Below are 114,703 nucleotides of genomic sequence, written 5' to 3'. Positions count from 1 at the left end.
CGGGTGGCCGCCACCGGGGCGGCGGTCGTGCCGGTGGCGCTGGTCGAGCGCGCCCGCTCGGAGCTGCCGTTCGAGCACTTCATCACCGCGTACGGGATGACCGAGTGCTTCGGCACGGCCACCATGTGCCGCGCGGGCGACTCGGCGGACGTGATCGCCCGCAGCAACGGCCGGGCCCTGCCGGGCATCGAGCTCCGGATCGTCGACCCTCGCGGCCGGGACCTGCCTGCCGGCGAACCGGGGGAGGTGCTGATCCGCGGCGCCAACGTCACGCCCGGTTACTGGGAGGACCCGGCGGCCACCGAGGAGGCGATCGACGCCGAGGGCTGGCTACGCTCCGGCGACATCGGGACGCTCGACGCGGACGGCAACCTCAAGATCACCGACCGGCTCAAGGACCTGTTCTTCGTGGGCGGGTTCAACGTGTCGCCGGCCGAGGTGGAGCAGGTCCTCGCCCGCCATCCGGCGGTCGTCGAGGTCGCCGTCGTCGGCGTGCCGGACGAGCGGCTGGGGGAGGTGCCCAAGGCCTACGTCGTGCCGCGCAGGGACGCCGAGGCCGACGCCGGGCAGATCATCGCCTGGGCGCGCGAGCGGATGGCGAACTTCAAGGTGCCGCGGATCGTCGAGTTCGTCGCCACGCTGCCGCGCAACGCCAGTGGCAAGGTGCTGAAGGGCGAGCTGCGCGCGCCCGTCGCGGACGGAGACGGCGGCGGGGCCCACGGCAGCGGTCAGGCGACGCCGTGAGCACCCCCGGCTGGCCCCGGGGCGGCCTCGACGCCGGGGCCGGCGTGACGGTGGGCGCCGAGATCTGCGCCCACGGCATCCTCTTCGGCGGCTGGGGGCTCGGGCTGCTCGCCGAGGTCGCCCAGCGGTCGGCGGGCCGCCGGCTGAGCGACCTGTCGGTGAGCTATCTGCGCCCGGTCGCCGAGGGCGCCCGGCTGGAGGTGGGCTGCGAGCTGCTCGCGGCGGGCCGGTCGCTCGGGCACTACCGGCTCGACGCCGTGGACGGCGGGCGGACGGCCCTCACCGGTACGGCGGTGGCCGGACCGGCGGCGGCCGGGCCCGTGGCGCACGCCGGTGGGCCGCCCCGCGTCCCGCCGCCGGAGGACTGCCCCGAGCGCTCGTACCTGTCGGGGCCCGGCACCTCGACGGCGGGCCTGCTCGACGTGCGCCTCGCCCATGAGGAGGCCGGAACGGGCGTCGCCGGGTCGGCGCTGCTGTGGGCCCGCGTGCGCTGCGACCTGGCCGGCGAGGTGCGGCTGGCGGTGGTCAGCGACCATGTGCCCTACCTGCTGCGCCGGGCCTTTCCCTGGCTGGCCCGGGTCGCCACGGTCAGCGCCTCGCTGCGCGTGCTGGGCGGGCCGGTGGCGGAGTGGATCCTGCTGGAGGTGAGCCTGGTGGCGTGCGCCGGGCGCACCGCCGTCGGCAGGGTCGTCATGTGGTCGGCAGGGACCTCGCTGGTCGCCGTCGCCGAGCAGACCACGCGCCTGACTCCGGGTTGACCTGGTGATCGTCCGCGAATTTATCGCCTGACGCATTGCCACCGGGGCCTCACACATGCCAGCCTATGATTTATAGGATTCAATCATAGTAAAGATGGGCAGGATCCGATGAAGGCTCGACAGGCTCGGTGGGCGGCGCTGCTCGCCGCCGCGACGCTGGTGCTCTCCGCGTGCGGCACGTCGGACGACGCGGGAGCGACGGAGGCGAACGAACCCTTCGTCATCATGATGAGCGCGGGCGCCGACGCCGGACCGGTCACCGACCAGCTGCTGACCGCCCTGGTCTCGGCGAAGGCGGGAGTCGCGACGGTCAACGCGGCCGGCGGCGTCAACGGACGCCAGGTGCAGCTCCTGGAATCGCCCGACAACGCCAACCCGACGAAGGCGCTGAGCGCGCTGCGGGCGCAGCTCGCGAAGAAGAAGCCCGACGCCTACATCGTCGGCGCCGGCTCCAACGTCAGCGCCGCCGTCGCGCCGATCCTCAACCAGAACAAGATCCTCTTCATGAACGCCGCCAACATCCCGGCGACCGCGGACCCCAAGCAGCACCCGCTGGCGTTCAACCTGGCCGCCTCGCCCCAGGTGGTGGTCGACGGCTACCTGCCGGAGTTCGAGGCCAAGGGCTACAAGAAGATCGGCATCCTGCACGGCAACTCCGCCTACGCGAAGACGTTCGGCGAGCTGTCCGAGACCACCTTCAAGAAGGCCGGCTACGAGGTCGTCGCGGTCGAGTACGACTCGGCCGCGCTCGACATGACCGCCCAGATCTCCACCCTGCGCGACGCCGCCCCCGACGTGGTCGTCTTCAACGCCTACGGAGCCCCGGCCGGCTACGTCCTCAAGGGCATCACCAAGCTCGGCTGGGACGTCCCGCTGCTGGGCGACACGTCGGTGTCCTCCACGCCGCTGATCACGCAGGAGCCGCCCGTGGGCCTGCTCGGCTCGCCGGACCTGAAGAACCTCACGCTCGAGGTCACCAAGAGCACGGTGTACGACCCGGCGGCCGAGGCCACGAACAAGGCCGTCAAGGCGATGACGGCGATCGGCAAGATCAACGGGTCGATGAACAACTGCCTCAGCTACGACGCGATCCTGCTCATCGCGGCCGCGGCCAAGAGCGCCGGCAGCGCCGACCCGGCGGCCATGGCCAAGGCGCTGGAGGACCCGAAGGTAACCGAGGGCGCCGGTACCGCGATCTACGCGACCTACCCGTACTCGGCGGACTCGCACGAGCCGAAGCTCCCGGTCGACACCCACTCCTTCGCCGCGCCGGGTCCCATCGTGAACGGCCAGCTGGGCTCGCCGGGAAATTAGCGAAATGACGCTCATCTACGCAGGACTGTCGCTTGGCGCGGTGTACGCGCTGGTGGCGATCGGCTACAACATCGTCTTCGTGGCGTCGCGCTCGTTCAACTTCGCGCAGGCGCAGCTGATGATGATCGGCGCCTTCGTCGCGTACACCGGCCATGTGACCCTCGGACTGCCCGCGATCGTCGTCGTCGGGCTGGCGATGATCGTGGTCATGCTCGTGGCCGCGATCCTGGAGAGGGTCGCGGTCCGCCCGGTCGCCGACCACCAGACCCAGCTGATCACGACGCTCGGCTTCGGCACCGTGCTCACCGGCCTCGCCCAGCTCATCTGGGGGTCACAGCCGCTGGACGTCCCGTTCTTCGGCGCCAAGGAGGCGATCACCCTCTTCGGCGGACGCCTCTACTCCTTCGAGCTCGGCCTGATCGTGCTGTCCGTCGTGCTCGTCGCCGTCATCCACTTCTACAACCGCCGGATGATGAGCGGCCTGGCGATCGTCGCCATGTCACAGGACGACGAGGCGGCCGTGCTGCGCGGGATCAACGTGCGCAAGCTCGCGTTCGCCGCGTTCGCCATCACCGGCCTGCTCGCCGGGCTGATGGGCTTCTTCATCGGGCCCAAGACCTTCGCCGTGGCCACGCTCGGATCGGCGCTCGCCCTCAAGGGCTTCGTCGCCCTCGCCATCGGCGGGTTCGGCAGCTTCTACGGCGGACTGGTCGGCGGCTTCGTGGTCGGCCTGGTCGAGGAGCACGCCGCCCGGTATCTCGGCTCGGAGTTCAGCAACCTGAGTGTCTTCCTGATCCTCATCCTCGTGCTGATGCTCCGCCCGACGGGCTTGTTCGGTCAGACACAGGAACGGACGGTTTGACGACGGTGAACTGGTGGAAGACGCTCAGGGCGGTGCCGTCGTGGGTCTATCCCGCGACACTGGGAGTGTTCCTCCTGGTGCTCCCCGCCCTGCAGCCCGAATATTCGGTGACCAGGCAGGTGGAGCTGACGCTCATCCTCGCGCTCATCGTCAGCGGTCTCAACCTCTCGCTCGGATACGCCGGCCAGCTCGCGATCGGCCAGGTGGCCATGTACGCGGCCGGCGCCTACACCGCGGGCATCATCGCGATGGCGGGCGTGACCGACATCCTGGTCCAGCTGCTCGCCGCCGGCCTGGCGGCCCTCGTCGTCGGGATCATCACCGGCATCCCGGGCCTGCGCCTGGGCTCCTGGTCACTGGCCATGACGTCGTTCTTCCTCGTCCTGCTGGTGCCCGACATCGTGTCGATCTTCGAAGAGCACACGGGCGGCCAGCTGGGCCTGTCGGGGATCCCCGGCGCCACCCTGCTGGGGTTCGAGCTCACGCCGACCCACTTCTACCTGACCGTCGTGACCGTGACGATCCTGTGGTTCGCGGCGTTCCGCAACATCATCGCGTCCCGTCACGGCATCGCGTTCCAGGTGCTCAAGCAGAGCCCGGTGCTGGCCTCCTCGGTCGGCATGTCCGTCTTCCGGGTCAAACTCAGCGGCTACGCGACCGGCGCCATCCCCGCCGGTCTCGCCGGCGCGCTCTTCGCGAACCTCGACCTGTTCGTGTCCCTGGAGGCGTTCGGCTTCCACGTCGCGACGGGCGCGCTGGCCGCCTCCATCCTGGGCGGGTCGGTCAGCGTCTACGGCGCCATCCTCGGCGCCGCGGTCGTCGAGTACGCCAGCTCCCAGTCCGACAGCTTCCAGGAGTACTCGCTGGTCTTCTTCGGGCTGTTCCTGCTCATCGGCGGCGTCCTGATGAGCGGCGGAGTCGCCGGGGTGGCCCGCACGTTCGTCGCCCGCCTCGACCGGGCCGCCGGCCTCGCCGGGCGCGGGCCGTCGAAGGCGGGCGACGGCGAGGCCATCCACCGCATCGACGGCGGCCTGCTGGAGGCCACCGCCGTGTCCAAGGCCTTCGGCGGCAACCAGGTGCTCACCGACGTGTCGCTGCGCGCCGAACCCGGCCGCGTCACGGCGCTGATCGGCCCCAACGGATCCGGCAAGACGACCCTGCTCAACCTCGTCTGCGGCTACTACCGGCGCGACGCGGGCGAGATCACCCTGGACGGCACCCCGATCCGGACGGCGGCGACCCACCGCATCGCCCGGCTGGGCGTGGCCAGGACGTTCCAGACCCCGCTGATCCCGCCGGGCATCACGGTCCGCGACGTCGTGGCCTCCGGCCGCTACACGGTCGAGGGCATGTCGTTCGCCGCCGCGATCCTGCGCACGCCCCGCTTCCGGGCCATCCAGCGGCGCGACCGGCAGCGGGCCGACGAGATGCTCAGGCTGGTCGGCCTGGAGGACGTGGCCGACACCGAGGCGGTCACGCTGCCGCTCGGCATGCGACGGATGCTGGAGGTCGCCCGCGCCCTGGTGGCCGAGCCCAAGGTGCTGCTCCTCGACGAGGCCGCGTCCGGCCTGGACGAGGGCGAGGTCGAGACCCTGGCCGGGGTGATCCGCCGGATCCGCGACGCCGGCTGCACCATCATCCTGGTCGAGCACAACTTCGGCCTGGTGCTGTCACTGGCCGACGAGATCGTGGTCCTGGCACGCGGCTCGGTGCTGGCCTCCGGCACGCCGTCCGACATCGCGAACGATCCCCGCGTACGCGACGAGTACCTGGGCGCCAGTGACACCGACGTGCAGCTGGACGACTCGGTCATCTCGGCCGCGGCCCGACAGGAGACCACGTGACCTCCTCCCCACGCCTGAAGCCCGGGGTCTCCAGCGAAGGAAATCCGATGACCGACCCCCTGCTCACGGTCGAGCACCTGGCGACCGGCTACGGCGACCTGCGCGCCGTCTGGGACGTCTCGTTCCAGGTCTGGCCCGGCCGCATCACCGTCCTGCTGGGCCGCAACGGCTCCGGCAAGACCACCTCGCTGCGGGCCGTCGCCGGGCTCAACCCGGTGCACGGCGGCACGATGACCTACGACGGCCGGTCGCTGGAGAGCGTCGCCGCCCACGGCCGGGTCGCCCTCGGCGTGAGCTACGTCCAGGAGGGCAAGCGCGTCTTCCGCACGCAGACCGTCCGCGAGAACCTGCTGCTGGGCGGCTACAGCCTGAAACTCCGCCGCAGGGCGCTGGAGAACGAGCTCGGCAGGATCTACGAGCTCTTCCCGATCCTGCACGACAAGCGCGACGACCCGGCCGGATCGCTGTCCGGCGGCCAGCAGCAGATGGTGGCCATCGGCCAGGCCCTGATGGCCAAGCCGCGCCTGCTCATGCTGGACGAGCCGTCGGGCGGCCTGGCGCCGTCGGTCGTGGCCGAGGTCATGGCGCGCGTCTCGGCGCTCAAGGAATCCGGCCTGGCCATCCTGCTCGTCGAGCAGGCCGTCGAGGCGGCCGTGGACGTCGCCGACCACGTGACGGTGATCGACATCGGCAAGGTCGTGGTCAGCTCGCCGGTCGGCGAGATCGACGACCTGGAACGGATCAAGGACGCCTGCATGGGCCGGTGACCCCGCCGATCCGCGTCGCCCCGGCCGATCCGCGTCGCCCCGGCCGATTCGCGCCGCTCCCGCCGATTCGCGTCGCCTCCGCCGGTGACCTCGCCGATTCGTCTCGGCTCCGTCCGATGACCTGCCCGCCCGCCGGGCAGGTCATCGCCATGTGCGCGCAGGGCGGGGGCTCCCGTCGCGGGCCGCGGTCAGGCCGGCAGCGGGGGCGCGAACGTGTAGGTCATGACCTCGGTGTGCCGCGGGGTCAGTCCGGGGGTGCCGAGGTAGATCCGGCCGGCGTCGACGTAGGTGTGCTCGGCGGTGAACAGATGCTGGCTGGCGGCGTGGGCGTCGCGGAAGCAGCGCTGGATGGCGTGGCCGTCGCGCAATCCCTCGCTGCCGGAGGCCAGATAGACCTCGCGGGTGATCTCGGCGGCCGTGTAGACGGCGTGCGTGGCGGCCACCCGGCAGTCCGCCTGCAGCGCCGGCGTCCGCTCGCCGCCGTCGCGCGCGACCTCGTAGAGCCGGGTGAACGCGTCGTGCGTGAACGCGCGGGCCGCCCGGTAGCGCGCGGTCCACTGCGCGACGTCCCGCTGCACGGCGACGTTCCCGTTCAGCAGGCCCGACGGAGGCCGCTTCTTCACGGCCGCCAGCACGGCGAACTCCTCCAGGGCCCGCTCCGCCACGCCGAGCGCGAAGGCGGCATGCCCCACGCCCGGCAACGACTTCAGGCCCATGGTGTAGAGCGGGCCGCCGCGCAGCGCGTCCATGCCGTCGACCCGCAGAAAGCCCTCATCGACGAACTGCGGCACGACCTCGTAGTCGTAGCTGCCGGTGGCGACGAGCCCCATGACGTCCCAGCCGCCGAGCAGCTCCACCCCGGCGCGCGGGACGACGCCGATCGCGGTCGACGGCCGGCCGGCGGCGTCGAGCACCGGCTCGCCCGACTCGTCGAGGACGCGGTAGCCGCCGAGGAACCAGCCCGCGTGCGACGACCCGCTCGCGAACGCGAACCGGCCCCGCACCTCGAACCCGCCCGGCACGCGCCGCGCGGTGCCCGCCGGAGGAGCCTGGCCGGCGCACATCGGGTTCGGGCTCCCGGCGATCGCGCGGGCGCCCTGCTCGGGCAGCAGGGCGAGCATCGTGCCGGTGCCGCTCATGCTCGCCATCACCGCCCAGCCCGTCGAGCCGTCGGCCCGGGACAGCTCCTGGATGACGTCGATGAGGACCGACGGCTCGGCCTCGGCGCCGCCGTACTCGCGCGGCGCCATCAGCGTCATCGTGCCCGCGGCGACGAGCCGCTCCATCACCTCGTCGTCGACGCGGACGTCACGCTCGGCCTGCCCGGCTCGTTCGATCACGAGCGGCACGATCCCCCGCACCGCGTCCAGGGGATCGCCGTTGGGTCCGTCGAGGCCGCGGGCTCTGACAGGTCCGTCCGGTTCAGCGGCGGCACCGCTGGTGGGCGGCCGGGACGTGGTCATCGCATCTCCTTCTGTTCGAACGGGCTGCTGCCTGGGCGGGCGGTCACGTCACGGACAGCAGGCGGCGGGCCGCCGCGAGAAGGTCCGCGCGGGCGCGCCGGGTGACGGAGGTGTCCGGGAAGGTGCTGACCGCGCCGTGGAAGGTGCCCGGGTAGAGCCGCAACTCGGTGGGAACCCCCGCGTCGGTGAGCCGCTGCGCGTAGGCGATGCCCTCGTCGCGCAGCGGGTCCAGCGAGCACACCGAGACGTACGCTGGTGGCAGCCCGGACAGATCGGCGGCCCTGGCGGGCGCGGCGTACGGCGGAACCGCCTGGCCCGGTGGGAGGTCGCGAAGGTAGTGACGCCAGCTGTCGAGCAGGTTCGCGCGGTTCCACATCGGGCTGTCCGTCAGCCGCGACGACGGCGTGATCGCCCGGTCGTCCAGCACGGGGATGTCGAGCAGCTGGGCGGCGAGCCGCGGGCCATCCTCGTCGCGCGCCTTCACGGCGAGCGCGGCGGCGAGGCAGGCGCCTGCGCTCGCTCCCGCCACGACGACGCGCGCCGGGTCGACGCCGAGGTCAGCGGCGCGCTCGGCCACGTGGCGCAGCACGGCCCACCCATCGTTCACGGCCGCCGGGTAGGGGTGCTCGGGGGCGAGCCGGTAGTCGACCGACAGCACGAGAGCGCCGGTGGCCTCGGCCAGCCGCGCCGGCAGGACGGGATCGCCGTCGGCGTCCCCCATGACGAACCCCCCGCCGTGCAGGTAAACGATCGCCCCCCGCCCGTCCGCCCGTGCGTCGGCCCGTGCGTCCGCCGGGGCACCCGCCGGGGCGTTCGGCCGCGCGCCCGCCTGGGCGACGGGCTGGAAGGTCAGGCAGCGGACCGCCGGGCGCGAGCCGTTCGCGGGCACGGTCAGGGAACCCCGGACCAGCCCGGGAGGCGTCACGAACTCGGGGCGGGCGGCGCGGGCCCGGGCCAGCCGCTCGCGCGCCGCCACTGGATCGCCGATGTCGGTCGGGACCAGCGACCGGGCGAGCTCGGTGAGCTCGGGATCGAGGTAGCCGTTCATGCCCGCACCTACTCGCTGGATCGATGTCCGAAACCTCATCTATGCTATGATTACTATTATTAACTATCAGGGTGGCCTCAGGGAAGGGGCGTGGATGGACAGCGGAGAGTTCGCCTCCGTGCTCGACACAGTCCGGAGTTTCGTGCGTGAGGTGGTCGTCCCCGCCGAGGACCTCATCGAGGAGACCGACGAGATCCCCGAGGCGATCCGCCGCGACGCGGCCGCGATGGGCCTGTTCGGCTACGCACTGCCCGAGGAGTACGGCGGACTGGGCTTCACCGCCCTCCAGGACGCCCGGCTGGCGATGGAGCTCGGCTACACCACCCCGGCCTTCCGTTCGATGTTCGGCACCAACAACGGCATCGCCGGGCAGGTGCTGGTCAACTTCGGCACCGAGCGGCAGCAGCAGGAGTTCCTGCCCAGGATGGCCGCCGGCGAGTGCGTGGCGGCCTTCGCGCTGACCGAGGCCGAGGCCGGCTCCGACCCCAGCGGCCTGCGCACGACCGCCGTCGCCGACGGCGGTGACTACGTCATCAACGGACAGAAGCGCTTCATCACCAACGCCGGCTGGTCCGACATCCTCATGGTCTTCGCCCGCACCGGCGGCCCCGGAGCCGAGGGCATCTCGGTCTTCGTGGTCGACACCGACGCGCCCGGCGTGACCGTGGGACCGCGCGACAAGAAGATGGGCCAGCGCGGCTCGACCACGGCCGAGATCTTCTTCGACGACGTCCGGGTGCCCGCCTCCCGTCTCGTCGGCGAGGTCGAGAGCGAAGGCTTCGCCGCCGCGATGCGTTCCCTGGCCAAGGGCCGCCTGCACATCGCGGCCTGCTGCGTCGGCATGGCCGGCCGGCTCGTCGACGAGAGCGTCTCGTACGCCGCCACCGCGAAACAGGGCGGCACCGTCATCGGCGAGTTCCAGCAGGTCCAGGCCATGCTCGCGGAGTCACAGACGGACCTGCTGGCAGGCCGGGCGCTGGTCCTGGCCGCCGCCGAGGCCTACGACGACGGCAGCGACCGCCGCATCGCGCCGTCGAGCGCCAAGCTCTTCTGCAGCGAGATGGTCGGCCGCGTCGCCGACCGCGCGGTGCAGATCCACGGCGGCAGCGGCTACATCCACGGGGTGCCGGTCGAGCGCTTCTACCGCGACGCCCGCCTCTACCGCATCTACGAGGGCACCAGCGAGGTCCAAAAGGTGATCATCGCCAGGCAGCTCCTCCGCGCCGCGGCGGCCCGCCGATGACCGGTCCGACCGCAGGCAGCCCGACCGCAGGCAGCCCGACCGCAGGCAGCGCGATACCGGGCGGCCCGACACCAGGCAATCCGACCGCAGGCGGTCCGACACCGGGCAGTCCGACACCGGTGGGCCTGAGCGCGGGCCCCGACGTGAGCAGGCTGCTCGACGGCCGCACCGCCGTCGTCACGGGCGGCGCCCAGGGGATCGGGCTGGCCATCGCGCGGACGTTCGTGGCGCAGGGGGCCCGGGTCGTCCTCGGTGACCTCGACGAGGCCCGGCTCGCCGCCGCCGTCGAGGAGCTGGGCGGGGCCGAGGTCGCCGCCGCGGCGGTCTGCGACGTCCGCGACGGTGAGCACGTCGACCGGCTCATGGCGACCGCCGTCGACTCCTTCGGCTCCCTCGACGTGCTGGTCAACAACGCCGGCATCACCCGCGACGCCACCCTGCGGAAGATGACCGAGCAGCAGTTCGACGACGTCATCGGCGTGCACCTCAAGGGCTGCTGGCACGGGCTGCGCGCGGCGGCCCCGATCATGCGTGAGCAGGGGCGCGGGGCGATCGTCAACATGTCGTCCCTGTCCGCCAAGGTCGGCAACATCGGCCAGACCAACTACTCGGCCGCCAAGGCGGGCATCGTCGGCATGACCAAGGCCGCCGCCAAGGAGCTCGCGCCACGCGGCGTGCGCGTCAACGCCGTCCAGCCGGGACTCATCCGCACCCCGATGACCGAGGCCATGCCGCAGCGGATCTGGGACGCCAAGATGAGCGAGATCCCGCTCGGCCGCGCCGGCGAGCCCGAGGAGGTCGCGGCGGTCGTGCTCTTCCTCGCCTCCGACCTGGCGAGCTACCTCACCGGCACGGTCATCGAGGTGACCGGCGGGCGGTCGATGTGATCGCCGTACCCCCATCGAGCAGGAGTGCACTGTGCGTGACGCTGTGATCTGTGAGCCCGTGCGTACCCCGATCGGCCGTTACGGCGGATCGCTCAAGGCGGTGCCGGTGGCCGAGCTCGGCGCGCAGGCGCTGCGCGGCCTGCTCGCCCGCACGGGCATCGAGCCGGACGTGATCGACGACGTCGTCCTCGGGCACTGCTACCCGACGAGCGAGGCCCCGGCCCTCGGGCGCGTGGTGGCGCTGGACGCCGGCCTGCCGATCACCGTGCCCGGCCTCACCATCGACCGCCGCTGCGGCTCCGGCCTGCAGTCCATCCTGTACGCCGCCCGGCAGGTCACGTCCGGCGACGCCGAGCTGGTGATCGCCGGTGGCGCCGAGAGCATGAGCAACGCCGCCCACTTCTCCCGCGACGTGCGCTGGGGCGCCGGTCAGGGTGGGGTCGTCTTCCACGACAGCCTCGAACGCGGCCGGGTCACCGCGGGCGGGCGCCGCCATCCCGTCCCCGGCGGCATGCTGGAGACCGCCGAGAACCTCCGCCGCGAGTACGCGATCCCGCGCGCCGAGCAGGACGCCCTCGCCGTGCTGTCCCACGCGCGGGCCGTCGAGGCGCAGCGCGACGGCAGGTCGGCGGAGGAGATCGTCCCGGTGACCGTGCCCGCCAAGGGCGGCGACGTGGTCGTCGACCGCGACGAGCACCCGCGCGCCGACACCACGCTTGAGGCGCTGGCCCGCCTGCGCCCCATCCGGGCGGCGGCCGACCCCGAGGCGACGGTGACCGCCGGCAACGCGAGCGGCCAGAACGACGCCGCCGCGCTGTGCGTCGTCACGACGTCCGAGCGGGCAGAGGCCCTGGGGCTGCGTCCGCTGGTGCGGCTGGTGTCCTCGGCGGTCGCGGCCGTCGAGCCGCACCGCATGGGCATCGGCCCGGTTCCGGCCACCGCGATCGCCCTCGCCCGCGCGGGCGTCGAACTCGCGGACATCGACCTCATCGAGCTGAACGAGGCGTTCGCGGCGCAGGCCCTCGCCGTGACGCGCGAGTGGGGGTTCGGCGAGAAGGACCTCGACCGCGTCAACCCACGCGGATCCGGCATCTCCCTCGGCCATCCGGTCGGCGCCACCGGCACGCGCATGGTCGGCGCCCTGGCCAGGGAGCTGCACCGCCGCGAGCAGCGCTACGGCCTGGCCACGCTCTGCGTCGGCGGCGGCCAGGGCATCGCGGCCGTCTTCGAGCGGATCGGCTGAGCGGCGTCATGAGCGATCTCGCGCTGGGTCTCGCGCTGGGCTACTGGGGGGCCGGGCCGCCGCCCGGCCTGGCCGGCCTGGTCACGGCCGCCGAACGCCTCGGCTACGACTCGATGTGGGCCGCCGAGGCGTACGGCTCCGACGCGCTCACGCCGCTCGCCTGGCTGGGCGCCGGGACGGAGCGGATGCGGCTCGGCACGTCCATCGTGCAGATGGCGGCGCGCACCCCGGTGGCCACGGCGATGGCCGCGATGACCCTCGACCACCTGTCGGGCGGCCGGTTCACGCTCGGGCTCGGCGCCTCCGGCCCGCAGGTCGTCGAGGGCTGGTACGGCCAGCCGTACCCGAGACCGCTCGCCCGGACCCGGGAGTACGTCGCGATCCTGCGCCAGGTGCTCGCCCGCCAGAAGGTGAGCTTCGACGGCGAGCACTACCGCCTGCCGCACCCCGGCGGCAGCGGCCTCGGCAAGCCGCTGCGGTCGACGATCCACCCGCTGCGCCCGCACCTGCCGATCCTGCTCGCCGCCGAGGGCCCCAAGAACGTGGCGCTCGCGGCGGAGATCGCCGACGGCTGGCTCGCGATGTTCTACTCCCCGTACGACGACGCCTACTACCGTGACGCGCTCCAGGAGGGGTTCGCCCGGCGCGGGGCCACTCCGGAGGCGTTCGAGGTGACCTGCCGGGTGAACATCGAGATCGACGACGACGTGCAGGCCGCGGCCGACCGGGTCCGGCCGATGCTCGCGCTCTACGTCGGCGGGATGGGCGCCAAGGGGGTCAACTTCCACTACCAGGCGTTCGCCCGCATGGGCTTCGAGGCCGAGTGCGCTCGCGTCCAGGAGCTCTACCTCGGCGGGCGCAAGGCGGAGGCCGCCGCGGCGATCCCGCTGGCCATGGTGGAGAAGGTCGCCCTGGTGGGCCCCCGCGAGAAGATCGCCGAGGAACTCGGCGCCTGGCGATCGTCGCTCGTCACCACGATGCTGGTCTCCGGCGACGAGCCCCGCCTGGCCGCGATAGCCGACCTCGTCCACGGCTGACCGCCTGGTTCGCCACGGAGCGGTCACATGCCGTCGGCGTCCCATCGGCCGCGCGAGCGGCTGCGGACGGGGAGGCTCGACAGGATGGGGGCCGGGATGGGGTCGCCGCTCTTCCACACCCGGCCGCGACCCCAGTTGTGGGCGTGCTCGTCGGTCCGCTCGTCGGCGTGTTCGAGCGCGGCGGGATCCACCCCCCAGTCGACGGCGGGCACGTCGTGACCGTGCTCGTGGTCATGGTCGTGGCTGTGGTCGTGGCTGTGGTCGTGCCCGGGGCCGTGGCCACCCTGCAGCCGAGCGGCGTCCACGGCCTTGGCCAGCGCCAGGAGGCTCGGGTCGGTGCCCTGGCCGTGCTGCGTGTAGTCGTCGTCCACCGCGCCCTGCTCTCGCTGGTACTCCAGCGCCGTCACCAGGTCGGCGATGTCCTTCTCACTGCGACGTCCGGGGCCGGAGCCGAGGTCGTGCGACGACGCGGACCACCGCAGCGGCGCCTCGCCCGGCCCGTAGTTGAGCGCCTCGCCGCCCCAGCGGACCCACTCGTTCTGCGTGTACCAGTTGAACAGCTCGCCATCGGAGCGCAGCAGCCAGGTGGTGCCGCCCTCCATGGTGGTGAAGTGGCCGTGCTTGATCCGGGCCGGGCGGAAGAAGTAGGTGCCGAGGTCCAGGGTGCCGAAGTTGTACTCCATGTGCCCCTGGGTGGTGTACGCCTCCTCGTAGCACGGGTGGTGGGCCAGGCGATGGTCGGCCCAGCCCTCCTGGGCGTGCACCAGGCGAGTGTAGAAGCCGGTGCCCGGATCGACGTGCAGATACTTGATGAACAGGCCGGGCATCGGCCCGGGGTTGGGCACCGCGTCCCAGGTCATGGCCTCGCTGTCGATGACGAGCACGTCCTCGCGGGCGCCCGGCCGGCGGGGGTGCGCCAGGGACTCGACCGGGTCGAACCCGGCGTCGCCGTACTCGCGGTAGTGCAGGATCCTGGTGCCCTCGGCGAACGTGATGGCGTCGGTGGGCACCCCCTTCGGGGCGTAGACGTACCCGCCCTTGCCGATCTCGCGCCCGCCGTACGTCATCGACCCGTCGAGCACGTAGTACTCGGTGTTGGCGTGATGGATCCCCGGCCCGCGACCCCAGTCAGTGTGGAAGTCGACCCGTAACGACGAGGAGCCGTCCTCCTCGTCCACGGACAGCCGGCGCTCACTCGCCCGCCCCTCACCGTTGACGAGCTCGGCGCCATGCCATACGTAGTCGTCTTCCTGAATCAGCTCGACATGGGGCCGCACCGTGGTTCCTTCCGCCGCCGTACGGATGTTCCGGAAAGCGAAACACCGTTTCCATCCATCGTCGAGCGTATGCGGCCCGGCGATCGACGGTCAAGACGGCTCCTCCTCCATCCCGCAGAGGGAGGCAGAAGATTCCAAGAACGACCGGGAGCACCTCACTTCGGACCCTCTGGGGGTGAACGCTCTTCTCGGGACATCCCGTCAGCGGCCTCGCCGGGGATCGAACAGCGAACGGTCGTTCGTCGAAATGCTCGGCACGGACACGTTTGTCGCGAAGCACCCGCTGTGTGATCATGATCGGCGATCAGATCACTGACGGACGTCAGGAGAGAACCATGTCCGTGCACATACGCCGCCTGATGGCATTCCTCGCGGTGCTGGTCATGGCGGCGGCGAGTCCGTTAGCCGGCCAGGCCTTCGGCTGGGCGGGGCCGGCGGAGGCCCGTGCGAGCGCTGTGCCCCCGAACTTCGTCCACCGGGAAGGCAAGGACCTGAAGCTGGACGGGCGACCATACCGGTTCGTGGGCTTCAACGCCTTCGGCATGACCGGCTGCGCGACCGGGACCGCGTGGACCCAGGCCGAGCTCGATGCCTACTTCAGCGGGCTCCCGCCCGCGGCCATGACCCGCACCTGGGCGTTCGAGTGGTTCGGCGTCGAGGCTCTGGACCGGATCGTCGCATCGGCCGAGGCTCACGGCCAGAAGCTGATCTTCTCGCTGGCCAACCAGGGGCAGGATTGCGGCGAGTCCGACAAGGATCTGGCCTGGTATCGGACCGGCTATCAGGGCGGCTACCTGTCCTGGGTGACCACGGTGGTCTCACGCTTCAAGGACTCACCCGCTATCGGCATGTGGGAGCTCATCAATGAGCCGGGCAACGGACTGGCGCTCGACGTCACCACGTTGAAGAACTTCTTCGACGCCACCGCCGCCGCCATCAAGCGCATCGACCCCCACCACCTGGTGGAGACCGGCACCATGGCCGAATACGCCCATCCGGACAAATACACCAACTATGCGATCCTTCACAGTGGCCCCGACATCGATGTGGGCAGCCTGCACGAGTACGACCAGGACCACAGCGATCAGATCGTCTCCCGGCACCTCGCGCCCACGATGACGCCGGTGTACAAGCTCAACAAGCCGTTCATCATCGGGGAAGCCGGGATCGTCGCCGGACCGGGCTGCGCCATCTCCCTGGCCACCCGGGCCACGATGTTCAAGCGGGAGTTCGATGGCGACTTCCTGTCGGGCGCGGCCGGGGTGTTGATCTGGACCTACTCGCCCAACGCCCGATCGGTCGATCCCGCGCAACAGTGCATGCACCAGGTCCGTCTCCCGGACTCCGACCCGACCATCGCGATGGTTCGGAACTACATCGCCCCGGCGACGGTCACCGCGCCCACCGGCCCCCGGGCCATCAAGCTTCGCGGGGTCGCCAACGGGTGCCTGGACGTGCCGTCATCCTCCACCAGCGACGGCACTGTGATCCAGCTGTACACCTGCAACAACACCGGAGCGCAACGCTTCACGTTCCAGCCGGCGACCGACGGCTTCTACCGCATCCTCAACCAGACCAGCGGCAAGTGCCTCGACGTGGGAGGCAAGCTGGACGAACTCAACGCGCCTGTCCGGCAGATGACATGCGCGTCCACGCTCGTGGCCGCGCCCAACCAGCAGTTCCGGCTCGAGCCCACGGACAGCGGGTACTACCGTGTGATCCCCCGGCACAGCATCATGTGCTTCAGGATGAAGGACGGCAGCACTGCCATCCGCACGCAGTTGACCCAGTACGACTGCAAAACCCCTCTGTTGATGACCCAGCAGTACGCGATCGGCTGACATCCGCCTGTTCCGGCGCATGCCGGGACCGTATGGCTTCAACTCTGCTCTGTCGCGCACCAGCCAGTTGCCGCATCCCGGCTTTCTCGGGACGCCATCCTCCGCCCGCCGGGGCTCCACACTACGGATCCTGCTCTCAGGTGACGTATAAGGCTGGATGGGCGGTCGCCCCGCGAGGGATGTCTCGCGGGGCGATGAGGACTTTGACCAACACCAAGCTCGGCAAGCCGGCGTCGGCGTTGCGACTCCTCGTAGGGGCGATGAGGACCGCATCACCCCGCAGGACCGGCCTCTCGCATGGCGGTTGCGACCCCTCGTAGGGGCGATTAGGACCGGAAGGAGCGACCCCGTGAGAGAGCCAACTCGCGAGTTGCGACCCCTCGTAGGGGTGATGAGGACCCCAGAGTAAAGGCGCAGGTCACCGACCCAGCAGTGTGGCCAGTCGAGCTGCGTTTTGCAGTGAACCTCCGGTTGTGCACGGGAGCCCGGAGGTTTGCTGCAAAATTCATGATCAACAAGTTGAACAGATCGCTTGCAGCGTACCGCTGAACGCGCCAACGACGCACGGTTGACTGAAGCGACCCGGGCAGAGGGCGCGGGCGGTCGCCCCGCGAGGGGTGCCTCGCGGGGCGACGTCATCGCATGGCCTCGTCAGGGCCCGGTGAGATCACCGATTGCGGTTGATGTTCTCGTTGCGGTTGATGTTCTCGTTCCTGTTCAGGTTTTCGTTCCTGTTCAGGTTCTCGTTGCGGTTCCGGTTCTCGTTCCGGTTCATGTTCTCGTTGCGGTTGCCGCTGCCGCCGCCACCGTTGCGGTCCTGGCACCACTGGCGCCGCCACTCACCGTGGGAGCGGCAGTAGTAGCACCTTCTACCGTTGCGCCAGCGCCACTCGCACCTACGGGCCGAGCTCTGCGGCGTGATCGAGGCGTGCTGGCTGGTGGTCGCGTACGTGTCCGATGAACTTGAGGCGCTGGCCGGCATGGCGGCGAAGGTTCCTGCGACGATCGTGGATCCCGCCATCGTGGCGGTGATGAGCAGACGCTTGAGCATCAGAGAACACTCCCTGAATGTTGTCGAGCCCAGATGCATGGGATCGGGTGAGCGTCGGAATCGGTTTTCCCGGGATGCGCCGATGTGGCGCGCTGAACATTTCTCAGAGTAAGCACGACGCCCGGCGGCGGTCTTCCGGAGAGCGGCAAAGCCTCATTTCGGCCTCTCATTACCTGAAAGTGATTTGTCGGATATCCCTGCAGGCTGCGGCCTTGCGAGCCGAGAACGGCCGGCTGATACCGAGTCCGGAATGCGTTCTCCTGATCGGAGGAGTTCTCGCGGATTCCCGAGTGCCATCAATGGTGGGCCAGTGACACGGTAAATGGAGGGAAAGGGCACCTGGAGCCCCAAGGTACGGACGACGTCGCCCGCGCGGAACGGTTTCCTGTGGAAAGGCCGTTCCGCGCCTCCGGAGGCCCCGGTGAGCTTCCGGAATTCGTACATTCTGGCGTTCCGCGGGTTTGGCCGGTCGGCCGCGGAAGCCCGATCGGGCGCAACCCCACCATCGTCAACGCCCGTCCCACGGGAGCCGCCGGCACTCCTGGTCCCGGAGGACTCCACGGCCCCAAGGTCTCAGGACGTCACCGGCACGAGACGGGCGTCGTCGTGCGGGTCGTCGAGGCGGGCCAGCCGGGTCTCGCCCCGCCACCGCATCAGCAGCACGGCCGCCACCAGCATCAGCGCCCCCGCCCAGCAGACCGCCGTGCGCGGGCCGAGCCGGTCCGAGACGAACCCCTGGACCAGCCCTCCGATCGGGAAGGACGCGGTGTAGCACATGATCCGGCAGGCCATCACCCGGCCGCGCATGTGGTCGGCCACGATGACCTGCATCGAGGTGTTCAACGCCGAGACGACCGCCAGGAAGCACCCGCCGACCACCACCAGCGCGACCACGCCGAACACGTAACCGGGAGCGATGCCGAAGGCCACGATGCCCAGGCCGTAGATCAGCAGGCCCCAGCGCACCACCTGCCCGAGGCTCACCTTGTGGTTCCAGCCCGAGACCAGGGGCGCCGCGATGACCGCGCCGAGCCCGAACGCGGCGTTGAGGATGCCCAGCCCGACCGGCCCCACCCCGAAGACGCTCTCCGCGAACACCACGGTGAACTGGAAGATCGGGTTGCCCAGCACGCCCACCAGGACGGAGACCACCAGCGCCATGACCAGCCCCGGCCGGCGGCGTATGTAGCCGAGTGCGGCGAGGAACCGGCGGGTGACGCCTCCCGATGTGGGATGCGCGGGCCGGGCCGGGGTGGTGCGGATCAGCGTCAGCGCGCCGAGCACGAACAGGAAGGACACGGCGTTCAACAGGAACGTCCACGAGGGCCCCAGTACGGCGAGCAGCAGCCCGGCGAGCGCCGGGCCGATCGAGCGGGCGGCGTTGAACTGCAGGGAGTTGAGCGTCACCGCCGAGTGCAGGTCACCGCGGGGCACCAGGTCGCTGACGAACGACTGCCAGCTCGGCAGGTTGATGCCCGCGAAGACGCCCCCGACGCCGACCAGCAGGAGCAGGACGACCGGCTGGTGCCATCCCGAAATCCAGCACGCCCAAAGCAGCAGCGCCGAGAGAGCCATCCCGGACTGCGTGAACAGCAGGACCCGCTTGCGGTTGCGGCGGTCGGCCATCGACCCGCCCGCCGGGGCCAGGAAGATGCCGGGCAGGAACTGCGCGACGCTCACCAGGGCGACCCACAGGGCGCTCTCGGTGATCTGGTAGAGCACGTACGGCACCGCCAGGTTGCTCAGCCAGCTCCCCGTGTTGGAGACCAGGGCGCCACACCAGAAGATGGTGAAGTCCCGCTGCCGGAAGGCGCGGAACGAGTGGCGCACCCCCCGGGGCGCCTCCCCGTCGGCCTGCGTCTCACCCGTGTCGCTCGCGGACCTTGAGCGTCGTTCCCGTTTCACGCCTGACATTCCTCCTTGCTGGGGGACGTACGCGTTCTGTTGTAGTTTCCTGCGGAAAGCCCCAGCGACGGGGGAGTTCCGGCGAAGGGCCTGGCAGCAGCCCCCGTAGGGTGGTCCCCATGGGGATGGTCGGGACGGTCGGGCTGGTGCTCCACCCGCAGCGCGACTCCGCGGAGGCGATCGACACGATCATGCGCTGGGCCGGCGAGAGAGGCGTCACCGTGCTCGGGCTGCCCAAGGAGGTGGGCCGCATCGACTGCAGCGCCGTGGGCGTCGACGCGGCCACGCTGGCCGAGCGGGCCGACCTGGTGGTGAGCCTCGGCGGCGACGGCACCATGCTGCGCACGATGCGGCTGATCGCCGGACGGCCCACGCCGGTGCTCGGCGTCAACCTCGGGCGGCTCGGCTTCCTGGCCGAGATCGACGTCTGCGACCTGCACGCCACCCTGACGGCCATCGACGCCGACGACTACACCGTCGAGCCCCGCATGGCGGTGCGCACCACGCTCGGTGCGGGCCGCCAGGTGATCGCGTTCAACGACATCGCGCTGGCCCGCATCCCCGGCGAGGGGCTGACCGTCGTCTCCGTCGCGCCGGGCGGCGACCCGTTCGTCAGATACGCCGCCGACGCGGTGATCGTGGCCACCTCCACCGGCTCCACCGCCTACAGCTTCTCCGCCGGCGGGCCGATCGTCTCCCCCCGCGTGGAGGCCGTGCTGGTCGTCCCGGCCGCCGCCCATTCGGCCTTCAACCGGGCCCTGGTGCTGCCCGCCGACGAGCAGGTGGAGCTGGAACTGCTGCCCACCTGCGGGCGGCTGGCCGTCGAGGTCGACGGCGCCGTCCTGGGGCACCTGGGCCCGGGCGACCGGATCACGGTGACCGCCCTGCCGGGCGCGGCCCGGGTGGTGCGGCGCGGCACCACGTTCTACGAGCGCGCCCGCCGCAAGCTGCGGGTCGGCGGCAGCGCCGAGGCCGGCTGACCGCCGTGGGCGCCGGGCCTGCGGGGCGCGTCCTCCGGGTCGCGCCGCGTCGCCACCAGCGCCGCGAGGGCCGTGGTGATCGGCACCGCCGAGATCAGGCCCAGCGTGCCCACCACGCTGCGGACGATCTCCTGGGCGATGACCGGGGTGGTCAGCACCTCGCCCAGCGGCTGGTCGCCGACGCTGAAGAGCAGCAGCAGGGGCAGCGACGCTCCCGCGTACGCCAGGATGATCGTGTTGATCACCGAGGCGATGTGCGCCCGGCCGACCCGGCTGCCCGCCCGGTAGAGGCGGCGGAACCGGTAGGACGGGTTGGCCGCCGCCAGCTCGGTGACCGTGACCGCCTGCGTGACCGTGACGTCGTCCAGCACGCCCAGCGCGCCGATGATGATGCTGGCCAGCAGCAGCCCCTGGGTGTCGATCGACAGGCTGAGGTCGAGCGTGAACGAGCTGTCGTCGCTGATGCCGCTGAGCCGGGCGAACCCGATGGCGGCGTAGGAGAGCAGCCCGGTGAGCGTGAGGCTGGCGAGCGTGCCGAGCACGGCCATCGAGGTGGTCAGCGTGAAGCCGTGCGTCAGGTAGAGCACGGTCAGCATGATCGCCGCCGCGCCCACGATGGCCACCAGCATGGGCGGCTCGCCGCCGAGGATGCCGGGGATCACGAACGTGAGCAGCAGCACGAACGTGATCGCCAGCCCGGCGAGCGCCGTGAGCCCGCGCCAGCGGCCGAAGGCGATCACCGCCAGCGCGAAGGCCAGCCCGAACAGCCACAGCGGCGTCGACCGGTCGTGGTCGGAGATCTGGTAGCCGGGCTCGCCTGACTCGCCGTCCTGGACCCGGATGAGCACCACGTCGTCGCCGGCGGCGAACCGCTGGGCGCCCGGCCCGGTCGGCAGCCGCAGCGTCAGCTCGCGCCCGAGGTCGGGCCCGCCGCCCACCTTGACGGTGGCGTCGCCGCAGGTGGCCGGGTCGGAGCGGGGCGCGCCCTCCGACTGCTCGGGGCACGGTTCGAGGAGCACGGCCGTGATCGTCCCGGTGAGGCGCTCGACCCCGGCGGTGGGCTCCCGCGCGGGCTGACCGGAGGGCCAGAGCCATACGAGCATCGCCAGCGTCACGACCGCCACCGGCACCAGGACGGCGAGCGTCGCCACGACCGCCCGCCGTGAGCCGGGCAGGGCGGCGCCGTGCCCGTGATCACCACCCATCGAGACCCCTTCTCCCGTGCCACGAAGTCCGTGCCACGAAGGGTGACAGTAGTGCACCCGGAGGGTGGGTAGTCGCCGGTCTCACGGGTAGTCGCAGGGGTATGACGACGCTGGTGGGCACCTGCGGGTGGCAGTACGGCGACTGGCGCGGCGTCCTGTACCCCAAGGGTGTCCCGCAGCGGCTGTGGCTGGCGACCTACGCCGGGACGTTCCCCACCGTGGAGGTCGACAACGCCTTCTACCGGCTGCCGGCGCCGCACACGTTCGCCAAGTGGCGCGAGGAGACCCCCGACGGGTTCGTGATCGCGGTCAAGGCCAGCAGGTACATCACCCACATCAAGCGGCTGACCGACCCCGAGGAGCCGGTGGAGCACCTGATGGCGGCCGCCTCCCAGCTGAAGGACAAGCTCGGGCCGATCCTGCTGCAGCTGCCGCCCACGCTCAAGGCCGACCCCGGGCGGCTCGACCGGTGCCTGGCCTGCTTTCCGGGCGACGTGCGGGTGGCCGTCGAGTGCCGGCACGACTCGTGGTGGACCGACGAGGTGCGTGACGTCCTTCACGCCCGAGGGGCCGCGCTGTGCTGGGCGGACCGCCTCGGCCGTCCGGTCGCGCCGCTGTGGCGCACCGCCTCCTGGGGCTACCTGCGCTTCCACGAGGGGCGGGCCCATCCCCCTCCCTCGTACGGCGACGAGGCGCTGAAGACGTGGGCCGGCCGGGTCAGGGACGCCGGTTGGCAGGACGCCCACGTCTACTTCAACAACGACCTCGGTGGCGCGGCCGTGCGCAACGCCTCCAGGTTTGCGAGACTCGTTTAGGTGTACACCCGCCTGTATCGCCACGGCGTCCTCGAAAAGGAAGGCTTCCCGATCGCGGAGGTCTCCGACTACGTGAGCGATCCGGATAATACGGTCTGGTTCGACCTGTGCCGCCCGACGCCCGAGGAGCTCGGCGCGGTGGGGGAGGAGCTCGGCCTGCACGAGCTGGCCGTCGAGGACGTGGTGTCCGAGCGCCAGCGCCCCAAGGTGGACATCTACGACAACCACTTGTTCCTCACGGTCTACGGCATCCATCTGGACGGAGACCGGCTCGCCCCGGTCGAGGTCGACGTCTTCGTCACCGCCAACGCGCTGGTCACGATCCGCGAGAACGCCGGGTTCGACATCGCCGAGGTGGTCAAGCGCTGGGACGCCTTCCACCGGCTCGCCGGCCACGGCGTCGTCTACCTGCTGCACGGCCTGCTCGACTACGTGGTCGACAGCCACCTCGACTACGTCGAGAACCTCGACGGCCAGGTCGACGACCTGGAGGAGTCGCTTTTCGAGGAGGCGAACCGGGTAGGCGCCCGCGAGCTCCAGCGCACCGTCTACACGCTGCGCCGGAACGCCGCCATGTTCCGCAAGATCGCCCTGCCCATGCGTGAGGTGATCGGCACCCTGCTGCGCCGCAAGCAGGACCTGCTGGTGGACCCGGAGATGACGCCCTACTTCTACGACGTCTACGATCACACGCTGCGGGTCGACCAATGGATCGACTCCCTGCGCGACCTGATGGCCAACCTGCGCGAGACCCGGCTGGCCCAGCAGGGCTTCCGGCTCAACGAGATCATGAAGCGCCTCACCGGCTGGGCGGCGGTGATCGCCGTGCCGACCGCCATCACCGGCTTCTACGGGATGAACGTGCCCTACCCGGGCGAGGGCCAGCCGTGGGGCTTCTGGTTCTCCTCCGTCCTGGTGGCCGTCAGCTCTGTCGCCCTCTACGTGGCGTTCAAGAAGAGGGACTGGTTGTAGGGCGGCGGGCACGGTCCGCCCCGGCCCGTCGCCGTGAGCGCGACCGCCAGTCGCACCTGCCTGGCGCCCGAGGCGGGGTAGAGCTGCAGGCAGCGGCCGCCCGCGACCAGGGTCCTGCGCCCGATCGGCGTGGCGATCAGCGGCAGCTCGTCGTACGTGGCGGGCGTGGCCAGGCGGAGCATCCACCCGCCGCCGGGCAGGCGGCTGCGCACGCCGTCCAGCGCGTAGTAGTCGAGCACGCCGCCGCTGGTGGAGACGACGGCCCGCATGGTGAAGCGGCGCCCCCGGACCGTGAACAGCTCGGCCGAGGGCGCGCGGTAGACCGAATGCACGTAGGCCAGTGCGAAGACCCCCGACTCGGACAGGACCAGCCCGTGCACCGCCGGCAGCCCGGCTCCCGAGGCGGAGCCGGACGCCAGCGCGACGGCGAGCGCCAGGAGCAGTCTGGTCAGCCCTTCTCCTTGAAGTAGCGGGCCGCGCCCGGGTGCAGCGCGACCGGCTCGACCTGCTGCCCGAGCGCCGGGTCGAGCTTGGCGGCCTCCGGGTGCACCGCCGTCAGCTCGGCCTTCTTCTCGAACAGCGTCCTGGTGATGTCGTAGGCGAGCTGGTCGCTCATCGAGTCGGGCACCAGCAGCACGTTGGCCACGCCGACGGTCTTGATGGTGCCCGACAGTTTGTACACCGACAGGTCGACGTCGAGCCCGACGTACTGCTTGCCGTACTTGGTCTGCATCCCGGCGAGGGCGTCGGCGGTGTCGAGCATCTTCATGTCGGGCTTGCTCGTGGCCAGGTCGACCACGCCGGCCGTGGGCAGGCCGCCGACCCAGAAGAACGCGTCGATCGTGCCGTCCTTGACCGCCTGCACCGACTCGTTGATGGACAGCTGCTGCTTGGAGATGTCGGTGTCGGGGTTGAGCCCGGCGGCCTCCAGCATGCGCCGGGCCACGACCTGGGTGCCGGAGTTGGGCGGGCCGAGGGAGACCTTCTTGCCCTTGAGGTCGGCCACCTTGGCCGCCTCGACGCCGGGCGCGACGACCACGTGCGCGTAGTTGTCGTAGATCCGGGCGATGGCCTTGACCGGCTGCTTGGCGGTGAAGGAGCCGGTGCCGTTGACGGCGTCGGCGGCCGTGTCGGTCTGTGAGAACCCGATGTCGGCCTTGCCGGTGGCCAGCAGCTTGATGTTCTCGATCGAGGCCGACGTGACGGAGGCCGTGGCCTGGGTGTTGGCGATGTTGGCGGTCAGCTGCTTGGCCAGGCCGCCGCCGTAGACGTAGTAGACGCCGGTCGTGCCACCGGTCGCGATCGACAGCCGGTTGCCCGAGCCGCCCCCCGCTCCACCGCCGCAGCCCGCCGCCCCGGCGGCCAGCACACTCGCGGCGAACACCGCAATGATCCGCTTCACGCTGGGTTTCTCCTTCTTCTGATGAGGTGTACGGCCGCCGCGACGGCCAGCACGCCCAGGCCCGCGACGATGGGAACAGGTTCGAGGAAGAGCAGCAGCACGGCGGCGACGGCCGCGAGCACGCGTTCCGGCCAGCCGCTCAGCCCGCCGGTGGCCATCGCCAGCGCCGCCACGGCCACGGCCGACACCGCGGTCATCAGCAGCACGGTGCCGAACGGTCCCTGCCCGAGCAGCGCCTGACCGTTGGGGGTGAGCACGAACGCGAACGGCACCAGGAAGGCGGGCAGCGTGTAACGCCAGGTCATCATCATCGTCTTGTACGTGTTGCCGCCGGTGATGGCGGCCGCCGCCACCGCCGACAGCGCGGTCGGCGGGCTGACCTCCGACAGCACCGCGTAGTAGAACACGAACATGTACGCCTCGGCGGGCGCGACGCCGAGCGTGGTCAGCGCCGGTCCGATGATGACCGCGGCGATGATGAAGCTCGCGGTCACCGGCACGGCCAGGCCCAGCAGCATGACCGCGATGCCGGACATGACGGTGGTCAGGATGAGGTTGCCCGCGGCGACGTCCACGATGATCGCGCTGAGGTTGAGGCCGAGCCCGGTCTGGGTGATGACGCCGACGATGATGCCCGCCGCCGCGCACACGGCGGTCACCGGCAGCACCTCCAGCGTGCCCTTGGCCAGCGCCTGCCCGACGCGCCGGGGCCCCATGCGGTGGGCCGGGTCGAGGAAGGAGAGCGCGAACGCGATGAAGGTGGCGATCACCACGGACTGGAAGGCCGACTGGTCGAGCGCCATCAGCACGATGATGAGGATGAGCGAGCTGAAGTGGTAGCCGAAGCGCAGCAGCAGTCTGCCCGCCCCGGGGGAGTCGACCCGCACGGCCTGGGTGTTGAAGCGCCGGGAGTCGATCTCGATGGCCAGGAAGATGCCCAGGTAGTAGAGGATCGTGGGGATCGTGGCGTAGATGAGCACCTCGAGGTAGCTCACCCTGAGGTATTCGGCGATGATGAACGCCGCCGCGCCCAGCGTGGGCGGCGACAGGATGGCGCCGATGCCGCCGGCGGCCAGGATGCCGCCCGCGGCCTCCTTGGGATAGCCGGCCCGCCTCAGCACCGGCCAGGCCACGCTGCCCAGGCTGACCGTGGTGGCGACGCCCGAGCCGGAGACGGTGCCGAGCAGGAAGCCGGCCGTGGTGACCGTGCGGCCGGGCGCGGCGCGGGACTTGCGGAAGGCGGCGAAGCTCAGGTCGATGAAGAACTTGCTGGCGCCCGAATAGTCGAGGACGGCGCCGTAGATGGTGAAAAGAATGATGTAACTGGCGGCCACCTGGAGGGGCACTCCGAAGAATCCCTCGGTGCCCGTGTAAAGCTGCGAGACGATCTGGGAGAGGTCGAACCCTCGATGGCCGATCGTCCAATTAATCGGCAAATACGCCCCGAAATACGCATAAACCAGGAAAATGCCGCAAATGATGGCGAAGGCCGCGCCGACCGTGCGTCGTACCGCCTCAAGCAGCAGCGCGGTCAGCAGCAGCCCGGCGAACACGTCGAGGCCGGTCAGCGCAGACCCCGAGCCCCGGTCGCGGAACGCGTCGATGGCGAGCAGCGGGTAGAGGAGCACCGCGAGCGAGGCCGCGGCCAGCAGCCAGTCGGCGACCGTCGGCCGGTCACCCCGCCGCCCGCCCTGCGCGGGCGGCACGACCTCCGCGTCACCCGGCGCCGGCCGGACCACCTCGGTGTCGCCCGGCGCCGGCCGCTCGCCGACGGCGAGCGCCGCGTCTCCGCCGCCCAAGGGCGAGTCGGCCGCCGGCGCCGCGTCTCCGCCATCGGCCGGCGAGTCGATCGTGAGCGCCGCGTCAGGGCCGGGATCGCCGGCCGGCGGACCCGACTCGTCCTCGGTACGGCGCACCCCGGGCAGCCGGTGAAACAGGGACGACAACCCCGAGCGGTAGCAGACGAACACGAGCGGCAGCGCCACCGCCAGGAACGTCATCCGGTGCTCCAGCGCCTCCACGGGCCGGAACACCACGATCAGCGAGTAGGCCGACAGCAGCCCGCCCACGATCCACACCCCGAGCCGGAGCACTCCGGTCAACTGCCGGGCGGGGCGTTCCTGCTCATGGGCCGAAACCAGTTCTGCGGCGCGATCGCTGAGCTCCGTCAAAGAAATCCTCCCCGACACGGCGTAGGGGGGACTTTACGAGCCGCTTACCGGAATAGGGAAGGGGTTGTTGCCATCCTTTGACTTCCCGGGTCAGAAAACCGGTCGCGACCTGCGGGCCAATTCCTCGACGGCCACCTCGCCCGCCTGCTCGCCGCCACGCAGCCGCACCGAGAACGCGCCGCTCACCGCCTCGCGCGGCCCGACCACCAACTGGTACGGCACCAGCCGGTGCGCCCTGATCCGGGCGCCCAGGCTGCCCCGGCCGGGCGCGGCCAGCTCGGCCCGCAGCCCGGCGGCGACGCATCGCCGCAGCACCTCGCGGCCGGCCGGCAGCTCGGCGTCGGAGAGGGGCAGCACGACCGCCTGCACCGGCGCCAGCCACGCGGGGAACGCGCCGCCGTGCACCTCGATCAGATGGGCCACCAGCCGCTCCAGGCCGCCCACCACGCTGCGGTGCACCATCACCGGCCGCCGCCCGCCGGCGTAGCCGAGATCGAAGCGCTCCGGCTGGTAGAGATCGACCTGGACGGTCGACAGGGTCGACTCGCGCCCCGCCGGGTCGGTGATCTGGACGTCGATCTTCGGGCCGTAGAAGGCGCCCTCGCCGCGTTCCTCGTCGTACACACGCCCGCGCTCGCGCAGCACGTCGCGCAGGATCGCCTCCGACCGCGCCCACATGGCCGGATCGTCGACGAACTTCGCGCCGTCGCCGCGCAGCGAGAGCCGGTAGCGGGCCGCCCCGATGCCGAGCTGAGCGTGCGCGGCCTCGATCAGGTCGAGCGCGGCCGACGCCTCGGCGGCGGCGTCCTCCGGCGCGCAGAACACGTGCCCGTCGTTGAGCTGGATCGCCCGCACCCGGGTCAGCCCGCCCAGCACGCCCGACAGCTCCGAGCGGTACATGCCGCCCAGCTCGGCGACACGAAACGGCAGGTCCCGATGGCTGCGCGGGCGCGAACGGTAGATCAGCGCGTGGTGCGGGCACAGGCTGGGCCGCAGCACGAACTCCTCGCCGCCCACCCGCATGGGCGGGAACATGTCCTCGGCGTAGTGCGCCCAGTGCCCGGATCGCTCGTACAGCTCCCGCTTGCCCAGCACGGGGGAGTTGACGTGCTGGTAGCCGTTGCGGCGTTCGAGCTCGTGGACGTAGTCCTCGACGGCCTTGCGGATGGCCGCGCCGGCCGGCAGCCAGTAGGGCAGCCCGGAGCCGACCAGCGGGTCGGTGTCGAAAATGGCGAGCTCGCGGCCGAGCCTGCGGTGGTCGTTCAGCTGCTCGTTCATCGGAAACCCTTCGGTGAAGGGCGAACGACCAGCTGTCCCGGGCGTTCGCCCGGGAAGCATGGAGTCAGCGCGCCGGGAACGGGTCCGGCGTCGTCGTGACGAAAGCGCGCTGCATGGATCTCACGGTAGCAGTTTGGCCGTCGCGCGCCGCCAGGCCGCTTCCGTGTAGGGGTTGGCGACCGCCTCCACGTCGCCGTCGGCGGAGTCGGCGTAGGACCCACAGATGCGGGCCACCCTTCCGCCGGCCGCGATTGTCGGCGATGCGACGGCAGCCGTGATCGAGGCGCGCGAGTATCTCATCGGCTCGCTGGCGATGGTGGACATCGAGGAGATGGCCGGACTGGTGCGGGTGGCGGCACGCCGCGGCGATTGACTCCAGACTCCCCGTGGCCGCCGTTAAGGTGAGCCCTTCAGAGACGAGGGAGACGCCCGTGCCCAACCCGAGTTTTGTGCATCTGCACGTCCACACCGAGTACAGCACGCTCGATGGCGCGGCCAAGATGAAGCCGCTGTTCGCGGAGGCCGCCCGGCTGGGGATGCCGGCGATCGCGATGTCGGATCACGGCAACATGTTCGGGGCGTACGAATTCTTTCAGACGTCCAAGGCCAGCGGCGTCAAGCCGATCATCGGCATCGAGGCGTACGTGGCTCCGGAATCCCGGCATCACAAGAAGCCGGTGTTCTGGTCACCGGGCGGCAAGAACACCGCCAGGGATGACGACAGTGGCGGCAAGGACGTGTCCGGAGGCGGCCGCTACACCCACATGACCATGTGGGCCGAGGACGCGGACGGGCTGCGCAACCTGTTCAGGTTGTCCTCCCTGGCCTACTACGAGGGCTTCATCTCCAAGTGGCCGCGCATGGACCGTGAGTTGATCGCCGAGCACGGGAAGGGGATCATCGCCACAACCGGCTGCCCGTCCGGGGAGGTGCAGACCAGGATCCGCCTCGGACAGTATGACGAGGCGGTCAAGGCCGCCGGCGCCTACCAGGACATCCTTGGCAAGGATCACTACTTCGTGGAGTTGATGGATCACGGCATCGATATCGAGCGGCAGGTGCGCGAGGACCTGCTGCGCTTGGCCAAGCAACTCGACATGCCGCTGCTGGCCACCAACGACTCCCACTACGTGACCGAGGACCAGGCCGACGCCCACGACAGCCTGCTGTGCATCGGGACCAACAACCAGAAAGACGACCCGACGAGGTGGCGGTTCAGCGGGTCGGGCTATTACGTCAAAACCGCCGACGAGATGCGGAACCTGTTCGCTGACCTGCCGCAGGCCTGCGACAACACGCTGCTCGTCGCCGAGATGGTCGGCGACTACGGCGACGTGTTCGCCTACGTCGACCGGATGCCGCAGTACCCCGATGTCCCCGAGGGTGAGACACAGGAGTCGTGGCTGCGCAAGGAGGTGGAGCGTGGCCTGGAGATGCGGTATGGCACACCGATTCCGGCCGAGGTGTGGGAACGGTACGAGACCGAGATGAAGGTCATCGGCCCGATGGGGTTCTCCTCCTACTTCCTCGTGGTCGCCGACATCTGCAAGTACGCCCGTGATAACGGCATAGCGGTTGGGCCCGGCCGAGGCAGCGCCACCGGCTCGATCGTCGCCTACGCCACGCGCATCACGGAGCTGTGCCCGCTGGAGCACGGTCTGCTGTTCGAGCGGTTCCTCAACCCCGAGCGGATCTCTCCCCCGGACATCGACCTGGACTTCGACGACCGTCACCGCGACCGGATGGTCAACTACGTCACCGACAAGTACGGCAGCGAGGCGACCGCACAGGTCAACACGTTCGGCACGATCAAGGCCAAGGCCGCCGTCAAGGACTCCTCCCGCATCCTCGGCTACCCGTTCGCCGTCGGCGACAAGATCACCAAGGCGATGCCGCCGGACGTCATGGGCAAGGGCGTCCCCCTCGCCGACCTGTTCAACGAGGACCACGCGCGCTACAACGAGGGCGCCGAGATCCGCGGTCTGTACGAGACCGACCCGGACGTGAAGAAGGTGATCGACACCGGGCGCGGTGTCGAAGGCCTCATCCGTGGCACCGGCGTGCACGCGGCCGCGGTCATCTTGTCATCGGCGCCGCTGCTGGACCTGATCCCGATGCACAAGCGGGCCAAGGACGGCGTCATCATCACCGGCTTCGACTACCCGTCCTGCGAAGCCATGGGTCTGATCAAGATGGACTTCCTGGGGCTGCGGAACCTGGGCATCATCGACCACGCCATCAAGATCATCGAGCAGAATCGTGGGATCACGCTCGACACCGCGACGATCCCGCTTGACGACGCGACCACTTACCAGCTCCTGGCGCGTGGTGACACCCTGGGCGTGTTCCAGCTCGACGGCGGCCCCATGCGGCAGCTCCTGAAGCTGATGGAGCCGACCCGGTTCGAGGACATCGCCGCCGTGCTCGCCCTGTACCGGCCGGGCCCGATGGCGGCCAACGCGCACACCAACTACGCACATCGCAAGAACGGCCGCCAGGACATCGAGCCCATCCACCCTGAGCTGAAGGACGCCCTGGAGCCGATCCTGGGCATGACCTTCCACCTGCTCGTCTACCAGGAGCAGATCATGGCGGTGGCCCGGGAACTGGCCGGCTACACGCTGGGTGGCGCCGACATGCTGCGCCGCGCCATGGGAAAGAAGAAGAAAGAGGTCCTGGACGCCGAGTGGGACAAGTTCTCCTCTGGCATGGGCGCCAACAACTACAGCGACGAGTCGATCCAGGCGCTGTGGGACGTCATGCTGCCGTTCTCCGGATACGCGTTCAACAAGTCCCACACCGCCGGATACGGCCTGGTCGCCTACTGGACCGCGTACCTGAAGGCCAACTACCCCGCCGAGTACATGGCTGCCCTGCTCACCTCAGTGGGAGACGACAAGGACAAGGCAGCCGTCTACCTCGCCGAGTGCCGCAAGATGGGCATCCAGGTGCTCGCCCCGGACGTGAATGACTCTCAGCTCGACTTTGTCGCCGTCGGCGACGACAAGGTCCGCTTCGGCCTCGGTGCTGTCCGCAATGTCGGTGAGAACGTCGTCGAGGGCATCGTCCAGGGCCGCAGGAAGGGCCGATACGACGACGTCAACGACTTCCTCGACAAGGTGCCGCTCCAGGTGTGCAACAAGCGCGTCATCGAGTCGCTCATCAAGGCCGGCGCGTTCGACTCGCTGGCCCACCCGCGCAGGGGACTGGTCATGGTGCACGAGCAGGCGGTCGACGCGGTCATCGACATCAAGAAGAATGAGGCCCACGGCCAGGATTCCCTGTTCGGCGGCTTCGACGAGGAGGAGGGCGGCGACGCCTTCTCGGTGAATGTGCCCGACATGGAGTGGGACAAGAAGACGAAGCTCGACTTCGAGCGGGAGATGCTCGGCCTGTACGTGTCCGACCACCCGCTGGCCGGCACGGAGCGGTTGCTGGCTCGCAACCGGGACACGACGATCGCTGAGCTCCTCGAAAGCGGTCGCGACGACCGCGGTGAGGTGCGGGTGTGCGGCCTGATCACCAAGGCCGAGAAGCGGGTCAACAAGGCCGGGAACGTGTGGGCGATCGCCACGGTAGAGGACATGGACGCCGCCGTCGAATGCCTGTTCTTCCCCCGCAGTTATGAGCTGTACGCGCCGGAGCTGCGCGGAGACGTGGTCGTCTCGGTCGGCGGGCGCGTCAACAACCGCGATGGGGCCATCAGCATCTTCGCTGAAGAGCTGACGCCGATCGACGTCTCCAGCGTCTCCAGCGGATCGGGGGCGCCGATCACGATCTCCCTACGGGAGGAGCGGGTCACCCCGGCGCTGATCGAGGAACTGAGGGCCATCCTCACCACGCATCGCGGCAAGGTGCCCGTCCATGTGCACCTGCGCCGTCTCACGGGCAAAACGGTGGTGCTGGCCCTGCCGGAGTATCCCGTGGACGCTACGCCCTCATTCGCCGGGGACGTCAAAGCATTGATCGGCTCGGAGTCGATCTCCCTGTGAAGTCGGTGGCCGGCCGGCTCGCCGCGGTAAGTGGCGGCGGGCGACGATGCATGATGTTCCGCGGGTGCGCGGACCTCAGCCCTTGCCGGCCGCGTTGACGATGCGGGTGGTCGAGCGGCCGGGGATGGCCTCCATCTCCCAGCACTCGGCGCCCAGCAGTGCCGCCGCGGCGCACCGGCCGCCCGCGTGCGGGTCGCCCGCGGTGTGCGCGAGCGCGCCCGGCTCCATCGGGGCGAGCAGGTCGATGTAGTCCTCGGGGCCGTGCGCCTCGGGCGGGCCGGTGACGATGAACACGCCGCTCACGAAGCGGAGCGCGGCCAGCACCTCGGCGCGCTCGCCGGCGGGGTTGAGCGGGCGGCTCGGCCCTTTCCAGGCCCGCACCCTCGGGTCGTCCTCCACACCGATGACCAGCGGGAGACCGCGGGCGGCCACCGCGCCCAGGTAGCGCACGTGACCCACGTGCAAGATGTCGAAAACCCCGGTGACGACCGCTGCCCCCGGCTGGGTGTACGGCTGCACCCAGACGGCCTCCAGGCTGCTCACGCGGGCACCCTCCTCGTCGATACGTCGATCGCAGACTACTCGGTTCGCCGGTACGGTCGGACAGGCGACCATTGGAAAGGGCATTCCTACCTTTTCGCAATAATCTCCGCCACCCCGTCAGCGCGTCTCATAACGTCGCCGGAATCGGGGAGGTCGCCGTGGCACCGCCGGACTTTCAGCGTGTCGGACAGGCAGCGGAGCCCGGTTCCCGCGACCTCCTGGTCCGGTTTCCCGGTGTCCCCTCGCAGGTGTCCAGGGCCAGGGAACTGGTGACGGGCGTGCTCGGCCGCGACCACCCGCTCTACGACGACTGCGTGCTGCTGCTGAGCGAGGTGGCCACCAACGCGATCCTGCACACCCGGTCGGGGGAGGACGGCTTCTTCCAGGTGTCGGTGCACGTCTCGGGCTCCCTGGTGCGGGTCTGGGTGCGGGACGGGGGCTCGGACGGGCCGCCGTGCGCGTGCCGTACCGGACTGCGGTCGACCGGCGGGCGCGGGCTGCCGCTGATCGAGGCGCTCAGCCACCGCTGGGGTCTCAGCCGGGAGAACGGCGCCACGACCGTCTGGTTCGAGCTCCTCCCGGCCCCCGCCGTGTGGAGTGCCGAGGCGGTTTAGAGGTCGAGCCGGCACAGGCCCTCGGCCAGGGCCTTGGTGGTGAGCCTGGTGCGGCTGTCGCAGCCCAGCTTGGCGAAGATGTGCTCCAGGTGAGTCGTCACCGTGCGGACGCTCAGCACCAGCGCGGCGGCGATCTGCGGGTTGGAGTCGCCCGCCGCGACCCTGGTCAGCACGTCCACCTCCCTGCCGGTCAGGTCGTAGGGGAGCGAGCAGGGCCGCTCGGCCACCACCGCGCCCTGCAGCGAGCCCTGGAAGCCGACACCGGCCCGCAGCAGGCGCAGCTCGTGCCAGCGGCCGTCGCGGGCGGGCCACAGACCGTGGCGGTTCAGCTCACGCGAGTCGATGAACGCCCGGGCCAGCGCCGCCAGCGCCGGCTCCTCGCGCAGCACCGGCGACGCCTCGAACCCCGGCACGTCCCGGCGGGTGCCCCGCCGGTCGAAGGCCACCGCGCGGAACCCGCCCGGCAACCCCACCGGATCGATCACGCACCGGGTCAGGTCGGTGACGTGGGCCAGCATCGGGGACACCGCCGACACCAGCGCTCCGGTCAGCTCCGGGAAGGACTCCCGGGCCGCCAGGTGCAGCAGCCCCGTGTAGCGGCCCTCGGCCAGGAACAGGGGCGCCGTCAGCCCCGCCCGCCAGCCGTAGGGGGCGAGATGGCGGCGGAAGTAGCGCTGGGTGCCCGGCTCGGGCATGCCCACCGGAGCGCGCGTGGACATCGCCCGGCGGTAGGCGTCGAGCCCGGCGTACTCCTCGGCCGCGTCGCCGTCGATGCGGCGGTGGCCGTCGGAGACCACGCTGTGGTGCCGGCCGGTGGCCGGGTCGAACGCGACGAACTCGTAGGCGTCGACCTCCACCACCCGGCGCAGCGCCGCCATCGCGCCGTGCGCGCCGCCGCCGCCCGCGACCTGGTAGCCGACCTCGGCGAACGCCTGGAGCTGGCGAACGGTCAAGGTGATCTCGGCCACGGTTCTTTATATCCCACTCCGTCCCGCCCGCACCGGAGCGGCGGGCGGGATCCCGTAATCTTGGTCGGCATGACGGCCGACCTGGTGGCGAGAAAGGTGACCGACCTGCTGGCCCCGCAGGTGCTGGTCATGGCCATGCCGCCCCTCGTGGGGCTGCTGGCCCAGGGCTGGGCCGGAGCGGCGTGGGGGCTGGTGGCCTCCGCCCTGTGCGGCGGGGTGCCCGCCGCGGTGATCGCCGCCGGTGTGCGCTCGGGGCGGCTCGACTCCCACCACATCGTCGACCGGGCCCGCCGCACCGGGCCGCTGCTGGCCGCGGTGGCGGCCGTTCTCGCCGCGCTGGTGCTGCTGGTCGCGCTCGGCGCGCCGACGCTGCTGGTCGCCACGGTGACCGCGATGCTCGTCGCCCTGGCCGTGACCGTGCCGATCACGACGCGCTGGAAGATCTCCTTCCACGCCGCCGTCTGCTCCGGCACGGTGGTCGTGCTGGCCCACGTCCTGCCCGTCGCGCCGACCGCGACCGCCGGGGCCGCCGTGGTGGCACTGGTGTGCTGGGCCCGCGTACGGCTCACGCACCACACCTGGGCCCAGGTGGTGGCCGGCGCGGCGGTGGGCACCCTGGCCACCTGGGCGACCCTGGCGGCCTTCGGCCTTTGACCATCCCGATGAGAGGGCCGGTCAGGCGGCCCGGCGAGCCGCGTCGTCCGCGATGACCGAGCGCGTCACCGCGGGCCGGTTGGTGATGACGCCGTCGACGCCGTCGGAGATCACCCGCCGGATGTCACCGGGGTCGTCCACGGCCCAGGCGAAGACCCGCATGCCGTGCCGGTGGACCAGCCGTACGTACTCGGGCGTGACGTCCTGGTAGGGCGGGTTGACCTGGCCGGCGAAGCCCCTCAGCGCGGGGAGGTCGGCGGCGGACGGAGTGCCGAGGAGGCCGATGGCGGTGCCCGGCATGAGCCGCGCGAACCTCCGCATCGAACCCCAGTCGAACGACTGCACGACCAGCCGCCCGGCGGCCGGCCACGCGGGGGCGCGCCGCAGCTCGCCGGCCACCCGCGCCTCGATGCCCGGGTAGAGGCGGGGCTCCTTGATCTCCAGCAGCAGCCCGAGCCCGCCCGCGCTCATCGCGCGCAGCGCCTCTCGCAGCGTGGGCACCCGTGCGCCCCGGCCGGCCCGGCCGAACCAGGAGCCCGCGTCGAGCCGGCGGATCTCCGCGAGCGTGAAGTCGGCGACCCGCCACGGAGCCCTGCGGGGGAACACGCTCTCGGCGTCGGTGGTGCGGGTCAGCGTCGTGTCGTGCATCAGCACCAGCGCGTGGTCCCTGGTCTCCCGCACGTCGACCTCGACCATGTCGGCGCCGGACCGGTTCGCCAGCGCCAGGGCGGACAGCGTGTTCTCCGGCGCGTCCGCCGAGGCCCCGCGATGGGCGACGACGACGGGTCTCGACGTGGCGGACGCGGGGACGGCCACCACCAGCGTCGCCAGCAGGGGCGTGAGGACGAGGCCGAGTCGTCGGAACATGGATCTCCTCGGGTTCGGTGGCGGGACGTTGATCCGAACCTGACAATCCTGCATGACGACCAGTGGGTTCTCGGGTGAATCCGGGATGCCGGGTGCGCGAGCGTTCGAGGGCTGGGCCGGCCTTGGGCCCCGAATCGCCGCGTATACCCCCATACCGTGTCGTGGAATAGGGAGGCGGGTGGGCCGGTTGCCGAAAGTATGGATACCGCGAGCCGTGGCCGGGTGCGGGTCGAGCCCTCGGCCAAGCGTGTCAGGGTCTATCTGGGCGGACGGGTGGTGGCCGACACCAGTCGTGCGTTGCTGGTGTGGGAGGTTCCGTACTATCCCACCTACTACTTCCCGCAGGCCGACGTCGAGACGTCGATGCTGAAGCCCTCAGGGGCCGTCGAGCACTCGCCGAGCAGGGGCGACGGCGTGGTCTACACGGTGACGTCCGGGGGAGTGGAGGCGCCCGAGGCCGCCCTGGTCCACCCCGACTCGCCGCTGGAGGAGATCCGCGGTCACGTCCGCTTCCGGTGGGACGCGATGGACGCCTGGTTCGAGGAGGACGAGGAGGTCTACGTCCACGCCCGCGACCCGTACACCCGGGTGGACATCCTGCCCAGCTCGCGGCAGGTGCGCGTCGAGGTCGACGGGGTGACGGTGGCCGACTCGCGCAGCCCGCGCATCCTGTTCGAGACGGGCCTGCCGGCCCGCTACTACCTGCCCAAGCCGGACGTACGCTTCGACCTGCTCGAACCCACCGACACCGTCACCCACTGCCCGTACAAGGGCACGGCCGAATACTGGTCGGTCGGCGGGCACCCGGACCTCGCCTGGTCCTACCGCACGCCGCTGCCCGAGAGCGAGAAGATCGCCGGCCTGGTGTCCTTCTACAACGAGAAAGTCGACATCTACCTCGACGGCGTCCTGCAGGACCGTCCGAGGACGAAGTTCGCCTGATCGAGGTTCGGCTGATCAGGCGAGCACGTCGAACGGGTTGACCACCGACACCCCCGTGCCGGTGAAGTCCTTGACGTTCCGGCTGACCAGGGTCCAGCCGTGGACCCGGGCCGTCGCGGCGATCAGGCCGTCCGTCGTGGGGAGCGGTCGGATGGCGTTCAGCCGCCCCCACTCTTCGCAGACCTCCGAGGTGACGGGGATGACGCGGTCGCCGAACTGCCGTTGGAGGCTGTGCAGCCAACGTTCCAGGATCGCCGCCTGGCCGGGGTCGCGACGTCTGCGAAGCTCGACTCCGCAGCGAATCTCGCCGACCGTCAGGCTGCTGAGATAGAGCGCGGGGCCGTGAGCAGAGGCGATCCAGTCCTTGACCTCGGAGCTCCCGTGCCGCTTGCGTGCTTCGGAGACCACGTTCGTGTCGAGCAGGTAGCCGGCGCCCATCAGTCGAAATCGACCTCTCGGGGAAGGTCCTGGCCGCGTGGGAACTCGATGTCGTCGTCCCAGTCGGGACCGGAGAGGAGGAACTGCCTGAAATCGGGAGCGTCGCCTCTGAGGTGGCGATATTCGGCGATGTCAATGACGACGGCCACCTCTTCGCCGTGACGGGTGACCACCTGAGGTCCCTCGCTGACCGCGCGTCGCACGACCTCGCTGAAGCGCTGTTTCGCCTCCTGAACCTGCCAGCCGCTCATGGGTGCACTCCTGTCTAGTCTGTCTAGACCTAGCATATCGCAGAAGCGGGGACTGGGCGGCTGCTCGGCGCCGGCCCCGCTGCCCGGCTTGACAAAGGTGCGACCCGTCAAACACCCTTTCACTATTGCATTAGTGAAAGGGTGTTTTTGCGTGATCGAGTTCCACTTGGACCGAGGGGCGGGCGTGGCGACGTACCTGCAGCTCGTGCACCAGGTCAAACAGGCGCTCCGGCTCGGCGGGCTGCGGCCGGGCGACCAGTTGCCCACGGCGCGGGAGGTCGTCGCCAGCCTGGCGATCAACCCCAACACCGTGCTCAAGGCGTACCGTGAACTGGAGCGCGAGGGGCTGGTCGAGGGCAGGCCGGGGCAGGGCACGTTCGTGCGGCGGACCATCGGCGGTGGCGCGCCGCTCGCCGAGCACCAGCGGCTGCGGCGCGGCCTGGAGCAGTGGGTGGGACAGGCACGGGAGGCCGGGCTCGACCAGGAGGACGTGCGGGCGCTGTTCGCCGCGGTGACGGCCGGCGCGTTCACGGAGGGCGTCGCGTGACCCCGGTGCTGGAGACGACCGGGCTCGGCGTCCGCCACCGGCGCGCGTGGGCGCTGCGCGACTGCTCGCTGGCGCTCCCACGAGGCCGGGTCGCCGCGCTGGTCGGCCCGAACGGCGCGGGCAAGACCACCCTCATGCACGCGGTCGTCGGGCTGCTCAGACCCACGACCGGGTCGGTGACGGCGCGCGGCCGGGTGGCGTTCATGGCGCAGGACAAGCCGCTGTACGACGGGTTCACCGTCGCCGACATGCTCGCGTTCGGCCGCCGCACGAATCCCGGCTGGGACGGCGAGGCCGCCGCGAGCAGGCTGGACGCCCTCGGCATCCCGCCCGGCCGCAAGGTGGGGCGCCTGTCCGGCGGCCAGCAGGCACAGGTCGCGCTCACGCTGGCGCTGGCCCGGCGCCCCGGCCTGCTCGTCCTGGACGAGCCGCTCGCCAACCTCGACCCGCTCGCCCGGCACGACGTCATGCGGGCGATCATGGCGGAGGTGGCGGAGCGCGAGCTGACCGTGCTGCTCTCCTCCCACGTGGTCTCCGACCTGGTGGACACCTGCGACTGGCTGGTGGTGCTCAACGGCGGGCGGGTCCAGGTCAGCGGCGACATCGAGGACCTGCTGGCCGGGCACCTGGTGCTGAACGGGCCGGTCGAGCTGGCGGACGGCGTGGCGGCCGGGACGCGCGTCGTCGCGGCCGGCCGTGCCGGGCGGCGGGCCACGCTGCTCGTGCGGGGCGGGCCGGTGGCCGGCCCCCGCTGGACCACGCGCCATCCCGGGCTGGAGGAGCTGGTCATGGCCTATCTGCGCAGCCCCGAGTCGGCGGCGCTGCCCCGGCCGGTGGGGGTGGGCGGATGATCTGGCTGACCTGGCGCCAGCACCGGCCCCAGATCCTCCTCACCGCCGCCTTCCTGGCCGCGCTGGGGCTGCTGCTGCTCGGCTCCGCCGTCGAGGCGAGGCTCTACCTGGCCGATCACGCGCCGCCCGGCTGCCCCGGGGCCGCGACCGCCTGCGGCGACTTCGCGGCGGGGCTGGCGGAGCGGTACGACGCCGTCTACTCGATCTTCGGCTGGATGCCGCTCGTGCTGCCCGCGCTGGTCGGCGCCTTCTGGGGGGCGCCGCTGCTCGGGCGGGAGTACGAGCGGGGCACGCACCGGCTGGCCTGGACCCAGTCGGTGCCGCCGTGGCGCTGGCTGGCGGTCAAACTGGCCGTGCTCGGCGGCGCGGTCGTGGCCGGCGGGCTGGTCCTGTCGCTGATGGTCAGCCTGTGGCGGCCGGTGTTCCGCGACGGGATCGACTCCGCCTTCGGCAACATCGGCGTGTTCAACATGGTCGGCGTGGCACCGGCGGCGTGGTGGCTCTACGCGTTCGCGCTGGGCACGCTGGCCGGGGCGGTGTTCCGGCGCACGCTGCCCGCGATGGCCCTGGTGGTGGCCGGGGTGGCGGCGACCATGTTCACTCTGTTCGCGCTCAGCGACCGCTACGCGGAGCCCGTGCGAGCCGAGCTGGCGGGCTCCGTCGTGCTCGACGACCCCGACGCCCGGCTCGTCCGCACGGCCTGGGTGAAGCCGTCGGGCGGGGAGGTCGCCGGCCCGGCCTCCATGGTCTGCCCGCGCCGGGTCGACACCGGGCGGAGCGGCCGCAACACCGACGCGTGGCACGCGTGCCTGTTCGGTGAGGGATACCGGTTCGCCGTCTACTACCACCCGCCGGCCAGGTTCTGGCGCTTCCAGTGGACGGAGGCCGCGATCCTGGTCACGGCCTCCGTCGCGTTCGGCGGCCTGGCCGCCCGCCGGGTCCTGCGCCGCGCCGGTGGCTAGGTCAGCAGCCGGGTGAGGACGCGGGTGCCGAACTCCAGGCCCTCCACCGGCACCCGCTCGTCCTTGCCGTGGAACATGCCGAAGTAGTCGAGGTCCGGCCGGAGCATCAGCGGCGCGAAGCCGTAGCCCTGGATGCCGATCCGGGCGAACGACTTGGCGTCGGTGCCGCCGCTCATCACGTACGGCACCGGCCGCGCCATCGGATCCTCCGCGACGAGCGAGCCCGCCAGCTCGTCGAAGAACGACGACGGGTAAGGAGCGGCGGGCGCCTCCTCCAGGTTGACGAACTCACGGGTGATCTTGGGGCCGAGCAGCTCGTCGATCGTGGCCAGGAACTCCTCCTGCAGGCCCGGCAGGTAGCGGCCGTCGACGTGCGCCTCGGCCGTGGCCGGCACCACGTTCACCTTGTAGCCGGCGTTCAGCATGGTCGGGTTGGCGGAGTTGCGGATCTGGCCCCTGAACAGGCCGCCCAGCGGGCCGAGCCGGGCCGCCTCCTCGTCCAGCCGGTCGAGGTCGACGGGCGTGCCGGTGATCTCCGACAGGCTCCGCAGGAGCGCCGCGACCGAGGGGGTGAGCCGTACCGGCCACTGGTGGGAGGCCAGCCGCGACAGGGCGTGCGCGAGCGTCGCGACCGGGTTGTCCACGGGCGGACGGGAGCCGTGCCCCGCCACGCCGTGCGCGGTCAGCTTCATCCAGGCGGTGCCGCGCTCGCCGACCGCGATCGGGTAGACGCGGTGGTCGCCGGAGACCACGCTGAACCCGCCCGACTCGCTGATCGCCTCCGTGACGCCGTCGAACAGCTCCCGGTGCTCGTTCACCGCGTGCCGGGAGCCGTAGTCGCCGGTCGCTTCCTCGTCCGCGAGGAACGCCAGCACCAGGTCGCGCTTGGGGCGCACGCCGCGCGCCGTCAGGTCGAGCACGGTGGCGAGCGTCATCGCGCACGAGCCCTTCATGTCGACCGCGCCCCTGCCGTGGACGCAGCCGTCGGCGATCTCCCCGGAGAACGGGTGCGTGCGCCACTCCGATGGGTCGGCGGGCACCACGTCGAGGTGGCCGTGAATGAGCAGCGCGTCGGGGGAGTCGCCGTCGATCCTGGCCACCACGGTCGTGCGGCGCGGCGCCGACTCGAACACCACCGGCTCCAGGCCCGCGTCGGCCAGCAGCGTGGCCACGTACTCGGCCGCCGGGCGCTCCCCCGAGCCCGGATTCGTGGTGTCGTATCTGATCAGATCCGAGCAGATCTCGGCAACGCTCTTCACGCGCGTCCCTTCAGTTTGAGCGGCGGCACCTCGGGCGTCTCGACGTCGAGGACCTGCCCGTAGAAGGCCAGCTCGGCCTCCAGCGCCGCGACGATGGTCTCCTCCTTGCGCCAGCCGTGCTGCTCGCCCGGGAAGGTGAGCAGCGCCCACTGCCTGCCGTGGCGGTCCAGCTCGGCGACGAACCGTTCGGCCTGGCCGACGTCGACGATCGCGTCGTCCAGGCCGTGCAGCATGAGGCAGGGGCCCGACGCCCGGGCCGCGTTCAGCAGCGGCGAGCGGTCGGTGTAGCGCTGCCTGGTCTCGGGGAGCGGGCCGATCAGGCCGTCCAGGTAGCGTGACTCGAAGTCGTGCGTCTCGGCCGCCCAGCTCTCCGGGTCGGTGATCGCGTAGTGTGCGACGCCGCCGGCGAAGACGTCGCTGTGCACCAGCGCCGCGACCGTGGTCCAGCCGCCGGCGCTGCCGCCGCGCACCGCGATCCGGGCGGCGTCGGCGCGGCCGGTCTCGACCAGCCCGCGTGCCACCCGGGCGCAGTCCTGTACGTCGACCACGCCCCACTGGTGGCGCAGCCGCTCGCGGTAGGCCCTGCCGTAGCCGGTCGAGCCGCCGTAGTTGACCACGGCCACGCCGAGGCCCCTGCTGGTGAAGTAGGCGATCTCCAGGTCGAGCACGACCGGGCTGCTGCCGGTCGGGCCGCCGTGCACGAAGATCACGTACGGGGCGGGGCCCTGGACGCCCACCGGCGGGTAGAGGTGCGCGTGCACGCCCTCGACGGTCACCGCCTCCGGAGTGGGCAGCAGCTCCCGGCCGGGCAGCGGCTTCGGCGGCGACACCGTCTCGCGCGTCCCGTCGCCGAGGTCGACCAGCGCCACCTCCAGCGGTGTGTACGGCGTCGCGAACACCGCCGCCGCCAGGCCGTTCGCGGCCGACACGGTCGAGGCCCAGTAGGTCGCGTCGCCGCCGATCTCGCGCAGCTCACCGGTGCCGGGGTCGAGGACGCCCAGGCGGCGGTGGCCGGCGGTGCCGTACACGACGACCAGCCGATCGCCGGCCACCGCGAACGTGCCGGCGCCCGGCTTCCACGGCGCGTGGCCGAACTCCAGCTCCACCGGCGTCAGGTTGCGCCGGTCCGAGCCGTCGCGGCGGACGAGGTGCACGTTCCACCAGCCGGTGGGGTCGGTGACCGCGTAGAGGCTGTCGTCGTCGCGCCACTCGGCCTGCGTGACCGACTCCTCCGGGCCGCCCGCCACCACCTCGTACGGCCCGGCGACGCCGTCCTCGCCGAGCGGGGCGACGCACAGCAGGGTGCCGTCCCACGGCATGGCGGGGTGGTCCCAGCCGATCCAGGCGACCTGGCGGCCACCGGGGGAGAGGCGGGGGTTCATCAGGAAGTGCTGGGCCTTGACGATCACCCGGACCGGCCCGCCGCCGAGCGGCACCGCCACCAGGTCGCGCACGTCGTCGGTCTCCCGCACCGCCCAGACCTCGTCACGCCCCGGCGGCAGGTAGAGGTCGCCGTAGCGGGAGGCGCCCTCGGGCGTCAGCGCCACCGGCTCCCCGCCGCCGTCGAGGCGGTAGAGGCGCTGGTCGGCCCAGTTCGTGAAGACCAGTCCGCCGCCGGGCAGCGGGCGCCACGACCGACCGCCGTACTCGACCAGGCGGTTGCGCGCGTTCCAACCGGACGGCAGCGCGTCGGCGCGTGAGCCGTCGGGCAGCCGCCGCACCACGCAGCGCCTGCCGCCCTCGTGCGGGCGCGGCTCGTCCCACCACACCTCCACCCCGGCGGGCGTGGCCACGGCCTCCACCCACTGGGGGCCGCCATCGGTGCGTGCCACATCAATCGGACTAATAGTCATAAGTCACCCAATGCCATCAGTTGTTGGTTACCAATTGCCGTCAGAAGGGGGCAGGGGGACCTCGGGCGGGTGCAGGACGTAGACGATGCCGCCGCTGCCGGTGCCCCGCAGCCACACGTTCTCGAACGCCGCCCGCGGATAGACCCTGCGCACCTGGCCGTCGTCCGGCGCCGCCGGATCGTTGACCACCACGTCGCCCTCGGCGGTGAACCCGGCGACGACCATGATGGCCCCGGCCGTCGAATAGCCGGCCCCGGGCAGCTCGTGCGCCCTGAACGACAACGAGGCGATCACCGGGATCCCCGCCCGGACGAACGCCTCCAGCTCCCTCGCCGAGCGGAGCCTGGTCACGAACCCGGTCAGCCCGTAGCGGCCGGCGTAGGCGACGTTGAACGGCCAGTTGCCGGTGCCCTGGTAGCTGGAGTCGTAGGCGTGCCTGGCGGCGTGGTCCACCACCGGATGCGGATCGCCCGCCCCCACCCAGGCCAGCTCGTCGTCGCCGGGGCCGCGCCCCCAGAAGCCGAGGACCATCGCCACCGAGGCGGGGCCGCACCAGTTGGCGCCTCCGCCGTCCCACTCCGGGTGGTGCCCGGCGTGCTCGTGCTGCGAGTGCCGGGGCACCGCCAGGTCGACGGCGGCGGTCGCAGCGGAGGGGCCGGGAACGGCGGGGTGCTGCGGGACCGCGGAGGCCATCACGCCGAGCGTCCCCACCCGCGCGCCCGCCCCGCACGCGGTGACCCGCACCTGGTAGGCCGTCACCGGCCGGCGCGCCACGAACGTGTCCACCGCCACGTCGCCGTCGTCGTCACCCTGGCCCGCCACGGACGTGCGCGGGTCGCCGTGCTCGGACCAGCGACCCATCACGTACCACTTGGTGAGCGCGCCGCCCGTGGTCCTGGCCCGCAGCTCCACCTCGATCCAGCCGCCGGGCGGGGTGCGCGCCGTCCACGAGGGGACGAGCTGGGTGGCCTCGAAGCCGATCGGCTGTTCGTCGCTCGTCCACGCGGTCGCGGGCCCGGTGAGGGACGGGGCGAAGCGGCGGAAGGCGACGCGGGCCAGGTCGACGGTGAGCACCAGGCACATTGTGGTTTGACCTGTGGTGTCGCACATCGGAAGGTTTACGTAACAGCCGGATCTGTCAGTGGTGATCATTAGTGTTCCGGCCATGACTCAAGCGGTGCAGGCGTACTCCTACGCCGGGCCCTCCACACTCGCCGATGGCCGGCTCGGCCTGTCCACCTCCGGTGGCACGGCGCTGTCCGGAGCCCGGGCCCATCCCCGATTCTTCAGCGGGCTGCTCACCCAGGCCGCCCCGGCCGCCGCCGGCCTGCTGGCCGTGGCCGACGTGGCGCTCGCCCGCTACCACCAGCCCCGCCCCGGCTGGACCCGCGACCCGGTGGTGACGTGCGACGGCGACCGGCTCAGGTTCGAGTCGTTCTCCGCCTGCGGCGGCGTCTACGCCCGGCTCGACGTGACGGCGATCGACGGCGAGGTGCTCGACCGCGGCACCACCAACGTCGACGTCAACGGGCCGCTGCGCGAGTCGCTGGCCCGGGTCGGCGGTCGTGACCCGCTGCACCTGGGCGTCGGTCCCGACGAGCTGACCGTCACCACGCTCGACGGCGCGGTGGTGGAGAAGAAGGTGCCGCTGCCCGTCCGCTGGCTGCGCGGCTTCGCCGAGGTCCAGGTGATCGCGGCGGGCTTCGACCTGCGGGCCGAGCTGAAGGGGCCGCGGGCGGTGCGCTTCCTGCGGTCGCTGCCGCGCAAGGCCGGGGCGACCGTCTGGGCCGTGCCGTCCGGCGGCGACCTGCGGCTCGCCGCCGATCCCGGCCCCGGCGCGGTCGGCCTGTCCGGCGCCGGCCGTCTCGCCACGCTGTCGCCGCTGCTCAGGTTCGCCAAGGCGCTGCGGGTCTACGCGCCGGCCGCCGGCGAGGGCTTCCAGGCGAGCGCGTGGGAGCTGGAGCTGCCCGGCATGCGCTACACCCTGGCCGTCTCACCGCAGCCGTGGCGCGGATTCTCCGGCGAGGGCGCGGTCCTCGACCATCTGTCCACCGACGAGGCGGCTGGTGACGCCGACGTGGTCGGCATGCTGCTCAACTTCGAGCCGGCCGTCGAGCTCGGGCTGCTCGCCGACCGCTCCGGGCTGCCGGTCGGCCGCGTACGCGCCGCGCTCACCCAGCTCGGCACCGCCGGCCGGGTCGGCTACGACCTGCACGAGGCGTCCCACTTCCACCGGGAGCTGCCCTACGACAGGGAGCAGGTGGCCCAGCTCAACCCGCGGCTCACCGCCGCCCGCGCGCTGGCCGAGTCGGGGGCGGTCCGGCTCGACGGCGACCGCGCCGAGGTGACCACCTCCGGCGGCGTGCGCAGGGTGCGGATCGCCGAGGGGGAGTGCACGTGCGCGTGGTGGTTCGACCATCGCGGGTCGCGCGGGCCGTGCAAGCACGTGCTGGCCGCCAGGATCGCCGCCCGCGCCCGGACGCACGCGCTCACGTGAGCGTCCCGGCCGGGCCGCGGGATGTCCCGGCGAAGGGGCGCCGCTACAGGTAGAGGCCCGTCGACTCGTCGCCGGTGGCGGCCGGGGCGCGGCCCGAACGGGCCGCGTACAGCTCGGCCAGCGTGGCGCCCGACGGGCCGACACCCGTGGAGGTGCCGAGCCAGCGGACGGCCTCCTCGCGGGCCAGCGGGCCGATCTCGATCTGCGCCAGGCAGCGGCCGGGCCGCACCACGGCCGGGTGCAGGCGGGTCAGGTCCTCGTTGGTGGTGATCGCCACCAGCACGTCGCGGCCCTGGCCGAGCAGCCCGTCGGTGAGGTTGAGCAGCCGCGACAGGCCCTGGCCCGTCTGCGCCTTGGCCGCCGCGCTGATGAGCTCGTCGCAGTCCTCCAGCACGAGCAGCCGCCAGCGCTGTTTGTCCTCGTCGGTGTCGTAGCCGACCGCGACCTCCATCAGGTAGCCGGGGTCGTTGAAGAGGCGCTCGGGGTCGAGCACGCAGTCGACCTGGCACCAGTCCTGCCACTGCTTGGCCAGCGAGCGCAGCAGCGTGGTCTTGCCGGTGCCGGGCGGGCCGTGCAGGAGGATGAGGCGGCCGTTGACGTCGGCGGGGGTGACGCCCATCAGGAGGTCGAGCGACTTGCGGGCCCCGGCCGAGTAGTTGCCTTCGATCTCCGCCCACGGCTGGGCGGTGATGGGCTTCTCGGAGCGGGTGCCGCCGTGGGAGGTGCGCCACCAGAAGCCCATCTCCACGTGGTCGGTGTCGGGCTCCGGCTCCTCCGCGCCGTCGATGCTCTCCTTCAGCACCGAACGGGCCAGCTCGTCGCTGACGGCGGTCACGCTGACCGTCGCCGTGCGGTTGCGGTGGCGGACGACCCGCAGGGTCCAGCCCTCACCGCAGATCAGGCGGGATTCGGGGCCGTCCTGCACCTGCGCCGTGCGCACCACGCGGCCCTGCGCCGGGCTGAGCGCGGCGTCGGTGCGTACGCGCTCCAGGCTGACCAGGCGGGACCAGGGCTGCACCCCGGTCGCGAACGGCGACAGCGCCATGGCGTCGATGATGTCGATGGCCGAATCGGCGTCGTCGATCCAGATGTTCATCGGGAGCTCGGGAGTCTCCGGACTGGGGAACGGCACCTCCTTAATCACAGACATGCCCCCAATGATCGGGTCAGACCTAACGGTATGTCGAAGGGTTTAGCGGTATTGGCCGTACATCGTCTTCGGGTCAGGGCCGGGAAGCCGGGCCGCTTCTGGTCAGGTCCCCTTTGCTCCTCCCGGCCAGCGGCATGGTCAGCTCGTAGTCGGCCCTGCCGTCGTCTTTGCGCTTCAGCGACACGGTGATGCCGCCCGCGGACTCGATGATCGCGCATGTGCCGCCCAGCCCGGACAGGCCGAACGTCAGGGTCGGGCCGGACAGGTCCTTCGTCGTGAGCGTGCCCTTCGCGCAGCCGGGGTCCTCGCCGGGGGAGTCCCAGACGCCCGTGGTGTCGCCCTGCCGCAGGGTGATCGTGACGGGTTCGTCGTCGAACTTGGTGCCGAGGACGTCCCCGTCGGCCGTGCCCTTCCAGGTGCCCGCGAACGCGGCCGGGATCCGCACCGAGCCCTTGGCGGCCGTCGAAGCCGGGGGCGACGCGGAGCCAGGATCGCCGGTGCCCGTGGTCGGCGGGCTCACCGGAGCCGTCGAAGCAGCCGAAGCCCCTTGATCCGCTGGGTCCGCCGAGGCGGAGGTCGAGGGCTCGGCGGTCGTCCGCGCGGAAGGAAGGAGTGAGCCGCGGCCGAACCAGAGGACCGCGCCGCCCGCCGCCAGGGCCACCACGACCGCCAGCACGCCGATCAGCACACCACGCGCCCGCCCTGGCGGTCCGCCGGTGCCGGCCGGATGGCCGGACCCGGGCACGGTGTCCGGCGGTCCTGGACCCTCGGCCGGGCGCGGGCCGGTGGCGGCAGGTGAGCCGGCGCCAGGGGAGGGGACGGCGAGGGCGGACGAGCCGGTGGGAGCGGATGCGAAGGCCGGGATCGGCGCGCCGCCGTTTCCGCCGGGGGTGGGGTGGACCAGGGTGAGCATCAGGTCGCGGGCCGAAGGACGGCGGGACGGGTCCTTGGCCAGAGACGCCGCGATCAGGTCCCGCAGGCGCGGCGGCAGCGAGGACAGGTCGGGCTCGGCGTGCAGGACCCGGTGCAGCACCGCGGGCACCGTGTCGGCGCCGAACGGGGACCGGCCCGTGGCGGCGAACACCATCGTCGCCGCCCACCCGAACACGTCGGAGGCCGCCGAGGCGGGCGAGCCGCCGATCTGCTCCGGTGCCAGGTAGGCCGGGGTGCCGATCAGCCCCGAGGTGAGCGTCGCCGCGCCTTCCGCTCTGGCGATGCCGAAATCCACGACGCGCGGCCCGTCGGGGCCGAGCAGCACGTTCGCCGGTTTGAAGTCGCGGTGCACCACCCCTGCCGCGTGGATGGCGGCCAGCGCGGTCGCGGTGCCCACCACCAGGCGTTCGAGGTCGCCGCCACGGAGCGGGCCGCGCTCGCGCACCCGGTCGGTCAGCGACGGGCCGTCGACGAACTCGCTCACCACGTAGGGGCGCGGTCCGTCCGTCGAGGCGTCGAGCACGCGGGCCGTACAGAAGGAGGCGACGCTCTCCAGAGCGGCGAGCTCGCGGGCGAGCCGGGCCCGGGTCTCGGCGTCGCCCGTGCTCAGCAGCTTGACCGCGACCGGCTCGCCGTCCGGCCCGTGGGCCAGGTAGACGACGCCCTGACCGCCCTCGCCGAGGCGCCCGGCCAGGCGGAACGCGCCCAGCGACGCCGGATCGTCAGGTGTCAGGGGGATCACCATGGCGCTACGTTATCGGTCTTTCTCCGGATTGGTCTTTCTCCGGCATGACAGGACATGTGCGGTCGCTCACGTCGCCTCCCAGGTCCGACTCGGCGGTAACGCCGCACTGACCAGGCCATGACAGATTCGTACGAATAGTGGCGGTTTCGCACCGATCGATTAGCGTTGATCGAGTGCGGACCATTGACTGGGTGGACGGAGCGATCGAGCTGGTCGACCAGACGCGGCTGCCCGACGAGTGCGTCATGGTCAGGATCTCCACCGTCGACGAGCTGATCGACGCGATCCAGCGGCTGGCCGTGCGAGGGGCGCCCGCGCTCGGCGTCGCGGGCGCACTCGGCGTCGTGCTGGCCGGAGACGACCAGGAGGCCATCGCCAGGTTGCGAGCCGCCAGGCCCACGGCCGTGAATCTCGCCTGGGGCGTCGACCAGGCCGCCGCCTGGCTGCGCCAGGGCCCCGAGGCGGTGCTGGAGACCGCGCTGCGCATCCGCGACGAGGACATCGCGGCCTGCGTGGCCATGGGCGAGCGCGGCGCCGACCTCCTCGAAGGCGACCGGCTGCGGGTCATGACGCTCTGCAACACCGGCGGGCTGGCCGCGGTCGAGCGGGGCACCGCGCTCGGCGTCGTCCAGACGCTGCACGAGCGTGGGCGGATGGCCGAGGTGCTCGCCCTGGAGACCCGGCCGCTGCTGCAGGGGGCGAGGCTGACCACCTGGGAGCTCGGCAGGATGGGGGTGCCGCACCGGCTCGTCACCGACTCGGCGGGACCGTACCTCCTGGCAAGGGGCGGCATCGACGCGGTGCTCATCGGCGCCGACCGGATCGCCGCCAACGGCGACACCGCTAACAAGATCGGCTCCTACTCACTCGCGCTCGGCGCGCAGCGTGCCGGAGTGCCGTTCTACGTGGTCGCGCCCGAGACGACGATCGACTTCGCCACGCCGACCGGCGAGCAGATCGAGATCGAGGACAGGGGCCCCGCCGAGGTCCTCACGATCAGAGGCGTACGGCTCACGCCGGAGGGCACCGACGCGGCGAATCCGGCGTTCGACGTGACGCCGCATGACCTGATCACGGCGATCATCACCGACAAACGGGTCATCAGGCCGTAGACGAAATAGCTGAAATCCGGGACCACTCCGCACAGGCCGCGTTACGCTCAGTCGTCACAATCCCGACCCCCGGAGAGCATACGGTGGCCGACCTCGTGTCCCGGCGTGACTGGAACGCCCGCGCGCCTCGCGGTGACTACACACAGCTCGACTCGACCAGAGGCGTCAAAGTCCACTACACCGGAGGCAGGGTCGATCCCGGCATCGCCGGAGACCACAACGGCTGCGTCTCCCTGGTGCAGTCGATCCAGCGCGGCCACATGGACGGCAACGGCTGGGTGGACATCGGATACTCTTTCGTGGTTTGTCCGCATCGGAAGGTCTTCGTGGGCAGGGGATTGCACCACCTGCCGGCGGCCAACGGGGCCGGGCTCAACGCCGGCCACTACGCGGTGCTCGGGCTGGTCGGCAACGCCGGGCTGGTGCAGCCGCCCGACGGGATGCTGCACGGCATCCTCGACGCGATCGACCACGTGCGCGAGCGCGGCGACGCCGGCAAGGAGATCAAGGGACACCGCGACGGCTACGCGACCGACTGCCCGGGCGAGGCCCTGTACGCGTGGGTGCGCCGAGGCGCGCCGAGGCCCGGCGGCGGCGGAGGCACCACCCCGCCGGAGGCGCCTTCGTTCCCCGGCAGGCTGCTGAAGTACCCGCCGGTCATGCATGGCGAGGACGTCCGCACCTGGCAGGCCCAGATGCGCAGGCGTGGCTGGGAGCTGGAGGCCGACGGCGCCTACGGGCCCGGCTCGCGCGACGTGTGCCGCCGGTTCCAGCGCCAGCAGCGCGTCGAGGCCGACGGCATCGTGGGTCCCACCACCTGGCGGCTGTCCTGGGAAGCGCCGATGCCCTGATCGTGGCCGGGGCTTGACCTGGGGCCACCCCCGGTTCCCGGCGTCTGCCAGACGCCGCTTACTATCCGTTTCATGGATCTGGCAGTGGATTTCCCTTCCACCACTCGCGACGACTGGCGGGCGCTCGCGCTCGGAGTCCTGCGCAAGTCCGGGGTCGAGGCCGAGTCGCCGGAGCCCACGCTGTCCACTCCGACCTACGACGGGGTGACGCTCGCGCCGCTCTACGACGCCGCCGACCTGCCCGGGGCGCCGCCGTTCGCGAGAGGGGCGCGGACCACCACGGGCTGGGACGTACGCCAGCGGCACGCCGTGGCCGACCCCGAGGCGGTGCTGGCCGATCTGGGCAACGGCGTGACGTCGCTCTGGCTGGTGGCCGGTGACGGCGCGATCCCGGTGAGCGAGCTGCCCAGGGTCCTGGAGGGCGTCTACCTCGACCTGGCGCCGGTCGTCCTCGACGCCGGCGCCGCCACCGCCGAGGCCGCGGAGATCCTGCTCGCGCTGGCCGCCGAGCGCGGCACCCCGCCCTCGGGCAACCTCGGGGCCGGCGCCGCCCGGCCCGATGTGGCGGTCGCGCTGGCCCTGCGGTGCGCGGCCGAGTTCCCGGGGCTGCGGGCCATCACCGTCGACGCCACCCCCTACCACGACGCGGGCGGGAGCGACGCCGACGAGCTCGGCTGCTCGATCGCGCTGGCCGTCGGCCACCTGCGCGCCCTGACCGAAGCCGGGCTCACCGTCGAGCAGGCGCTCGGCCAGCTGGAGTTCCGCTACTCCGCCACCGCCGACCAGTTCGCCACCATCGCCAAGCTGCGCGCGGCTCGCAAGCTGTGGGCGCGGGTCGCCGAGGCGTGCGGAGGTCAGGGCGAGCAGCTGCAGCACGCGGTGACCAGCTCGGCCATGATGACCGCGCGCGACCCCTACGTGAACATGCTGCGCACCACCCTGGCCTGCTTCGCCGCCGGCGTGGGCGGCGCCGACGCGGTGACCGTGCAGCCGTTCGACGCCCGGCTCGGGCTGCCCGACGCGTTCTCCCGCCGGATCGCCCGCAACACCCAGGCGCTGCTGCTGGAGGAGTCGGGGGTCGGCAGGGTGATCGACCCGGCGGGCGGCTCCTGGTACGTCGAGCGGCGCACCGCCGACCTGGCCGAGCGGGCCTGGGCGTGGTTCCAGGAGATCGAGGCCGCGGGCGGCATGAAGGCGGCAGGGCCGCTGGTGGCCGAGCGGGTCGCCACGACCAGGGAGCGCCGTGCCGGCGACATCGCGCACCGCCGATTCCCGATCACCGGCGTGAGCGAGTTCCCCAACCTTGGGGAGAAGCCGCTCCGCCGTCCCGCCGCACCCGCCGGAGCCGCCGCGTCCGCCCCGCCTGCCGGGTCCGCCGGGTCCGCCGGGTCCGCCGGGTCCGCCGGGTCCGCCGGGTCCGCCAGGTCTGCTGGGTCTGCCGAGTCCGGAGGGCCGGCGTCCGGTCTGCCGCGCATCCACTACGCCGAGGAGTTCGAGCGGCTGCGCGACCTCGCCGACGCCCGGCCCGAGCGGCCCAAGGTGTTCCTGGCCACGATCGGCCCGGTCGCCGCCCACACCGCGCGCGCCTCGTTCGCCGCCAACCTGTTCCAGGCGGGCGGCCTGGCCACCGAGACCGCCGGGCCCGGCGTCGACCCCGAGCAGATCGCCACCGCCTTCGCCGTCAGCGGCACCACCGTCGCCTGCCTGTGCTCCAGCGACAAGCTCTACGCCCAGCACGCCGAGGCGGTCGCGGCCGCGCTGAGACGGGCGGGCGCGCACAGGATCTGGCTGGCGGGGAAGGGTGACTACGACGGCGTGGACGCCCGCCTGCACGCCGGCTGCGACGTGCTCGACGTGCTCCGCACGACCTTCGACGACCTGGAGGTTGCCCGATGATCCCCGACTTCACCGGCATCCCGCTGGACGGCCGCGCCCCGGCCGGACCGCAGGACCCGCCCGGGGGCGAGGTGTGGGAGACACCCGAGGGCATCGGGGTCAAACCGCTCTACACGGCCGGCGACCTGGACGGGCTCGACTTCCTGGAGACCTATCCGGGCGCCGCCCCGTTCCTGCGGGGCCCCTACCCGACCATGTACGTCAACCAGCCGTGGACCATCCGCCAGTACGCCGGCTTCTCCACGGCCGAGGACTCCAACGCCTTCTACCGGCGTAACCTCGCGGCCGGGCAGAAGGGGCTGTCGGTGGCCTTCGACCTGGCCACGCACCGGGGCTACGACTCCGACCACCCGCGCGTCGCCGGCGACGTGGGCATGGCGGGGGTGGCGATCGACTCGATCTACGACATGCGGCAGCTGTTCGACGGGATCCCGCTCGACCGGATGTCGGTGTCGATGACCATGAACGGCGCCGTGCTGCCGATCCTGGCGCTCTACATCGTGGCCGCCGAGGAGCAGGGGGTGGCGCCGGAGCAGCTGGCCGGGACCATCCAGAACGACATCCTCAAGGAGTTCATGGTCCGCAACACCTACATCTATCCGCCCACCCCATCGATGCGCATAATTTCGGATATTTTCGCCTATACGAGCGAAAAGATGCCGAAATTCAACTCGATCAGCATCTCCGGCTACCACATCCAGGAGGCCGGGGCCACGCTCGACCTGGAGCTGGCCTACACGCTGGCCGACGGCGTCGAGTACGTCCGGGCGGGCGTCGCCGCCGGGATGGACATCGACCGGTTCGCGCCCCGCCTGTCGTTCTTCTGGTGCATCGGCATGAACTTCTTCATGGAGGTCGCCAAGCTGCGCGCCGCCCGGCTGCTCTGGGCCAGGCTGGTCTCCGGGTTCGGCGCGAAGAACCCCAAGTCGCTGTCGCTGCGTACGCACTCGCAGACCTCCGGCTGGTCGCTCACCGCGCAGGACGTCTTCAACAACGTCGCCCGCACCTGCGTCGAGGCCATGGCCGCCACCCAGGGCCACACCCAGTCGCTGCACACCAACGCCCTCGACGAGGCGCTGGCGCTGCCCACCGACTTCTCCGCGCGCATCGCCCGCAACACCCAGCTGCTGCTGCAGCAGGAGTCGGGCACCACCCAGGTGATCGACCCGTGGGGCGGCTCCTACTACGTCGAGCGCCTCACCCATGACCTGGCCGAACGCGCCTGGGCCCACATCCAGGAGGTCGAGGCCGCGGGCGGGATGGCCCAGGCCATCGAGGCCGGCCTGCCCAAGCTGCGCATCGAGGAGGCCGCGGCCCGCGCCCAGGCGCGCATCGACTCGGGGCGGCAGCCGGTGATCGGCGTCAACAAGTACCGTCCCGACGCCGACGAGCCGATCGACGTGCTCAAGGTCGACAACAGCGCCGTCCGCACCCAGCAGCTCGACAAGCTGCGCAGGCTGCGCGCCGAACGCGACGACGCCGCCGTCGGCCGCGCGCTCGACGCCCTCACCAAGGCCGCCGACAGCCCCACCCCCGGGCTCGACCACAACCTGCTCAAGCTCGCGGTCGACGCCGCCCGCGCCAAGGCCACGGTGGGCGAGATCTCCGACGCGCTGGAGCGGGTGTTCGGCCGCCACGCCGGTCAGGTCCGTACGATCTCGGGGGTGTACCGCGACGAGGCGGGTCCCGCCGACGGGATCGAGCACGCGCGCCGGGCGTGCGCCGACTTCGAACGTGACGAGGGCCGCCGCCCGCGCATCCTGGTGGCCAAGATGGGCCAGGACGGCCATGACCGCGGCCAGAAGGTGATCGCCACGGCCTTCGCCGACCTGGGTTTCGACGTGGACGTCGGCCCGCTGTTCCAGACGCCGGAGGAGGTCGCGCGCCAGGCCGTGGAGGCCGACGTGCACATCGTCGGCGTCTCCTCGCTGGCGGCCGGGCACCTCACGCTGGTGCCCGCGCTCAGGCAGGCCCTGGCCGAGCTGGGCGCCGATGACGTGATGATCGTGGTCGGCGGCGTCATCCCGCCGGGAGACTTCGACGAACTGCGTGCGGCGGGCGCGTCAGCGATCTTCCCGCCGGGCACCGTGATCGCCGACGCGGCCCTCGACCTGCTCCGGGAGCTCACGGCCCGGCTGGGACACTAGTCCGGTGCGGTCGCTCGAAGACTACGTCCAGGGCGTCAAGGACGGCTCCCGCGCCTGGATCGCCCGCGCGATCACACTGGTGGAGTCGACCAGGCCCGACCACATGGCGCTGGCCCAGCGGCTGCTCGTCGAGCTCACCCCGATGTCCGGCGAGGCCCGCCGGGTGGGCGTCTCGGGCGTGCCCGGAGCCGGCAAGTCCACCTTCGTCGACTCGCTCGGCACGCTGCTGACCGGGCAGGGGCACCGGGTGGCCGTCCTGGCCGTCGATCCCTCGTCCACCAGGACGGGCGGCAGCATCCTCGGCGACAAGACCCGCATGTCGCGCCTGTCGGTCGACCCGGCCGCCTTCATCCGGCCCTCGCCCACCTCGGGCACCCTCGGCGGCGTCACCAAGGCCACCCGGGAGGCGATGGTGGTGGTCGAGGCGGCCGGCTACGACGTCGTGCTGGTCGAGACCGTGGGCGTCGGCCAGTCGGAGACCTCGGTCGCCGACATGGTCGACACGTTCCTGCTGCTCACCCTGGCCCGCACCGGCGACCAGCTGCAGGGCATCAAGAAGGGCGTGCTGGAGCTGGCCGACGTCATCGCGGTCAACAAGGCCGACGGCGAGCACGAGCCCGCCGCCCGCAAGGCGGCGCGCGAGCTGGCCGGGGCGCTGCGGATGCTCCGCTCGGACAGCACCCCGCCCCCGGTGCTCACCTGCAGCGGCCTCACCGGCGCGGGCCTGCCCGAGCTCTGGCGTCAGATCCTGGCCCACCAGGAGAGCCTCGACCTGGCGGCCAGGCGCCGCCGCCAGCAGGTGCAGTGGACCTGGACCCTGGTGCGCAACCGGCTGCTCTCGGAGCTGCGCGACGACCCCGCTGTGCGGGCCATCGGCGGACAGGTGGAGGAGGAGGTGCTCGCGGGCATCCTGACCCCCGCCCTGGCCGCCGACCGCTTGCTGGCGGCCTTCGAACGCCCCGCCCGCCGCGACGACGCGACGAGCGGAGACCAGGCGAGCGGAGATCGGGCGAGCGGAGATCAGGCGGGCGCGTCGTAGAAGGAGTCGAGCGTGCCGCCGTAGCGTGTCTCGACGGCCTTGCGCTTGATCTTGAGGCTGGGAGTGAGCTCACCCGACTCGACCGTGAAGTCGTCGGTCAGGATGGCGAACTTCTTGATCGTGGAATAGCTGGCCTCGCCATTGTTGACCTGGGCGACCGCCTTCTCGACCTCGGCGAGCATCCGCGGGTGCTCACTCAGCGCCTTGGCGTCGGCCGGCAGCCCCTCGGACTCGGCCCACGGCCTGACCACCTCCATGTCGAGGGTCACCAGCGCCGTGCAGTAGTTGCGCCGGTCGCCGTGCACGAACACGTGCGACAGGAAGGGACAGGCCGCCTTGATCCGGCCTTCGAGGTAGGTGGGGGCGACGTACTTGCCGCCGGAGGTCTTGATCAGCTCCTTCTTGCGGTCGGTGATCATCAGGCGGCCCTCGGCGTCGAGCTCGCCGATGTCGCCGGTGTGCAGCCAGCCGTCCTCCAGCGCCTCGGCGGTCTCCTCGGGCAGGCCGTGATAGCCGCGCATGATGCCACGCCCGCCGATCAGCACCTCGCCGTCCTCGGCGACGCGCACCTTCGTGCCGGGCAGCGGCAGACCGACCGTGCCGAACTTCACGCTGTCAGGCCGGTTGAGGAAGCTGCCCGCCGACGACTCGGTGAGCCCGTAGCCCTCCAGGATCGTCAGGCCGGCGGCGTCGAAGAACTCGGCGATGTCCTGCGAGAGCGGCGCCGCCCCCGAGATGAAGAAGCGGATCCGCCCGCCGAAGCGGGCCCTCAGCTTGCTGAAGACCAGCCGGTCGGCCAGGGCGTATTCCAGGCGGGTGGTCAGCGGGATCGCCTTGCCGTGCTGGCGGGCCCGCACCACCCGGATGCCGGTCGCCCGCGCCCAGGTGAAGATCTTCAGCTTGGCGCCGCCCTCGCGCTGCTGGGTGGCGGCCACGGTGTTGTGGATCTTCTCGAAGATGCGCGGCGCCGCGGCCATGAAGGTGGGCCGGAGCACGCCCATGTTCTCGGCGATCTTGTCGAGGCGGCCGTCGATCGCGGTCGGCACGCCGCTGTCGATCATCACGACCTCGAGCAGCTTGCCGAACGAGTGGGACAGCGGCAGCCACAGGAAGTGCAGGTCGTCGCCGGACAGCAGGCCCAGCTCGCGCACCGCGCCGCCCGCGTAGAGCCAGTTGTCGTGGGTCAGCTCCACGCCCTTGGGCCGTCCGGTCGTGCCGGAGGTGTAGATGAGGGTGGCCAGATCGTCCTGGGCGATGGCGTCGACCATCGCGTCGTAGTCGCCCTCGCCGCTCACCGAGTCGAACCGCAGCACCCAGCCGTCGTCGCTGGGGGTGCCGTCGATCACCAGGACGTGCGTGACGTCGGGCAGCTCCTTCTGCACCGACCTCAGCTTGGCCACCTGGTCGTCGTCCTCGGCGATGACGATCGTGCTGCCCGAGTCGGTGATGACGAACGCCGACTCGGCCGCCGTGTTGGACGGGTAGATCGTGGTGGTGGCCGCGCCGGTGGACAGCACCGCCAGGTCGGCGATGATCCATTCGAGCCGGGTGGAGCTGAGGATGGACACCCGGGTGCCGGAGCCCGCGCCGAGCCCGGCCAGGCCCAGCGCGAGTGTGCGGACCCGTTCGCCCACCTCCCGCCAGGACAACGAGGTCCAGCCGTCGGCCGACGGGGTGCGGTAGGCCTCGGCGTCGGGGGTCGCCGCGATCCGGTCGCGCAGCAGGGACGGAATGCTCGACATGCCTGTCCTCCTGGGAGTGGTGCTGCCGACTCTAGGACTACCGCACCGTGTCCGTCGATGTCCTGATCATCACGTTGCGAGCACGGTGGGAATCCTGGCGACGAGGTTCCGGGGACCGGACGTGCGCACTTCCCAGGCGCCGCAGGCGCAGCGGAGGTAGGAGACGACGCCCTCGGACGTGGCGTGCGAGGAGACGACGGTGAGGGCCAGGGGGTCGTGTGCGCTGTCATGCATGGTTCCAATCTGATGTAATGGCCTTATGCATTTCAACGCTTACGGCGGCAACGGGGCCGCCCTCGCGGCGGACCTGGTCAACGCCACCGACCACAGCCCGGAGGCGCTGGAGCCGATGCTGACCGAGCACGGGATGCTGCGCACCGAGCTGACGCCCGCCCAGGCGGGGCTGCTGCGGGCGTGGGCGGGCCGGCTCGCGCCGGTGTTCGGGGAGACCGACCAGGACACCCAGATCAAACTGATCAACGACCTGCTCGACGAGACCGCGTCCAAGCCGTACGTGAGCGCCCACGACGGCCGTGAGCCGCACCTGCACTTCTTCTCGGTCGACGCCGACATCGTCTCCCGGACCAGGGACACCACCGCGGGCGGGCTGGCCCTGGCCATGTCGTTCTCGGGCGGCCGCCGCCTCGGCCGCTGCGATCGGCGGGGCTGCGTCACCGTCTACGTCGACACCTCGCGCAACGGGCGCCGCAGGTTCTGCTCGCCGGCCTGCGCCAACCGGGTCAACGTGGCCGCCCACCGGGCCAGGACGGTCACACCCCGCTGAACCGCCCGCTGAACGGCCCAGTGTCACCCCGTTATCCCTCGATATCACCAGGTGGTAGCGGTGGACTGCCTGGAGTGAGATTGACGTCTGGGGATCAATCGGGCGATAGTGTGGCAGGTGGCAGCCCCCCGATCGATCCCCTGTGCACTCGCCCTGGCGACCCTGACGCTGGCCGCGTGCACCGCGACCCCGTCAGCGCCGACCGGCGGCGAGCCCAGGGCCAGTGGCGTGGCCGGCGGCCTGACCTCCGTCCCCGACAGCCCGGCGTCCACCGGCTTGGGCGCCCCTTCGGGCACTCCCACCGCCGCCGCGCTCGACCCCGAGGCGTACAAGACCGAACTGGCCGCCACGCGGAAGGCCGTCACCGGCGCGATCACGTCCATGGTCGGCGCGCGCACGGTCAAGACGCTCGACCAGCGCGTCGGCCGGGCCCAGGAGGCGCTGGCCGGCGGCGCCGACACGCTGGCCGCGCTCGCTCCGCCCGAGGACGTACGGCCGCAGCACGAGGCCTACGTGGCCAGTATGCGGGAGTTCGCCACCGGGCTCGGCTCGACGGCGGGCAGGGTCGGCAGCCGCGACCTGTGCACCTCCTCGGCCGTCCTGACCGACCTCGACGACCGGCTCAAGGCGCTCGACGACGCGGGCGAGGCGCTCCAGAAGGCCGGCGACTACCCGGCCGACGTGGTCACGGTGAAGGCCGCGAGCAAGAAGACCCGGCGGCTCGGCAACGGCAGCTACATCCGCCGGGGCACCCTGAACGGCCGCAGCTCGCTGCAGATCCACAACGGCGGCACCCGCGACGCGGTCGTCACCGTCATGCGCGGCAAGGCCAAGGAGTTCAGCGTCTACGTGCGCAAGAAGGCGAAGTTCAAGGTCAGCGGCGTCCGCGACGGCACGTACAAGATCTACTTCACGCACGGCGTCGACTGGGACGGCAAGAACGGGTCGTTCACCCGCCAGTGCAGCTTCGAGCGCTTCTCGAAGTCGGTCAAGTTCAAGACGACGTTCACCGCGACGCAGATCCTCTGGCACGACTGGCGGATCACGCTGCACGCCATCTCCGGCGGCAACGCCCCCACCTCGGCCGTGGATCCCGAGGACTTCCCCGGCTGATCCCGCGCCCGGACGCGTCGAAGGGCCGCGCACCCCACGTGTGCGGCCCTTCGCCATCAGAGGACATCAGACGGCGTCAGCTGACATCAGCTGACGCCGGGTGACGTCAGGACGAGAACAGCATCCCCACCCAGCTGTTCTTCCGGTGGTGGTGCCCGCCGTGGTGAGGGCCGCCGTGACGCGGCGCCCCCCAGGCAGGGCCGCCGGGAGCCGGAGGCGGGGAAGTGGAGTGCCAGCTGGACTCCATCTGGGTCAGCGACTCGAGCTCGCCGTAGTCGAGGAAGATCCCCCGGCAGTTGTCGCACTGTTCGATGTGGACACCATTGCGCTCATAGGTCCGCATGTTGCCGCGGCACTTCGGGCACTGCATCTCTAGTCGGTCTCCTTGGCCTGGAATCTGTGAGGAAAACCTACCGCGCGCAACGGCGTCATGCTCTGACGATTCTGTTGCACGCCTCGATCAACGAATGCTCGACCTCGTCGAGTTCCCGGCCTTCCCGGGCGGCGTTGAGCACGGCCACGGCGGCCAGTTGCACGGTCAGCGCCCTGGCCGGCCGGTCGAGCAGGCGCCACGGGTCGTCGCCCGCGCCCAGCGCGGGCCCGCCCGAGGCCAGGTAGGCACCCAGGAACCGGTCCCAGACGGCCGGGTCGAGCAGCCCGGCGGCGTACCAGGCAGCGGGCCTGGCCAGGTCCCAGGCGGGGTCGCCGACGCCGAGGTCGTCGATGTCGATGAGCAGCCAGCCGTCGCGCCGGACCAGCTGGCCCAGGTGCCAGTCGCCGTGGGTGAGCAGGCCGGGCCGCGGCTCCCGCGGGGGCAGCCGGTCGAACGTCACCCGTAACAGTCGTTCGACTGGGCCGTCGCCGGGCATGCGGCGGACCGCCCGCGCGGCCCGCTCCGGGCCGCCCGCCGCCGGCAGCGGCGGCAGCAGCGTGAGAGGTACGGCGTGCAGCCTGGCCAGCAGCCGGGCCCCCTCCTCCCAGGGCGCCGAGTCGGGATCGTCGGGGGAGACGGGCCGCCCGGCGGGCCAGACGGTGACCGCCCGGTCGCCCACCTTCAGCACCTCGGGATCCAGCGGGGCGAGCATCACGCCGCTCAGCGCGGCCGAGGCGGTGGCCGCCAGCCGGGGCCGCAGGGAGTCGGGGTCGTCGCGGAGCGAGTGGGCCTTGACCACGACCTCGCCCCGGCGCACGACCACCACGTCGGTGCGCGTGGGATGGACCACGGGGTCGCCGGAACCGCCGTACGCGCCCGCGACGCGGGCGAGTTCCGCCTCTAGATCCACTCGTACAGACTAGGGGTCATGAGAATCGGTTTCGCCGTGCCCCAGTCGGGCGCCTGGGCCACCCCGGACAATATGCGGCGCGTGGCCGCGCGGGCAGAGCAGCTCGGCTACCACGAGCTGTGGACGTTCCAGCGGCTGCTCTATCCCGTCGGGCACACGATGGGGCCGACCTACCGCAGCGTGCATGACCCGGTGGTCACACTTTCCTACCTGGCCGGGGTGACGAGCACCGTGCGGCTGGGTGTGGCCGTGATCAACGCCTACGTCCCGCCGGTGCTGCTGGCCAAGCAGCTCGCCACGTTGCAGACGGTCTCGGGCGGCAGGCTGACGGCGGGGCTGGGGCTGGGGTGGCTGCCCGAGGAGTTCGAGGCCATGGGCACGGGCTTCGAGCATCGCGGGCGCCGGGGCGAGGAGTTCGTCGAGGTGCTGCGCAAGGCCTGGACCGACGACGTCGTCGAGCACCACGGCGAGTTCTACCGGATCCCGCCCTCCCACCTCGACCCCAAGCCGTCGCCGGCGCCGCCGATCCTGCTGGGCGGCACCGCCGAGGTGGCGCTGCGCCGCGCCGGGCGGCTCGCCGACGGCTGGGTGAGCTCCAGCCGGGAGGACCTGGCGGGCATCGGGCCGCGCGTCGCCGCCGTCAAGGAGGCGGCGGAGCGGGCCGGGCGCGACCCGGCGGCGCTGCGCTTCGTGTGCCGGGGCGTCACCCAGGTGCGGCCCGAAGGCGCCGGCGCCGACCGGCGCCCGCTCACGGGCTCCTACGAGGAGATCAGGGCCGACGTGGCGGACCTGGAAGCCAAGGGCGTGACGGACGTCTTCCACGATCTGAACTTCGACCGGGAGATCGCCTCCGCTGACGCCAAGGACGCCATGCGGCGCGCCGAGGAGGCACTGGAGGCCCTCCGCCCCACCGCGTGAAGCCTGGCGCTATGCGCCGGTCCGGGCGGCGAGGCGGAGGGCCTCGGTCGCGACGGCGTGGCGCAGGCCGCGGATGCCGTCGCGACCGCGCACCGGGTGCACGGCGTTGGTCAGCAGCACCACGGTCAGCCGGCGGACGGGGTCGACGACGAGCGAGGTGCCGGTGAAGCCGGAGTGGCCGAAGGCGCCGGTCAGCGGCCCGGCGATGGCCGGGTCGCCGATCCGGACGCCCAGCCCGTGGCGGAACCCCGCCCCCGACGCCCCCTGGTCGCGCAGCATCTCGGCCACGGTGCCGGGACGCAGCATCGCGCCGCCGCCGAGCCGCAGCGTCTCGCCGAAGGTCAGCACGTCGTCGGCCGTGGCGAACAGCCCCGCGTGCCCCGCCACGCCGCCGAGCGCGTAGGAGGTCTCGTCGTGCACCTCGCCGCGCACGCAGCCCGGCCCGGGGCGTTCGGCCTTCCACTCGGTGGCGGCGACGCGCGTCAGCGCCTCCGGCCCGGGACGGTAGCCGGTGTCGGCCAGCCCCAGCACGCCGGTCACCCGGGCGCGGACCAGCTCGTCGAGCGGCGCGCCGCCGGCCACCTCGGCGACGTGCCCCATCATGACCATGCCGACGTCGGTGTAGAGGTAGGGCCCGCCGACGGGCCGGGTGACCGGCGTGTCGGTGATGGCCGCCAGCCGGGCGGCCGGGCCGGCGCCGGGCAGTTCCAGGTCGACGCGGCGGGTGGGCCGCAGCCCCGCCGTGTGGGTGAGCAGGCGGCGCGGCGTGATCCGCGGGTCGCGCCCCGGGAGCCAGGCGCTCACCGGCTCGTCCAGGCCCAGCCGGCCCTCCTCGGCCAGCGAGAGCACCACGACCGTGGTGAACAGCTTGCTGATCGAGGCCAGGTCGAAGATGGAGTCGCGGCGCGCCGGCGGCCGGTCGGGGGCGAGTGTCCCGGCCGCGTCCAGGTGACGGACCAGCTCGCCGGCGGCCGAGGAGGCCACGACGGCTCCGTCCACGGCGATCAGCGCGACCGCCGCCGAGCACACTCCCGGCACCCCGCCCGCCAGGATCGCGTCCAACCGGTCGGACATCGTCCCCCCTCCCGTCCCCGTGCCACCCCTGTGCGGTCAGCCGCTCAGCGCGTCGCTGAGCCGCTCACCGTGCGACTCCAGCAGCGCGCGCGCCCCCGCGGCGTCGAGCCCGTGCTGGATCATCACCACCGCGGTCTTGGCCTGTCCGCCCGCCGAGTCCAGCGCCTGCGCCGCCGTCTCGTGGTCGGCGCCGGTGATGTCCCTGACCATCCGCAGCGCCCGCCCCGCCAGTTTGCTGTTCATCGCCGACATCTCGATCATCTCGTTCCCATAGGTACGGCCCAGCCGAACCATCGAGATGGTCGAGATCATGTTGAGCACCAGCTTCTGGGCGGTGCCCGCCTTCAGCCGGGTGGAGCCGGTCACCACCTCGGGGCCCACGACCACCTCGATCGCGTGCTCGGCGGCCGCCGACAAGGGGGCGCGGTCGTTGCACGACAGCCCGACGGTGAGCGCGCCGCGCCGGGTCGCCTCCGCCAGGGCGCCCAGCACGAACGGCGCGTGCCCGCTGGCCGAGACGCCCACCACCGAGTCGAGCGGCCCCACGTCCAGCCCGGCCATCGCGGCGCCGCCCGCCTCGTCGTCGTCCTCCGCGCCCTCGACCGACCGCGTGAGCGCCTCCGGACCGCCCGCGATGATCCCCTGCACCAGCTCGGGGTCGGTGCCGAACGTGGGCGGGCACTCCGAGGCGTCGAGCACGGCCAGCCGGCCCGACGTGCCCGCGCCGACGTACAACAGCCGCCCGCCCGCGCCCATCCGCGCGGCGATCGCGTCGATGGCGTCGGAGATGGCCGGGATGACCACCGCGACGGCGGCGGGCACCGCGGCGTCGGCCTGGTTCATCAAGCGGGCGATGCGCTCGGTCGGCAGCCGGTCGATCTGGCTGTAGCGGGGGTCGCTCTGTTCGGTGGACAGCTCAGGTAGCGGATCAATCATGACGCTAATTTCCACCCTTTACTTCTCTCTTGTAAATATCTTTCAGACAATGGGTTCATGATGTACGTAAGAACCGGCGCCGAACGGCTGGCCGCGGATCCCGCACTGGCGGCCGGCCACCGGCTCGGCCTGATCACGAATCCCACCGGCGTCCTGCCCGACCTCACCCCCACGCCGGACGCGCTGACGGCGGCCGGGGTGCCGCTGACCGCGCTGTTCGGCCCCGAGCACGGCATCCGCGGCACCGCGCAGGCGGGCTTCGGCGAGGGCGACACCACCGACCCCGGGACCGGCCTGCCGGTCTTCGACACCCACGCGATCGACGGGGCGGCGCTGGACGAGGTGGTGGCCCGCTCCGGCGTCGACACGCTCGTCTTCGACATCGCCGACGTCGGCGCCCGCTTCTACACCTACGTCTGGACCATGTACGACCTGATGGCCTCGGCCGCGCGGCTCGGGCTGCGCTTCGTGGTGCTGGACCGCCCCAACCCGCTCGGCGGCACCGTGACCGAGGGACCGCCGCTCGACCCGGAGTTCGCCAGCTTCGTCGGCAGGTTTCCGCTGCCGCTGCGGCACGGCAGGACGGTGGGGGAGCTGGCCCTGCTCTTCGGCTTCGACCTGGACCTGCACGTGGTGAGGATGGAGGGCTGGCGGCGCGACATGACCTTCGCCGGCACCGGCCTGCCCTGGGTGATGCCGTCGGTCAACATGCCCACCCCCGGCACCGCGCTCGTCTACCCGGGGACCGGGCTGTTCGAGGGCACCACGTTCTCCGAGGGACGCGGCACCACCCGGCCGTTCGAGCTGGTCGGCGCGCCGTACGTGGACGAGAGGTTCGCCCCGGCGCTCAACGCGCTCGGGCTGCCCGGCGTGCGGTTCCGTGAGACGTGGTTCACGCCGATGTTCCACAAGCACGCGGGCATCCCCGCGCGCGGGGTCCAGTCGCACGTGCACGACCCGGTGGCGTTCCGGCCGGTGCTGACGGGCCTGTCGATGCTGCACGTGGCCCGCGAGCTCTACGCCGGCGACTTCGCCTGGCGGGGTCCCGAGCTGCAGCTGGACCAGCTGTGGGGCTCCGGCACGCTCACCCGGTGCCTGGACGCGGGCCAGGACCCGCGGACCCTGTGCCCCGAACCCGCTCACCCCGAAGGCCGCCTGCTCTATTCCTGACATCTCACGCAAGGTCGCGCCGGTAGAGCCAGAAGACGCGTTCGGCTCGCGCGCCCACGGCGCGCGAGTAGAACCGCAGCGGCCCGACCCAGCCGATCTGGGCGCTGCTCTGCCCGGCGGCGCGCTGCTCGGCCAGGCAGCGGCGCAGCAGCACGCCGCCCAGGCCCAGCCCGCGCGCCGCGGGCGCGGTGCCCATCGGGCCGAACCAGGCCGGTCGCGCGCCCCAGGCGGCGAACGCCAGCACCTCGCCCTCGCGCTCGGCGTAGTGCAGCCCGGCGGCGTTGGCCGCCTCCCAGGCCCAGCGGTCGTTCCAGTGCTCGTTGACGAACGCGACGACCCGCTCGCGATCGGCTCCGGCCGCGCGCACGTCCACCCCGTCTCGCGCCAGCCGCGCCACGTCGTCGTCCGTGGCGAGACGATCGGCGGGCAGCCCGGAGGCGGGGCCGTCGGCGGCTGGGTTGACGGGCAGGCCGGCAGCGGGGCGGTCGGCGGGCGGGCCGGGGGACAGGTCGGCCGTCATGTTCCAGGCCACGTGGTAGCGCTCGTAGCCGAGGCTCTCGGCCAGGCAGGCGGCGGCGGTGTAGCGCACGTCGATGCCCGGCCAGGCGTAGCACGGCGGGTTGCCGGCGAAGCGCGCCTGCGTGGCCCCCTGCGCGCGCAGCCATTCCTCGGCCGCGCGCACCAGCTCCCGGCCGCGCCCGCGCCCCTGCTCCCGAGGGTGTACGGCGAGCAGGTCGACATGCCCGACCAGCGGATCACGCGTGGACATGGACGCCATGACGACCCCGCCCCCGGACACCAGCGCCGTCCACCTGCGGTCGGCGGGCGGGGCGGCCAGCCGCGCGACCAGCGCGGGCGCCTCGGCGGCGTCGAACACCAGCGCCTCCCGCGCCAACTCGGCCGCGACGGCCAGATCGGCGGCCGGGGCGTCCGCGCCGGTCTCCGTCAGGTCCGCGGAGACCGCTCCGGCGGCCGCCCGGTCCGCGGCGGGGCCGGCGGCCGGGGGCCGGGTACGTTCCACGGCGTCGTCGGCGTGGGTCACGGAGTCACACCTCGCTCATCGGCCGGGCGATGACGCTGCGGCGCTCGGGGTGGAAGCACGCGTGCTCCTGCGGAACCCCCTCCGTCAGCTGAAGCAGCGGCCGCTCCGTGTCGCACCGTTCGCCGCGGAACGGGCAGCGGGCCGCGAACAGGCAGCCGGTGTCGTCCTGGCCCGCGTCCAGCGCCTCCAGCGGCGCCACCGGCTGCTCGCCCGGCAGCTCCAGCCCGTGCAGGACCGGGATGGCCGACAGCAGCGACTGCGTGTAGGGGTGCACCGGGTCGGCGATCACCGTGTCGACCGGGCCGCGCTCCACGACCTGACCCCGGTAGATGACGTACAGGTCGCCGTCGTCGCCGATGTAGCGGGCGGTGGCCACGTCGTGCGTGATGAACAGCACGCTGACCCCGAGCCGCTCGCGCAGGTCCTTCAGCAGAGCCAGGATGCCGAGCCGGAGCGACACGTCGATCATCGAGACCGCCTCGTCGGCGACGAGCATCTCGGGGTCGACAGTCAGCGCCCTGGCGATGACCACCCGCTGGCGCATGCCGCCCGACAACTGGTGCGGGTAGCGCGCCAGCACCGTCGCGGGGTCGAGACCGACCAGCGACAGCACCTCGGCCGCCCGCTCGTCCATCCACGCCTTGGGCCGCCCGGTCTGCTTCGCCCGCAGCGCCAGCGGCGCCCGCAGGGTCTGGTGGACCGTGCGGGTCGGGTTCAGGGCCGAGTAGGGGTCCTGGTGGATCATCTGGATCTTGCGGAAGTGCGGCTGGCGCCGCTTGAGCGTGAGCGACGACATCGGGACGCCGTCGATGGCGATCTCGCCGCCGTCGTACGTCTCCAGCCCGGCGATGATCCGCCCGAGCGTCGTCTTGCCGCAGCCCGACTCGCCGATGAACGACGCCGCGCCGCCCTTCGGGATCGAGAAGTCCACTCCCCGCAGCGCCCGCACCTCCCGCGCGCCGAGCATGTTGCCCCGCTGCTTGAAGGTCTTGACGATGCCGTTGCCCGTGATCACGCGTGCTCCTTCACCTTCACCGCATGGCAGGCCACGATCCTCGGCCCGTGCGCGACCGCCGCCGGATCGTCGGTGTCGCAGATGTCCATCCGCAGCGCGCACCGCTCCCTGAACACGCATCCCGCCTTCGGAACGGTCGCCAGGGTCGGCGGCCGGCCCGGCAGCGCCCGCGCCTCGTCGATGTCGCCGACCAGCCGGGGGATCGCCTTGATCAGGCCCTTGGTGTAGGGGTGGCGCGGGTCGCCCAGCACCTGCCTCGTGGGGCCCTGCTCGACCAGCTGCCCGCCGTACATGACCGCGAGCCGGTCGGCGACCTCGGCGACCACGCCGATGTCGTGCGTGATGACCAGCGTGGTGAGCCCGCGCTCGGCGTGCACCTCACGGACGATCTTCAGGATGTTGGCCTGCGTGATCATGTCCAGCGCGGTGGTCGGCTCGTCGAGGACGACCACCTGCGCGTTGAGCACCAGCGCCAGCATGATGCCGACCCGCTGGCGCATGCCGCCGGACAGCTCGTGCTGGTAGGAGTCGAGCACCCGGGCCCCGTCGAGGCCCATCCGGCCGAGCAACTCCCTGGCCTCGCGGACCAGTCCGCGCCGATCCTCGACGCCGTGCGAACGGCCCAGGTCGAGCAGTTGCTTACCGACCGTCTTGAGCGGGTTGAGGGAGTTCTGGGCGGCCTGGAACACGTACCCGATGTGCGCGCCCCTGGCCTTGCGGAGCCGTTCGCCCTCGAGACCCACGACGTCGCCCAGCCCGTCGATCTGCACGCTGCCCGCGGAGATCCGGCCGGGCGGCTGCACCGCGTTCAGCAGCGACAGCGCCAGCGTGGACTTGCCGGAGCCGGACTCGCCGACGATGCCGGTGATCGAGCCGGGCTCCAACGTCAGGCTGACGTCGCGCACGGCGGGCAGCTCGCCGGCCGGCGTCTTGTAGACGACCGTCAGGCCGTCGACGCGCACGCCCGGCGCCTGCCCTGTTGTTGCCTGGGCCACCGTTACTCCTCACGCAGCCGGGGGTTGAAGATCTCGTCCATGGCGTCGACCACGAGCACGATGCCGAGCGTGAGCAGCATGATCGCCAGCAGCGGCGCCAGCAGGTAGCCGAGCGCGTTCGGCTGCATCATCGCCCCGGACTGGAACACGGCCAGGTTGAGCATCACGCCCCAGTTGTCCGACTCGTAGGGCAGAACGCCCAGGAAGAACAGGCCCACCTGCGCGTAGACGGCGCCGGTGACCGAGATGAGCATGTTCATCGCGATGTAGGGGGCCATGCTGGGCAGCAGTTCCCTGCCGACGATGTGCGACGTGGACAGGCCGAGCCCGCGGGCCGCCTCGATGAAGCCGCGCTCGCGCAGGGAGAGCGTCTGCGCGCGCACCGCCCGCGCCACGCCGCCCCAGCCCAGCAGGCCGAGCACCAGGCCCATCTGGATCGGGCTGCTGAACTTCCACACGGTCGCGAGGACCAGCAGCAGCGGCAGGCCGGGGATGGTGAGCTTCATGTCGGTGATCCGCATGAGCACGGTGTCCCAGCGGCCCCGCTTGAAGCCGGAGAACAGGCCGAGAGCGGTGCCGAAGACGACCGTGATGACGGCCGTCACCGTGGCGCAGAGCAGCACGTAGCGGGAGCCGGTGATGACCAGCGCGAGCACGTCGCGCCCCTGCGGGTCGGTGCCGAACCAGTGCTCCCAGCTCGGCGGCCGGGTGAGGGCGTTGACGTCGCCTGGCAGGTGCTCGGGGAAGAACATCGGCCCGAAGACGCCCATGAACGCGAAGCCCACGAGGATGACCACCCCGGCCATCCGGCTGGGCTTGCGCTTCATCACCCGCCAGACGCCGCTCCAGAAGTTGCGGCGCATGGTCGTGGTGGCGGACGCCGCCTCGGGGATCAGCGTGGCGCTCATGTCGCCTCCTCTCCGCTTCGCACCCGCGGGTCGATCACGGTGTAGAACAGGTCGGCGACGATGTTCGCGAGGATGATCGCGACCGTGATCAGCAGGAAGGCCCCGCTCATCGTGGCGTAGTCGCGTTCGGTGACGCTGTCGATGAGCAGCAGCCCGAGCCCCGGATAGTTGAAGATCTTCTCGATGAAGACGGCGCCGCCGAGCAACAGCCCCAGGGAGAGCGCGAGGATCGTGAACAGCGGCAGGATCGCGTTGCGCGCGATGTAGCGGAAGACGATCGACCGCTTCATCCCGCGCAGCTCGGAGGCCAGGATGAAGTCGTCGCCCAGCACGGTGACCACGCTGGACTTCATCGCCAGGATCCAGCCTCCGTACGCCGACAGGGCGTAGGTGACGATCGGGAGCACGGCGTGCTCGGCGAGTGAGCCGAGATAGCCGGCGTTGAGGCCCGGCTCGAACAGGATGTCCACCGGCCCGGAGGCGGGCAGGATGGGGATCAGGGTCGCGAAGATCACCGCGAGCAGCATCGCCAGCACGTACTGCGGGATGCCGTGCAGCAGCGAGCCGGAGATCGCCAGCAGGTCGCCCAGCTTGCCCTTGCGCTTGATAGCCGCGTAGACGCCGAGGATGATCCCGACGAGGAAGCTGAGCAGGGTGCCGGCCAGCACCGGTAGAACGGTCCACTTCGCCTTCTCGGCGAGCACGTCCAGGACGGGGGTGCCCGGCCTCGTGATGGATTCGCCGAGGTCGAGACGGAGGAGCCCGGCCATGTAGTCGAGGTACTGCTGCCAGAGCGTGCTGTCCGGCTGGAACCCGTACAGCACCTTGACGGCCTGTGCCGCGGCCTCGGGCGACATGCCCCCCTCGATCAGCTTCTCGAACCTGGCGGCCATGGGGTCGCCGGGGATGTTGTTGACGATGAAGAAGCTGATCGTGGCGACCACGAGAATCATGACGAACCCGCGGGCCAGGTGGCCCGCGAGTCGGCGTGCGATAAGCGTCATAGGTTTACGACTTCGACTTGATCATGCCGGTCTGGATCCACACGCCGGACAGGAGCACCTTGGCGCCGGAGCGGAGGATCTCGTCGTCCTTGGGCCAGCCGGTGAAGCGGCTGTTGTTGACGAACTGGTTGTTGACGTAGTCCCAGAGCTGGATGACGGGCAGGTCCTGGTTGGCGGCCTTGGCCAGCTGCGCCATGATCGGCTTGGCCTCCTCCTCGGTGGAGGAGTTGAGCTTGGCGGTCAGCTCACCAGGGTTGACCTTGGTGCCGTCGACCTCGATCTCCTCGGGGCCGCCCATCCAGTTGTTGTTCTTACCGGCGGGGGAGTGCGTGACCTTGCCCGCGATGTTGTTCCAGCCGTTGGAGGCGCCGTAGAGACGCTGGTAGATGTCGTACGGCGCGGGGCCGAGCGCCATCAGCCAGAAGCCGGCGTCGTACTTGCCCGCGGCCAGCTCCTCAAGGTAGAGCGGGAAGTCGGCGGTGGTCACGACCTCCGCGTCGACCCCGGCCTTGATCAGCTGGCTCTTGATGTTCTCCTGGGCCGACAGCCAGTCGGAGAAGCCGGCCGGCGCGTGCATGGACACCTTCCACGGCTTGCCGTCGGCCAGGGTCCACTTGCCGTCCTTCTTCGTCAGGCCGGCCGCCTCGAACTCCTTCTCGGCCTTCGCGACGTCGGTCGTGTACGGCTCGAGCGCGCCCAGCGTGTCGGGAATCCAGGCCTGCGCGGCCTTCTGGTGGATGCCGGTGGTCGTGACGGCCGCCGTGCCGCCCTCGGGAGAGGCGACCTTGGTGACCTCCTCGCGGTTGATCAGGTAGGCCAGGCCCCTGCGCACGTGCACGTTGTCGTACGGCTTCTTGGACTGGTTGAACGCCAGGCCCACGGCCACCGGCGAGTAGCCCTTGATGACCTCGCTGCCCGGCGCGGCCTTGATCCGGTTCATCACGTCGGTCGGGGCGGCGACGAACCCGGAGTGGTCCAGCTTGCCGGCGGTCAGGTAGTTCCAGATCTGCTCGTTGCCGGTGTAGTTGAGGAACTTCACCTGGTCGGGCGCGACGTTGGCGGCGTTGAAGAAGTTCTTGTTCTTGACCAGCAGCGCCTCGCCGGGGTTGACCCGCTCCAGCACGAACGGGCCGGCCGAGACGTCCTTGGGCGGCGCGAAGGCGAGCACCTTCTCGCCGAGGGCCAGGACCTCCTCACGCGCCTTCTCGGCGTCGGCGCCCTCGCCGCGGGAGGTCTTGAGCTTGTCCCAGAAGTCGGCGGGCAGCACGCTCGACCACACGTGCGCGGGCAGCACGATGGTGTCGAACACGCCCCGGGCGAACTTGGGGCTGGGGTTGGCCATGTCCTGCGTGATCTTCAGGGTCGCGTCGTCCACGACGGTGACCTCGGCGGCGGCTCCCGCCGCGCCGGGGGTGATCGAGAACGCCGTGCTGCCCTGCGTGTAGGCGACGCCGATGGAGAACTTGACGTCCTCGGCGGTGACGGGCTTGCCGTCGGACCACTTGGCGTTCGGCTGGAGCTTGAGGGTGATGGCGGAGTTGTCGGGGGCGATCTCCCAGCTTGCCGCGATGCCGGGGAGAGCCTGGTTGGGATCCGTCAGATGGTTCTTGACCCAGGCGATGTTCATCGCGTTGTAGCCGACGAACGAGTTGCCCTTGGGCGCGTACGGGTTGGCCGGGGCCGACTGCTCAAGGCCGGGCCTGTTCACGTCGATCGTGGTGAAGAGCCCGCCGCCACCGCCCGAAGAGGACTTGTTGGTGGTGCCGCCGCCGCTGCACGCGGTGACGGTGGCGAGGCCCAGCAACGCCACTGCCGCTGCTAGTCGCTTCATAATGCCGCTCCGGGGGATGTCGGACCTGTTAAAGATCTGTGGGATTGACCGGACCCTACGGTCGCGCCAGGGGTGCGTCAATAATCTCCAGACGTTGTGAGGTTAATGTAACTTTCCTTCATCCACCTGCACAATGGCGCTCGGCTTCATGTGCTGGAAGGTCAGGAGAAGAGGAGGACGGCGGCGCCGCTGACCCGGTCGTCGGCGAGGTCGGTCAGCGCCCGGTCGGCGGATTCGAACGGGTAGGGCGTGATCGTCACGTGTGGAGGATGGGCGAGCGCCACGTCGAGGTAGGCCCGGCCGTCGTCACGGGTGTTGGCGGTCACGCTCCGCAGGGTCCGCTCTTGGAACAGATGCCGCTGGTAATTCAGTTGAGGGATGTCGGTGAGATGGATCCCCGCGACTGCCAGAGTACCCCCGCGTTCGAGTGCTTCGAGCGCAGGTGGTACGAGGGTCCCCACCGGCGCGAACAGGATCGCCGCGTCGAGCGGCTCGGGCGGCGCGGTGGCGCCGGCGGAGGCGGCTCCGAGCTCCAGCGCGAGCTCCCGCGCCGCCGGGGCCCGGGTCACCACGTGCACGGTCGCGCCCTGGGCGATGGCGGCCTGCGCGGTCAGGTGGGCCGAGGCCCCGAACCCGTAGATGCCGAGCCGTCCCCCCTCGGGCAGGTCGCAGCGGAGCAGCGCCCGGTAGCCGATGATCCCGGCGCAGAGCAACGGGGCCAGCCGCTCCGCCGGAACGTCCTCCGGCAGCGGGTAGGCGTAGGCGGCCGGGACCGTGAGGTACTCGGCGTAGCCGCCGTCGGTGTCCCAGCCGGTGTAGGCCGAGAAGGGGCAGAGGTTCTCCGAACCGCGCAGGCAGTGGCGGCACGCGCCGCACGTCGACCGCAGCCAGGCGACCCCGGCCCGCGACCCCGGCGCCAGCCCCTCGCCGCCGACCACCCGCCCCACGACCTCGTGGCCGGGCGTGGTGCGCGACCGGCGTGGCGGCAGGTCGCCCTCCGCCAGGTGCAGGTCGGTACGGCACACGCCGCACGCCTCCACCTTGACCAGCACCTCGCCCAGGCCGGGCTCGGGGATCGGCCGCTCCTCCATCACCAGCGGCCCGGTCGCCATCGGCCCAGGCTCGGCCACCACCCACGCCCGCATCAGATCGGATCCCACGGCGTCTCCTCGTACATGCCGATCAGCCGCGCCATGATCTCCTCGTCCACCTTCAGCGCGAGGTCGTCGACGCGGCCCACCGGCACCACCCCGATCGAGTTGGCCAGGAACGCCACCCCGTGCGCCGGCAGGTCGGCGACCGTGAGCGGCCGGCGCACGCACGGCAGCCCGCCGCGCTCGATCAGCTGCATCGTGACGCCCCGCAGCATCGGCGCGTCCGGCCAGACGATCCGCTCGCCGTCGAAGCAGCCCAGGTTGGTGATCGCGCCCTCGGAGATCCGGCCGTCGGGGCCGACCAGCAGCGCCTCGTCGTAGCCCGCCGCCCGGGCCCGCTCGCCCAGGTAGAGCTGGGGGAAGCCGCCCAGGTGCTTGAGGTGCGGCAGGAAACGCAGGTAGGCGGCCGAGACGACGGCGCGTGGCGTGGTGGCCACCTCGGCAGGGGGCGTCGCGGTGGCGATCACGCGGACGCCGCCCCGGTCGGCGATGATGACCCGCACGCTCGCGTCGGGCTCGTCGCCGAGCGCCGCCCGGACCGAGGCCAGGACCAGCTCGCGATCGACAGGCACGCCGAACAGCTCGGCGTTGGCCTCCTCCAGGCGGTCGAGGTGCAGGTCGAGGCCGCGCACCCGGCCCCGCCGCACCTGCATCGCGGTGAAGTGGCCGTAGCGCGCGGCCAGGGCCAGGCCCAGGTCTGCGGCGTCCCCTGGCCGGCCGTCCACGGCCACACGATCGATCACCAGCCCAGCCTACGGAACGGCCCGCCCTCCACGAGGGAAGGCGGGCCGTGCCGCGTCAGGACTTCGTGGCCGGCGTCAGGAGGCCAGCCGCGACATCGCCAGCGACGCGTACAGCGCCGCGCCGTCCGGCAGGACGGAGTCGTCGAACCTCGCCTCCGGCGAGTGGTTGTAGGGGGCGGAGGCCGGGTCGAGGTCCGGCGGGCAGGCGCCCAGGAAGACGAACGCGCCCGGCACCTGCTCCAGCACGTACGAGAAGTCCTCCGAGCCCATCACCGGCTGCGGGGAGACGAAGTAGCGGCTGGGACCGAACAGCTCGTCGGCCGTCCGCCCGGCGAAACCGGCCTCGTCCGCGTCGTTGACCGTCACCGGGTAGCCTCTGCCGAACGACGCCTCGACGTCCAGCCCGTGTGCCGCGGCGATGCCCTCGACCACCTCGACCAGCCGCCGCTTCACCAGCTTGCGGTTGGCCTGGCTGAACGTGCGGACCGTCGCCTCGAAGTACGCCTCGTCGGGGATCACGTTGTCCACGGTGCCCGCGTGGAACTGGCCCACGGTGACCACCACGGGGTCGAACACGTCGAACGTCCTGGTGACCATCGCCTGCAGCGCCGACACCATCTCGCAGCCGGCCTGGATCGGGTCGAGCGCGCGGTGCGGGGAGGAGCCGTGGCCGCCGCGCCCCTTGACCGTCACGGCGAACACGTCGGCCGCCGCCATGATCGGCCCCGGCCGTGAGGCGAACAGGCCGGGCGGCAGCATCGCCGAGACGACGTGCATGCCGTACGCGGCGACGGGCCGGGCGCCCGCCGCGTCGAGCACGCCCTCGCCGATCATGTGCTTGGCGCCCTCGTGCCCCTCCTCGCCCGGCTGGAACATGAAGATCACATCACCGGCGAGCTGCTCGCGGCGCGCGCTCAGCAGGTGCGCCGCGCCCGCCAGCATCGTGGTGTGCAGATCGTGGCCGCAGGCGTGCATCTGGCCGTCGATCCGCGAGATGAACGGCAGGTCGTTGCGCTCGGCGACGGGCAGCGCGTCCATGTCGCCGCGCAGCAGGACCGAGGGCGCCTCCCCGCCGCCGGCGCCGCCGCGCAGCACGGCGGTGACCGAGCTGAGCGTCGTCCCCGTCGTGATCTCCAGGGGGAGGCCGTCGAGTGCCTGGAGGACCTTCTCCTGCGTGCGCGGCAGGCTGAGGCCCACCTCGGGGGTCGTGTGCAGCGAGTGGCGCAGCCGGACGAGCTCGTCTCGCATGTCATGGGCGGATTCGGTGAACGACATGGGGACATTGTTCATATACCGGGTACGGAACAGGCAACCCCCGATCGATACGATGGTGCGGTGGCTGAGCGTAAGCAGATCGACTATTGGCTGTCCGACATGGACGGCGTGCTGGTGCACGAGGGCAGGCCGGTCCCGGGCGCCGACGAGTTCATCAAGCGGCTGAGCGACTCGGGCAAGCCGTTCAGGGTGCTGACCAACAACTCGATCTACACCCAGCGCGACCTTTCGGTACGGCTCGCCGCCGCCGGCCTCCACGTGCCGCCCTCGTCGATCTGGACCTCCGCGCTGGCCACCGCCGAGTTCCTGGACGACCAGCGGCCCGGCGGCTCCGCGTACGTGATCGGCGAGGCCGGGCTGACCACGGCCCTGCATGACGCGGGCTACGTGCTGACCGACCTCGACCCCGACTACGTGGTGCTGGGCGAGACCCGGACCTACAGCTTCACCCAGATCACCCGCGCGATCCGCCTCATTGAGGGCGGCTCGCGATTTATCGCGACAAATCCGGATCCGGTAGGGCCGTCCACCGAGGGCTCCCTTCCGGCCTGCGGCGCCGTCGCCGCGCTGATCACCAAGGCGACCGGCGTCGAGCCCTACTTCGTCGGCAAGCCCAATCCCCGGATGATGCGCGGCGCGCTCAACAAGATCGAGGGGCACAGCGAGACCACCGCCATGATCGGCGACCGCATGGACACCGACATCGTCTGCGGCATGGAGGCCGGGCTCCACACCATCCTCGTGCTCACCGGCGTCACGCGGCGGCACCAGATCGACCGCTTCCCCTTCCGGCCCTCGCTGGTGGTCGACTCGGTCGCCGACCTCATCGACCTGGTCTGAGCCGGCCGCCTTACCTGACGGCGGCTGACAGGTACGGGTGGCAGGCTGGCCCGTATGAACCGCGTCTACCTGGAGCTCGGCCCCAAGAAGATCTTCGCCTGCTCGCTGGACTGGCCCGGCTGGTGCCGGGTGGCCAAGGGCGAGCAACCTGCCGTCGACCTGCTCATGGACTACGTGCCGCGCTACCGCGTGGTCGCCGAGCGGGCCGGGCTGACGTTCGAGCCGGGCCCGCCCGAGATCGTCGAACGGGTGCCGGGCGGCACGAGCACCGACTTCGGCGCCCCGGAGGCCAGGCCCGGCCTCGACTCCGAGCCGCTCGACGCCGAGCGGGCCCAGCGTGACGTGGCGGTGCTGCGGGCCGCGTGGGAGCTGTTCGACGAGGTCGTGGCGGTCTCGCCGGAGGAGCTGCGCAAGGGCCCGCGCGGAGGCGGGCGCGACCTGACGAAGATCTACCACCATGTCGTCGACGCCGAGCGCTCCTACGCCCGCAAGGTGGGCGTGCGGCACAAGCCGTACACCTCGCGCCAGGACCGCGACGCGATGCGCGACGAGCTCGCCGAGGTGCTGTCACGCCCCTGGGAGCCGCCGGCGGTCACCACCTGGCCACCCCGCTACGCCGTGCGCAGGCTCGCCTGGCACATCATCGACCACCTGTGGGAGATCGAGGACCGCCGAGAGGGATGAGGCCGGGGAGGACCGTGATGGTGGCCGACAGGTAGTCGGCGACCGGCTCCGGCACGATGTGCCGGGAGGTGATCTCCGAGCGACGCAGCGGCAGCCGGACCACCTCGTAGTGCCCGCGCGCCGGGTCCTCCAGCTCCGGGCCGTGGCGCAGCGCCGGATTCAGGGCGACCAGGCGGCAGCCGTACACGTGCTGGGTTTTGATCCCGCCCCGCCAGGGGTAACTCACCGTGGTCAGCGGGGTGACGCCGGAGACGGTGGCGCCCAGCTCCTCGAGGAGCTCCCTGTGCAGGGTGTCCTCGAGCGTGGCGTCTTCCGGCTCGACGTGACCGCCCGGCACCGACCAGTAGACCTGGCGGCCGGGCACGGTGCGCCGGAAGATCATCAGGCGCTCGTCGTGATCGAGCAGGACACCGCGGACACTCGGTCGCATAGGGGCACTTTATTGGACGGTGGCCGTCCTCGGGTAGCCTAACCTACGGTGCCGTAACCTGAAGGAGAGGATCTTCTATGGCGATGTCTCAGACGGAGCTGCTGCACGAGCTGGAGCCCGTGGTGGCGGTAGAGATCGACCGTCATCACCAGATGTCCAAGGAGTGGTTCCCGCACGAGTACGTCCCGTGGAGCGAAGGCCGTGACTTCGACGGCTTCTACCAGGGCGAGGCCTGGCAGGAGGGTGACTCCAAGATTCCCGAGGCGGCTCGGGTCTCGCTCATCGTCAACCTCCTGACCGAGGACAACCTGCCCAGCTACCACCATGAGATCGCCACCACGTTCGGCCGTGACGGCGCGTGGGGCACGTGGGTGCATCGCTGGACCGCCGAGGAGGACCGGCACGGCACGGCGATCCGCGACTACCTGACCGTGACGCGCGCGGTCGACCCCGTCGCGCTGGAGCGGGCCCGCATGACCCACATGGAAGCCGGCTACATCACCGACTACGGGACCATGCTCCAGCAGTTGGCCTATGTCTCCTTCCAGGAGCTGGCCACCCGCATCGCGCACCGCAACACCGGCAAGGCCTCGGGCGACGAGGGCTGCGAGCGGCTGCTGGCCCGCATCGCCGCCGACGAGAACCTGCACATGCTCTTCTACCGCAACCTGCTCAAGGCGGCCTTCGAGCTCGAGCCCAACCAGACCATGCGGGCCGTGACCGACGTCGTCACCACCTTCCAGATGCCGGGCTCCAGCATCGAGGGCTTCACCCGCAAGGCCATGATCATCGCCCATGAGGGCATCTACGACCTGCGCCTCCACCTCGACGACGTGCTCATGCCCGTGCTGCGGCAGTGGGCCGTCTTCGACAAGACCGGCCTCGACGCCGAGGGTGAGCGAGCCCGCGAGGAGCTGGCCGCGTTCCTGGCCAAGACCGAGACCACGGCCGCCAGGTTCGTCGCGCGCAGGGAGGAGCGAAAGGCGCGCGCCGCCCTGCGCTGACCGGAGGGCACGCTCGCGCGACTCTCGCCGGGCTTCACCTCATCGGTGAGGCCCGCTCGTTCGCCGGGCGCCACCTCGCGGAGCGCGCCGCCGGCGCCCTGATGAACCCGGTCGCCTCTTGACCAGCGGCTGGTCTTGGTCATCCCCGACATCGGGCAGGTTTCCGACATCGGGCACACATCGAGACCTGCGGGAGTAGAGGGTGCAAATCATCGGAATTGCCGCCAGCCTCCACGCAGGGTCCTTCGTCAACCGGCTGCTCACGGCGGTGGGCCGCGAGCTGCCGCCCGGCGTGCGGTTCGAATGCTGGCAGCACCTGGCCGAGGTGCCGCCCTACGTTCCCGGGCCGCCGCCCGAGCCGGTGGCGGGGCTGCTCCGGTCGCTGGACGAGGCCGACGGGCTGGTGCTGACCGCGCCCGAGCACAGCCTGCTGCCCGCCGAGCTGACCCACACGCTGGGCTGGCTGTCGGCCTTCGGGGCGCTCGCGGGCAAGCGCGCCGTGGTGATGAGCGCCAGCGCGCGGGCCTGCGGCGCCATGTGGGCGCAGGCCGAGCTGTACAAGGAGCTGTCCGCCGCCGGGGCCGTGGTGATGGGTGGCGAGCTGGTGCTCTCACCCATCTGCCCGCACTTCGACGAGAAGGGGCGGCTGGTCGCGCGCTACCTGCGTGACCAGGTGCTCGACATGGTCCGCCAGCTCTGCCCGGTGTCCGTCGGCCAGCCGGTGTTCGTGGACTCCGCCCTCAGAGAGCCGGCCTTCTCGGCCTGACTCAGGCGCCGGCCTCGCCGGACAGCTCACGTTCGAGCCGCGTCCGGGTGCGCGCGATGTGGCCGCGCAGCAGCGCCCCGGCCTGCTCGCTGTCACCCTCCTTCAGCGCCACGTAGATGAGATAGTGCTCGGCGCGCATCACCTCGTGCTCGTCGTCGTCGGGACGGACCGTGTTGCTGTACGCCCGTCGCGCGTGCTGCGTGGCGTTCCAGAAGTCGCTGACGATCCGCCGCAGCCGGGCCGGCGCGCCCTCGTAGCAGGCGAGGTGGAATTCGCGGTCGAGCTGGAGGACCGTCTCGGGGTTGTCCCGACCGTCCTCGATGTCGGTGTGCAGGTTGAGGAGCTGCCGGAGCTGCGCCTCGGTAAGACGCGGCGTGCTCAGCTCGATCGCGAGCGGTTCGAGCCGTTCGCGCATGAGGTAGATCTCGCTGACCTCGGTGATGTCGAGCTTCGCGACCCGGGCGAAGCTGTTGGGCGTCAGGTGGACCAGGCCCTCGCTCTCCAGTTGCCGGAGCGCCTCGCGTACGGGTATACGGCTCACGTCGAGCGCGCCCGCGATCTGCTCTTGCGGGATGCGCTCGCCGGGGGCGAGCAGGCCGCTGACGATCGCCTCCCGGATTGCCCGCGTGACGAAATGGCTCAGCGACTCGCCTCCCTGACGCCGTGTCCGCCACTCCTGCGCGTCGGATGCCATCGCTCTCCGTTCTCTTTGTAGCAGGGTCACCTCTGGATAATTGGATCCTACCTACGCCTGCCGTCGAGTCGCAAAGACCGATCTTCCCTGTGTAAGACCGCCTGTCATCGCCCGCTGAAAAGCTCCCTTGACAGCCGTCTAGACGAATTGGATACTCGGATCCAATTCTTCCCAGCACTCCCGTTGACGGGGCCACCGCGGAGTGAGACGGCGAAAGGTGGAACCATGCGAGACCACGAACGCGGAGGGCTCCGGCCGACCCGCAGGCAGATGCTGCGAGGAGGGCTGGGCGGTGCCGCTCTGCTGGCCATGCCCCAGTTCCTGGCCGGATGCGGCGACGGTGGCGGAGGCGGGAGCGCCGGCGGCGGCCCGACCACGGTGACCTTCGCCAGCAACGGAGGGGCCCTGCAGAAGGCGCAGGAGCAGGCGTACCTCAACCCGTACATGCGGGCCAACCCCGGCATCAAGATCGTCCAGGACGTCGGGTCGACCGACTACGCGCGCATCGAGGCGATGGTGAAGTCGGGCCTGGTCACCTGGGACCTGGTCGACGTCGGCGGCGACTTCGGCACCGGCGACCAGGAGGCCCTGCTCGAACCACTCGACTGCGGCCTCATCGACTGCCTGGCGGGCGAGGGCGGCACCAAATACCGCGTGCCGCTGCACCGGTACGCGAGCGTCATGGGCTACCGCACCGACAAGACGCCCGACCCGCCGAAGACCTGGGCCGAGTGGTTCGACCTCGACGCATACCCGGGAAAGCGGGCCTTCTTCCGGGTGTCCGGCCCCACCGGCATCTACGAGTCGGCGCTGCTGGCCGACGGCGTGAGCATCGACAAGCTGTTCCCGCTCGACGTCGACCGGGCGTTCCGGAAACTCGACACCATCAAGTCGTCGCTCATCTGGGCGCCCTCTCCCACGGACACCGTGCGGCTGCTCGCCGACGGAGAGGTCACCCTCGCGTCCGTCTTCTCCAGCCAGGCGTACGCCATGGCGCAAGACGGCGCCAAGATCGGCGTGGTGTGGAACGAGTACGGGCTCGGCAGTGACTACCTCGTCATCCCGAAGGGGGCGAAGAACAAGGACGCCGCCATGGCCCTGGCCGCCTACATGACCGGAGCCGAACGGAACGCCCAGCTGTCCAACATCTACCCGGTCGCCCCCGGCCACCCGGACGCCCGCCCCGACGAGTCGGCGTCCACCTACGACTTCCTGCCGTCCGGGAAGGGCGGCACCTCCTTCGCCTACGACAGCCGCTACTACGCCGACAACCAGAAGATGCTCGCGCGCCGGCTGAACGAATGGCTGAAGCGGTGATCCGCCCCAATGACCCGCCCGACGCACCCACTGTGGCCGCGGCGTCCGGGAGCGCGGCGGCGAGCACGGTGAGCACGGTGAGCACGGTGAGGACGGCGAGGACGGCGAGGCGGGTGCCCGGCTGGGGGCTCCTGGCGGTCCCCGGCATCGCGTTCCTGCTGCTGTTCTTCGGCTGGCCGATCGCGGACATGGCCATTCTCAGCCTCACCGAGCCGTCCCCGGCCAACTACGCGGTCTTCGCGGAATCACCGGTCTATCGGGATGCCTACGTCACGACGTTCCTCGTCGCGGTGGTCACCACCGGAACCTGCCTGCTGCTCGGCTATCCGTACGCGTACGTGATGCACGCCTCCGGCCGCCGGCTCGCCCTGGTCCTCGGGTTCTTCGTGCTGCTGCCGTTCTGGTCGAGCATCCTCGTGCGCACCTTCGCCTGGTCCGTGTGGCTCCAGGACAGTGGCATCGTCAACACCGCGCTGATGAGCGCGGGCGTCATCGACGAGCCGCTCCCGCTGATCCGCAACGCCCTCGGCACGACCATCGGTATGACGCACGTGCTGCTGCCCTTCATGGTGCTCTCCCTCTACGCGGGGATGCGGCGGATCGACCCGGATCTCACCCGCGCGGCGAAGAGCCTCGGCGCGTCGCCGCTCACCGCGTTCCGCCGGGTCTTCCTGCCGCTCAGCAAGGCCGGCATCTACGCGGGCAGCCTCATCGTGTTCGTCATCTCGCTGGGGTTCTACCTCACTCCGGCGATCCTCGGCGACCCGGGCGAGCCGCTCGTCGGCCAGCTCATCGTCGAACAGGTCAGCGGCCAGCTGGAGTTCGGCGTGGGAGGCGCGCTCGGCGTCGTCCTGCTGGTCTCGACGCTGGTGATCGTCGGGGCCGGCACGCGGCTGGTCGACCTGCGCACCGTCATGGGATACGAGGAATGATGCGCCGGATCCCCTGGAAGGGCGGCCTGCGCACGGCCGTGGCGCTGATCGCGGTCTTCCTGCTACTGCCCACCCTCGTCGTCATCCCCCTCTCGTTCACCGAGGGCAGCCTGCTGCGCTGGCCGCCGCGCGGCTTCAGCCTGAGGTGGTACGAGACCCTGCTGGCCGACCCGGCCTGGCGCGACGCGACCCTGAAAAGCCTCGAGGTGGCGCTCTGGACGGCGCTCGCGGCGACGGCCATCGGCACCACGACCGCGCTGGGGCTCACCCGGGGACGCTTCCGCGGCCGGCAGCTGATCAGCTCGCTGTCGCTGAGCCCGATCGTCGTCCCGACGGTCATCACCGCGATCGGAACGTACTTCGTCTTCGTGCGGCTCGGGATCGTCGGCACGACCGCCGGGCTGGTGCTGGCGCACACGGTGCTGGCGCTGCCCCTGGTCATCGTGTCCGTGACCAACAGCCTGCGCTCGTTCGACCGCAACCTCGAACTCGCGGCCCTGAGCCTCGGCGCCGGGCCTGTCTCCACGTTCTTCCGGATCACGTTGCCGCTGGTCGCGCCGGGAGTCGCGGCCAGCGCGCTGTTCGCGTTCATCACCTCGTGGGACGAGATCGTCGTCGCGCTGTTCGTGACCGACCCGGTGGTGCGCACACTCCCCGTCGTGATCTTCAACCAGCTGCGCAGCGGCGTGGACCCGACGGTCGCGGCTGCGGCCACCCTGCTCGTCCTGGTCACCGTGACGGCGCTCGGAGTCGCCCTGGCCGCCCGGCGCGGGCTCAAGACATGAAGGAACCCGGCATGACATCGACAAGATCCCCAGGCCGGCTGGAGCTGTGCGGGGTCGGCAAGCGCTACGGCAAGGTGGCCGCTGTGGACGACGTCTCCATCAGCGTCGCCCCGGGCGAGTTTCTGACCCTGCTGGGGGCCTCCGGCTCCGGCAAGACGACCACCCTGAAGATCATCGCCGGCTTCGTGGAGCCAGACTCCGGCGAGGTGCGGCTGCACGACCGCGCCATCACCCGGCTTCCCGCGCACCGCCGGGACATCGGCGTGGTCTTCCAGAACTACGCGCTGTTTCCTCACCTGACCGCCGCTGAGAACATCGCGTTCCCGCTGCGGGCACGCGGCGTCGCGAAGGGGGCGCGGCTCGACCGGGTGGAGGCGGCGCTGGCCACCGTTCACCTGGAGGGCATGGGCGACCGCTACCCGCGCCAGCTCTCCGGCGGGCAGCAGCAGCGGGTCGCCCTCGCCCGGGCGATCGTCTTCGAGCCGCAGGTCCTCCTGATGGACGAGCCCATGGGGGCGCTCGACAAGAAACTCCGCGAGGCGCTCCAGCTCGAGATCATGCGGATCCACCGGGAGCTCGGCATCACGATCTGCTATGTCACGCACGACCAGGAGGAGGCCCTGGTGATGAGCGACCGCATCGCCATCTACGACCACGGCCGGATCAAGCAGGTCGGCACGGCCCAGGAACTCTACGAGCGCCCGGAGTCGGTCTTCGTGGCGCAGTTCATGGGCGAGTCCAACGTCTTTCACGGCACCTTCGACGGCACCGGGAGGGTGGACCGCCTCGTCGCCCCGGACATGCCGCCGATCGTCGTGGCGCCCGGCGGGTCACGCCGTCCCGGCAACGGGACGAGCGCCGCGGTCGTCGTCCGTCCCGAGCGCATCCGCGTGACAAGAGACGATCCCGCGGCCGATTCCGTGGCCGAGCCCGAGCCGGATTCTGGCGGCAACGTCCTCACCGGCGTCGTCCAGGACGTGATCTACCTCGGCTCCGGCCGCAGGTACCTCGTCGCGCTGCCCGACGGCAGCCTGCGGCAGGCGCGGGTCGGCGCCGTCGAGGCGGACGCCGGCATCGGCCGGGGCGAGGCCGTGCGGCTCTCGTGGGAGTGCGCCGACGCCATCGTCCTCGAGGCGCCGGAGGTGGCCTCGTGAGCGCCGCCACCGGTCCACGCCGTGCCGCGCTCGACGGTCAGGTCGCGATCGTGACCGGGGCGGCCCGCGGCATCGGGCGCGGTTACGCGCTGCGGCTGGCGCGGCTGGGCGCGGCCGTGGTGGTCGTCGATCGCGACCTGCGCTCCTACGAGGAGTTCGACGCCGAACGCGAGCTGATGACCGCGGCCGGCACCGCCGACGAGATAGCCGCGATGGGCGGTCGCGCGCTGGCCGTCGAAGCCGACCTGAGCGACGCCCGGTCGGCCCGGCAGATGGTCGAGCAGGTCATGGACGCCTGTGGCCGCATCGATGTCTGCGTGTGCAACGCCGGCGGCGGGACCGGCGCGATGACGGAGAACACGGCGTCCCGCGTCGATCTCGGCCAGCTCGCCGCCGTGCTCGACCGCAACCTCCTGACGACCGTCAACACGTGCGTGCCTGTCGCCGAGGTGATGCGCGCGCGCCGGTCGGGAAAGATCGTGACCGTGTCGTCGGTCTCCGGGCTCCAGCCCAGGCCGGACGGCGGCTACGCCCACTACGCCGCGGCCAAGGCGGCGATCATCATGTACACCCGCTGTCTCGCCCAGGAACTGGGCCCGGAAGGCGTCACCGCCAACGTGATCGCGCCCGGGGCGATCGGCACCGGACGGTTGCTGCCGAAGATGCGCGAGCTGGGCCTCGACGAGGTGACCCGGGACATCGCGTTGCGGCGGCTCGGCACCGTGGAGGACTGCGCCGGTGTCATCGAGTTCCTGGCCACCGATCTGTCCGACTATGTCACCGGCCAGGTCATTCGAGTCGATGGAGGTCTGCGCGGATGACCGCGGCAAGGACGCTGCCCCGCAACGGGCGGCTCATGGGATACGCCGATCGCTGGTCGGTCGCGCCAGGCGAGGCGATCACCTTCATGGTGAGCGCCGAACCCGAGCGCTACCAGGCGGAGATCGTCAGGCTGACGCGCGGCGGACCGCGCACCAGGGGCGCGGCCGAGACGTTCGCGTATGAGCGGGCCGGGGCCGCGATCGACGGCAGGTACCCGGGCGGCGTCCAGGAGCTGCTGCCCGGCTCGTACGCGACGGTCGCGGGTGACGCCCGGCTGCTGTCCGGCCCCGGCTTCACCGTTCAGGCGTGGATCTGCCCCACCGCGCCGGGCGGCGGCCGTCGCCAGGGAATCCTGACGAAAGGCTGCGAGGAGCCCGGCGAGGGTTTCGGCCTGCTGCTCGACGAGACCGGAGCGCTCGCGTGCCGGGTCGGCGACGTCCTGGCCACCACGGGAGTCCCGCTGCTGGCCGGGCACTGGTACCTCGTGGCGGCGGCGGTCGACCTGGCCGCCGGTACGGTGCGCCTCCTCCAGCGGCCGATGCGGCGCTACGCCGGTGACCCCGATCACGCGGACTGGGCCGGGCGCCTCGGCGCCGGACCGCGGATCAACCCCGGCGCTCCCGTCCTCATCGCCGGCGAGGCGCTCGCCGGCCCGGCCCGGGGCCGGCGGCTTCCCCGCCTCGAGGGCGGGTTCAACGGCAAGATCGACACCCCCTGTGTGCTCGATCGGGCGCTGACGGCCGCCGAGATGGCGCGGCTGAGCGACGGCGCGGACGGCAGGGACCTCGTGCCGGGGCACGTCCAGGCCGACTGGGACTTCAGCCTGGACATGGAGCATCGGCGGATCACGGACGTGTCGGGACACGACTTCCACGGCGAGACGGTCAACTCCCCGCTGCGTGCCGTGACGGGTCACCGATGGACCGGCCGATATCGCGATCACCGCCTGGCGCCGGAGGAGTACGGCGCGATCCATTTCCACGACGACGACCTCGACGATGCCCGCTGGGATCCGGCCTTCCGCTACGAGGTGCCGGACGATCTGGCCGGTGGCGCCTACGCCGCACGGCTCAGCTCGGACGGCGAGGAGTGTTTCGTCGTCTTCTTCGTACGCCCACCTCGCGGGCGAGCCTGCCGGCGGGTGGCGTTCCTGGCCTCGACCTTCACCTACATGGCCTACTCCAACCTGCGGCACAACCCCGTCCGGATGAGGGAGATGACCGGGGGCGGCGACGTCGTGCTCGACGAGCTCGACCCGGTCATCGGCGGGCGCCTGGATCTGGGGCCGTCGCTCTACAACCTGCACTCCGACGGATCCGGCGTCGCGCACGTCTCACGGCTGCGCCCGATGCTCAACGTCCAGCCCACCTACCGCTGGTTCCTCAGCGGCGGCGGCGGGTGGTGTTTCAGCGGCGACATGTACCTCCTCGACTGGCTGGCCGCGCGGGGCGTCGGCTACGACGTGATCACCGACGACGACCTCCACGAGGAGGGCCTCGCGCTGCTGCGGCGCTACGACGTGGTGCTCACCGGCATGCACCCCGAGTACGTGAGCGGCGAGATGCTGGAGGCGCTGACGTGCTACGCGGACACCGGTGGCCGGCTGATGTACCTGGGCGGCAACGGGTTCTACTGGGTGACGACGATCCTCCCGGATCGCCCCCATGTGATCGAGATCCGCCGCGGCCACGCGGGTACCCGGGCGTGGGCGAGCGCCCCGGGTGAGGAACACCATTCCAACGGCGAGCCGGGCGGCCTGTGGCGGCACCGCGGGCGGCCTCCGCAACGGCTGGCCGGCGTCGGCTTCACCGCGCAGGGCGGCGGGCCCTCCGTTCCCTACCACCCCACGCCCGCGAGCCGGGATCCGCGCGCCGCCTTCATCTTCGAGGGCGTGGACCTGGACGAGCCGATCGGCGACTTCGGCAACAACGGCGGCGGCGCCGCCGGCGCGGAGACCGACCGGGCGGACGTCTCGCTCGGGACACCGCCACACGCCCTGGTGGTCGCGACCTCCCAGGGCGCGCACAGCGACCTGTTCCAGCACGTGGTCGAGGAGGTGCTGGCGATGAAGCCGGGGCAGGGCGGCACAGAGTGCGCGGACGTCCGTGCCGACCTCACCTTCTTCGAGACCCCCGGTGGAGGAGCGGTGTTCGCGGTCGGCTCGATCGACTGGATCGGCAGCCTCTCCCACAACGACTACGACAACAACGTCTCACGCGTCACCGCGAACGTGCTGCGCCGATTCATGGACACCTCCACCCCGCTGGGCTAACACCGGAAGCTGAGTTGTATCCAATCGCCGCTGATTCCGTCCCTTGACGACCTTCCGGAAGCTAAATAGGATCCAATTATACAATTGCCTAGTTTGTCGGAAACTGACGTCCGGCCTTGCCGCCCCGCCGTGACCCTCTCGGCGACACGGCGGCGGCGTCCGGAGAACCACATCGCGAACGGGCCGGCGCAGGCGCTCCGCCCGGAGGAGGTCCAGACCAAGATGACCGTTCGGCACCCAGCCCCGGATTCGACCGGCCATCTCCGGCCGTGGCGGGCCGGCGCCCATGTCTGAGCCCGCCGCGCGCAACGCCGGCCACGCCGTCGCCGAGGAACTGCGCCGCCACGGGGTGACCGAGATCTTCGGCCAGGACTCCCCGGAATGGCTCTACGAGGCGATCGACCCCGACATCATCAGACCGGTGACCATGCGCGACGAGCGCTCCGCGGGGTTCGCCGCCGACGCGGTCGCCCGGCTGACCAGGCGGCCGGCCGTCGCCTGCGGCATCCACGGCCCCGGCGCGCTCAACCTCGTCACCGCGCTGTTCGAGGCGCGCGCGGCGAACTCACCCCTTGTCGCGCTGGTCAGCGACGTGGAGACGACGGTCCGGGGGCGCGGCGCCTTCCAGGAGGTCGACCTGCCGGCCGTGGTCGCGCCGATCGTCAAGTGGGCGGCACGGCCCGAACGGCCCGAGGACGTCGCGCCGGCCGTGGCCAGGGCGCTGCGCACCTCCATGAGCGGCTGCCCGGGTCCCGTCCTGGTGGCCCTGCCCAACGACGTCCTCGGCGCTCCCGTGGAGCCGGCCAGGTCACCGCGGAACGAGCCCTTCCCGGCCCCCGCGGGCCTCGCGCCGGAGGTGGCCGCGCGGGTGGCCGGCATCCTCGCCGGAGCCCGGTCACCGGTGCTGTTGCTCGGCAACGGCGCCCGCGTCGCCGGAGCGGGAGCCGCGGCCATCGAGCTGGCCGAGCGGCTGGCCGCGCCGGTGACGCTGACGGCCATGGCCAGGGGCGTCATCCTGGAGACCCACCCTCTCTACGCGGGTGTCGCCGGATTCATGAGCGACGCGCCCGGTGGATCGGGCAGCGTGGCCAACCCGTGGCTCGCGGCCGCCGACGTCGTCCTCGTCGTCGGATCGGATCTCGACGGCGCGACCACCGACGGCGGCAGGCTGCCCACGCCGGGCAGCACCGTGATCCGCGTCGACGTCGACGCCGACCGCCTCGCCCGCTCGCCCCGCGACCAGTTCCCCATCGTCGCCGACGCCCGCCTGGCCCTCGAAGCGGTCAACGACGCCCTGCGCGCCGCGCGCCCCGAATCCCGCGACCTGCCGGCGGTCACCCGCGAGCTCGCACGGCAGTGGGAGGGGGTGAGAGCCGCCCAGGCCGCCGCGGCGCGGGCGCCGGGCACCGCCGTCGCACCCGCTCGCGTGTACGCGGACCTGCGCGGGACCCTGCCCGAGGACGCCGTGGTGGTCTGCGACGCCGGCTACTCCAGCATCTGGGCGCTCAGCGCGCTGACCGTCGGCCGCGACGTCTCGGCCATCACCTACGGGCGCGCGGCCGGCACCCTCGGGTTCGGCCTGCCCGGGGCCATCGGGGCGCAGGTCGCTCACCCCGGCCGCAGGGTCGTCGCCGTCGTCGGTGACGGCGGGTTCGGATTCGGCTGGGGCGAGCTGGAAACCCTGGCACGGGAGCGGCTGCCGGTCGTGGTCATCGTGCTCAACAACGGCTGCTTCGCCTACCAGCGCCTCTGGCACGACCTGAACGACCGGCCGCCGAGGTGGCTGGACTTCGCCGACGTGCGGCACGACCGCCTCGCGTCGGCGGTGGGCATCCACGGCCGGCGGGTGACGGACCCCCACCACCTGGCGGACGCCCTGCGCGAGGCGTTCGCGCAGGACGGGCCGGCGTTGATCGACGTCGCCGTCGACCCGGAGGCCATGCCCCCGTTCAACGCCGTACGGCACCTGGGTCACTGACCCTCGTGATCATGAACTTCTCCCGGCACCGGTACGGTGCCCTGCCCCCAAGGATGGTGCCCAGGTGACCGTGACCGACCTGTCCCACGCGCCGGAGGCGCTCGCCCACGCCCCGGACGGCTCCGTCACGTTCGACGGCGTCGGCCTGGCGGAGCTGGCCGCCCGCCATGGCACGCCCACGTGGGCGATCTCCGCCTCCCAGCTCCGGCTCAACTACTCGACCCTGCACACCGCGCTCAGCGCCCGGCTCTCGCGGCCGGTGATCGCGTACTCCATGAAGGCGAACAACAACCGGGCGGTCGTCCAGACCATGGCCGGGCTCGGGGCGGCGCTGGACTGCAGCTCCGAGTTCGAGCTCGCGCTCGCCGCGTCGGCCGGCGTGCCGGCCGGCAAGGTGATCATCAACGGCAACGGGAAGTCGCGCGCCTACCTCACCGCCGCCATCCGCATGGGCGTCTGGCAGATCAACGTCGACTCGATCGCGGAGGTCGACCGGATCCGGTCGATCGCGCGGTCGCTGGGTGTCACGGTGCCGTGCGCCGTCCGGCTGAAGCTCTCCTACGCCCGCCTGCTGCTGAGCGACCCCAGCTACGAGCGGACGCTGCGCATCGCCGAGGGCAAGTTCGGATCGAGCACGCAGAGCGGTGACGCCGAGGCCGTCGTCCGGGCCATCGTGGCGGCGGAGGAGCTGGAGTTCGTCGGGCTCACCCACCACGCCGGGTTCCCCGGCTACCGCGCGGACTTCACCGCCGAGCGGCAGCTGATGCACCAGGCCCGCTGCGCCGAGGAGATCGTGGAATTCGCCCACCTGCTGCGCCGCCGGATGGGAGTCGTCACCCCGCGCCTCAACCTCGGCGGCGGGCTCCGTTCCGGACGGTCGGTGTACCTGTCGACGCCGGGCAACGGCGGCGACGGCGAGTTCAGGACGCTGCCCACTCCCGACGAGTACGCGGAGGCCATCGCGGCCGGGCTCGCCGGGGCGGACTGGGATCCGATCGTGCAGTTCGAGACCGGCGGGTTCCATGTGGGCAACGCCGTGCTGTTGCTCGCCGGAGTCCAGGACGTGAAGGACGTGACCCGTCCGAGAGAGCGACGTTATGTCACGCTCGACTGCGCCATGACCATGTTCACCGGCCGTGGGCTGAACCGGGTCGGCTTTCCCCTTCTCGTGGTCGGGCACGGGCCCGACGCCGCGCCGCATCCGCTGCCGGTGGAGCTGGTGGGGCCCACGTGCGCGTACGACAGTATCGCCGAGGACATCTCGTTGCCGCCCGTGCGGGAGGGCGACCTGGTGGCCCTGCTGAACCAGGGGGCCTACTGCGAGGTGCTGTCCACCCAGTTCAACGGTTTTCCCCGGCCGGCGGTCGTGCACCTCGACGACGGCGACGTACGGCTGGTGCGCCGGCGCGAGACGCTCGCCGACATCTGGGCGCGCGAGTCGGCGGCGCTCGATCTGTGGCCCGGTTGAGGTGGTGCCCGGCGTCCGGCCGGGCCGTTCGGCGTCCCGCCCTTGGCTACATGCGTTTCCATCCTGTATACGGAGGTAAGGCGAAATGTCAGATGTTTTGATCATTGGTGGCGGATTCGCCGGGGTGTGGAGCGCTCTGGCCGCCGCCCGGTTACGCGATGAGCACGGTGCCGGGCTGACGATCACCATGGTCACCCCGGGCGACGATCTCGTCATCCGCCCCCGCCTGTACGAAGCCGACCCGGCGGCGCTGCGGGTGCCGCTGGAACGGATCCTGCACCCTGTCGGGGTCAGGCGGCTGCCCGGGATCGCCACGGCCATCGACAGCGAACACCGGTCGGTCGACGTCACGCACGGCGACGGGCGCACGGAGCGGCTGAGCTACCGCCGCCTGATCCTGGCCAGCGGCAGCGCCCTGCGACGGCCGGACCTGCCCGGCGGCGAGCATCTGTTCGACGTCGACACCCTTGCCCGCGCGGTCGCCCTCGACAGCCATCTGCGCGCGCTGCCGGCCCGGCCCGAGGGATCCGGCCGGTTCACCGCCGTGGTCGTCGGGGCGGGCTTCACCGGCCTGGAGGTGGCGACCGAGCTGGTGGGACGGCTCCGCGCGCTGGCCGGACCGGCCGCCCACGAGGTCCGTGTCGTGCTGGTGGAACGCGCGGGCATGCTCGGGCCGGAGCTCGGCCCGGGGCCGCATCCCGTCATCAGCGCCGCGGTGGAGGAACTCGGCATCGAGGTCCGTCTCGACTCGAGCGTCGCGTCGCTCGACGCCACCCACGTCCACCTCGCCGACGGGACGGAGCTCTCCGCGCACACCGCCGTGTGGACGGCCGGCATGGCGGCGAGCGCTCTCACCCGGCACATCCCGGGCAGCCATGACGCCCTGGGCAGGTTGCGCGTCGATCGGCACCTGCGCGTGCCGGAGTCACCGGAGGTTTTCGCCGCCGGAGACACCGCGGCCGCGATGGCGGACTCCGACCATCCGACCCTGCAGAGCTGCCAGTACGCGATCCCCCTCGGCAGGTACGCCGGCCACAACGCCGCGGCCGACCTGCTCGGGCGTCCCTCCCTGGCGTTCGCGCCCCAGCCCTACGTGACCTGTCTCGACCTGGGGGCGGCCGGCGCCATCCTCACCACCGGATGGGAACGCTCCGTCAAGCTCACCGGCGGCAGCGCCAAGGAGCTCAAACGCACCATCGTGGAAGAACGGATCTACCCGCCGCTGGACGACGTCACCGCGCTCCTGAACGCCGGTGACCCGGAGCGCCTCTGGACGTGAACGGGCGTGGCCCCGCTCGCCTGAGGCGCCCGCCGCGTGGATCAGGGGTCGCGGCGCAGGCGCTTCAGGTCGGCGCGGTGCTTCTTGGCGACGATGCGCCGCTCGACGGCACCCCGGCTCGGCTTGGTGGGGCGGCGGCGCTTCGGCGGCGGGGCGATCGCCTCGCGCAGGCGCTGGGCCAGCCGCTGCTCGGCGGCCTCCCGGTTGCGCAGCTGGGAGCGGTACTCCGAGGCGGCGATCGTGATGACCGGCGCGCCCAGGCGCTCGATCGCGCGGGCCTTCAGGGCCGGCGACAGGGCGGTGCTGGCCGCCAGGTCGAAGGTGAGCTCCACCCGGCTGTCGGTGGTGTTGACGCCCTGCCCGCCCGGACCGGACGAGCGCGAGAAACGCCAGACGAGCTCGACGTCGGGGACGACGACCGAGTCGTTGACGATCAGCGGGCCGGGCATGGTGGCGTGCTCCTGTCGTGGAAGGCGCGTGGTGTGAGTTTCACCGTATCTGGCGGACATATGTGACAGGCAACAGCATTTCCATGGCCCATCATCGCTACGACTATGGAATTCAACATCCCGCACGGAGGGCGGATTCCATGCAGGAGGTCACCCCCGGGCAGGTGGGGCTCACGGTCGGGCTGGCCATGATCTCCGCCATCGGATTCCTGCTGCTTCGCTGCCAGGGCACGGGGCGGCCGTTCGGGCCCGCCGGCCGGTGGCTGGCGGTGGCGATCGTCATGCTGACAGGGCTGGTGTCCGCTTCCGTCGCGCTGGTGGGCGGGATCGTGCTCGACCAGTACCTGTCCACCCTGCTGGGCGCGGTGGCGCCGAGCGGCCTGTGGTTCAGCCAGGTCCGGGCCGGCGAGCCCGAGCGCCGCACGGTGGGCAAGGAGATGGCGACGTTCTGGCTGGTGTCGCTGCTCGGCCGGCTGGAGGCGATCGAGCGCAGGCTGGACGTGGCGGCGCTGATCGAGGACGGCGCCTCGCGCTCCAAGGTGGTCACCGCCCTCGGCGGGTCGCGGCACACGAAGCTGGCCAGGTACGAGCGCTATCTCCACGATCTGACCCGATTGCACGGGATCCTGCGTCACGACGCTGAGAACGACCTGCTGCGGTTGCTCGCCTCGGCCTACCGGGCCGGCCATCGGTCGCTGCCCAGGTACGTGCCGCCGTCACGGTCCCGTACGGTCACCGAGCCGGTCAGTCCGCATCCTTGAGGCGGAGTCCTCGGCGTCGCCCAGCGTGAGGTCGAGCCGGGCGCCGAGCGCGGCGACCACGGAGCCGAGCGTGCGGAGCGTGAGATTCTCGTCGCCGGACAGGATCTGGCTCACACGGCCGGGCGAGACGCCCATCGACATGGCCAGGTCGGCGCGGGTTATCTTGTGCTCGCGCATATACCAGGTGATCTCGTCGACGACGTCCTGGGCGAGGCCGCCCGGACCCGCCCTCTCGTCCTGCCTGCTCCGGCGGAAGGCCATCTCGGCTCGCTCTCAGCCTCGGTTGCTCAGATGCCTCTACTTTAGTCTTGCCTAAACCTTTAGGCAAGACTAAAGGTAGCTCGAATGGTTGACGGCCGGACGCGGGCGGCGTATGCCAATATCGCCTGGACAATCCGGGGTGAGTGGGGAGGCGCTGTGGCGGGCATCGTCGGCGTGCACGGGATCGGCAAGTACAAGTACTACCTCGACGCCGGTGGTTCGGTGACCGGGGCGGCGGAGGCCATGCGCCTCAAGTGGGACCGCTATCTGGGGGTGGCGCTCGGGGGAGAGCCCCGCCCTCGCATCAGTGAGGTCGCCTACTTCGCCCACCACCTGCACGACCGCGAGCCGGCCGAGGGTCCGCGGGCGCTCGCCGCCATGGAGGCCCCGGCCCACAAGGTCCTCGTCGAATGGGCCAGGCAACTCGGGGTGGGCGAGCACGTCACCGGGGCGCTCAAGACGTTCACGGGATGGCTGCTGACCAGGCTCGACAGCCGGTCGGCGGCGTTCGCCACGCTGTTCGCGCCGGAGGTGGCGGCGTATCTCACCGACCCGATGAAGCGCGAGAGATCACGCCAAACCGTCGCGGCGGTCATCCGGAAAAATCAGCCTAAAGTGGTGATCGCCCATTCCCTCGGCAGCGTCGTGACCTACGAGGCGCTCTGGGCCAATCCCGACCTGCGGATCGACCTGCTGCTCACCCTCGGCAGCCCGCTGGGCATGCGCAACGTGGTCTTCGAACGGCTGCTGCCCGCCCCGATCAACGGCCGTGGCGGACGCCCCGCCGGGGTCAGGCGCTGGGTGAACATCGCCGACAAGGACGACATCGCGGCCATCCCTCCCGATCTGTGCGACAGCTTCACCGGCGTCGACCTCACCGAGCTGGTCAATCTGGACTGGATCGACTTCCACACCGTGGAGAAGTATCTGGCCTGCCCCGCGATCCCGCCGCATCTGCGACCCTACCTGGCATGACATGGTTCATCTTCGACTACGGCAGCGTCCTTTCCCTGCCCCAGTCCGACCGTGACGCCGAGGCGATGGCCCGGGCCGTCGACGTCGACCCCGCGGCGTTCAGTCATGGCTACTGGGAGCACCGGCTGGAGTTCGACCGCGGCTCGCTGACACCCGCCGGCTACTGGTCGGCGGTGCTCGGCAGGCCCGTCTCCCACGGCGAGCTGGCCCGCCTGGTCGCGATGGACGTGGCCAGCTGGGCCTACCCCGACGAGGACAGCGTCGCCCTGCTCGGCGAGCTGCTGGCCGAGGGAGGTGACGTGGCGCTGTTGTCCAACGCGCCCGTCTGTCTCGCCGACGGCCTGGACGAGCTGCCGTGGATCGCCGCCATCGAGCGGCGCTTCTACAGCGGCCGGATGGGCCTGGTGAAACCGGACCGGGAGATCTTCGACGAGGTGGCCCGCGAGCTCGACACCGATCCCGCCGACGTCGTGTTCATCGATGACCGCCCCGAGAACGTCGAGGGCGCCCGGCTGGCGGGCATGACCGGCGTCCACTACACCTCAGCGGCGGCTCTGCGCGAGGCGCTGGCGGTCTGAGCGTCCCGTGCGAGCACCGCCCGCGCACGGGGGGGCAGGCCCCGTGCGCGGGCACTGCCTCGCCGTCCCGATAGTCCGTGCCGGGCACTGCCTCACCACCCCGGTAGGCCCGTGCCGGGCACCGCGCGTAGCACCGGCGGGTCCGGGCTGGGGCTGTCGATCGTGGTCAAGCTGGTCGAGGCGCACGGCGGCGGCATCACCGCCTCGGCCGAACCGGGTCAAGGCGCCGCCTTCCGGGTCACCCTCCCCGCCGCCGACCCCGTCTCGTAGGTCCGGATGTTCCGGCCGTACGTGGTGTGAGCGCTCAGCTCCGTTCGAACCCGGACTGAACTCCACGGGAACGTGCCAGGATAGCCGGGTGGACATCGACCTCGCTGATCTGGATTTCTGGCGCAAACCACTTAAAGAGCGAAACGAGGCGTTCGCCCGGCTCAGGCAGCTGGAACATCCGGTGTTCTTCCCGGAGAAGAAGGTGCCGCTCCTGCGCTCGGGCAAGGGCTTCTACGCCCTGGTACGCCATGCCGACGTGGTCGAGGCCAGCCGCAACGCCAAGGTGTTCTCCAGCGAGCCGGCCGTCACCAATCCCGAGCCGCCGGGCTGGATCAAGCAGGTGTTCGGCGAGTCGATGGTCAACATGGACGACCCGCGCCACGCCAGGCTGCGCCGCATCGTCACCCGTTCCTTCAGCCCCCGCATGCTGGCCGGTCTGCAGAGCGACATCGAGACCGCGTGCGCCCAGATCGTCGGCGACGTCGTGAACGACGGGCCGCGCGACTTCGTGGACCAGGTCGCGGCCAGGCTGCCGATCCACGTCATCTGCGACATGCTCAACATCCCCGACGACCTGCGGGCCAAGGTCCACCAGCACGTCGACATCTCCACCGCCTACACCGGCGTGCGGCCGAGCCTCGCCCGCAGCGTCCAGATGGCCGGCCAGAACATGCTGGCCCTGCTCGCCCTCCAGCGCATGGTCATCAAGCTCGGCCACGAACGCGTCACCGACCCCAAGGGCGACCTGATCTCGCTCCTGGTCACCGCCAACCCCGACGGCGAGAAGCTCACCGACAAGGAGCTCGGCTCGTTCTTCGCGCTGCTGCTGGTGGCGGGCAACGAGACCGCGCGCAACACGATGGCCCACGGCATCAAGCTGCTCACCGACAACCCCGCGCAGCGCGAGCTGCTGACGAGCGACTTCGACGCGCACATCAACAACACCATCGAGGAGATGGTCCGCTACGTCTCGCCCATCATGCAGTTTCGCCGCACGGTGACACAGGACCACTCCCTGCGCGGCCTGGAGCTGAAGAAGGGCGACAAGGTGGTCCTCTTCTACGGTTCGGCCAACCGCGACGAGACCGTCTTCCCCGACGCCGACACTTTCGACATCACCCGCGAGACCAAGCCTCACGTCGGCTTCGGCGGCCCCGGCCCCCACTTCTGTCTCGGCGCCAACCTGGCCAGGCAGGAGATGCGCACGATGTTCCGCGAGCTGCTCACCCGGCTGCCCGGCATCCGGTCGGTCGGCGAGCCCGAGCTGCTGCTGTCCAACTTCGACAACAGCGTCCGCAGCCAGGCGTTCACCTTTTGACCACGACGCGTCCGCGACCAGACGGCCACGCGTGACCTGTTCGCCACGCGACCTGACCGCTACGTGTCGGCGACGCGCGGCCGGTCAGGCAGGTCCTGCGGGGCGAGGACGTTGGTCCGGATGGTGAAGAACGTGATCGCCGCCGAGACGAGCATGAGGGCCGCGCTGATCAGCATCGCGGCCCTGAAGCCCGCGTCGAACACCTGCGGCTGCCTGAACGCGTCACCCACCAGCCCGACCAGCGGCGGCACGGCGGCCACCGCGAGCAGGCTGCCGGTGCGCGCCACCGCGTTGTTGACGCCGCTGGCCGTGCCCGCGTAGCGCTCGTCGGCGCTGGCCAGCACGGTCGCGGTCAGCGGCGCCACCGCGGCCGACACCCCGAGGCCGAACACGGCCACCGCCGGCATGACCAGGAACAGGTAGGACGCGCCGGCGCCGATCGTGCTCATCCACAGGAAGCCGAGCCCCGCCATCAGGATGCCGGCCGTCATCGGCCAGCGCGGCCCGTGCCGCTTGGCCACCTCCCCGGCCCGCGGCGACAGCAGCAGCATCAGCACGGTCGCCGGCAGCAGCGCCGCCCCCGCCGCGACCGGCGAGAACCCCGACACCACCTGCAACTGCACCACCAGCAGGAAGAACACCACGCCCATCGCGGCGTACATGATCAGCGTGACGATGTTCACGGCCGTGAAGACCCGGTCGCGGAAGATCCCGACGGGCACCAGCGCGTCGGGCGACCGCCGTCTCTCGACCACCACGAACGCCGCCCCCAGGAGCACGCCGGCGACCAGTGGCACCGGCGCGCCCCCCTCGATCAGCCCGTACGTGATCCCCGCCAGCGCCAGCGCGGCCAGCGCCGACCCGAGCACGTCGAAACGGCCGGCGGCCTGCTCGTCGCGGCTCTCCGGCACGTGCCGCACCGTGACCAGCACCACGAGCAACGCGAACGGCAGGTTGATCAGGAACGCCCAGCGCCAGCCCGCCGTCTGCACCAGCCAGCCGCCGAGCAGCGGGCCGACGGCGCTGGCCACCCCGCCCAGACCGGACCAGGCGCCGACCGCCCGCGGCCGGTCACCCCGGACGAACGACGCCTGGATGATCGCCAGCGAGCCCGGAGTCAGCAGCGCCCCGCCGATCCCCTGCAACGCGCGGGCGACGATGAGGAACTCGATGTTCGGCGACAGCGCGCATAGCGCGGAGGCCAGCGCGAACCAGACCGTGCCGATGACGAACACCTTGCGTCTGCCATAGCGGTCGCCGAGCGAGCCGCCCAGCAGGATCAGCCCGGCGAGCGTCAGCGTGTAGGAGTTGATCGTCCACTGCAGCCCGGCCATGCCGCCGCCGAGCTCCTCGCCCAGGAACGGCAGAGCGACGTTGACCACCGTGCTGTCGAGCATGGCCATGCCGGAACCGAGCACAGTGGCGGCCAGGATCCACCGCCCCCGTGCCGACTTGAGCTCGACCTGCCCGTTGCGCATGGGCCCCATCCTGTCACCGCCCTACGACAGGAACGGACCCGCCCGCGCCCGGCCGCCACGCTCAGGAGGCGTTGCCGAGGGCCCTGAGGACGAAGCCCGACACCAGCTCGTCGGCCGTCTCGACGGAGACCGTGCCGTTGATCAGGGGCAGTCGCTCGGCGCCGATCACCGCGAAGATCATGCGAGCCGTGGCCGTGACCTCGGAGACCTGGAAGTCTCCCGATGCCACGCCGCCCTCCAGGATCTCCACCAGGATGCGGTGCATGGGCGCGACATGCTCGGCCAGCCGCTGGTAGGCGTCGGGGCCGAGGGCCGCGCTCAGGTCGGCCGCCCCCGGATGCGGATGGGCCACCAGCCCCGCGAGCTGCAACCGCACGAACGCGCGCAGCCGGTCGGCGGGGGAGGCGCCGGCGGGCAGCTCCCGCTCGTAGCTCTCGATGAAGTAGTGGGTGACCCGCTCGGTGAAGGCGAGCAGCAGGGCCGCCTTGTCCGGATAGTAGTTGTAGAGGACGGTCCGGGTGATGCCGGCCTCGTTGGCCACGTCGGTCATCGAGATGGCGTCGATCCCCTGCACCCTCGACAGGCGCGAGACCGCCAGCAGGATGCGGTCGCGCGTCTGGGCACGATGCTCGCCGATCGTGGCGGCCGAGATGCGGGGCATAGGCCCATGGTAGGCCGGGGGACCGGAACGCGGCCGTCAATCCGCCACCGACCGGTTTCAGGCGGCGGCGTTGAGGACGTGCCGGAGCTCGGTCAGCACTTCGGTGTTGAGCTGGTAGGCGAGCTTGACCTCGCGGATGATCCGCTGCCGCTCCTGCTCGCCGAGCTCCAGCGCGTCGAGCCGGGCACGGTACTCGTTCTTGAACCGGGGCAGGCTGCCGATCTCGTCGAACACGTAGAAGTCGACGCCGCCGTCGCCCTTCTGGTAGCCGTAGATCTTCTGCAGCTCCATCCGGATGAACTGGCCGCCCGACAGGTCGCCCATGTAGCGGGTGTAGTGGTGGGCGATGTAGCCGCCCGGCCAGTCGGCCACCTGGTGAATCCTCGCGACCAGGGTCTGGGTGGCCTTGGACGGCGCGATCCGGTCACGCCAGCCCTCGCCGTAGATCGTGACCAGATCACGCTCCAGGGCGGGCTCACGGTAGAGCGCGGGGAAGACGAAAGATCCGGCCACCGGATGATCGGCCAGCGTCCGGGAGACCCCGTCGAGCGCCACGTACGCGAAGTAGTGCTGAGCGACCAGCTCGCCGTACTCGGGCGCGCTCAACCGGCCGCCCATCAACTCCGTCAGGTAGCTCTCGCCCTCGGCCGACTCGTGGTCGCTCCAGGTGGCGTGCTTCAAGGCTTCAGAGAACGGCGTCACACTTCACCCCAGGGCGGTCGGTAGTTTTATGACACAGTGTCACAAAGCCGCGCTGGCGACGTCAAGCCGATGACGACACTACGTCATTAAACTCTTCCCCAGCATCACGGCGGTCACACGACGACCGACAACCCGGGTGGCATGAGCGGATGTGGGGGCCGGGCGCGCGCCGGCCCGCGAGGCGCCAGGACCGGCGAGCCAGGTCAAGCGGGGGTCACCTGGCTGGAGCGGCCGAGGGCGATCAGGGTGAGGTTGCGTAACGAGGGTGTGCCGGCGGCGAAGTAGTCGCTGTGCCCGATGGCCCCGGTCTCGAAGATCCTCGTGTTCTGGCTCAGGGGATCGCCGCCGAAGCCGAGCGGCCCGGCCTTCAACCCGGCCACCCATCTGATCCAGTCGTTCGCCCCCAGCCCCGCCCACAACCTGACGGGAGACCGCTCGGCCTCCGTCGCCTCGACCGGCGCCGTCCTCGGCCTGTCCCGCTCCGTCTCCGTGCCGTCGGCCTGCACCCTCGCGCTCGGCGCAGGCTCGGGCGTGGTCGTCACCAGTACGGTCGCCGGCGCAGGCCCGAGGCCCGGGCTGCCGAACACAGCCAGATCGGCGACCGGCAGCCCGGGGACGGCCTTGGCGCAGACCACTGACCCATAGCTGTGGCACAGTAACGCGATCGGCGCGGCTGTCCGCGCGCGCAGGTCGTGGACGGTGTGCCGGAGTGCCTTGGCCCCGTGGACGGCCGCCGTGTCGGTGACCGCGCCCAGGCTCCACGTCGGCGGCGCGTCGTAGCCCAGCCACGCGACCACGGCCAGCCGGTCGCCGGGGGCCACCCGGGCGGCTTCCGCCAGCACCGCCCGCGCCGCGCCGCCCGGCCGCTTGACGCCCTCCTCGAACGTCTCCACCGTGGTGTCGGCGCCGGGCACGATGATCGCCACCCGCTCGGCCGTGGCCAGATCTCCGTAGACCCTCACCAGACGCCCGCTCTGCTGTCCGGGCAGCGCCAGGACCGTGCCGAACACCACCAGACCCGCTGCCACGACGTGTCGAAACATGTGCTCGAAACTACGAAGAGCAGCCGTTCACCCACATCACCGCAGGGGTTGAACCTCGCCGTAGTACCGGAGGGTGACGCGGGGTGGCCGCTCGCCCATGTGACCAGCCGCCGCCTCTTGGCCCAAGCCGAAGCACGGCACACGCGGACATAAGGCCAGGAGTCCCGGCCAGGGTCCATGCGGCGCCTCAGCCCGTCCAGGGGCTGGTTACCAGGCCGCCCGGATCTCTGGCGGGGACCCCAAGAGCTTCGGATCAGGAGATCCGTGGTGGATCAAGGAGGTGACCCGTCCGTCGTCGAGCCTGCTCAGCGGATCGAAGTTCCCCGCCACCAGCAGATGGCGCCCGGTGCCGTCGTAGCGGATCAGGTCCCACCGGGCCATGACGTCGCCGTCGCTGCCCCTGCTCAACAAGGTGCGGATCTTGCGTCCGTCTGTGACGGAGTACTCGTCGATGATGTAGCGATGGGGTTGCCGGCCGTCGGACAGCTGGGTGTGGCCGATCAACATGCTGCGTCCGTCCGGGCTGATCGCCGAGGTGGTGGCCTCCTCTCCCGGGGCCACGACGCGACTGATCGCGAGCGTGGCGCCGGGGGCGGTCGTGTCCAGGACCCGAGCCTCGGATCTGACCACCAGGCCGAGCAGCCGCCGATCGGCTGCCCATGAGAGGCTCTCGATCTGTGCAGCGGCATTAGTCGTCCAGGTTCGTGTCGTGCCCGTGGGCAGATCGACGACCGTGAGCTGGGCTCCGGGGCAGAAGCGCACTGTTGTCCCTTGACCGCACACCTTGCCGTCGAGGCTGTACGCCAGCCGAGTTCCGTCACCGGTCACGGAGAGGGAGCTCGCCGTCGTACCGATCACCTGGGGGATCACGTCGCGAACCAACTCGGCCGGTCTCCCTCGTTCGTCGACCCGCGCCCGGTAGAACCTCGTGCTGCTCACCTGTGTCCCACGGGACGTCACGCTCTGGGCGATGTAGAACGTCTCACCGTCGCCGGCGCCCGCGAGCAGATATCCACCGGGCTCCCGGAAGCTCCCCTCAGGGACCGGGGGCAGCCCGACCCGGCTCGCGACCTTCCCCGTGCGGGCCTCGCGGACCGTCACGCCGTCGCCGTCGGCGACCAGCAGGAAAGGCGGGCCGGTGAGGGAGTACGCCGCGGGCCCGGCCGGAGTCGTCGCCCCGATCACCATGGCGGTGACCGTGCCAATGACGACGACGACAAGGGCGGCCGCCAGCGGAACCGCCAGGGCGAACCGGCGCGTGAGGAAGCCGGGTTTCGCTCGCACCGCCTCTTCGGCAGGGCGCAAGGTCTCCGGGCCGACCTGCTCGGCGGCGGCGGTGAAGGCATCACGGAGCTGGTCTTCGAGCGATGGCCTCATCGGTTTCCCTCCAGTTTGACGGTGAGTGCCTTCAGGGCTCGGAAGACGGTCGACTTCACTGTTCCCCGGCTGATTCCCATGGTTTCGGCGATTTCCGCCTCGGACAGGTCGAGGTAGTAACGCAACACCACGGCCTCTCGCTGGCGGCGGGGTAAGGCGCGCACTGCCTTGAACACCTCACGGCGCGTCTCTCCGAGCAGCGCGGCCGCCTCCGCCGACCAGAACGGCGTCTGCCGGTCGCCGGTGATCCTTCTCATGATGGACCGCCGCCGGTGAACCATGCGGCATCCGTTCACCACACTCGCCCGCAGGTAGGGCAGTACCCGATCATGGTCGGTCAACCGGCTCCAACGGCGATGGAGCGCTGCGAAGGCGTCCTGGACGACGTCCTCGGCTGTTTCCTGATCGCCCACCAGCAGGAACGCCAACCGGACCAGGCTCAGCCGCTGAGTCAGGAACAGTTCGGCCACGACGTCTTCGCCCGTGGCCTCGGCAGGCGGCCCCTCGTGTGGCGGCGGCGCTGATTGCTGCACCGCTCGTTCAATCGCGAATCGCATACCTCTTCCATGCATACTCGCTGTCCAGGTTGCTTCGTGAGGCGGAAGTCACCTCTGCTGCGGGTCTCTCCAGCAGCGGTTCGGGTCGCCAGGGCCGAGTCGTGCTCTCCAACCGCACCCGGCCCGGTGCGTGCCGGATCGCCGCCGCCGGTCACGCTCGGGGGCCGAGGTCAGCGGGTGTAGCGGTGTTTGGCGCCCGGCGGGAAGTACTCCGGGTCGCCCGCCTCCCGCAGCCGGACGAACGGCATCCGCCGCGGCCCCGGCACGTAGTGGGCGAACTCGCTGTTCAGCCGCAGCAACTGAGCCAGGAGCGACTCGCCGACCTGCTGGACCGTCTCCTCGGCGGGCTTCTCGCCGGGCGCGAGCTCCACCGTCACGGTGAGCTGCCGGTCGCGATGGGCGTCCTCCACGACCTCCATCACGAACTTGCCGGTGACCAGCGAGCTCACCGAGGGCTGCTCCAGCCCGACGGCGATGTTCTCGGGGTAGACGTTGGCCCCGTAGTAGGACACCGTGAAGTGGCCGCGGCCGAAGACGTACGCGAAGGGACGAGCGGGCCCCTGGTGGACAGGGTCGAAGCCGTGTAGCCGGACGAACTCCAGCATCCGCTCGTACGGCACCAGGCCGCCCTCGTCGCCGATGTGGTAGCGCACCAGGGGGATGCCGTTGTCGCCGGAGAACACCAGCGTGCCCTCGTGCTCCTCGAAGAAGCGCGCCCGCGGGTCGTACTGCACGAGGGTCGGCAGCCGCGACTCGCCGAACAGCTCGCGGGCGGTGTCCGGGCGGCCGGCCAGGAAGCGGCGGATCTCGACCGACAGGGGAGTCTCGTTGCCCAGCACGCCCGCGTCGGCCGTGCCGTACAGGGAGGCGATGCCGCGCACCGGATCGTCGATGCCGGCCCGGGCGGCCACGAGCGTGCGCCACTCCTCGCTGAAGACCTCGCCGGCCGTGACGAGCCTGACGTTCCAGCGCGACCACGGCAGGCCGGAGTCGACGACGTTCTTCAGGAACGGCGGGTACCCGAGCAGCACCACCTGGTCGAAGTGGGGCGCCAGCTCCGGGACGACGCGCAGGATCTCGCCCTTGTCGGAGCCAGGGGCGACCACGGTGACGGGGTAGCCGCGTCCGGCCAGGTGGCGGCAGCAGGCGACGGTGAACAGGCCGCCCACCCAGGTGCCGAGCGCGAAGCACACCACGGCCAGCGTCCGGCGTGAGCCGGCGTCGAACCAGTCTCTGAAGACCTCCTCGAACCGGTCGGCGACCACCTGCTCGTCGGCCACCGTACGCGGCCAGAACGACGGCTCGCCGGTCGACCCGGACGACACCGCGATCAGGTCGCCGATCACGCCGCCGCGGCACAGCTGGGGGAGCGGGTAGCGGCGGGTGTAGTCGTCCTTGGTGGTCAGCGGCAGCCGCCGGAAGTCGTCGAGCGTGGAGACCCGTGCGGGGTCGACGCCCCGCTCGGCCAGGAAGGCGCTGTAGGCGGGCACCGTCGTGGCCACCTGGTGGAAGAGTGCGACCGGATCCATTCCCCGACCGTACGGCCTACCCGTCGATCACGCACTTCCCGGACGGTGTCCCGAGTCGCGCCGGAAATATGGCCTCAGACCGGAATGGCGTCGAGGGGACATGGCGGGATGCGGAATGGAGTGTGATCAATGAGGTATGTGCGACGGAATTGATCTGAGCTTGATTCACGAGTACGCGAGCGAGGCGGACTTGATGTTATGTACTCTTCCGTCAGGCGGGCCCAACATGCCCTCTGAGCTGAACGTGAACAAGATTCTCTTTCATGTTCGGCTTTATTCGGGAAACACCCGACCTGTAGGAGAAGCGGATCTAAGATCCATTTCTCGTGGGTCTCTCGGGTTCCTTAACGGGAAAGCGGGAGGCCCGTTATGCGTATTACGGCAAACTCATGCGCGTGTGGGACGAGGGGGGCGATGTCATCCTGTTGCAGCAGGAGTCGTCCCCCTCGTCCCGTTGACGCCCCGTCAAGCACAACAAAGGCGACTCGACATGACTCAACACCAATTCCCCATGTTCGTCACCCCGAATGAGGCAGGTGTCACCCCAATCGTTGTCGGATACTCAGCGTATCTGCTCGGTCACTCCAACGTGTCGCGAACTCCCGAGCCCGACACGGACGAGGCCGCCGACGGTGACGACTCCTCCGCATAGGCGGCCGGCACGGCCTCGTCGCGAGGGACGCGGGTCAGGCGCTCACCCCGGGGGCTGGTCCTGCACCCGGCGGCCGTCGAGGCGTACGAGAGGCTGCTGCAGGCCAGACTCGGCTGCCACGCCATCGAGAACGGGGCGATCGACAGCACCGACATCGTGCTGATCGCCCAGGGGCGGCCCGGCGACAAGCGTCACTCGCCCGGCCGGACCAAGCCCGTCTCATAGGCGTAGACGATCGCCTGGGCCCGGTCGCGCAGGCCGAGCTTCATCAGCACGCGCCCCACGTGTGACTTGACCGTCTGCTCGGCCACCACCAGCTTGCCGGCGATCTCCTGGTTGGACATCGCCTGGGCGACCAGGGTGAGCACCTCGGTCTCGCGCTCCGTCAGGCCGCCCAGCCGCCGTACCTCCGGAGCGCGAGGCCCGCCCAGCCGGGCGAACTCGCGGATCAGCCGCCTGGTGACCGCCGGCGCGATCAGCGCGTCGCCGGCCGCGACGACCCGCACCGCCTCGGCCAGTTGCGCGGCCGAGGCGTCCTTGAGCAGGAATCCGCTGGCGCCCGCCCGCAGCGCCTCGTAGACGTAGTCGTCGAGGTCGAACGTGGTGAGGATGAGCACCTTCGGGCCGCCACTGCCGGACAGCAGCCGCCTGGTCGCCTCCAGCCCGTCCATGACCGGCATCCGCACATCCATCAGCACCACGTCAGGGGCGAGGGCGGCCGCCCGCTCGATCGCCTGCGCGCCGTCGGCCGCCTCTCCCACGACCTCGATGTCGGGCTGCGCGCTCAGGAACACCCCGAACCCGGTCCGCACCATCCCCTGGTCGTCGGCGATCAGCACCCGGATCACGTCATCTCCTCCGCTCCCGCGATCGGCAACCTAGCCGCCACCTGGAATCCGCCGTCCTTGGTCGGCCCCGCCTCCAGCACGCCGCCGAGCAGCGTCGCTCGCTCCCGCATGCCCGCCAGCCCCTGACCGGCCCCCGGGGCGCCGCCGGGCGTCTCGCCGGGCCCGTTGGCGACCCGTAGTCGCAGGTCGTGGTCGTCGCGGGCGAGGTCGACCGCGACTGTCGCGCCGGGCGCGTGGCGCATCGCGTTGCTGAGCGACTCCTGCAGGATCCGGTAGGCTGACAGGCCCACGGCGGGCGGCAGCCCGTCGAGCGAGCCGGGCCGCTTGATCAGCACGGCTAGCCCGGCGGAGCGGGCGTGGGCGACCAGGTCGTCGATCCGGTCGAGGCCGGGCAGCGGCGCGGTGTCGATGCGCCCGTCCTGGTCGCGCAGCACGCCGAGCACCTGGCGTAGCTCGGCGATGGCCTCCAGCGACAGCGCGCGGATCTCGGCCAGGCCCGCCTCCAGCCGCGCGGGATCGCCCGCCGCCTCCAGCGGCACCGCCTCGGCCTGGATGGCGATCACCGACATGTGGTGGGCGACGATGTCGTGCAACTCGCGCGCGATGCGGGCGCGTTCGGCGAGCACGGCCTGGGCGCTTTCGGCCACCTGGGTGCGGCGCTCCTCCTCGACCAGCTTGGCCGTGGCGGTGCGGCGTACGCGCACGTTGTAGCCGAACAGGACGGCCACCGTCACCATCACCGTGCCGACGACCATGCTGTTGGGCTGGATGATCCACAGAGCGAGGACCGTGAGGATCCAGGCCGCGAAGGTGATGTGCCGGTCACAGCGGACGGACACGGAGTAGACCACCAGGAGATACGTGATCGCCGCCCAGGCCGGGTAGGGCATGTCGCCCGCCGGGGTGATCGTGAACCCCACGTGGATCCAGAACGGCATCAGCACGACGGCCGTCCGCCAGGCCGCGAGCGGCCAGCGGTCACGCAGGACGACCGGCGCGACCACGGCGCCGGCGGCCACGTAGGTCAGCCCCGCCCACAACGGCTCGCCGACGCTCGCGTTCCACCTGATGACGTCGCCGGTCACGACGCCGAACAGGACCCAGGCCAGCAGCAGGTCGGCCATCACCACGAGGTCGAGCCTCTGGAACGGCACGATCACGCGGAACCGGCGCGGAACGGGCAGGTCGAGCCGCCATGAACGAGGCGACGGCGGGTCGGCCTCACCTCGTAACAGCGCGAGCGCGAAGGGGCTCACCACGGCCGAGATCACCCGGCCAGCCTACGGGGGCGGGGTTCGCCGGGCGTCCCCCTCGGGTCTGACCATCACAGGTATGAGCTTACAAAATTACGATCGCTGTGAGCGAACATCGACAAGGAAGGGAACATCGATGGGCTCCAATGAATTGAGTCTGTATAACTCAACCTTGAGGAGTTCGCATGAGTGAAAGCTTGATCCTTCCGGTGCTGCCGCTGGACGACGAGGTCGTCCTGCCCGGCATGGTGGTTCCGCTGGATCTGTCCGACTCCGAGGTGCGCGCGGCGATCGACGCCGCCCAGGCATCCGGGCTCAACAAACCGCGGGTGCTCCTCGTTCCCCGCATCGACGGACGTTACGGCGCGATCGGCGTGCAGGCCGTCGTGGAGCAGGTCGGCAGGTTGCCCGGCGGCGAGCCCGCCGCGGTGGTGCGCGGCGTCAGCCGGGTGCGCGTGGGCAGCGGGACGACCGGTCCCGGCGCCGCGCTCTGGGTGGAGGCCAGCACGATCGAGCCCGTCGCCGTGGGCGAGCGCGCCCAGGAGCTGGCCAAGGAGTACAAGGCCCTGGCCACCACGATCCTGCAGAAGCGTGGCGCCTGGCAGGTGGTCGATCAGGTCAACCAGATCGACGACCCCTCCCTGCTCGCCGACAGCTCCGGTTACACCCCCTGGCTGACCACCGCCCAGAAGGTCGAGCTGCTGGAGGCCGCCGACCCGGTCGACCGGCTGGCCAGGCTGATCGACTGGTCGCGCGACCACCTCGCCGAGCTCGACGTGGCCGAGACGATCCGCAAGGACGTCCAGGAGGGCATGGAGAAGCAGCAGCGGGAGTTCCTGCTGCGCCAGCAGCTCGCCGCGGTCCGCAAGGAGCTCAAGGAGCTCAACGGTGACTCCACCGAGACCGAGGAGGAGGACTACCGGGCCCGCGTCGAGGCCGCCGACCTGCCGGAGAAGGTCCGCGAGGCCGCGCTCAAGGAGGTCGACAAGCTGGAGCGGACGTCCGACCAGTCTCCCGAGACCGGCTGGATCCGCACCTGGCTCGACACGGTCCTCGACATCCCCTGGAACGAGCGGACCGAGGACACCTACGACATCACGGGCGCACGGGCCGTGCTCGACGCCGACCACACCGGCCTCGCCGACGTGAAGGACCGCATCATCGAGCACCTGGCCGTGCGCAAGCGCCGCCAGGACCAGGGCCTCGGCGTGGTGGGCGGCCGCCGCAGCGGCGCCGTCCTGGCCCTCGCCGGGCCTCCCGGAGTGGGCAAGACGTCGCTGGGCGAGTCCGTGGCCCGCGCGATGGGCCGGAAGTTCGTCCGGGTCGCGCTGGGCGGCATCCGCGACGAGGCCGAGATCCGCGGCCACCGGCGCACCTACGTCGGCGCGCTGCCCGGCCGCGTCGTCCGCGCGATCCGCGAGGCCGGCTCGATGAACCCGGTCGTGCTGCTCGACGAGGTGGACAAGGTCGGCGCCGACTACCGCGGCGACCCCACCGCTGCGCTGCTCGAAGTGCTCGACCCGGCGCAGAACCACACGTTCCGCGACCACTACCTCGAGGTCGAGCTGGACCTGTCCGACGTGCTCTTCCTGGCCACGGCCAACGTCCTGGAGGCCATCCCCGGGCCGCTGCTCGACCGGATGGAGGTCGTCACCCTCGACGGCTACACCGAGGACGAGAAGGTCGCGATCGCCCGCGACCACCTGCTGCCCAGGCAGCTGGAGCAGGCGGGCTTCACGGCCGAGGAGGTCACCGTAGAGGACGCTGCTCTGCGCAGGCTGGCCGCCGAATACACCCGCGAGGCCGGGGTCCGGTCGCTGGAGCGTTCGGTCGCCCGGGTGCTGCGCAAGATCGCGGCGGGCGGCGAGCCGCCCGTCACGGTCGGCGAGGACGACCTGACCGGCTACCTCGGCCGGCCCCGGTTCATGCCGGAGTCGTCGCTGCCCGAGGCGAAGCAGCGCACCTCGGTGCCGGGCGTGGCCACGGGCCTCGCGGTCACCGGCGCCGGCGGCGACGTGCTCTACGTGGAGGCGTCGCTGGCCGACCCCGAGACCGGCGACACCGGGCTCACGCTGACCGGTCAGCTGGGCGACGTCATGAAGGAGTCGGCCCGGATCGCGCTGTCCTACCTGCGCTCCCACGGAGCGGAGCTGGAGTTGCCCGTCACGGCGCTCAAGGACCGCTCGATCCACGTCCACTTCCCGGCGGGCGCCGTGCCCAAGGACGGCCCCTCGGCCGGTGTGACGCTGACGACCGCGCTGGCCTCGCTCCTGTCGGGCCGCCAGGTCCGCGGCGACGTGGCCATGACCGGCGAGATCTCCCTCACCGGGCGGGTCCTGCCGATCGGCGGCGTCAAGCAGAAACTGCTGGCGGCGCACCGGGCGGGCATCACCACGGTGCTCATCCCGGCCCGCAACGAGCCGGACCTGGACGACGTGCCCGAGGAGGTGCGCGGCGAGCTGACCATCCACACGGTCAGCGACGTGCGCGAGGTCCTCGACATCGCCCTCAGCCCGGCGCAGGTCGCCGCCACGGCCGCGGCCTGATCTCCGTCCTGCCCCGCCGTATCCCTTCCAGGGGTACGGCGGGGCAGCCGCATAAATGGACAAATCATTCATCGCTTTGACTGGATGATTCGTTCATGCTTCCCTGAGGGCATGCTCTACGCCACGCCTTCGCTCGACCCCGCCGACCAGGCAGTTCTCGCCGAGATCGAGGACATGCGGCGCGACCTGAAGTACCGGCTCGCCGAGTCCCACCGCTGGGACGGCCAGCTCCGCAGGCAGCTGCAGGCGCGGGCGATCCAGGGGTCCAACTCCATCGAGGGCTACCGGGCCAGCGTCGAGGACATCGAGTCGATCATGTCGGGGGAGGAGCCGCTGGAGACCTCCGGGTCCGTGGCACGCGAGATCGCCGGCTACCAGCAGGCCCTGACCTACATCCAGCTGCTCTCACGGGCTCCGGCGTTCCGCTACGACACGGGGCTGCTCAACGCGCTGAACTTCATGATGATCGGCCACCACCGCAACACCACTCCGGGGGTGGTGCGGCCGGGCGGGATCTACATTCGCGACTCCGTATCCGGCGCGGTGGTCTACGAGGGGCCCGACGCCGATCTGGTGCCAAAGCTGCTGGATGAGCTGATCGAGTGGCTCAACGACGGCGACCTGGGCGTTCCGAGCTATGTGAGAGCCGCCATGGCGCACCTCAACCTGGTCAAGGTCCACCCCTGGCGAGACGGCAACGGCCGGATGTCCAGGGCGCTGCAGACGCTCGTCCTGGGCCGGGACCAGATCACAACGCCCGAGTTCTGCTCGATCGAGGAATGGCTCGGTCAGCAACGCACCACCATCGCTTACTACGACGTCCTGGGAGAGGTCGGCCGCCGACAGTGGAGCCCGCACGGCGACACGCTCGCCTGGGTGCGGTTCTGTCTGCGCGCCCATCACATGCAGGCCCAGCGCGTACGCCAGCGGCTCGCCGAGGCGGGCGAGATCTGGATGCTCCTGGAGAAGCAGGTCGACGCCGACGGGCTCAACACCAGGACGGTGTCGGCGCTGTACGAGGTCTTCGTCACCCGGAGGCTGCGCCGGAGCCGTTACCAGGCCGACGAGTCCCTGAGCCAGGGCCAGGCGGCCCGGGACCTGCGCGATCTGGCCGCCAAGGGGTGGCTGTCGCCCTACGGAGAGACCAAGGGCCGTTTCTACGCCCCCGGCCCGCGCATGGTCGAGATCAAGGCGGAGTTCGCCGGGAAGGCGACCCCCTTGCGCGATCCCTACGTCCAGGCCAGGTGAGCGCCACGTCCGGTGAGCCAGATCACGCTCACTGTCTGGAATAGGGGGATGTGCGGGGATCGTTAGTAGGGGCGTGAACGAGGCATACGCGAACGACCTGGGCGCCCGCGGCGTCATGTGTTGTCGTATGCGTATGGGGCGAATGTGCGCCATGGGCTGTCAGGCCCGCTGAGCGACCGCCAACCCGTTCCTCCTCCGATAGGTCCCCCATGATCGCCCCCGTTTTCGTGCTGCGCAGGCTGAGCCATCTCCCCTTCCATCCCGGCACGCGCTGACCTCGTCCGGCTTTCGACGACGGCGTTGTCGGTTCCAGCGGCGGGTCCGCTGTCATGAGTGGGGATTTTTCGTGATCCAGGCATCCGGCCTGTACAAGTCGTACGGCGAAACCGCCGCCCTCGACGGCGTCGACCTGCACGTACGCGAAGGTGAGATCTACGGCGTGCTCGGCCGGAGCGGCGCCGGCAAGAGCACCCTGCTGCGCTGCGTCAACCTGCTCGAACGGCCCGACCGGGGCACGGTCACCGTGGCCGGGCAGGAGCTGACCGCGCTGCGCAGCGGCGAGCTGAACCAGGCCCGCCGGCGCATCGGGATGATCCACCAGCACTTCGCGCTGCTCTCCTCGCGCACCGTCGCGGCGAACGTGGCCTTTCCCCTGGAGGTCATGGGCGTCGCCCGGGCCGAGCGCGAGCGCAGGGTCGCCGAGCTGCTCGACCTCGTGGGTCTCGGCGGCCGGGGCGGTGACCGGCCGCACCAGTTGTCCGGCGGTCAGAAGCAGCGTGTCGGCATCGCCCGCGCGCTCGCGGGCGACCCCGCGGTGCTGCTGTCGGACGAGGCCACCTCGGCGCTCGACCCTGCCACCACCCGGTCGATCCTCGACCTGCTCAAGCGGCTCAACGCCGAGCTGGGCCTGACCATCCTGCTGATCACCCACGAGATGAACGTCATCAAGAGCGTCTGCGACTCGGTCGCCATCATGTCCGGCGGCCGGATCGAGGAGTCGGGCTCCATCGCCGGCCTGATCAGGACGCCCGGCTCGCGGCTGACCAGGGAGATCTTCCCGCTGCCCGAGCCGGCTCCGGCGGGCTCGGTGACCCTCACCTTCACCGGCGACCCGCAGCGCCCGGTGGTGTCGGAGGTGGTGCGCAAGTTCGACGTCGAGGTCAGCATCCTCGGCGGCTCGATCGAGGACCTCGCGGGAGGGGCCGTCGGCCGCCTCCGCGTGGCGCTCACCGGGGAGGCCGCCCCCGCCCTGGCCTACCTGCGCGAGCGCGGCCTGCTGGTGGAGGTGGCCCGATGACCTGGGACGAGATGGCGCCCCTGCTGTGGGAGTCGACCTGGCAGACGGCCCTCATGGTCGGCTGGTCCACCGTGTTCACCGTGCTGTTCGGGCTGCCGATCGGGGTGGCGCTGGTGGTGTTCGACCGGGGCGGGCTGCGCCCCCTCCCGGTGCTGAAGTCCGTGCTGGGCGTCGTCGTGAACGTGGGCCGGTCACTGCCGTTCATCGTGCTGATGATCGCGATCATCCCGTTCACCCGGCTGGTCGTCGGCACCACCATCGGGACCGCCGCCGTGGTCGTGCCGCTCACCGTCGGCGCGGTGCCGTTCTTCGCCCGGCTGGTCGAGACCGCTCTGCGTGAGGTGGGCGTGGACGTGGTGCAGGCCGCCCAGGCCATGGGCGCGAGCCGTACGGCGATCGTCCGGAAGGTGCTGCTGCCCGAGGCGATGCCCGGGCTGGTGGCCGGGCTGACCGTCACGGTCGTCGCGCTCATCGGCTACTCGGCGATGGCCGGGACCATCGGCGGGGGAGGGCTGGGGGACCTGGCCGTCAGGTACGGCTACCAGCGGTTCGAGACCCTGCTCATGATCGTGACCGTGGTGGTGCTGGTCGTGATCGTGCAACTGATCCAGAGCCTGGGCGACGCGGTCGCCCGGCGTCTATCGCACAGTAAGTAAGGAAAAATCATGAAACTGCGTGCCATCGCGGGAGTTGTCGCTCTTTCTCTGTCGCTCACCGCGTGCGGAGCGTCGCAGACCGCCACTGACGCGCCGGCGCCGGAGTCCGCCGACACCGTGCTCAAGGTGGGCGCCAGCCCGGTCCCGCACGCCGAGATCCTCGACTTCGTCAAGAACGACCTCGCCCCGGCCGCCGGGCTGAAGCTGGAGATCGTCGAGTTCACCGACTACGTGCAGCCGAACGTGCAGCTCGCCGAGGGCGGGCTGACCGCCAACTTCTTCCAGCACAAGCCCTACCTGGACGACTTCAACGCCTCCAAGGGCACCGAGCTGAGCTTCGTCACCCCGGTCCACCTGGAGCCGCTCGGCCTCTACTCCAGGAAGGCCGCCGACCTGGCCGCGCTGCCCGAGGGCGCCACGGTCGCCGTGCCCAGCGACGCCACCAACCTGGGCCGTTCGCTCAAGCTGCTCGCCGACAACGGCGTGGTCACCCTGAAGGAGGGGGCCGGCACCTCGGCGACCGAGCGCGACGTGGCCGGCAACCCGAAGAAGCTCGTCTTCAAGCCGCTGGAGGCCGCCCAGCTGCCGCGTTCGCTGGACGACGTCGACGCCGCGGTGATCAACGGCAACTACGCCATCGAGGCCGGTCTCAAGCCGGCGTCGCAGGCCCTGGCGCTGGAGAAGACCGAGGCGAACCCGTACGTCAACGGGCTGGTCGTGCCGGCCGGGCACGAGAAGGACGCGAACATCGTGACCCTCGGAAAGCTGCTCCAGGACCCGAAGGTCAAGGAATTCATCCAGCAGAAGTACGAGGGAGCAGTAATCCCGGCGGAGTGATATTGAAAACGCGGACAAGATCAGAAATATCGGCATTTTGGGCCCGATAGTGCACTTAAAGCGAAATGTAAGTGAGTGGCAATCTCCTCGGCATACCAATAGGGGGACAGCAATACCTCTCCCGAGGAGGACCCAAGTGCGACTCGTTTCGCGCATCCTGATCGGCGTCGCCGCCGCTGCCTCAATGGTGGCTCTGGGCGCGCCCGTCGCCGCGAACGCGGCGACCACGTCCGCGACGTCCGCCACGACGGCGACCTCGTCGTCCTACTACGAGGACGACTGGGGACCCTATTTCTCCAGCGACCACGAGGCCAGGGCCCGGGGCCACGTCAGCGTGGACAAGCAGCCCTACAAGCACTGGTACTGGAAGACCCATGTCGTCAAGCACAAGGTGTGCAAGGACGGCAAGTCCGGCCACAAGAAGGTGTGCAAGGTCGTCTACAAGAAGCACAAGAAGCACGCGTGGGTCTGGAAGCACCGCTACGTCTTCACCGTCGACAGCACCCTGCGCAACCACAAGTGGTGGGGTGGCAAGAAGTGCGCATGGGAGACCTTCAAGGTGGTCGGCCACGACGGTCACACCTACTTCAAGAGCTTCCGCAACTGCGAGAAGTTCCCGGCCCACTACTCGTTCTCCGGTAAGGACGCCGCCCACATCTACGTGAAGGTGAGCAGGGGCCACTTCGGTGGTCCGACCGGTTACCACTCCGGCTGGAAGGACGTTTACCACGCCGCTCCCTGACCGGGTCTGACGGAATCGCGATCTCGACGGCGGGGTCGCGATTTCGTCGTGCCCGCGAACCCTGGCGCCCGGCGAGGCAACCGAATAGTGTTCGGTTCATGCATCCGGGAGCCATCGCAGCAGTAACCCCAGACAAGCCCGCTGTGATCATGGCGGGCTCCGGCCGGGTCGTCACCTATCGCCAGCTCGACGAGGGATCGAACCGGCTGGCCCACCTGTTCCGCGCCTCGGGCCTGCGGCCGGGCGACCACATCGCCTTCATGTTGCCCAACCACCCGCTGTTCCTGGCCATCGCCTGGGCGGCGCACCGCGCGGGGCTCTACTACACGGCGATCAGCTCACGGCTGCAGACCGACGAACTCGCCTACATCGTGAACAACTGCGGCGCCCGGGTGTTCATCTCCAGCGCGAGCCTGGCGGACGTGGCCGTGTCCATCACCGCCTCCACGCCGGGCGTCGAGCTGCGCCTGATGCTCGACGGCACCGCCGAGGGCTTCGAGTCGTACGAGGACGCGGTGGCCGACCGGCCCGTGACGCCGATCGCCGACGAGTGCCAGGGCGCCGACATGCTCTACTCCTCGGGCACCACCGGGCAGCCCAAGGGTGTCAAACCGCCCCTGCCGCAGACCCCGATGTCCGAGCCGAACATGCTGCTCCAGCTCATCACGGGTCTGTTCAGGCCGACGGCCGACAGCGTCTACCTGTCGCCCGCGCCGCTCTACCACGCCGCGCCGCTGCGCTACAGCATGGCGTTCCAGCGGCTCGGCTCGACGATCGTGGTAATGGAACGTTTCGATCCCGAGCAGTATCTGGAGCTGGTCCAGAAGCACGGGGTCACGCACTCGCAGCTGGTGCCGACCATGTTCATCAGGATGCTCAAGCTGCCCGAAGAAACCCGGAAAAAGTACGACCTCTCGTCGCTGCAGTGCGCCATCCACGCGGCCGCTCCCTGCCCGGTCCCGGTCAAGCAGCAGATGATGGAGTGGTGGGGCCCGATCGTCCACGAGTACTACGCGGGCACCGAGGGCAACGGGTTCCTCTACGCCAGCCCGCAGGACTGGCTCGCGCACCCCGGCACCGTCGGCCGGTCGCTGTTCGGCACCGTGCACATCTGCGACGAGGAGGGCAACGACCTGCCCTCCGGCGAGCACGGCACGATCTACTTCGAGAGCGGCATCGTCTTCGAGTATCACGGCGACCCCGACAAGACCCGCTCGGTCCAGGACCCGAAGGGCCGGGGCTGGACCACGCTCGGCGACATCGGCTACCTGGACGACGACGGCCTGCTCTACCTGACCGACCGCCGCTCGTACATGATCATCTCCGCTGGCGTGAACATCTATCCCCAGGAGGCCGAGAACCTCCTGTCCGTACACCCGAAGGTCGCCGACGTGGCGGTCATCGGCGTGCCGGACGAGGAGATGGGCGAGCAGGTCAAGGCCGTGGTGGAGCCGATGCCCGGCGCCGAGGCCGGGCCGGAGCTGGAGGCCGAGCTGATCGCCTACTGCCGCGAGCGCCTGGCCCACTTCAAGTGCCCCAAGTCGGTCGACTTCCGCGACGAGCTGCCACGCCACCCGACGGGCAAGCTCTACAAGCGGCTGCTGCGCGACGAGTACTGGCCGGCCAGGTAGCCGCTTCACACCCCCGGTCCACCGGGCCGGGGGCTCGGGCCCCTGGACCTCGCCGAGCTCAGGCGGAAGGCGCCCGAGGAGTCCACGGACTGGACCACGAGTCACCAAGCACCTACAGCGTGGATGCCCCGTCCTTCAGGACTCTGTTGCCCAATTACCTGGATCATGTGGTTAGGCCCAGGTCGAGTTGGGTGAAATGCGATGCCCGGGTCGCTCCGAGGGGTGTTTGCGTGAGCCAGGCATCCATGCGGATGAGGTTGATCGCGGCTGCGGACAGCGCGTTGGCGAGGTGGGTCTTGTTCAAACCGAGGTAGCGGGTCCGGCGCATGCCACTTCGGACGGCTTGGGAGATGGTCCCCTCGACACCGGCGCGGATCTTGTAACGTTCTTTCCAGTCGTCGGTG

The 114,703-nt window shown here is 71.1% G+C and carries 107 protein-coding genes (1 of these 107 cut by a window edge); 57 read left to right on the top strand and 50 right to left on the bottom strand.

Annotated elements, in window-relative coordinates; genetic code table 11:
- The 6 genes from AB0I38_RS29220 to AB0I38_RS29195 all read left to right on the top strand — a co-directional run.
- A protein-coding gene (locus AB0I38_RS29220; protein WP_358483478.1) for a FadD3 family acyl-CoA ligase crosses the window boundary here: on the top strand, positions 1-744 show its 3' portion. 900 nt of this gene lie to the left of the window's left edge; 744 of the gene's 1,644 nt are visible here — the last part of the coding sequence; its start codon lies beyond the left edge, outside the window; it ends in the stop codon at positions 742-744.
- Positions 741-1,502 carry an acyl-CoA thioesterase domain-containing protein gene (locus AB0I38_RS29215; RefSeq protein ID WP_358483469.1) on the top strand — a complete coding sequence of 254 codons (762 nt, stop codon included), beginning with the start codon at positions 741-743 and terminating at the stop codon, positions 1,500-1,502. Before AB0I38_RS29220 ends, AB0I38_RS29215 begins: the two co-directional genes overlap by 4 nt.
- A 108-nt stretch (positions 1,503-1,610) precedes the next feature.
- The gene (locus tag AB0I38_RS29210) at positions 1,611-2,816 is read left to right on the top strand and encodes an ABC transporter substrate-binding protein (protein ID WP_358483457.1); all 1,206 of its coding nucleotides are present in this window, start codon (positions 1,611-1,613) and stop codon (positions 2,814-2,816) included.
- A 4-nt stretch (positions 2,817-2,820) separates the two neighbouring features.
- On the top strand, positions 2,821-3,678 hold the full coding sequence (locus AB0I38_RS29205; protein ID WP_358483446.1) for a branched-chain amino acid ABC transporter permease: 858 nt from the start codon (positions 2,821-2,823) through the stop codon (positions 3,676-3,678).
- Positions 3,679-3,683: 5 nt separating this feature from the next.
- Positions 3,684-5,522, top strand: a complete 1,839-nt coding sequence (locus AB0I38_RS29200) for a branched-chain amino acid ABC transporter ATP-binding protein/permease (RefSeq protein ID WP_358483747.1) — start codon at positions 3,684-3,686, stop codon at positions 5,520-5,522.
- Between the two features lie 47 nt (positions 5,523-5,569).
- Complete coding sequence (locus AB0I38_RS29195) at positions 5,570-6,289, top strand: ABC transporter ATP-binding protein (RefSeq protein WP_358483433.1); 720 nt, start codon at positions 5,570-5,572, stop codon at positions 6,287-6,289.
- Positions 6,290-6,477: 188 nt separating this feature from the next.
- Here the strand turns inward: AB0I38_RS29195 and AB0I38_RS29190 are convergent, their stop codons facing one another.
- Complete coding sequence (locus AB0I38_RS29190; protein ID WP_358483414.1) at positions 6,478-7,752, bottom strand: acyl-CoA dehydrogenase family protein; 1,275 nt, start codon at positions 7,750-7,752, stop codon at positions 6,478-6,480.
- Positions 7,753-7,795: 43 nt separating this feature from the next.
- Positions 7,796-8,839, bottom strand: a complete 1,044-nt coding sequence (locus tag AB0I38_RS29185) for an alpha/beta hydrolase (RefSeq protein WP_358483397.1) — start codon at positions 8,837-8,839, stop codon at positions 7,796-7,798.
- Between the two features lie 55 nt (positions 8,840-8,894).
- On the opposite strand from AB0I38_RS29185, the gene AB0I38_RS29180 reads away from it, so the two are divergent.
- From AB0I38_RS29180 to AB0I38_RS29165, 4 genes are all read left to right on the top strand, one after another.
- Complete coding sequence (locus tag AB0I38_RS29180) at positions 8,895-10,043, top strand: acyl-CoA dehydrogenase family protein (protein WP_358483375.1); 1,149 nt, start codon at positions 8,895-8,897, stop codon at positions 10,041-10,043.
- A gap of 119 nt (positions 10,044-10,162) precedes the next feature.
- Positions 10,163-10,930: a 3-oxoacyl-ACP reductase FabG gene (fabG, locus tag AB0I38_RS29175; protein WP_358483353.1), complete on the top strand. Its 768-nt coding sequence runs from the start codon at positions 10,163-10,165 to the stop codon at positions 10,928-10,930.
- A 31-nt stretch (positions 10,931-10,961) separates the two neighbouring features.
- On the top strand, positions 10,962-12,173 hold the full coding sequence (locus AB0I38_RS29170) for an acetyl-CoA C-acetyltransferase (protein ID WP_358483340.1): 1,212 nt from the start codon (positions 10,962-10,964) through the stop codon (positions 12,171-12,173).
- Positions 12,174-12,181: 8 nt separating this feature from the next.
- Positions 12,182-13,210 carry an LLM class F420-dependent oxidoreductase gene (locus AB0I38_RS29165; RefSeq protein WP_358483329.1) on the top strand — a complete coding sequence of 343 codons (1,029 nt, stop codon included), beginning with the start codon at positions 12,182-12,184 and terminating at the stop codon, positions 13,208-13,210.
- Positions 13,211-13,233: 23 nt separating this feature from the next.
- On the opposite strand, the gene AB0I38_RS29160 is transcribed toward AB0I38_RS29165, so the two are convergent.
- Positions 13,234-14,487 (bottom strand): DUF4437 domain-containing protein, encoded by a 1,254-nt coding sequence (locus AB0I38_RS29160; protein WP_358483315.1) that lies wholly within the window; start codon positions 14,485-14,487, stop codon positions 13,234-13,236.
- A 335-nt stretch (positions 14,488-14,822) separates the two neighbouring features.
- On the opposite strand from AB0I38_RS29160, the gene AB0I38_RS29155 reads away from it, so the two are divergent.
- A complete protein-coding gene (locus AB0I38_RS29155; protein WP_358483306.1) occupies positions 14,823-16,328 on the top strand; it encodes an RICIN domain-containing protein in 1,506 nt (501 codons plus the stop codon).
- Between the two features lie 667 nt (positions 16,329-16,995).
- Here the strand turns inward: AB0I38_RS29155 and AB0I38_RS29150 are convergent.
- Positions 16,996-17,379 (bottom strand): hypothetical protein, encoded by a 384-nt coding sequence (locus AB0I38_RS29150; RefSeq protein ID WP_358483297.1) that lies wholly within the window; start codon positions 17,377-17,379, stop codon positions 16,996-16,998.
- Between the two features lie 573 nt (positions 17,380-17,952).
- Positions 17,953-19,284 carry an MFS transporter gene (locus tag AB0I38_RS29145; RefSeq protein ID WP_358483284.1) on the bottom strand — a complete coding sequence of 444 codons (1,332 nt, stop codon included), beginning with the start codon at positions 19,282-19,284 and terminating at the stop codon, positions 17,953-17,955.
- Between the two features lie 119 nt (positions 19,285-19,403).
- On the opposite strand from AB0I38_RS29145, the gene AB0I38_RS29140 reads away from it, so the two are divergent.
- Complete coding sequence (locus AB0I38_RS29140) at positions 19,404-20,264, top strand: NAD(+)/NADH kinase (protein WP_358483271.1); 861 nt, start codon at positions 19,404-19,406, stop codon at positions 20,262-20,264.
- On the opposite strand, the gene AB0I38_RS29135 is transcribed toward AB0I38_RS29140, so the two are convergent.
- Positions 20,210-21,469, bottom strand: a complete 1,260-nt coding sequence (locus AB0I38_RS29135; protein ID WP_358483264.1) for a YibE/F family protein — start codon at positions 21,467-21,469, stop codon at positions 20,210-20,212. The two genes, AB0I38_RS29140 and AB0I38_RS29135, sit on opposite strands and share 55 nt — an antisense overlap.
- Positions 21,470-21,570: 101 nt before the next feature.
- Here AB0I38_RS29135 and AB0I38_RS29130 point away from each other — a divergent pair, with 101 nt between their 5' ends.
- Both AB0I38_RS29130 and AB0I38_RS29125 read left to right on the top strand, forming a co-directional pair.
- Complete coding sequence (locus tag AB0I38_RS29130; RefSeq protein ID WP_358483256.1) at positions 21,571-22,284, top strand: DUF72 domain-containing protein; 714 nt, start codon at positions 21,571-21,573, stop codon at positions 22,282-22,284.
- Entirely contained in the window at positions 22,285-23,256 is a 972-nt protein-coding gene (locus tag AB0I38_RS29125; RefSeq protein WP_358483244.1) for a magnesium transporter CorA family protein, read from the top strand.
- Here AB0I38_RS29125 and AB0I38_RS29120 read toward each other — a convergent pair.
- The 4 genes from AB0I38_RS29120 to thrS all read right to left on the bottom strand — a co-directional run bounded on the left by AB0I38_RS29120 (position 23,223) and on the right by thrS (position 28,107).
- Positions 23,223-23,636 carry a DUF1850 domain-containing protein gene (locus tag AB0I38_RS29120; protein WP_358483227.1) on the bottom strand — a complete coding sequence of 138 codons (414 nt, stop codon included), beginning with the start codon at positions 23,634-23,636 and terminating at the stop codon, positions 23,223-23,225. The genes AB0I38_RS29125 and AB0I38_RS29120 overlap by 34 nt on opposite strands.
- 68 nt (positions 23,637-23,704) lie before the next feature.
- On the bottom strand, positions 23,705-24,658 hold the full coding sequence (locus AB0I38_RS29115; RefSeq protein WP_358483221.1) for a TAXI family TRAP transporter solute-binding subunit: 954 nt from the start codon (positions 24,656-24,658) through the stop codon (positions 23,705-23,707).
- On the bottom strand, positions 24,655-26,829 hold the full coding sequence (locus tag AB0I38_RS29110) for a TRAP transporter permease (protein WP_358483214.1): 2,175 nt from the start codon (positions 26,827-26,829) through the stop codon (positions 24,655-24,657). Before AB0I38_RS29110 ends, AB0I38_RS29115 begins: the two co-directional genes overlap by 4 nt.
- A 90-nt stretch (positions 26,830-26,919) precedes the next feature.
- Complete coding sequence (gene thrS, locus AB0I38_RS29105) at positions 26,920-28,107, bottom strand: threonine--tRNA ligase (protein ID WP_358483198.1); 1,188 nt, start codon at positions 28,105-28,107, stop codon at positions 26,920-26,922.
- A gap of 223 nt (positions 28,108-28,330) precedes the next feature.
- On the opposite strand from thrS, the gene AB0I38_RS29100 reads away from it, so the two are divergent.
- A complete protein-coding gene (locus AB0I38_RS29100) occupies positions 28,331-28,480 on the top strand; it encodes a hypothetical protein (RefSeq protein WP_358483184.1) in 150 nt (49 codons plus the stop codon).
- A 58-nt stretch (positions 28,481-28,538) separates the two neighbouring features.
- Positions 28,539-32,099 (top strand): DNA polymerase III subunit alpha, encoded by a 3,561-nt coding sequence (dnaE, locus tag AB0I38_RS29095; RefSeq protein ID WP_358483177.1) that lies wholly within the window; start codon positions 28,539-28,541, stop codon positions 32,097-32,099.
- Between the two features lie 75 nt (positions 32,100-32,174).
- Here dnaE and AB0I38_RS29090 read toward each other — a convergent pair whose 3' ends face one another.
- Positions 32,175-32,642, bottom strand: a complete 468-nt coding sequence (locus AB0I38_RS29090; RefSeq protein WP_358483165.1) for an adenylyltransferase/cytidyltransferase family protein — start codon at positions 32,640-32,642, stop codon at positions 32,175-32,177.
- Positions 32,643-32,800: 158 nt separating this feature from the next.
- On the opposite strand from AB0I38_RS29090, the gene AB0I38_RS29085 reads away from it, so the two are divergent.
- On the top strand, positions 32,801-33,256 hold the full coding sequence (locus tag AB0I38_RS29085; RefSeq protein ID WP_358483153.1) for an ATP-binding protein: 456 nt from the start codon (positions 32,801-32,803) through the stop codon (positions 33,254-33,256).
- Here the strand turns inward: AB0I38_RS29085 and AB0I38_RS29080 are convergent.
- A complete protein-coding gene (locus AB0I38_RS29080; protein ID WP_358483144.1) occupies positions 33,253-34,224 on the bottom strand; it encodes a helix-turn-helix transcriptional regulator in 972 nt (323 codons plus the stop codon). The genes AB0I38_RS29085 and AB0I38_RS29080 overlap by 4 nt on opposite strands.
- 69 nt (positions 34,225-34,293) lie before the next feature.
- On the opposite strand from AB0I38_RS29080, the gene AB0I38_RS29075 reads away from it, so the two are divergent.
- The gene (locus AB0I38_RS29075) at positions 34,294-34,878 is read left to right on the top strand and encodes a hypothetical protein (protein ID WP_358483136.1); all 585 of its coding nucleotides are present in this window, start codon (positions 34,294-34,296) and stop codon (positions 34,876-34,878) included.
- A 21-nt stretch (positions 34,879-34,899) separates the two neighbouring features.
- Here the strand turns inward: AB0I38_RS29075 and AB0I38_RS29070 are convergent, their stop codons facing one another.
- The gene (locus AB0I38_RS29070) at positions 34,900-35,745 is read right to left on the bottom strand and encodes a glycerophosphodiester phosphodiesterase (protein WP_358483122.1); all 846 of its coding nucleotides are present in this window, start codon (positions 35,743-35,745) and stop codon (positions 34,900-34,902) included.
- Positions 35,746-35,943: 198 nt separating this feature from the next.
- Here AB0I38_RS29070 and AB0I38_RS29065 point away from each other — a divergent pair, with 198 nt between their 5' ends.
- Entirely contained in the window at positions 35,944-36,687 is a 744-nt protein-coding gene (locus tag AB0I38_RS29065; RefSeq protein WP_358483109.1) for a DUF427 domain-containing protein, read from the top strand.
- A gap of 15 nt (positions 36,688-36,702) precedes the next feature.
- On the opposite strand, the gene AB0I38_RS29060 is transcribed toward AB0I38_RS29065, so the two are convergent.
- Together AB0I38_RS29060 and AB0I38_RS29055 are read right to left on the bottom strand one after the other, a co-directional pair.
- On the bottom strand, positions 36,703-37,125 hold the full coding sequence (locus AB0I38_RS29060; protein WP_358483099.1) for a type II toxin-antitoxin system VapC family toxin: 423 nt from the start codon (positions 37,123-37,125) through the stop codon (positions 36,703-36,705).
- On the bottom strand, positions 37,125-37,376 hold the full coding sequence (locus tag AB0I38_RS29055) for a type II toxin-antitoxin system Phd/YefM family antitoxin (RefSeq protein ID WP_358483084.1): 252 nt from the start codon (positions 37,374-37,376) through the stop codon (positions 37,125-37,127). Before AB0I38_RS29055 ends, AB0I38_RS29060 begins: the two co-directional genes overlap by 1 nt.
- Positions 37,377-37,527: 151 nt before the next feature.
- Here AB0I38_RS29055 and AB0I38_RS29050 point away from each other — a divergent pair, with 151 nt between their 5' ends.
- From AB0I38_RS29050 to AB0I38_RS29040, 3 genes are read left to right on the top strand one after another with little or no spacing between them, the layout of a single operon-like run.
- The gene (locus AB0I38_RS29050) at positions 37,528-37,923 is read left to right on the top strand and encodes a GntR family transcriptional regulator (protein ID WP_358483051.1); all 396 of its coding nucleotides are present in this window, start codon (positions 37,528-37,530) and stop codon (positions 37,921-37,923) included.
- Positions 37,920-38,774: an ABC transporter ATP-binding protein gene (locus tag AB0I38_RS29045; protein WP_358483015.1), complete on the top strand. Its 855-nt coding sequence runs from the start codon at positions 37,920-37,922 to the stop codon at positions 38,772-38,774. Before AB0I38_RS29050 ends, AB0I38_RS29045 begins: the two co-directional genes overlap by 4 nt.
- Positions 38,771-39,736: an ABC transporter permease gene (locus tag AB0I38_RS29040; RefSeq protein WP_358482999.1), complete on the top strand. Its 966-nt coding sequence runs from the start codon at positions 38,771-38,773 to the stop codon at positions 39,734-39,736. Before AB0I38_RS29045 ends, AB0I38_RS29040 begins: the two co-directional genes overlap by 4 nt.
- Here the strand turns inward: AB0I38_RS29040 and AB0I38_RS29035 are convergent.
- Genes AB0I38_RS29035 through AB0I38_RS29025 form a run of 3 tightly spaced genes read right to left on the bottom strand, consistent with a single transcriptional unit; the run spans position 39,733 to position 43,931 of the window.
- Positions 39,733-40,995 carry a M20/M25/M40 family metallo-hydrolase gene (locus AB0I38_RS29035; RefSeq protein ID WP_358482991.1) on the bottom strand — a complete coding sequence of 421 codons (1,263 nt, stop codon included), beginning with the start codon at positions 40,993-40,995 and terminating at the stop codon, positions 39,733-39,735. The two genes, AB0I38_RS29040 and AB0I38_RS29035, sit on opposite strands and share 4 nt — an antisense overlap.
- Entirely contained in the window at positions 40,992-42,827 is a 1,836-nt protein-coding gene (locus AB0I38_RS29030) for a S9 family peptidase (RefSeq protein ID WP_358482984.1), read from the bottom strand. Before AB0I38_RS29030 ends, AB0I38_RS29035 begins: the two co-directional genes overlap by 4 nt.
- A 48-nt stretch (positions 42,828-42,875) precedes the next feature.
- Positions 42,876-43,931, bottom strand: a complete 1,056-nt coding sequence (locus AB0I38_RS29025; RefSeq protein ID WP_358482972.1) for a C39 family peptidase — start codon at positions 43,929-43,931, stop codon at positions 42,876-42,878.
- Positions 43,932-44,013: 82 nt separating this feature from the next.
- Between AB0I38_RS29025 and AB0I38_RS29020 the strand changes: the two genes are divergently transcribed.
- Positions 44,014-45,345, top strand: coding sequence for an SWIM zinc finger family protein (locus AB0I38_RS29020; RefSeq protein ID WP_358482962.1), 1,332 nt, complete (start codon positions 44,014-44,016; stop codon positions 45,343-45,345).
- A 43-nt stretch (positions 45,346-45,388) separates the two neighbouring features.
- On the opposite strand, the gene AB0I38_RS29015 is transcribed toward AB0I38_RS29020, so the two are convergent.
- Both AB0I38_RS29015 and AB0I38_RS29010 read right to left on the bottom strand, forming a co-directional pair.
- Positions 45,389-46,495 carry a DUF5925 domain-containing protein gene (locus AB0I38_RS29015; RefSeq protein ID WP_358482951.1) on the bottom strand — a complete coding sequence of 369 codons (1,107 nt, stop codon included), beginning with the start codon at positions 46,493-46,495 and terminating at the stop codon, positions 45,389-45,391.
- A gap of 73 nt (positions 46,496-46,568) precedes the next feature.
- Entirely contained in the window at positions 46,569-48,173 is a 1,605-nt protein-coding gene (locus AB0I38_RS29010) for a serine/threonine protein kinase (protein ID WP_358482928.1), read from the bottom strand.
- A gap of 173 nt (positions 48,174-48,346) precedes the next feature.
- On the opposite strand from AB0I38_RS29010, the gene mtnA reads away from it, so the two are divergent.
- From mtnA to meaB, 5 genes are all read left to right on the top strand, one after another.
- Positions 48,347-49,285: an S-methyl-5-thioribose-1-phosphate isomerase gene (gene mtnA / locus AB0I38_RS29005; protein WP_358482899.1), complete on the top strand. Its 939-nt coding sequence runs from the start codon at positions 48,347-48,349 to the stop codon at positions 49,283-49,285.
- Between the two features lie 83 nt (positions 49,286-49,368).
- Complete coding sequence (locus AB0I38_RS29000) at positions 49,369-50,136, top strand: peptidoglycan recognition protein family protein (protein WP_358482887.1); 768 nt, start codon at positions 49,369-49,371, stop codon at positions 50,134-50,136.
- A 72-nt stretch (positions 50,137-50,208) separates the two neighbouring features.
- Positions 50,209-52,032: a methylmalonyl-CoA mutase family protein gene (locus tag AB0I38_RS28995; protein ID WP_358482873.1), complete on the top strand. Its 1,824-nt coding sequence runs from the start codon at positions 50,209-50,211 to the stop codon at positions 52,030-52,032.
- Positions 52,029-54,179, top strand: a complete 2,151-nt coding sequence (scpA, locus tag AB0I38_RS28990) for a methylmalonyl-CoA mutase (protein ID WP_358482854.1) — start codon at positions 52,029-52,031, stop codon at positions 54,177-54,179. Before AB0I38_RS28995 ends, scpA begins: the two co-directional genes overlap by 4 nt.
- 4 nt (positions 54,180-54,183) lie before the next feature.
- On the top strand, positions 54,184-55,218 hold the full coding sequence (gene meaB / locus AB0I38_RS28985; RefSeq protein WP_358482838.1) for a methylmalonyl Co-A mutase-associated GTPase MeaB: 1,035 nt from the start codon (positions 54,184-54,186) through the stop codon (positions 55,216-55,218).
- On the opposite strand, the gene AB0I38_RS28980 is transcribed toward meaB, so the two are convergent.
- Positions 55,200-56,960: an AMP-dependent synthetase/ligase gene (locus tag AB0I38_RS28980; protein WP_358482829.1), complete on the bottom strand. Its 1,761-nt coding sequence runs from the start codon at positions 56,958-56,960 to the stop codon at positions 55,200-55,202. The genes meaB and AB0I38_RS28980 overlap by 19 nt on opposite strands.
- A gap of 69 nt (positions 56,961-57,029) precedes the next feature.
- A complete protein-coding gene (locus tag AB0I38_RS28975) occupies positions 57,030-57,194 on the bottom strand; it encodes a hypothetical protein (RefSeq protein ID WP_358482821.1) in 165 nt (54 codons plus the stop codon).
- Between the two features lie 25 nt (positions 57,195-57,219).
- Between AB0I38_RS28975 and AB0I38_RS28970 the strand changes: the two genes are divergently transcribed.
- The gene (locus AB0I38_RS28970; protein WP_358482814.1) at positions 57,220-57,744 is read left to right on the top strand and encodes a CGNR zinc finger domain-containing protein; all 525 of its coding nucleotides are present in this window, start codon (positions 57,220-57,222) and stop codon (positions 57,742-57,744) included.
- A gap of 117 nt (positions 57,745-57,861) precedes the next feature.
- A complete protein-coding gene (locus AB0I38_RS28965; protein WP_358482802.1) occupies positions 57,862-58,857 on the top strand; it encodes a hypothetical protein in 996 nt (331 codons plus the stop codon).
- 106 nt (positions 58,858-58,963) lie between these two features.
- On the opposite strand, the gene AB0I38_RS28960 is transcribed toward AB0I38_RS28965, so the two are convergent.
- Both AB0I38_RS28960 and AB0I38_RS28955 read right to left on the bottom strand, forming a co-directional pair.
- Positions 58,964-59,227, bottom strand: a complete 264-nt coding sequence (locus AB0I38_RS28960; protein ID WP_358482793.1) for a zf-TFIIB domain-containing protein — start codon at positions 59,225-59,227, stop codon at positions 58,964-58,966.
- Between the two features lie 58 nt (positions 59,228-59,285).
- A complete protein-coding gene (locus AB0I38_RS28955; RefSeq protein ID WP_358482780.1) occupies positions 59,286-60,140 on the bottom strand; it encodes a phosphotransferase family protein in 855 nt (284 codons plus the stop codon).
- A gap of 18 nt (positions 60,141-60,158) precedes the next feature.
- Between AB0I38_RS28955 and AB0I38_RS28950 the strand changes: the two genes are divergently transcribed.
- On the top strand, positions 60,159-61,058 hold the full coding sequence (locus AB0I38_RS28950; protein ID WP_358482762.1) for a TIGR03619 family F420-dependent LLM class oxidoreductase: 900 nt from the start codon (positions 60,159-60,161) through the stop codon (positions 61,056-61,058).
- A 9-nt stretch (positions 61,059-61,067) separates the two neighbouring features.
- Here AB0I38_RS28950 and AB0I38_RS28945 read toward each other — a convergent pair whose 3' ends face one another.
- Positions 61,068-62,132 (bottom strand): serine hydrolase domain-containing protein, encoded by a 1,065-nt coding sequence (locus AB0I38_RS28945; RefSeq protein WP_358482748.1) that lies wholly within the window; start codon positions 62,130-62,132, stop codon positions 61,068-61,070.
- 36 nt (positions 62,133-62,168) lie between these two features.
- Positions 62,169-63,068: an N-acetylmuramic acid 6-phosphate etherase gene (murQ, locus tag AB0I38_RS28940; RefSeq protein WP_358482734.1), complete on the bottom strand. Its 900-nt coding sequence runs from the start codon at positions 63,066-63,068 to the stop codon at positions 62,169-62,171.
- 57 nt (positions 63,069-63,125) lie between these two features.
- On the opposite strand from murQ, the gene AB0I38_RS28935 reads away from it, so the two are divergent.
- Positions 63,126-64,238, top strand: coding sequence for an exo-beta-N-acetylmuramidase NamZ family protein (locus tag AB0I38_RS28935; protein ID WP_358482718.1), 1,113 nt, complete (start codon positions 63,126-63,128; stop codon positions 64,236-64,238).
- 4 nt (positions 64,239-64,242) lie between these two features.
- Here AB0I38_RS28935 and AB0I38_RS28930 read toward each other — a convergent pair whose 3' ends face one another.
- The 9 genes from AB0I38_RS28930 to AB0I38_RS28890 form a co-directional block, all read right to left on the bottom strand.
- Positions 64,243-65,280: a GNAT family N-acetyltransferase gene (locus AB0I38_RS28930; RefSeq protein WP_358482709.1), complete on the bottom strand. Its 1,038-nt coding sequence runs from the start codon at positions 65,278-65,280 to the stop codon at positions 64,243-64,245.
- A 4-nt stretch (positions 65,281-65,284) separates the two neighbouring features.
- Positions 65,285-66,295, bottom strand: coding sequence for an ABC transporter ATP-binding protein (locus AB0I38_RS28925; protein WP_358482688.1), 1,011 nt, complete (start codon positions 66,293-66,295; stop codon positions 65,285-65,287).
- Positions 66,292-67,290 carry an ABC transporter ATP-binding protein gene (locus AB0I38_RS28920; protein WP_358482660.1) on the bottom strand — a complete coding sequence of 333 codons (999 nt, stop codon included), beginning with the start codon at positions 67,288-67,290 and terminating at the stop codon, positions 66,292-66,294. Before AB0I38_RS28920 ends, AB0I38_RS28925 begins: the two co-directional genes overlap by 4 nt.
- Before the next feature lie 2 nt (positions 67,291-67,292).
- Complete coding sequence (locus AB0I38_RS28915) at positions 67,293-68,198, bottom strand: ABC transporter permease (protein WP_358482639.1); 906 nt, start codon at positions 68,196-68,198, stop codon at positions 67,293-67,295.
- Positions 68,195-69,202, bottom strand: coding sequence for an ABC transporter permease (locus AB0I38_RS28910; protein WP_358482614.1), 1,008 nt, complete (start codon positions 69,200-69,202; stop codon positions 68,195-68,197). Before AB0I38_RS28910 ends, AB0I38_RS28915 begins: the two co-directional genes overlap by 4 nt.
- Before the next feature lie 4 nt (positions 69,203-69,206).
- Positions 69,207-71,033 (bottom strand): ABC transporter substrate-binding protein, encoded by a 1,827-nt coding sequence (locus AB0I38_RS28905; RefSeq protein WP_358482599.1) that lies wholly within the window; start codon positions 71,031-71,033, stop codon positions 69,207-69,209.
- 161 nt (positions 71,034-71,194) lie between these two features.
- Positions 71,195-72,193, bottom strand: coding sequence for a zinc-dependent alcohol dehydrogenase family protein (locus tag AB0I38_RS28900; protein WP_358482590.1), 999 nt, complete (start codon positions 72,191-72,193; stop codon positions 71,195-71,197).
- Complete coding sequence (locus AB0I38_RS28895) at positions 72,178-72,930, bottom strand: aminotransferase class IV (protein WP_358482575.1); 753 nt, start codon at positions 72,928-72,930, stop codon at positions 72,178-72,180. The genes AB0I38_RS28900 and AB0I38_RS28895 overlap by 16 nt, the downstream gene beginning before the upstream one ends.
- Before the next feature lie 75 nt (positions 72,931-73,005).
- Complete coding sequence (locus AB0I38_RS28890) at positions 73,006-74,205, bottom strand: M20 metallopeptidase family protein (protein WP_358482563.1); 1,200 nt, start codon at positions 74,203-74,205, stop codon at positions 73,006-73,008.
- Between the two features lie 60 nt (positions 74,206-74,265).
- Here AB0I38_RS28890 and AB0I38_RS28885 point away from each other — a divergent pair, with 60 nt between their 5' ends.
- Together AB0I38_RS28885 and AB0I38_RS28880 are read left to right on the top strand one after the other, a co-directional pair.
- Entirely contained in the window at positions 74,266-75,045 is a 780-nt protein-coding gene (locus AB0I38_RS28885) for an HAD-IIA family hydrolase (RefSeq protein ID WP_358482556.1), read from the top strand.
- Positions 75,046-75,099: 54 nt separating this feature from the next.
- Positions 75,100-75,729, top strand: a complete 630-nt coding sequence (locus AB0I38_RS28880; protein ID WP_358482551.1) for a hypothetical protein — start codon at positions 75,100-75,102, stop codon at positions 75,727-75,729.
- Here AB0I38_RS28880 and AB0I38_RS28875 read toward each other — a convergent pair.
- Positions 75,686-76,159, bottom strand: a complete 474-nt coding sequence (locus tag AB0I38_RS28875) for an NUDIX hydrolase (protein WP_358482536.1) — start codon at positions 76,157-76,159, stop codon at positions 75,686-75,688. The genes AB0I38_RS28880 and AB0I38_RS28875 overlap by 44 nt on opposite strands.
- Before the next feature lie 77 nt (positions 76,160-76,236).
- Here AB0I38_RS28875 and AB0I38_RS28870 point away from each other — a divergent pair, with 77 nt between their 5' ends.
- Both AB0I38_RS28870 and AB0I38_RS28865 read left to right on the top strand, forming a co-directional pair.
- Entirely contained in the window at positions 76,237-77,163 is a 927-nt protein-coding gene (locus tag AB0I38_RS28870; RefSeq protein WP_358482521.1) for an acyl-ACP desaturase, read from the top strand.
- Positions 77,164-77,365: 202 nt separating this feature from the next.
- Positions 77,366-77,929 carry an NADPH-dependent FMN reductase gene (locus AB0I38_RS28865; protein WP_358482509.1) on the top strand — a complete coding sequence of 188 codons (564 nt, stop codon included), beginning with the start codon at positions 77,366-77,368 and terminating at the stop codon, positions 77,927-77,929.
- A gap of 1 nt (position 77,930) precedes the next feature.
- On the opposite strand, the gene AB0I38_RS28860 is transcribed toward AB0I38_RS28865, so the two are convergent.
- Entirely contained in the window at positions 77,931-78,623 is a 693-nt protein-coding gene (locus AB0I38_RS28860; protein WP_358482490.1) for a GntR family transcriptional regulator, read from the bottom strand.
- 225 nt (positions 78,624-78,848) lie between these two features.
- Here AB0I38_RS28860 and AB0I38_RS28855 point away from each other — a divergent pair, with 225 nt between their 5' ends.
- From AB0I38_RS28855 to AB0I38_RS28815, 9 genes are all read left to right on the top strand, one after another.
- Entirely contained in the window at positions 78,849-79,940 is a 1,092-nt protein-coding gene (locus AB0I38_RS28855) for an ABC transporter substrate-binding protein (protein ID WP_358482464.1), read from the top strand.
- Between the two features lie 77 nt (positions 79,941-80,017).
- Positions 80,018-80,872 carry an ABC transporter permease gene (locus tag AB0I38_RS28850; RefSeq protein WP_358482438.1) on the top strand — a complete coding sequence of 285 codons (855 nt, stop codon included), beginning with the start codon at positions 80,018-80,020 and terminating at the stop codon, positions 80,870-80,872.
- Entirely contained in the window at positions 80,869-81,657 is a 789-nt protein-coding gene (locus AB0I38_RS28845) for an ABC transporter permease (RefSeq protein WP_358482409.1), read from the top strand. Before AB0I38_RS28850 ends, AB0I38_RS28845 begins: the two co-directional genes overlap by 4 nt.
- Before the next feature lie 11 nt (positions 81,658-81,668).
- Complete coding sequence (locus tag AB0I38_RS28840) at positions 81,669-82,811, top strand: ABC transporter ATP-binding protein (protein ID WP_358482392.1); 1,143 nt, start codon at positions 81,669-81,671, stop codon at positions 82,809-82,811.
- Entirely contained in the window at positions 82,808-83,632 is an 825-nt protein-coding gene (locus AB0I38_RS28835) for an SDR family NAD(P)-dependent oxidoreductase (protein WP_358482382.1), read from the top strand. Before AB0I38_RS28840 ends, AB0I38_RS28835 begins: the two co-directional genes overlap by 4 nt.
- On the top strand, positions 83,629-85,905 hold the full coding sequence (locus tag AB0I38_RS28830) for a N,N-dimethylformamidase beta subunit family domain-containing protein (RefSeq protein WP_358482367.1): 2,277 nt from the start codon (positions 83,629-83,631) through the stop codon (positions 85,903-85,905). Before AB0I38_RS28835 ends, AB0I38_RS28830 begins: the two co-directional genes overlap by 4 nt.
- Before the next feature lie 286 nt (positions 85,906-86,191).
- Positions 86,192-87,883 carry a thiamine pyrophosphate-binding protein gene (locus AB0I38_RS28825; RefSeq protein ID WP_358482355.1) on the top strand — a complete coding sequence of 564 codons (1,692 nt, stop codon included), beginning with the start codon at positions 86,192-86,194 and terminating at the stop codon, positions 87,881-87,883.
- A gap of 64 nt (positions 87,884-87,947) precedes the next feature.
- Complete coding sequence (locus tag AB0I38_RS28820; protein WP_358482348.1) at positions 87,948-89,351, top strand: diaminopimelate decarboxylase family protein; 1,404 nt, start codon at positions 87,948-87,950, stop codon at positions 89,349-89,351.
- 85 nt (positions 89,352-89,436) lie between these two features.
- Positions 89,437-90,630, top strand: coding sequence for an NAD(P)/FAD-dependent oxidoreductase (locus tag AB0I38_RS28815; RefSeq protein WP_358482341.1), 1,194 nt, complete (start codon positions 89,437-89,439; stop codon positions 90,628-90,630).
- 41 nt (positions 90,631-90,671) lie between these two features.
- Here the strand turns inward: AB0I38_RS28815 and arfB are convergent, their stop codons facing one another.
- The gene (arfB, locus tag AB0I38_RS28810) at positions 90,672-91,079 is read right to left on the bottom strand and encodes an alternative ribosome rescue aminoacyl-tRNA hydrolase ArfB (protein ID WP_358482323.1); all 408 of its coding nucleotides are present in this window, start codon (positions 91,077-91,079) and stop codon (positions 90,672-90,674) included.
- A gap of 140 nt (positions 91,080-91,219) precedes the next feature.
- Between arfB and AB0I38_RS28805 the strand changes: the two genes are divergently transcribed.
- Entirely contained in the window at positions 91,220-91,840 is a 621-nt protein-coding gene (locus tag AB0I38_RS28805) for a hypothetical protein (protein WP_358482309.1), read from the top strand.
- Here AB0I38_RS28805 and AB0I38_RS28800 read toward each other — a convergent pair.
- Positions 91,796-92,101 carry a helix-turn-helix domain-containing protein gene (locus tag AB0I38_RS28800; RefSeq protein WP_358482300.1) on the bottom strand — a complete coding sequence of 102 codons (306 nt, stop codon included), beginning with the start codon at positions 92,099-92,101 and terminating at the stop codon, positions 91,796-91,798. The genes AB0I38_RS28805 and AB0I38_RS28800 overlap by 45 nt on opposite strands.
- A gap of 156 nt (positions 92,102-92,257) precedes the next feature.
- On the opposite strand from AB0I38_RS28800, the gene AB0I38_RS28795 reads away from it, so the two are divergent.
- The 4 genes from AB0I38_RS28795 to AB0I38_RS28780 all read left to right on the top strand — a co-directional run bounded on the left by AB0I38_RS28795 (position 92,258) and on the right by AB0I38_RS28780 (position 95,242).
- Positions 92,258-93,076 (top strand): hypothetical protein, encoded by an 819-nt coding sequence (locus AB0I38_RS28795; protein WP_358482291.1) that lies wholly within the window; start codon positions 92,258-92,260, stop codon positions 93,074-93,076.
- Positions 93,073-93,654 carry an HAD family hydrolase gene (locus AB0I38_RS28790; protein WP_358482287.1) on the top strand — a complete coding sequence of 194 codons (582 nt, stop codon included), beginning with the start codon at positions 93,073-93,075 and terminating at the stop codon, positions 93,652-93,654. The genes AB0I38_RS28795 and AB0I38_RS28790 overlap by 4 nt, the downstream gene beginning before the upstream one ends.
- Positions 93,655-93,765: 111 nt before the next feature.
- Entirely contained in the window at positions 93,766-93,924 is a 159-nt protein-coding gene (locus AB0I38_RS28785; protein WP_358482277.1) for an ATP-binding protein, read from the top strand.
- Positions 93,925-94,012: 88 nt separating this feature from the next.
- Positions 94,013-95,242 carry a cytochrome P450 gene (locus AB0I38_RS28780; RefSeq protein ID WP_358482252.1) on the top strand — a complete coding sequence of 410 codons (1,230 nt, stop codon included), beginning with the start codon at positions 94,013-94,015 and terminating at the stop codon, positions 95,240-95,242.
- A gap of 59 nt (positions 95,243-95,301) precedes the next feature.
- Here AB0I38_RS28780 and AB0I38_RS28775 read toward each other — a convergent pair whose 3' ends face one another.
- The 10 genes from AB0I38_RS28775 to AB0I38_RS28730 all read right to left on the bottom strand — a co-directional run bounded on the left by AB0I38_RS28775 (position 95,302) and on the right by AB0I38_RS28730 (position 105,360).
- Entirely contained in the window at positions 95,302-96,720 is a 1,419-nt protein-coding gene (locus tag AB0I38_RS28775; protein WP_358482222.1) for an MFS transporter, read from the bottom strand.
- Positions 96,721-96,781: 61 nt separating this feature from the next.
- Positions 96,782-97,381, bottom strand: a complete 600-nt coding sequence (locus AB0I38_RS28770; RefSeq protein ID WP_358482209.1) for a TetR/AcrR family transcriptional regulator — start codon at positions 97,379-97,381, stop codon at positions 96,782-96,784.
- A gap of 57 nt (positions 97,382-97,438) precedes the next feature.
- Positions 97,439-98,083: a heme oxygenase (biliverdin-producing) gene (locus AB0I38_RS28765; RefSeq protein ID WP_358482203.1), complete on the bottom strand. Its 645-nt coding sequence runs from the start codon at positions 98,081-98,083 to the stop codon at positions 97,439-97,441.
- Between the two features lie 203 nt (positions 98,084-98,286).
- Positions 98,287-99,126 carry an alpha/beta hydrolase gene (locus tag AB0I38_RS28760; protein ID WP_358482193.1) on the bottom strand — a complete coding sequence of 280 codons (840 nt, stop codon included), beginning with the start codon at positions 99,124-99,126 and terminating at the stop codon, positions 98,287-98,289.
- A gap of 207 nt (positions 99,127-99,333) precedes the next feature.
- Positions 99,334-100,503 (bottom strand): hypothetical protein, encoded by a 1,170-nt coding sequence (locus AB0I38_RS28755; protein WP_358482187.1) that lies wholly within the window; start codon positions 100,501-100,503, stop codon positions 99,334-99,336.
- Positions 100,500-101,060, bottom strand: a complete 561-nt coding sequence (locus AB0I38_RS28750; protein WP_358482181.1) for a SigE family RNA polymerase sigma factor — start codon at positions 101,058-101,060, stop codon at positions 100,500-100,502. The genes AB0I38_RS28755 and AB0I38_RS28750 overlap by 4 nt, the downstream gene beginning before the upstream one ends.
- Positions 101,061-101,230: 170 nt before the next feature.
- Complete coding sequence (locus AB0I38_RS28745) at positions 101,231-102,589, bottom strand: phenylacetate--CoA ligase family protein (protein ID WP_358482173.1); 1,359 nt, start codon at positions 102,587-102,589, stop codon at positions 101,231-101,233.
- A gap of 579 nt (positions 102,590-103,168) precedes the next feature.
- A complete protein-coding gene (locus AB0I38_RS28740; RefSeq protein WP_358482166.1) occupies positions 103,169-103,429 on the bottom strand; it encodes a hypothetical protein in 261 nt (86 codons plus the stop codon).
- Between the two features lie 3 nt (positions 103,430-103,432).
- Positions 103,433-104,089, bottom strand: coding sequence for a response regulator transcription factor (locus tag AB0I38_RS28735; RefSeq protein ID WP_358482154.1), 657 nt, complete (start codon positions 104,087-104,089; stop codon positions 103,433-103,435).
- Positions 104,086-105,360 (bottom strand): sensor histidine kinase, encoded by a 1,275-nt coding sequence (locus AB0I38_RS28730; RefSeq protein ID WP_358482138.1) that lies wholly within the window; start codon positions 105,358-105,360, stop codon positions 104,086-104,088. The genes AB0I38_RS28735 and AB0I38_RS28730 overlap by 4 nt, the downstream gene beginning before the upstream one ends.
- Before the next feature lie 167 nt (positions 105,361-105,527).
- Between AB0I38_RS28730 and lon the strand changes: the two genes are divergently transcribed.
- The 7 genes from lon (at position 105,528) to AB0I38_RS28695 (ending at position 114,299) form a co-directional block, all read left to right on the top strand.
- Positions 105,528-107,888, top strand: a complete 2,361-nt coding sequence (gene lon / locus AB0I38_RS28725) for an endopeptidase La (protein WP_358482122.1) — start codon at positions 105,528-105,530, stop codon at positions 107,886-107,888.
- Between the two features lie 111 nt (positions 107,889-107,999).
- Positions 108,000-109,136, top strand: a complete 1,137-nt coding sequence (locus tag AB0I38_RS28720; protein WP_358482107.1) for a Fic family protein — start codon at positions 108,000-108,002, stop codon at positions 109,134-109,136.
- Between the two features lie 346 nt (positions 109,137-109,482).
- The gene (locus tag AB0I38_RS28715; RefSeq protein WP_358482084.1) at positions 109,483-110,433 is read left to right on the top strand and encodes a methionine ABC transporter ATP-binding protein; all 951 of its coding nucleotides are present in this window, start codon (positions 109,483-109,485) and stop codon (positions 110,431-110,433) included.
- Positions 110,430-111,089 (top strand): methionine ABC transporter permease, encoded by a 660-nt coding sequence (locus tag AB0I38_RS28710; RefSeq protein ID WP_358482054.1) that lies wholly within the window; start codon positions 110,430-110,432, stop codon positions 111,087-111,089. The genes AB0I38_RS28715 and AB0I38_RS28710 overlap by 4 nt, the downstream gene beginning before the upstream one ends.
- 9 nt (positions 111,090-111,098) lie before the next feature.
- Complete coding sequence (locus tag AB0I38_RS28705; RefSeq protein WP_358482037.1) at positions 111,099-111,926, top strand: MetQ/NlpA family ABC transporter substrate-binding protein; 828 nt, start codon at positions 111,099-111,101, stop codon at positions 111,924-111,926.
- Positions 111,927-112,062: 136 nt separating this feature from the next.
- Positions 112,063-112,668 carry a hypothetical protein gene (locus AB0I38_RS28700; RefSeq protein ID WP_358482028.1) on the top strand — a complete coding sequence of 202 codons (606 nt, stop codon included), beginning with the start codon at positions 112,063-112,065 and terminating at the stop codon, positions 112,666-112,668.
- 98 nt (positions 112,669-112,766) lie between these two features.
- Positions 112,767-114,299 carry an AMP-binding protein gene (locus AB0I38_RS28695; RefSeq protein WP_358482019.1) on the top strand — a complete coding sequence of 511 codons (1,533 nt, stop codon included), beginning with the start codon at positions 112,767-112,769 and terminating at the stop codon, positions 114,297-114,299.
- 163 nt (positions 114,300-114,462) lie between these two features.
- Here the strand turns inward: AB0I38_RS28695 and AB0I38_RS28690 are convergent.
- On the bottom strand, positions 114,463-114,703 hold a 241-nt coding region (locus tag AB0I38_RS28690), incomplete at its 5' end, for a transposase (protein WP_358482007.1).

Source organism: Nonomuraea cavernae, assembly GCF_040655715.1.
Classification (GTDB): domain Bacteria; phylum Actinomycetota; class Actinomycetes; order Streptosporangiales; family Streptosporangiaceae; genus Nonomuraea; species Nonomuraea cavernae_A.
Note: the sequence above shows the minus strand (reverse complement) of the source record. Positions and strands in the feature narration are given on the sequence as shown.

Coding starts and splice junctions, on each gene's coding strand:
- AB0I38_RS29210 (WP_358483457.1), top strand. CDS start 1,611: ATGAAGGCTCGACAGGCTCGGTGGGCGGCGCTGCTCGCCGCCGCGACG.
- AB0I38_RS29205 (WP_358483446.1), top strand. CDS start 2,821: ATGACGCTCATCTACGCAGGACTGTCGCTTGGCGCGGTGTACGCGCTG.
- AB0I38_RS29195 (WP_358483433.1), top strand. CDS start 5,570: ATGACCGACCCCCTGCTCACGGTCGAGCACCTGGCGACCGGCTACGGC.
- AB0I38_RS29190 (WP_358483414.1), bottom strand. CDS start 7,752: ATGACCACGTCCCGGCCGCCCACCAGCGGTGCCGCCGCTGAACCGGAC.
- AB0I38_RS29185 (WP_358483397.1), bottom strand. CDS start 8,839: ATGAGGTTTCGGACATCGATCCAGCGAGTAGGTGCGGGCATGAACGGC.
- AB0I38_RS29180 (WP_358483375.1), top strand. CDS start 8,895: ATGGACAGCGGAGAGTTCGCCTCCGTGCTCGACACAGTCCGGAGTTTC.
- AB0I38_RS29165 (WP_358483329.1), top strand. CDS start 12,182: ATGAGCGATCTCGCGCTGGGTCTCGCGCTGGGCTACTGGGGGGCCGGG.
- AB0I38_RS29155 (WP_358483306.1), top strand. CDS start 14,823: ATGTCCGTGCACATACGCCGCCTGATGGCATTCCTCGCGGTGCTGGTC.
- AB0I38_RS29150 (WP_358483297.1), bottom strand. CDS start 17,379: ATGCTCAAGCGTCTGCTCATCACCGCCACGATGGCGGGATCCACGATC.
- AB0I38_RS29140 (WP_358483271.1), top strand. CDS start 19,404: ATGGGGATGGTCGGGACGGTCGGGCTGGTGCTCCACCCGCAGCGCGAC.
- AB0I38_RS29135 (WP_358483264.1), bottom strand. CDS start 21,469: ATGGGTGGTGATCACGGGCACGGCGCCGCCCTGCCCGGCTCACGGCGG.
- AB0I38_RS29130 (WP_358483256.1), top strand. CDS start 21,571: ATGACGACGCTGGTGGGCACCTGCGGGTGGCAGTACGGCGACTGGCGC.
- thrS (WP_358483198.1), bottom strand. CDS start 28,107: ATGAACGAGCAGCTGAACGACCACCGCAGGCTCGGCCGCGAGCTCGCC.
- AB0I38_RS29100 (WP_358483184.1), top strand. CDS start 28,331: ATGCGGGCCACCCTTCCGCCGGCCGCGATTGTCGGCGATGCGACGGCA.
- AB0I38_RS29075 (WP_358483136.1), top strand. CDS start 34,294: ATGACGGCCGACCTGGTGGCGAGAAAGGTGACCGACCTGCTGGCCCCG.
- AB0I38_RS29070 (WP_358483122.1), bottom strand. CDS start 35,745: ATGTTCCGACGACTCGGCCTCGTCCTCACGCCCCTGCTGGCGACGCTG.
- AB0I38_RS29065 (WP_358483109.1), top strand. CDS start 35,944: ATGGATACCGCGAGCCGTGGCCGGGTGCGGGTCGAGCCCTCGGCCAAG.
- AB0I38_RS29060 (WP_358483099.1), bottom strand. CDS start 37,125: ATGGGCGCCGGCTACCTGCTCGACACGAACGTGGTCTCCGAAGCACGC.
- AB0I38_RS29055 (WP_358483084.1), bottom strand. CDS start 37,376: ATGAGCGGCTGGCAGGTTCAGGAGGCGAAACAGCGCTTCAGCGAGGTC.
- AB0I38_RS29040 (WP_358482999.1), top strand. CDS start 38,771: ATGATCTGGCTGACCTGGCGCCAGCACCGGCCCCAGATCCTCCTCACC.
- AB0I38_RS29025 (WP_358482972.1), bottom strand. CDS start 43,931: ATGTGCCTGGTGCTCACCGTCGACCTGGCCCGCGTCGCCTTCCGCCGC.
- AB0I38_RS29020 (WP_358482962.1), top strand. CDS start 44,014: ATGACTCAAGCGGTGCAGGCGTACTCCTACGCCGGGCCCTCCACACTC.
- AB0I38_RS29015 (WP_358482951.1), bottom strand. CDS start 46,495: ATGTCTGTGATTAAGGAGGTGCCGTTCCCCAGTCCGGAGACTCCCGAG.
- AB0I38_RS29010 (WP_358482928.1), bottom strand. CDS start 48,173: ATGGTGATCCCCCTGACACCTGACGATCCGGCGTCGCTGGGCGCGTTC.
- AB0I38_RS28995 (WP_358482873.1), top strand. CDS start 50,209: ATGGATCTGGCAGTGGATTTCCCTTCCACCACTCGCGACGACTGGCGG.
- scpA (WP_358482854.1), top strand. CDS start 52,029: ATGATCCCCGACTTCACCGGCATCCCGCTGGACGGCCGCGCCCCGGCC.
- AB0I38_RS28980 (WP_358482829.1), bottom strand. CDS start 56,960: ATGTCGAGCATTCCGTCCCTGCTGCGCGACCGGATCGCGGCGACCCCC.
- AB0I38_RS28975 (WP_358482821.1), bottom strand. CDS start 57,194: ATGCATGACAGCGCACACGACCCCCTGGCCCTCACCGTCGTCTCCTCG.
- AB0I38_RS28970 (WP_358482814.1), top strand. CDS start 57,220: ATGCATTTCAACGCTTACGGCGGCAACGGGGCCGCCCTCGCGGCGGAC.
- AB0I38_RS28960 (WP_358482793.1), bottom strand. CDS start 59,227: ATGCAGTGCCCGAAGTGCCGCGGCAACATGCGGACCTATGAGCGCAAT.
- AB0I38_RS28950 (WP_358482762.1), top strand. CDS start 60,159: ATGAGAATCGGTTTCGCCGTGCCCCAGTCGGGCGCCTGGGCCACCCCG.
- AB0I38_RS28945 (WP_358482748.1), bottom strand. CDS start 62,132: ATGTCCGACCGGTTGGACGCGATCCTGGCGGGCGGGGTGCCGGGAGTG.
- murQ (WP_358482734.1), bottom strand. CDS start 63,068: ATGATTGATCCGCTACCTGAGCTGTCCACCGAACAGAGCGACCCCCGC.
- AB0I38_RS28935 (WP_358482718.1), top strand. CDS start 63,126: ATGATGTACGTAAGAACCGGCGCCGAACGGCTGGCCGCGGATCCCGCA.
- AB0I38_RS28915 (WP_358482639.1), bottom strand. CDS start 68,198: ATGAGCGCCACGCTGATCCCCGAGGCGGCGTCCGCCACCACGACCATG.
- AB0I38_RS28910 (WP_358482614.1), bottom strand. CDS start 69,202: ATGACGCTTATCGCACGCCGACTCGCGGGCCACCTGGCCCGCGGGTTC.
- AB0I38_RS28905 (WP_358482599.1), bottom strand. CDS start 71,033: ATGAAGCGACTAGCAGCGGCAGTGGCGTTGCTGGGCCTCGCCACCGTC.
- AB0I38_RS28890 (WP_358482563.1), bottom strand. CDS start 74,205: ATGTCGTTCACCGAATCCGCCCATGACATGCGAGACGAGCTCGTCCGG.
- AB0I38_RS28880 (WP_358482551.1), top strand. CDS start 75,100: ATGAACCGCGTCTACCTGGAGCTCGGCCCCAAGAAGATCTTCGCCTGC.
- AB0I38_RS28875 (WP_358482536.1), bottom strand. CDS start 76,159: ATGCGACCGAGTGTCCGCGGTGTCCTGCTCGATCACGACGAGCGCCTG.
- AB0I38_RS28870 (WP_358482521.1), top strand. CDS start 76,237: ATGGCGATGTCTCAGACGGAGCTGCTGCACGAGCTGGAGCCCGTGGTG.
- AB0I38_RS28860 (WP_358482490.1), bottom strand. CDS start 78,623: ATGGCATCCGACGCGCAGGAGTGGCGGACACGGCGTCAGGGAGGCGAG.
- AB0I38_RS28855 (WP_358482464.1), top strand. CDS start 78,849: ATGCGAGACCACGAACGCGGAGGGCTCCGGCCGACCCGCAGGCAGATG.
- AB0I38_RS28845 (WP_358482409.1), top strand. CDS start 80,869: ATGATGCGCCGGATCCCCTGGAAGGGCGGCCTGCGCACGGCCGTGGCG.
- AB0I38_RS28840 (WP_358482392.1), top strand. CDS start 81,669: ATGACATCGACAAGATCCCCAGGCCGGCTGGAGCTGTGCGGGGTCGGC.
- AB0I38_RS28830 (WP_358482367.1), top strand. CDS start 83,629: ATGACCGCGGCAAGGACGCTGCCCCGCAACGGGCGGCTCATGGGATAC.
- AB0I38_RS28825 (WP_358482355.1), top strand. CDS start 86,192: ATGTCTGAGCCCGCCGCGCGCAACGCCGGCCACGCCGTCGCCGAGGAA.
- AB0I38_RS28815 (WP_358482341.1), top strand. CDS start 89,437: ATGTCAGATGTTTTGATCATTGGTGGCGGATTCGCCGGGGTGTGGAGC.
- arfB (WP_358482323.1), bottom strand. CDS start 91,079: ATGCCCGGCCCGCTGATCGTCAACGACTCGGTCGTCGTCCCCGACGTC.
- AB0I38_RS28805 (WP_358482309.1), top strand. CDS start 91,220: ATGCAGGAGGTCACCCCCGGGCAGGTGGGGCTCACGGTCGGGCTGGCC.
- AB0I38_RS28800 (WP_358482300.1), bottom strand. CDS start 92,101: ATGGCCTTCCGCCGGAGCAGGCAGGACGAGAGGGCGGGTCCGGGCGGC.
- AB0I38_RS28790 (WP_358482287.1), top strand. CDS start 93,073: ATGACATGGTTCATCTTCGACTACGGCAGCGTCCTTTCCCTGCCCCAG.
- AB0I38_RS28775 (WP_358482222.1), bottom strand. CDS start 96,720: ATGCGCAACGGGCAGGTCGAGCTCAAGTCGGCACGGGGGCGGTGGATC.
- AB0I38_RS28770 (WP_358482209.1), bottom strand. CDS start 97,381: ATGCCCCGCATCTCGGCCGCCACGATCGGCGAGCATCGTGCCCAGACG.
- AB0I38_RS28760 (WP_358482193.1), bottom strand. CDS start 99,126: ATGTTTCGACACGTCGTGGCAGCGGGTCTGGTGGTGTTCGGCACGGTC.
- AB0I38_RS28755 (WP_358482187.1), bottom strand. CDS start 100,503: ATGAGGCCATCGCTCGAAGACCAGCTCCGTGATGCCTTCACCGCCGCC.
- AB0I38_RS28750 (WP_358482181.1), bottom strand. CDS start 101,060: ATGCGATTCGCGATTGAACGAGCGGTGCAGCAATCAGCGCCGCCGCCA.
- AB0I38_RS28745 (WP_358482173.1), bottom strand. CDS start 102,589: ATGGATCCGGTCGCACTCTTCCACCAGGTGGCCACGACGGTGCCCGCC.
- lon (WP_358482122.1), top strand. CDS start 105,528: ATGAGTGAAAGCTTGATCCTTCCGGTGCTGCCGCTGGACGACGAGGTC.
- AB0I38_RS28720 (WP_358482107.1), top strand. CDS start 108,000: ATGCTCTACGCCACGCCTTCGCTCGACCCCGCCGACCAGGCAGTTCTC.
- AB0I38_RS28710 (WP_358482054.1), top strand. CDS start 110,430: ATGACCTGGGACGAGATGGCGCCCCTGCTGTGGGAGTCGACCTGGCAG.
- AB0I38_RS28705 (WP_358482037.1), top strand. CDS start 111,099: ATGAAACTGCGTGCCATCGCGGGAGTTGTCGCTCTTTCTCTGTCGCTC.
- AB0I38_RS28695 (WP_358482019.1), top strand. CDS start 112,767: ATGCATCCGGGAGCCATCGCAGCAGTAACCCCAGACAAGCCCGCTGTG.